This window comes from Pseudomonas brassicacearum (genome assembly GCF_003732265.1).
GTDB classification, from domain to species: Bacteria; Pseudomonadota; Gammaproteobacteria; order Pseudomonadales; family Pseudomonadaceae; genus Aquipseudomonas; species Aquipseudomonas brassicacearum_D.
This window is the reverse complement of record NZ_MOBK01000009.1, coordinates 168,430-262,656: the sequence shown is the minus strand read 5'-3', so window position 1 is coordinate 262,656 and position 94,227 is coordinate 168,430. Positions and strand designations below refer to the sequence as shown.

The window sequence follows — 94,227 nt, the reverse complement described above, 5'->3', positions numbered from 1 at the left end:
GGCCAGGTTGTGGTCCTGGTGACCCTGACCGGGACGACCATATTCCATGCGCTCGGCACAACGACGTGGTGCTGTGGCGACGTGTTCAAACACCGCCACGGGACGCAGCAGTTCGTCGTATTCAACTTCGCGTCGTGTGCCGCGACTGTCCCAGCCTTGCAGCATTTCATTGGCCAGCCCCAAAAGACTGATCTGCGACCCGGCATCCACGCTCAGCGTCGATACCGCAACACCGGACAGCGAATACACCGTCACGAGATTGGCGGGCGCCAGCGGATCTTGCTCCTGTAACCCCCAAAGCCGTGGGTCCCACTGTTTGACAGCGTGCCCGGCGGCATTGTGGAGCGTGCGATTGATGCGTGCTTGAGTCGGCTCGCCTTCAACCTCGCGCCAATAATCAATGGAACGGATCGTCAGCGCTTGCGGATCGACGACCGACACTTTGGGGGTTTTAGAGTGCATGCCGGCGTGTCCCTGTGAGCCAATGGTTATCTAACCCCTCGCGCCACGGCACGGCTACTGTCAGAAATTACAGTACTGACCAATGGCAACAACGTTGATCCACGAATGTCCATTCACCCGGCCCTTCGGTAGGATGGAGGTCATGAGTTCAAGGAGCGTACACACATGTTCATCGGCGTCCTGCTGGTCATCACCTGGCTGATTTTGCTGTTGCGCTACCCGTCCAAGGCGTTTCCCGTGTCGGTGGCGGCCGCCGTCGGTTTGGGGCTGGTGGCCACGTGGGTGATCTGGCTGGACAATCGCGAGGTCAAGCAACTCGCGCGGCTGGAGCTGCGCATCGCCTACGCGCCCGAGCAGTGCCCGGCGGATCGCCCGTTGCAGCTGAAAATGAACAACGGCAACGACGTGCCGCTGACCGAATTGCGCTGGCGCATCGCAGCGTATGCGCCGGGTGATACGGTCAATCTGGCCGACAATCAATACGACGCCCCACGCTATCGTGGACCCGGCGAGCTGCAGGCCGGCGCCAATTGGGAAGACTGTTTGCCCTTGCCACCATTGCGCCCTGGCTATCGCCCGCAAACCCTGGAGTTTCGCGCCGAGCGTTTGCAGGGTAGTTTCTCCGATTAATCCACTTCTTACTTTGCACAAGGACCGCGCCATGCCCGTTGCGTTGATTACCGGTTGCTCCAGCGGCATTGGCCGCGCCCTTGCCGACGTGTTCAAACATGCCGGCTACGAAGTCTGGGCCAGCGCCCGCAAGGCTGAAGACGTGGCCGCGCTAACCGCCGCCGGTTTCACCGCCGTGCAACTGGACGTCAATGATGGCGCCGCGCTCGAGCAACTGAGCGAGCAGATCAATCAGCAACGCGGCGGCCTCGACGTGCTGATCAACAACGCCGGTTATGGCGCGATGGGGCCGCTGCTCGATGGCGGCGTACCGGCCATGCAGCGGCAGTTCGAAACCAACGTGTTTGCGATTGTCGGCGTCACCCGCGCGCTGTTCCCGGTGCTGCGTCGCACCAAGGGATTGGTGGTGAACATCGGCAGCGTTTCAGGGGTTTTGGTCACGCCGTTTGCTGGCGCGTATTGCGCCTCGAAAGCCGCCGTCCATGCGTTGAGCGATGCCTTGCGGATGGAACTCGCGCCGTTCGGTATCCGCGTGATGGAGGTCCAGCCGGGCGCCATCGAATCCAGCTTCGCCAAGAATGCCGGGCATGAAGCGGAGCAACTGATCACCGAACAATCGCCGTGGTTTCCCCTGCGCGAAGGCATTCGTGCGCGGGCCAAGGCGTCGCAGGACAAGCCGACACCGGCCCGGGAGTTTGCGCAGGGGTTGCTCAAGGCGGTGCAGCAAAGCAAGCCACCGCGTTTGATTCGATTGGGCAATGGCAGCCGGGCGTTGCCGTTGTTGGCGGGGTTGTTGCCCAAAGGGCTGCTTGAGGCCGGATTGATGAAGCGGTTCGGGTTGCGTGGGCAGCTCTGAGACCGAGTTGACCGCTTCGCGAGCAGGCTCGCTCCCACAGGGTTCTATGGGGTGCCATAGATAGCATTCACACCCGCGATCACTATGGGAGCGAGCCTGCTCGCGAAGGCGTCCGAACAAACACAGAAAATTTCAGGAAAACACTTCAATGACCGACTACACCGACTACTTCGACGAAGTCATCCAGGCCCACGTCGCCATCGAACAATGGCTGGCCGAAGAGCGAGACGACGCCGAACTTGAACAACTGCTGAGCCGGTTTTCGCCACAGTTTTCCATGATCTCGCCATTGGGCCGAGTGCTGGATTTCGAGGCGTTGAGCGAGCTGTTTCAGTTGGCGGGCGGCAAGAAGCTCGGGTTCAGGATCGAGCTCAGCGACTTGCGCGGTGTGGCGCTGTATGAAGGGGGTGCGGTGGTGAGTTATCGCGAGCAACAGACTGATGCCACCGGGCTGCATTCGGATCGGCGTTCGACCGTGGTGTTTGAGAAAGACGCGGATGGCCGGCTGATCTGGCGGCATTTGCATGAGACCTTCTGCAAAGGCTGAGACCGCGTCGCTCCATTCGCGAGCAAGCCCGCTCCCACATTAGATCTGCAGTGAACGCAATAGAAGTGATCGACGCAGCTCAAGTGTGGGAGCGGGCTTGCTCGCGAAGGCCGCGACTCGGTCCAACGCCTAGTTAACCACCACGGTGCACGTAATCCCCGCCGCCAACAGCACCCCCTCCGGCACTTCATCAATGTGAATCCGCACCGGCACTCGCTGCGCCAGCCGCACCCAGTTGAACGTCGGGTTCACATCGGCAATCAACTCGCGACTCTGCGGATTATCCCGGTCGTAGATGCCGCGAGAAATGCTCTCCACATGCCCCTTCAGCACCTCGCCGCTCATCAATTGCATGTCGGCCTTATCGCCCACGCGCACGTGCGGCAATTTGGTTTCTTCGAAGAAGCCATAGACCCAGAACGAGTTCATATCGACCACGGCCATCTTCGCTTCGCCGATGCGCGCGTAGTCGCCGCGATGGACGTTGAGGTTGGTCACGTAACCGTCCACCGCCGCCCGCACTTCGGTGCGTTTGAGGTTGAGTTCGGCGGCTTCGAGTTGCGCTTGCGCGTGCTGATAATCGGCCAGTGCCGAGTCGGCGATGTTGCTGGCGTCGTCGCGGTTTTCCCGGGAGATCACCAGGTTGTCCATGTCGGCACGGCGGCGGGCGTTAACCTTGCGCATCTCCCACGTGGCCTTGCGTGAGGCGACCAGCGACTGCGCCTGTTTGACCGCGATGCGGTAGTGCTCGGGGTCGATCTGCATCAGCAAATCGCCCTTCTTCACTTGCTGGTTGTCGCGCACCGGCACGTCCACCACTTCCCCGGTGACGTCGGCGGCGACGTTGATGATGTCCGCGCGCACCCGGCCGTCGCGGGTCCACGGGGTGTCCATGTAATGCACCCACAAGGTCCGGCCGATCCATAGCGCGAGGGCCAGCACCAGCAGGGTGGCGAGCAGGCTGAAAAGCTTTTTCATCAGGGCCTTCTTCAGAAATAGAGAGTCAGTGATAAACAGTCAGCGCCAGGGCGCCGAACAGACAGGTAAACAGGCTCAGGCGCAGCAGCGCCGGGTGCCAGAAGAAGCGGTACAGGTCGAATCCGGACAAGAACCGGTCCAGCGCCCAGGCCAGTGCGGCGGCGATGAAAAACATCAGCGTCATGGTGGGCATGTACACGCCGTGGAAGGCGATTTCACGAGGCATGTTCAAGTCCTTGCGGCGCGGTTTTCGTGTAGGCCGCGAGCGGTGATTGCGGGTCCAGCAATGAGGTGCGAATGAAGTGCAGGTAACTCTTCACCCGCCGCAGGGCCGAGGTATCGAAGTGCGGTGCGAAAGGTTCGTCGGTGGCTTGCACACGGCTGATCGCATGGTCGACCGCGATCAAACTGCGCTCCAGATTGTTCTGGCTCGGTTGCAGGAACAGCCGCACCAGCGAACGTCCCATCACGCGGATCGCCTGGCGCCACGGCTGCGATTCGGCGTAGGCCGGATGCACCGGCACAATCGCCTGTTCCTTGCGCAACTCGATGATCGCGTGGCCGACTTCCAGCACCACGAACATCCAGCGCAGCAAGTTGCGTTGAACGTGCGGTTGCCCCGCCGCGAGGCCATACGCCTGATGCAGCAAATCCCGCGTGCGGCTCTCAAAACTCGAGGCCAAACCCTTGAGTTTGCCGCTGATCGCGTACACCACTTGCCCACGCAGGTCCTGCTCCAGCCGTCGCCACAACCAGCGACTGTTCGGCGGCAAAATAATCGCCCCGGCCGCGGCGCAGACCAGCATGCCCAGCACCATGGCAATGTAGTCGTTGATGAAGGCGTAAGGGTTGTAGACCGTGAGGTTGTCCGGCACCGAACCGGTGCTGAAGAAGATCAGTAAACCGAGGCCGACCCCGGCGTATTGCGGCCGCGAGGTGAGGAACGAACCGAGCACGATCACCGGCGCGAGCATCACGCACAGCAACGGGAAACCGTCGATCCACGGGAAGATGAAAAACATCTCGAAGAAACCGATCAGTGCGCCAAGGAACGTCCCGCAGGCCATCTGAAACGCCATGCGTTTCGGATTCGGCGTGGCGGCGGAAAGGCCGACAGTTGCCGCCGCAATCAAGGTCATCGTCGCGCCGCTGGGCCATGCGGTGGCCACCCAATAACTGCCGAGTACCACCAGAATGAACGCCGCCCGAATCCCCGACGCGGCCGAGGCCATCCAGTTGGTTTGCGGGGTGAACGGCTCGTCCCATTGCTCGCGCGCATGGCTGTGATCGGCCAAGGACGCGTGGGTCTGTGCATAACTGTGCAGGTCGTCGACGAAGCGATAAAGCAACTCGTACGCGGTGTGGAAGTCCAGCAGCTCCGCGTCGCTCGGGTTGCTCTCCTGGAAGGTCGCCCGCAAGCGACGAACCCGCGCCGGCAAACCTTCTTTATAAGCGCTCAACTCGACGACCAGGCGTGCCGCGTCCGCGTCGGTCAGGGCACGACCGCTGAAACCGTCGAGCACTTCTGCGAGGTCTTGCAAACCCGGTTTGATCGCAGCGACCGCAGGCTCGGCACCGCTGCTGCGCAAGCGTTCGAGCAACTGATGCAAGGCGTTGAAGCGGGTGGTGATGCCCATGAACTCGCTGTTCAAACGATTGAGCCGACCGTTGCGCCGACGCATGTGCGGGTCTTCGAACACGGTCACGCTGCGCAAGCCTTCCAGGCCCACCGCTTCAGCGATGAAGCGCACGTTACTGGCTTCAAACGCGTCCCGCTTGCTGCGGCCGCGCAAGCCATCGGTGACGAACAAGGCGAACACGCCGAAGCGCTGATACAAGGCGTTGCGCATTGCGGCGCTGGCGGTTTGCGGCAGGATCGCGGCGCTGACCAGCGTCGAGCAGAGAATGCCCAGGGAGATTTCCAGCACCCGCCAGACGGCGGCCATGAACGCGCCGTCGGGGTGCGCCAGCGCTGGCAAACCGACCATCGCGGCGGTGTACCCGGCCAGCACGAAACCGTAGGCGCGAAAGTTGCGATACCGCGCCGCACCGGCCGAGCAGATGCCGACCCAGATCGCCAGCGAGCCGAGGAACAGTTCGGTGTTTTGTGCGAACAAGGCAATCAGCGCAACCATCACCGCCGAGCCGGTCAAGGTGCCGAGAAAGCGGTAAAAACTCTTGGCGAACACCTGACCGCTTTGCGGCTGCATGACGATGAACACGGTGATCATCGCCGTGCGCGGTTGCGGCAACTCCAGGCGCATCGCCAGCCACAAGGTCAGGAAGGCAGCGAACAGCACCTTGAAGATGTAGACCCAGGTCACGCCGTCGCTGCGTGCCCAGTCGAAAAAGCCCCGGCGCCATTCAAGGGAATACAGCCAGCGCAAGGGTGCGGGCAAGGGAGTCATGAAATCCTGCTCATTGAGGAAAGACCTGGATCAACCGAAACCCTGTGGCGAGGGGGCTTGCCCCCGTTGGGTCGCAGAGCGGCCCCAAAACCTGCCATCGCGGTTTTCAGGCACTCCGCATTTACCGGTTTGGCGACTGCTGCGCAGCCGAACGGGGGCAAGCCCCCTCGCCACAAATAGGGGCGTGTCTGATACATCGTGGTCACTTCAGAAGGCTCGGGGTTTTCGGGGCCTGGGTTTGTACGGCGGTCGGCACATCATTCCCCGCCCCCAACCCACCACCCAACGCCGTCACCAGTTCGGCATGAGCACTCAACCGCGCCGCCTGCACCTGCTGCTGCACCTGCTGCTGCTTGAACAACAACGTCTGCGCGTTCAGCACATTGAGGTAGTCGGTCAACCCGCGTTGATAGGCGATCATCGCGATGTCATAGGTCTTCTGCGCCGTGGCCACGGACTCGGCAGCGAAGGCCTGCTGCTTGTCCATCGACTCGCGGCGGATCAATTGATCGGAGATGCTTTTCAGTGCGTTGACCAGCGTCTGGTTGTACTTGGCCACGGCGATGTCATAGCCCGCCGAGGCTTCACCCAACTCCGAGCGCAAACGCCCGCCATCGAAGATCGGCAACGAGATCGCCGGGCCGACGCTGTAGTTGAGTTTCTTGCCGGTCAAGAACTCCAGCGCCCCACCGCCGGTGGCCATGTAGCCGAGGCTGCCGACCAGATCGACGTTGGGATAAAACCCGGCGTGGGCGACATCGATGCCGCGCGCTTGCGCCGCCACTTGCCAGCGACTGGCAACCACGTCCGGGCGTTGACCGAGCAATTGCGCGGGCAACGACGACGGCAGTTTCAGCGCGGCGCCCAACGACAGCGTCGGCCGCTGCAACTTCGCGCCCTCCCCCGGACCAAAACCGGCGAGGGCCGCGAGCTGGTTGCGGCTGAGGGCGATTTCTTCGTCCAGTGCATCGATCTGGCGATGGGTTTCCGGCAGCGGCGTTTGTGCCTGACTGACTTCAAAGTGCGTGCCGATGCCGCCGCTCAGACGCTTCTGTGCGAGGTCGAGAATCTGCTGTTGCTGCTGCAACGTCGCTTCGACGATGTCGCGCTGAGCGTAATGCAACGACAGCTCGATGTAGGCGCGCACGATGTTGTTCTGCAATTCGAGCTGCGCCAGACGCGCTTCGGCGGCGCTCATGTGCGCCATGTCCACGGCGCGCTCGGTGGCGTTGCTTTCGCGGCCCCAGAGGTCGAGCGCATAGCTGAAGCCCAGTGCGGCGTTGTTGTCCCAGGTGGTCGTGTTCGCCAACTCGCCCGGCCCGTAGAACTGATCGGTGGGCCAGTTGTGGCGCTTGAGCGTGGATTCGCCATTGATCTGCAATGACTCGGCGGATTCGGCGATGCCGGCCATGGATTTAGCCTGGCGCACCCGCGCCGCCGCCATGGCCATGCTCGGGCTGCCTTGCACGGCGAGGTCGATCCAGCGGTTCAATTGCGGGTCGCCATAGGCCTGCCACCATTGAGCGGTGGGCCAGTGCGCGTCCTGCGCAGCGTGTTGAATGGCTTCGTCGGTGGCCAGTGAATCGGCCTCCAGTGCCTTGCCCTGCGGGGCAATACCTGCGGTACCGATGCAGCCGCTGATTGCCAGGGTTAAAGCCAAAACACTGAGCGTCTGAAGCGCTCTGCTGATGCGACGCGGCACTGCTGCGATTTCCTGAGGTGGGGGGTGTTTCGGAGATGCGCAATTCTAGGGGGCGGCCGGAACGGCGATAAGCCGGGATTCTTGTGAATCTTTGTTACCGTTCACGCGATAATCCCTTGGTCGGGGTCTCAGACCTTGAAACCTTGTGTCACAATTTGCCATCTCCCTTGAGAGCACCCCATGGACACTTTGCAAAACATGCGCGCCTTCAGTTACGTGGCCGAGGCCGGCAGCTTCACCGCCGCCGCCGTGCAACTGGACACCACCACCGCCAACGTTTCGCGCGCGGTCTCCAACCTGGAAGCCCATCTGCAAACCCGCCTGCTCAACCGCACCACCCGCCGCATCGCGTTGACCGAAGCCGGCAAGCGCTACCTGTTGCGCTGCGAGCAGATCCTTGCCTACGTCGAAGAAGCCGAAGCCGAAGCCAGCGACGCCCATGCGCGGCCGGCCGGGCAGCTCAAGGTGCACACCATGACCGGCATCGGTCAGCACTTCGTGATCGACGCCATCGCCCGTTATCGCAAGACCCACCCGGACGTAACCTTCGACCTGACCATGGCCAACCGCGTGCCGGACTTGCTCGACGAGGGCTACGACGTGTCCATCGTGCTCGCCAGCGAACTGCCGGACTCGGGCTTCGTGTCTCAGCGGTTGGGCATCACCTACAGCATCGTCTGCGCCTCGCCGGCGTACGTGAAAGCCAACGGTTGCGCGCAAAAGCCCAGCGATTTGCTGAACCATATGTGCCTGCGCCTGGTGAGCCCAGTGATTCCGCTGGAGAAGTGGACTTTCGACGGGCCTGAAGGCCAGGAGATGGTCACCATTAACAGCTCACCGTTTCTGGTGAACTCGGCGGACGCCATGAAGACCGCGATCACCAGCGGCATGGGCGTTGGCGTGCTGCCGGTGTACGCGGCGATCGAAGGCTTGCGCAACGGTTCGCTGGTGCGTGTGATGCCCAACTACCGCTCGCAGGAACTGAACCTGTATGCGATCTACCCTTCGCGGCAATATCTCGACGCGAAAATCAAGACCTGGGTCGAGTATTTGCGCGGGTCGTTGCCGGAGATTCTGGCGGCGCATCAGGCGGAGTTGGCAGCGTATGACCTGAGCGGGAGTGTGAGCGGGGTTCGGCTGGCGAACTGATCTCACGGTCCTACAGACGCGCTGATTTTGGGGAAGGATTCCGACGCGTTCTGTCGGTTGTTGGGTCAGACGGGAAGTGGGTAGGCTTTGTGGGTCGCTGCCAAATCAGCGGCCAGGCTTGGAAACCTGATTCCCATCACAGCACATGGCATACTGCGGCGCTATTTTCTGCACGCAATTCCTTGTTATGGCGGCTGTGCGCGGGAGACCTTCGGGTCTGCCGGGTTTGATGGGATTTCCGGTTTTCCAAACCGCGCATGGCTGCCACCCTTTCGCTTGGAAACGAAAATGGCAGCTCGATCAATCCCATATCGAGTAACTTTTTCATGATTAAAGAAAAACCGAATCCCCCGGAAACCGACGACGTTTCCCCCTACGAATCCGTCGATTCCAAAAAATTCCACGACGCCGCCGAGCGCGCGCTGGATCACTACCTCAATCCTGCCGCCCTGAAATCCCCGCCCACCCGCAAACCCAGCACCATGTTCCTCCTCGCACCGGACCTCAAACACGAGGACCTGCTGGCCCACACCTGTGAATCCCTGGCCCAGGCCAATGTGATGGCCGGCGATTTTGCCGCCTACCTCGAAGGCCCGCATCGCAACACCGCCATGGCCATCCAGCAAATCGTCATGCTCGCCGAACTGGCGGCAAACCGGATGATGGACAACCTCGAACTGCCCAAACCAGTGCGCTAATCCCCCCAGCAGACACCATTCCCCTGTGGGAGCGAGCTTGCTCCGGGCGGCGTTCCGACGATAGCGGTGTATCAGTCGACATCAACGTCGACTGATACACCGCCAGACCACCCACTTCAGACGGCCATAAATCCCGGTTTTACGGGGTCGTCAACTGTCAACAATGACAGTTTTCGCAATACAGCTTCACCTCTATGCTCAGCTCACGACCCGATGTTTTTGATCATCGGGAATTAATGTAAAAGGAGCTGAACATGTTTACGGAATATACCCTTGCGCTAATCAAAAAAAACCCTCCCCAAGGTTCGGTGAACGCTAATGTAGTAAACGACCAGCATTTCGAAGCAGACACCTTCAACTTCAACCATGACTATCTTGCAACGGATGGAAAACTCTACCTGACCTTGAATACCCTTCAAACCTCTGTCTATCCGGACGGTAAAAAGATCTATCGGGGAATTGAAATCGTGTTCGACGCCGATATCACCTGGGGTATTCATAAAATCGCAGACCGTAAGGTTTGTGCCGCCTTTTGGAAAATGTGGAAAGAGAACGGCACCTTCCGGGTCGAAACGTTCAGAGCCGACAAGGGTGTCTTCCATTTAATGACATTCGATCATGATACTGAACAGTACAAGGGCTACTTTAACTTCACCTCCCTTGGAGACGACAAGACAACAAAGTCCATTGAAGACGGTGAATTTATTATAGAAGGCCGGAGTGACATTGCGATTTAAACCGGGGGGTTATTCAAGAAATACTCTGACTGCAGGAGCCGGGTTTGCTCGCGATAAAGATTGGACATTAGACGTGGATATCGATTGATACTCCGCAATCGCGAGTAAGCTCGCTCCCACAATGGAATGCGTGAAGCTGCAAGAAGGCAGGATCAAGTCAGCGCCCTACCTCGAAGGCCCGCACCGCAACACCGCCATGGCCAACTAGCAAATCGTCAGGCTCGCCGAACTCGCCGCGAACCGGATGATGGACAACCTGGACATACCAAAATCAGCGCCACACCGTTGATTTAATGTGGGAGCGGGCTTGCTCGCGAATGCGGTGTGTCATTTAACAAATAGGTTGACTGATACACCGCATTCGCGAGCAAGCCCGCTCCTACATTTGAATTGTGACTGCCCAACAATCTGGTCAGATCAGGTACTCGCACAACCGCTCGGAAGAATGTTAGCGTGCTTGGCATTCTCCACGCCCGACGAGCCCTCCTCCCATGAAAAAGACTGTCCTCGCCTTCAGCCGCGTCACCCCGGAAATGGTCGAGCGCCTCCAGCAAGACTTCGACGTGATCGTGCCAAACCCGAAAAACGGCGACATCAACGCGCAATTCAACGAAGCCCTGCCAAACGCCCACGGCCTGATCGGTGTCGGTCGCAAGCTCGGTCGCGCACAACTGGAGAACGCCGCCAAACTGGAAGTGGTGTCCAGCGTCTCGGTCGGCTACGACAACTACGACGTTGCCTACTTCAACGAACGCGGGATCATGCTCACCAACACCCCGGACGTGCTCACCGAAAGCACCGCCGACCTGGCGTTTTCCCTGCTGATGAGCAGCGCCCGCCGCGTTGCCGAGCTGGACGCCTGGACCAAGGCCGGCCAATGGCAAGCCACCGTCGGCGCACCGTTGTTCGGCACCGATGTGCACGGTAAAACCCTGGGCATCGTCGGCATGGGCAACATCGGCGCGGCCATTGCCCGTCGCGGTCGCCTGGGCTTCAACATGCCGATCATTTACAGCGGCAACAGCCGCAAGACCGAGCTGGAACAAGAGCTCGGCGCGCAGTTCCGTACGCTGGATCAACTGCTGGCCGAAGCCGATTTCGTCTGCCTAGTGGTGCCGCTCAGCGAAAAAACCAGACACCTGATCAGCCACCGTGAACTGGCGCTGATGAAGCCAAGTGCGATCCTGATCAACATTGCGCGTGGCCCGGTCGTCGACGAACCGGCCCTGATCGAGGCGCTGCAAAACAACCGCATTCGCGGCGCCGGCCTGGACGTCTACGAAAAAGAACCGCTGGCCGAGTCGCCGCTGTTCCAACTGAAAAACGCGGTGACATTGCCGCACATCGGTTCCGCCACCCACGAAACCCGTGAAGCCATGGCCAACCGTGCATTGGCCAACTTGCGCAGCGCCTTGCTGGGCGAGCGCCCGCAAGATCTGGTCAACCCGCAAGTCTGGAAAGGCTAATGACAACGGGCAGACGTTTTTTAAGCGTCTGCCCGCTCGCTACACAACTTGCAATTCAGTCAACCGACGAAAGATAAACCCCCGCTATAGACTCTCCACTACTGCCCGACCCCACGGACTAACGGTTATGGAGAACCCTTGCCTTGCACACGCTTAAAACTGCACAACTCATCAGATACAGCAAAGTAATACTGATGACCTACATAAGTTTGTTTGGACTGTTGGTGATGTATGGCAACTTTACGGACTATGCCACCAACTACGAATATGTCGGCCACGTCCTGAGCATGGACACCACGCAGAAAAGCGAAAATACCAGCTACCGGGCCATCACCTCCCCCCTGCTCCACCACCGTATCTACTGGCTTATTATCACCCTCGAAGTGACGTACACCGTGTTCTGCCTGATGGGCACTTACCACCTGCTTCGCAACATCAACGCAACTGCCAAAGCCTTCCACGAAGCCAAGAAATGCTCGATCATCGGGTTGATGATCGGTCTGTTTATCTATTACGTTTGCCTGCAAGTTGTCGGCGTTGAGTGGTTCAACATGGACAAGTCACAAACATGGAATGCCAAGGACTGGGCCCGGCACATCGTCGATTTCATGTTGCCGTTGTTAATTTATATAACGTTAAAGATCGAGCGCTGAACGCTCGATCTTTATAAACGTCACGCCAGTTTGCCGGTTCCCTGGATTACGGGTGGCTTGGGTTTACGAAACACCAATACATTGCCCAGCATCACCAACACCAGGCCCACCAATGCCGGTGCAGTCCATTGATAGCCCTCGGCAAACGCCGACACGTTCAACGCCACCACCGGGAACAACACGGTGCAATAGGCCGCGCGTTCTGGCCCCATGCGGCCCACCAGTGTCAAGTAAGCGGTGAAGCCGATCACGGAACCGGGAATGACCAGGTACAACAACGAGCCGATGTAACGCGTGCTCCATTCGATGTCGAACGGAATGCCTTTGACCAGGCACCATACCGACAACATCGCCGCGCCGTACGCCATGCCCCAGGCGTTGGTGGTCAACGGTTTCAGACCGGCCTTCTGTTGCAGGCTCGACAGCATGTTGCCGGCCGAGAAACACAGGGTTCCGAGCAGCGCCAGGCCCAGGCCGAGCAAGGTTTCCGGGCTCGCGGTGTGGCCCGCCAGTTCAGGCCAGAACAGCAGGCCAAGTCCGAACAGGCCCAACGCCCCGCCCATCAGCACATTGCGGGCGATTTTCTGGCCGAAGAACACCCGCGCATTCAGGGCGTTCCACAACGTCGCGGTGGAAAACACCACGGCGACCAGGCCGCTGGGAATCCACTGGCTGGCGGTGAGGAAACACATGAAGTTGACGCAGAACAGGCACAGCCCCTGCGCCAGGCAGATCAAGTGCCCACGGCGGTTCATCACTTGCAGACGTCGACTCAGCAGCAACATCGCGAACAGCACCAGCGCCGCGAGGCCGAAGCGATAGACGATCGACACCGGAATCGCCACCACGCCCAATTGCCATTTCAAGGCAATCCAGGTGGTGCCCCAGATCAGCACGGTCAGCAAGTACAACGACAGGTTCATGGCAAACACTCCTCAATAGAGGCTCAGTGTCCTGCGTGCGCTCGGTTCGCACTTGCATAAACTTGCGCTTTTGTCAGCCCGCAGGCTGGCAGGCCAACGTCTACGGAGTAGGATGCAAGGCGTTGGAGAGAACCGATCATGCCCGCACTGGAAACGCTGCAAGTCTTTCAAGCCCTCAACCGCTCGCCCAATGCTCGCCTCGAGCACAGCGCCGAGCTCGGTGACGGCATGGCTGCAGCCTTGTGGAGCAACCATCACGACGCCCAGGACTACGAAGCGCCGAGCCATCACACGCTGTCGTGCTACATCGCCGGCGGCACCGGCACCTTCCGCCGCGACCAGCCCGGCACCAAGGGCGGACCGGACAAGCTGTGCATCCTGCCGGCGGATCATCAGTCAGGCTGGGTGATCAATGGCGACATTCGCCTGGCCCACCTGTATTTCAGCCCCGAACAATTCGCCCTCGGCTGTGTCACGCTGCTGGACCGCGAACCGCGTGAACTGCAATTACGCGAAGCGACTTTCCTCGACGACCCGGCGCAAGCCTTGCGCTTTCGACAGATACTCACCCTCAACTGGGACGAACCCGGCGAACGCTTGCTGACCAGCAGCCTGGCCCACGAAATGCTCAGCCACGTGTTGCTGGGCCAGGTCGGGATGCGCGAGGGATTGCGGCTCAAGGGTGGACTGGCGGCGCATCAGCGGCGGCAGTTGGTGGAGTTCATCGATCATCAATTGGCCGAGGCCATCAGCCTTGGGCAACTTGCCGCGTTGTGTGCGCTGTCGGAATACCACTTTGCGCGGATGTTTCGCGAGAGCTTTGGTTTGCCGCCGCATCAGTATGTGCTGGCTCGCCGATTGAGCCGGGCGCAGGCGTTATTGCGTTCGACGTCGCAGCCGTTGGGGGAGATTGCGCTGGCGTGCGGGTTTGCCAGTGCGAGTCATTTTACCAATCGGTTTCGGCAGGCTTTAGGTGGGACGCCTAGGGAGTATCGGCAGGCGTTTTTGCGGTAGGCCCCAAGATAGTCGGTGCCTGTCAGGCAGCCTTCGCGAGCAAGCCCGCTCCCACATTCGACCGAGTTATCCTATGGGCATGCGATCAAATGTGGGAGCGGGCTTGCTCGCGAAGAACGATGACGCGGTTTGGGATCAGAACTCCAACGTGCTCGACAACAGAATCTGCCGCGAATCCCCCATCGACACAAAGAACCGGCTCGCCGCCGAGGTGTAGTACGTGCGGTCAAACAGGTTCTTCACGTTGAGCTGAAACTTGACCCGCTGCCCTTCAACCTTGGTGTCGTACGTGGCGAACGCATCGGCCACGGTGTAGCTCGGCAGGTCGAAATCGTTGACGGCATTCCCCGCCCGCTCACCGACGTAACGCGCCCCGGCGCCAACCCGCAACTGATCGCCACCGACAATGGTGCCGAAGTCATAGACCGCCGACAGCGAGCCGCTGTTCTTGGCGACGTTTTGCAGCTGCTTGCCTTTGTAGTCCGGGTCTTCGGTGACTTCGGCATCGGTGTAGGCGTAGCTGCCAATCATGCTCCAGCGATCCGTCAGTTGGCCGGTCACGTCCACTTCCAGGCCACTGGAACGCACTTCGCCGGCAGCGCTGTAGATCGTCACCGGGCCTTCGGAGTTGGCCACCAGCACGTTGCGCTTCTTGATGTCGAACAGCGCGATGTCACCGGTGATGCGCCCCGGCAGGTCGAACTTGGCACCGATTTCCCAGGCCTTGGCTTCTTCCGGCGCGATGCTGCCGTCGAGCACGGTGCTGCTGCCGCTCAAGGGCGCGATGGTGGAGTTGGGTTTGAACGATTCGGTGTAGCTGCCGTAGAACGACAGTTCATCGGTGTAGCGATACACCAGCCCCGCGCGCGGCACCCACTTCTGGCCGTTGCTGTCGGTGTTGGCCCGGAACGGCACGCCTTTGCCGGCGTATTGGTCGTATTCCTGGAAGCGCCCGCCCGCGACAAAAATCCATTGATCGGTGAGGTGAATCGAGTCCTGCAGGAAGATCGAATCGCTGCGCAATTCATCGGTTTGCGCGCTGTCCGCCGGGCTGACGGTGGTGCCAGCGACTTCGCGGCCGTAGACCGGATTGACGTAGCTGAAGGTGCTCAGGCTTTTCTGGCGGATCAGATCTTCGCGGTAGATCTTGCGGTACTCGTCGTCGACGCCGAACACCAGGTCGTGTTTCATCCCGGCGAACTCGACATTGCCTTCGAGGCTGGCGGTGGTGAAGCGGTCGGTGCTGATCGCATTCTGCGTGCCGTCCATGCTGCGGGTCAGCGTGCCTTTTTTGGTGTCGATGGCGGTAACGCGCACTTGGCTGGCGTCGTAGGTTTCGCGGTTCCAGCTGTAACCGAAGTGGGCGGTCCAGTTGTCGTTGAGTTCGTGATCGGCCTCGAAGTGGTACAGGTCCGAACGGCCTTCCATATTGTTGAACGGCTCGTCGAGGCGCTCGTTGCGCGAGATGTCCAGCGGATGGTTGGTGCGCGGATCGATGATCGTGCCACGGTCGAACGGGGTCAGGAACTCGCGGTGTTCGTAGGAAAACAGCAGCTTGGTGCTTTCGCCGAACCAGGCCAGCGACGGCGCCACCAGCGACTCGCGGTGGGTGCCGAAATTGCGCCAGTAATCTTCATCTTCGTGGTCCAGGACCATGCGGTAAGCGAGGCCGGAGGTGCCGAGTGCGCCCGTGCTGTCGAAGCTGCCACCGCTGCCGTTTTTACCCTCGCCATAGGTCGAACCGCGCAGCATCAGGGCGTTGTATTGCTCAAGTTCCGGCTTCTTGCTGACCAGGTTGACCACCCCGCCCGGGTCCTGAATGCCGTACAGCAGCGAGGCCGGGCCCTTGAGCACTTCGACGCGATCGATACTTTCATTCATGCCGCGGCCCTGCACGATCGGCATGCCGTCGCGCATGATCGAGCCGTTACGGTTGTCACCGAAACCGCGGGTCATCACCGAGTCCTGGGTGCTCGCCAGCGTGTTGCCCTGGGTGATGCCACTGACGTTGGCCAGCGCGTCATCCAGATTGCGTGGCAGCTGATCGCGGATGACCTGGGCCGGGACGACGTTGACGGTCTGCGGGATTTCCTGGAGCAAGGCCGATGAGCGCATCACCGAACTGGTGGGCGGCGGTTGATAGCTCATGGACTGATCGGCGACCGAGGTGATGGTGGTCGCGCCCAGGTTCAAGGTGCCGGCCGTGGGCACGGGTTCAAGGATCAGGGTTTGCGCATCGGTGCGGCGATAGGTGAAGCCTGAGCCGCTGAGCAAACGCTGCATCGCTTGCTCGGCGCTCAACTGGCCGTTGATCGCCGGGGCGGTGAGGCCGTACGGCGCTTCATCGGTGTAGACCACGCTGATGCCGGTGACCCGGCTGAAGTCGCTCAGGGCCTGGGGCAGCGGTTTGGCGGCGATGGCGAAACTGAACTGGTCACGCTGTTGCGTGTTGTTGGCTTCAGCCGCCGAGGCGATGCTCGATGGTAACAACGCCAGCGCCGACATACTCAGCGCCGAAGCACCCAACCACTGTTTGACCGAACCCGATTTTGCCCTGGACTTCATTGCTCATGACCTGTGTAGAACCGCTACGGATGCGAATGACTCGCAGTTTCAGTCACTACACGGATGGGGGTTGGGTTTACCTCACTAGAAATTTGAAAATATTTTTACTTGAGATTGTGTGTTGGCTGATCGGACGCCTTCGCGAGCAAGCCCGCTCCCACATTCGACCGCATTCCTATGTGAGAACTCGGTCGAATGTGGGAGCGGGCTTGCTCGCGAAGGGACCAGCAGCCTCAACGCAAAATAATCAGATGCCCCAAAACGTTGTGCTGCTCAAACCCCAACACCCCCTGCAACGAACTCAACACCGCTTGCGGGTCCTTGCTCGGAAAGCTGCCACTGATCCGCCGCGCAGCCAGTTCATCGTTGAGCAACACGATCCGCCCCGGGTAATAGCGCCCGAGGTCCTGCACCACCTCCGCCAACGTCGCCTTGTAATAATTGAGCCAGCCCTGACGCCAGGCCAATTGCGCCTCGCTGTCCACAGCATGCAGTTTTTCCGCCGCGCCCTCGCCGTAGGCCACTTGTTGGCCGGCGGTCAGTATTTGTGGCTCGGCGTACTTCTTTGCTGTCACGCCGACCCGTCCGGACAACACCGTCACCTGAGCACCCTGGGGTTGCAGGCGCACTTCAAACTGCGTGCCCAGCACTTTCGCCTGGCCCTGTTCAGCGTCGACCACAAACGGATCACCCGTATGCGTCACGCTGAAAAACCCGGCGCCACGCCGCAACTGGACGTGCCGCTCACCGCGACTGAAATCCACCGCAATGGCACTGTCTGCATCCAGCGTGACTTGCGACTGATCCGCCAAGGTCACGGTGCGAATTTCCCCCGGTGCCGAGACATAGTCCGCTCCCAGGTCGTCAATCCATCGCGCAGGCTGCCAACCCGCGCCGAGGCCAATCATCAACAACAGGCACGCCGCCATCGCCAGCGCACCCGACCAGCGCCGCATGCTGTGGCGGCGTGATTGATTCATGGCATTGAGATAGCCCTGCAAGGCGAAAGCGTCTTCATCGGCCAGGGTTCGCGCCGGCGATTCGCTCAATTCCCACAGCACCTGCGCCTGAGCATATGCCTCGGCGTGGGCGGGATCTGCCTGCAACCAGTGACTGAACGTGAGTTGATCGCCACTGCTGGGCTGGTCATGCAGCAAGCACAGCCACGCGAAGGCGGCCTGTTCCTGAGCGGGCGTCGGGGTGACGCGTTCGAGCTGATTCACGGTGCTTTCCCTGGCGTGCGCGTGGGTGGTTCCCGCAGGCTGGCCTTGCAGGCATCGAGGGCGCGCATCATATGTTTTTCCACGGCGCTTTGGGACAAGCCCATGGCCTTGGCGATTTCGGCGTATTTGCGACCGTGGATGCGGTTGAGCAGGAAGATCTGCCGCGTGCGTTCCGGCAGGGCACGCAACGCGGCTTCGACGTGACGTAAATCGTTGCCGGCTTCCAGGGCGGCTTGCGGCTCACTGCCGTGGCTGTCTGGCGCGTCCGGCATCCAGCCTTCATTGACCCGCACCCGCGTGCCTTCGCTGCGCAAATGGTCGATGGCGATGTTGCCGGCGCAACGCAGCAGGTAGGTGCTGAGCTCCTCGACCTGCACCAGCGGCCGCCGCCAGAAACGCAGGAACAAATCCTGCACCAGGTCCGCCGCCGTCGCCCGACACCCCACGCGCCGGTTCACCAAAGCTTCCATTTGCGAACGCTGGGAAAGAAACACCTGCAGGAAATGCGCACGCGCCCCGCGATGTTCCTCGTCGTGTGATTCGGGTGGGAGGGTGATCATCCGGTCATCCCTGCACACAAGCGGCAATGGCCAATCGAGAGAAAACCGGGGAGCGTGGTGGTGTCTTTCATGGTGCGACCTTGAAACCGGTAAGGCCGCGTGAAAGTCATGGGGCCAGCGAGGGCGCAATATTAATGATAAATATTCTCATACGCAAAGAGATCCGATTGCCGGCGGGTGACATTTCTGAGGGGTTACACCCCTGTGGCGAGGGGGCTTGCCCCCGTTGGACTGCGAAGCGGTCCCAGAACCATCCAATGAGTTGTGTCAGAGAAAACCTCATAGCAGGTTTTGCGACTGCTTCGCAGCTGAACGGGGGCAGCCCCCTCGCCACAGGGATCCCATGAAGCCACAGGAATTTGTGAACCCAGAAACAAGAACGGGCCTGCATCAGCAGGCCCGTTTTCAGTGGTGGAAAGGTAAAAAGCGAATCAGCTGTCAGCCGTTTTGTGCGGCCTGCTCGTTCTCGAGAAATTCTTCCTCAAGCAGCTCATCGGCTGCAACTCGTTCGAACGGCACCACAGCGGCACGTGGTTTGCCCCGCAGTTTGCCAAACAGGTGTTCCAGCGCATGTTCGAGTTTTTCGGCCGCGCCGTCGATCGCCAGTTCCAGGTTATCGGCTTTATGGGTGACAGAAATCGGTTGGTGGCCTTTTGGCCGCGCTTCCAGCTGGCAGCGCATGTCGTGCGGTCCGGGCTTGTCGCCGTTTTCGTCTGACAGGTGGACCTCGACGCGGGTCAGGTCCTCTGCATAACGTTCGAGCGTGCTCTCAATGGTAGTACGTACCCACTCCTCCAGTCGGATGCTGCTTTGAATATGGTTATCGCTGTTGACTTGGATTTGCATAGTTCATCCCTTATTTCAGCTAGCTCGCGAGAGGCCCTTCGGCTAGCCCTTGGGCGTCATCACCGTGACCTCTTACTTACACAATCGGTCTGCGCGCAGAACAATTCAACCCCTAAAAAAAGATAAATATGGATTCGCAAAAAAACCCGGACAACGAGCAAAAGCGCTGTTAATGTCGGGAGTTGGGTCGACACGCTTCTTTGTCATAATTGCTCACATCTGCTGCTCTGCCAGCGGGTGCAGACTTCGAAAGATCCCCGCCTCCTCCACCAGCCAGTCATGCACCGCGCGCACGCCAGGATGGCTCAGGGCCCCCGGCGCATACAGCAGCATGTAGCGTTTGTAATTGGGCACCGCCAGCCCGAACGGCACAATCAATGTCCCCCGCTCCAGCTCATCGTTGAGCAATGTGCGCCGCGCAATCGCCACGCCCATCCCGGCAATGGCCGCTTCGATGGTCAGGTGATTGCGATTGAATGTGTGCCCGCGCCGCACGTCGGCGCCCTCGAAGCCGATGGCATTGAGGTAGAACTCCCATTCCGCGTATTCATAGCTGCCGCGCCAGGCGGTGATGTCGTGCAACAACGGGAAATGCACCAGGTCTGCCGGGCCATGCAGCGGCGGTCGGCCTCGCAGCAGGCTCGGTGCACAGACAGGGAAAATCTGCTCGTCGAGCAGGGCTGTGGATAACAGGCCCGGGTAGCTGCCATCGTTGAGGTCGATGGCCAGATCGAAATCCCCCTCGTGCAGCGGCACGCTGCTGTCCTCGGCCACCAGGCGCAACTGGATGTCTGGAAAGCGCTGCTGCAAACGTGGCAGGCGCGGGGTCAGCCATTTGCTCAGGAACGATGGAATTGAACGCAGCCGCAACGTTCCGCTGATCATTCCGGCGTCCAGTCGGCGCAGTTCCGCATCGATGCTGCCATACGCCTCGTTAACGGTAATGGCCAAGCGCTGGCCTTCGGCACTCAGTTCCACACCTCGCGCACGACGGTGAAACAGGCGGAAACCCAAACGCTCTTCCAGTTGCCGGATTTGCTGACTGACCGCACCGGGCGTGATGTGCAGTTCTTCAGCGCAACGGGTGAACGACAAGTGCCGCGCGGCACAGGAAAACACGTGCAGCCAGACGTACGTCTGAGCATGCAATTGACGACTCATCGTTTAGTCCTGCTAAAGGCTATCTTAGGAAGTTTCGTTGGTCACGCTGGACCGAGGCAGGCAGTATCGCCGACATTGCGCTTGTCCTACAAAAATGGCAGCGATTTCTCTTCCATTGCTTGTATAGGGTTTAGCATGGCTATCAGTGTTTTCGATCTTTTCAAAGTCGGCATCGGTCCGTCCAGTTCCCACACCGTCGGCCCGATGCGCGCCGCCGCGACCTTCGCCCAGGCGCTGATTGACCAACATTTGCTGGACACCGTACGTCGGGTAGAAATCCGCTTGTATGGCTCCCTCTCAGCCACCGGCGTCGGCCACGCGACCGACCGCGCCTGCGTCATGGGCCTGATGGGCGAATGGCCGGACAGCATCGATCCCACCTCCATCGACAGCCGTATCAAGACCTTGCGCGAAACCGGTGAATTGTCCCTCGCCGGCAAATCCACAATTGCCTTCGACTGGCAGCGCGATCTCCTGCTGCTGGACGAGAGCCTGCCCTACCATCCCAACGCGATGTCGCTGACAGCGTTCGGCGATTCCGGCGAACTCTACGAGCAAACGTACTACTCGGTCGGCGGCGGTTTCATCATCGAAGCGGCCCAAGCCGAGTCCGGCATCGCGCCGGCCAGCGATGTGGTGCTGCCGTACGATTTCTCCAGCGCCGCCGAATTGCTCCGGCTCTGCAACCAGCATGGCCTGCGGGTTTGCGAATTGATGATGGCCAATGAATTGGCCTGGCGCAGCGAAGCCGAGATCCGCCAGGGCTTGCTGCACATCTGGTCAGTGATGCGCGAGTGTGTCGAACAGGGTTTGCGTCACGAGGGCATTCTGCCCGGCGGCCTGAACGTGCCGCGTCGTGCGGCGAAACTGCACCGCAGCCTGCTGGAAATCGGCAAGCCGAATGTCATCACCTCCACCCTGTCGGCCATGGAATGGGTCAACCTGTTTGCCCTCGCCGTCAACGAAGAAAACGCCGCAGGCGGGCGCATGGTCACGGCACCGACCAACGGTGCGGCGGGGATCATTCCGGCGGTGCTGCATTACTACATGAAGTTCAACCCGGACGCGTCGGACGATGACGTGGTCGCGTTCTTTCTGGGCGCGGCGGCAGTCGGCATCCTGTGCAAGAAAAACGCCTCGATCTCCGGCGCCGAAGTCGGCTGTCAGGGCGAAGTCGGTTCAGCCTGCGCGATGGCCGCCGCCGGTCTGGCCGACGTGCTTGGCGCCACCCCGGAGCAACTGGAAAACGCTGCCGAAATCGGCCTGGAACACAACCTCGGCCTGACCTGCGACCCGGTCGGCGGCCTGGTCCAGGTGCCGTGCATCGAGCGCAACGCAATTGCCGCCGTGAAGGCGATCAACGCCACGCAAATGGCCCTGCGTGGTGACGGCAAACACTTCATTTCTCTGGACCGGGTGATCCGCACCATGCGTGATACCGGCGCCGACATGCATGACAAATACAAAGAGACGTCACGCGGCGGTTTGGCGGTGAGCTGGGTGGAGTGCTGATTGCACTGTCTGCGGTCATCTGCGCATTCATGCCCTGAAACGGGCAGGCAATAAGAAGGCGGGCTGCCTGATTGTCGGGGCGCCCGCCTGTTTTTTGCCGTGATCATTGTCCGACAATTTTTCCGGCATGCCCCTTGCTACGTCACCTCTGAGGCAAAAGGACTGTTGAAACCTCAGCGAGCGATCGGCCGATGGTCTGGTGGTGCGAACCAACCCGAATATGGCCGGTCAACAACTGCACGTTCAATCAGGCGGTGACGCATCATGGACAACCCCTTTCAGGTCATTACCGATGCCTTTGCACCGGATTACCAGATCAACCTGAGCATTCAGGGTCTGGACGGCAGCATCATGCTGACCCTCTCCAACAGCGGCCGCGTGGTGGCCAAACGGATGATCAGTGCAGAACAACGCAATGACCCCAAGCGCCTGAAGCGCCTGGTGCAAAGCATTCAGTTCGGCATCGCCATCGAGCAGGGCCACAGTGCCATGACCATCCTCGAGGCCATGACCGACGGCGACAGTCGCTCCCTGCCACCGCCGCCAGTCAAAGGCCAGCCGCGACCTGCGATCCGGCTTTAAAGCTCGCCCTTCTCCACTTCGGGATGTTCACTGGAACCCGCACCGACCTTGCGTTGCGGGTGTTCGATCTTCACCGAAGGGAATTGCGACGAGGCGTAGCGCACCACCAGAATCGAAAACGCCAGCAGCAGAATCCCGCCGCACAGGTAGATGATCCCCACGTCCGGCGGATTGTGGTGCGAGACGTTGGAGATCAGCAGCCGCGTCAGCGCGGTGATCGCCACGTATATCAGGAATCGCACCGGCATGTGATTGGTCTTGAAGTAAATCCCGACCATCGCCCCCAATTCGAGGTAGATGAACAGCAGCAAGATGTCGTCGATCTTGATGTGCCCTGCTTCGATCATCTGCAAGAATTCCATCACCGCGGCGTACGCGGTCACCGCACCGATGGCGAACAGCGCCAGGTAGTGGAAGGTCTCGACGAACAGGTTGCCCAGGGACTCGGCCAGTTGGTGCACGTTCTGCCGCAGGTTCTCGGCCCAGTTGATTTTCACAGTGTTGCTTCCTTAGCTCGGTTGGAGCGGATGATGCTGGATTGACGTGACGGTTGTTCTGCATGCAGAAAAAAGGCCAGTCGCTCTCGGTGAGATGGTGATGAGTTGTTGCTGGACACTTTTTTGGTGTCTGGGCGGGCCCCTTCGCGAGCAGGCTCGCTCCCACAGGGGATCTGTGGCGTGCACAAAACCAATGTGGGAGCGAGCCTGCTCGCGAAGGGTGCCACACGGCTCACCTGACAAACGCCAATTTCGGTCTACATTAAAAAGCCACTACCCAAAGCGCAGGGATTCGCTTATCCTTTTCGCTGTATATAAATACAGTGGTCGAAACAGACAACTAATGTGAAGGCATGTGAGGTGGTGAATGGCCGTCGAAGTGGTATACCGCAGCAGCCGAGATCTGGAGCGCTTGTTCATGGATAAAGCCGAAGCTGACCGTCATGACAAAATGCTCGAACTGGCTGAATTGCTGGCTGAAGTGTTGCAAAAAGCCGTTCCGTCCCTGACCGAGCAGCAAGTGGAAGAAGCCGGGATCTACATGGCGAAGAATCGCGATGTGTTCGCCAAGGCATTCAAGAGCCAGCCGGATGCGTTGTCCGAATTGCTGAATGCACCGGTTGAAGTGGTGGCACAGGCTGAACCTGCCGAGTCGGTTGAAGCCGCTGAATCAGCGCCGGCCAAGCCCGCCAAAGCGGCCAAGACGCCGAAGTAAGTAATGCCCGAATTGAATAGGCCCTGAGTCGAAGGACTCAGGGCCTTTTTCATATCCCGGATAAAAGGATGGCTCAGCGGTACAAGACTTTCTCTGCCAATTCGTCCGCTACTCGCGCAGGCGAACGTTTTTCCGCTTGGGCATGGGCGAAGACTTCGGTCAGCCGTGAGGCGATTTTCGACAGGTGCGCGGTGATGGTCGTCAGCTCTTCGCCGCGGTGTTTGAGCGAAACGTAGATCAGCCCACCGGAATTGATCACGTAGTCCGGCGCATACAGGATGCCTCGCCGCTCCAGTTGATCGGCGACTTCCAGGTGCGTCAGTTGATTGTTCGCAGAGCCGGCCACCGCCGAGCAGCGCAGTTGTGTCACGGTGTGGCTGTTGAGCACGCCACCCAGACCGCACGGCGCGAGGATGTCACACGGGGTGCTGAGCAGTGCGTCGTTGGCAATCGGGTGGGCGCCGAGTTGCTCCATCGCCAGTTGCACCTTGCCGTGATCGATATCGCTGACCAGCAGTTCCGCGCCGGCAGCGTGCAGTTGTTCGGCGAGCGCATAACCGACATTACCCAAGCCTTGAATCGCCACCCGCAGGCCTTCCAGGTTATCGCTGCCCAGACGCGCCATCGCGGTCGCTCGAATACCGGTGAACACGCCCATGGCGGCATGCGGCGCAGGATCGCCGGCCGACGTGGTGCTGGTGACGTGTTGGGTTTGCTGGGCGATGCAATCCATGTCCGCCACCGAGGTGCCGCTGTCGATGGCGGTGATGTAGCGGCCGTCGAGCTGATCGATACAGCGTCCGAACGCTTCGAACAGCGCGCCGCGATTTTCCACATGGATCGGGCGAACAATCACCGCCACGCCACCGCCCTGGGCGAGGCCGGCCAGCGCAGCCTTGTAACTCATGCCTTGCGCCAGGCGTATGGCATCCTCGACCGCGGATTCGTCGCTGGGATAGGCAAGGTAACGACAACCGCCCAGGGCGGGCCCGAGCCGGCTGTTATGAATGGCAATGACCGCCTTCAACCCGGTGACCGGGTCGACGCTCAGATGCAGCGATTCAAGGCGAGTGCTTTGCATGAGAGCGAACATCGTGGGGCTCCCGAATCACTTCTTGTAGTCGCCAGTATAGGCTTGCGCCCAAAAATTGCAGAAGCGCACCGGAATAAGCGGCGCTGCTTTGCAGGCTTTCGGACATAACCTGAAACCGGATGTGTGCAGCACTGGACGAATGTCGGAGACGGGGCTAAAACGAGGCATCCGCCGGAGATTTTGATGACGCCCCGCCAACGCTTCTTCGATTGCCTGCAACGTTCACCGCCTGCGCTGTTCGAAGCGGCGCTATGGATGGCGGTCGAGCACGATTCCAGGTTGAGTCCCGAAGCGGTACTGGCCGACTTCAGCGACCTGACGCAACAAGTCAGCTATGGCTTGCCGATGTTGCCGGTCAGCGAGCTGGCCCAGCCGTTGTTGCGGCGGATGAATGACCTGGGCTTCGCGCAGGACGACTTCACGCCATTGCGCCCGCAAGTGGCTTTGCTCAATAAAGTGCTGGAACTGCGGCGCGGCCAGCCGCTGTCCCTTGGGCTGATTGCGCTGGAGTTGGCCAAGCGCCTGGAAATTCCGTTGGTGGGGGTAAACTTCCCGGGGCACTTCCTGCTGCGGGTACCAGGCGCCGACCATCTGCTGGACCCCTGTGGCGGACGCCGGTTGTACCCCAATGACTGCCGGGAACTGCTGCAACGCCAGTACGGCCCGAACATGAAACTCAACGCCGATCATTTACTGACGGCGGACCCGGTGCAGATGCTGCAACGCCTGTCGCGAAACCTGCGTCAACTGCACCTCTCCCACGATGACTACATTGGCGCCCTGATCGATGCCGAACGCGTACTGGAACTGGGCAACGCCAGTGCCGCCGATTACCTGGCCCGGGCCAGCCTCTATCAGCGCCTGGACTGCCCGAATGCCGAGCGCTTCGATCTGGAGCATGCGCTGTTGCTCAGCGACGACCCGATCCAGCGGATTCGCCTGACCGAACGCCTGGGGCACCTGCCTCCCAACTCAATCGTCCACTGAGAACCCCTGTAGGAGCGGGCTTGCTCGCGAAAGCGGTGTGTCAGTCAAGTAGATGTCGACTGACACGACGCCTTCGCGAGCAAGCCCGCTCCCACATTTTGATCGGGTGAGGCTTTATGGGGTGTCTGGCTGGTTGGCCGGGTGGGCCTTGATGAACGCGGGATGCGTGGCTGCCAGCGCCGCTACCCGGCGAATCCGCGGATACGCTTCGAGGGAGATGTTGAATCGTTCGGCCGCGTACAGCTGAGGGATCAGGTAGACATCCGCCAATCCCGGTTCATCGCCAAAGCAATAACCCTCATCCCCGATCAACTGCTCCACCGTCGCCAACCCCTGGCTGATCCAGTGCCCGATCCACTCCACCACTTGCGGTTCGTCGTGGCCCAACTGGCGCAGCTTGTTGAGCACGCTGACGTTGTGCAGCGGATGCACGTCGCAACCAATCACCGCCGCCATACCGCGCTCATGCGCGCGGACGGCAAGGTCTTGGGACAGCAGCGGCACCTGTGGATAACGTTCTTCGAGGTATTCGATGATCGCCGGCGACTGAATCAACAGGTCGCCTTCATCCGTGCGCAAGGCCGGCACCCGGCCTTGCGGGTTGATGCCCAAGTAGGCCGGCTGGCGATGTTCGCCACCTGGCGGTGCAATCAGGTTGACCGGCAAGGCCTGGTAATCCAGTCCCTTGAGCGCCAGTGCGATACGCACCCGATACGACGAGGTCGAACGGTAGTAGGTATAGAGTTCCATGACCCGATCCTCTTAACGCGCCGGCAGTACTTTGCCGCGGCATTCGCCGAAGCCGATGGACGCGAACCCCTCACGGCTGCAACGGGCACGCAGGATGATCTCGTCGCCGTCTTCAAGGAATTTACGCACTTCGCCCGATGCCAGTTCGATCGGCTTTTTACCGCCTTCGGTGATTTCCAGCAGGCTGCCGAACTGCCCGTTTTGCGGACCGGACAAGGTGCCCGAACCGAACAGGTCGCCGGCCTGCAACTGGCAGCCGTTGACGCTGTGGTGCGCAACCATTTGCGCCACGGTCCAGTACATGTGTTGGGTGTTGCTGAGCGTCAGGCGATGGGCCGGCAGGTTTTGCTCGCGCAGGCCTTCGGTGAGCAGCAGCACTTCCAGCTCGATATCGAAACCACCAGCGGCCTGGTCGCGCTTGTCGAACAGGTACGGCAGCGGCTGTGGATCGCCTTCAGGACGTGCCGGTTGAGCACGACGGAACGGCTCCAGCGCTTCGGCGGTGACGACCCACGGCGAGATGCTGGTGATAAAGCTTTTCGACAGGAACGGGCCCAACGGCTGGTATTCCCAGGCCTGGATATCACGCGCCGACCAGTCGTTGAGCAGGCAGAAACCGGCGATGTGATCGGCGGCGTCACCGATGACGATCGAGTCGCCCATCTCATTACCCTGGCCAATCCAGATGCCCAGTTCCAACTCGTAATCCAGGCGTGCGCACGGACCAAACGTCGGTTCGGTCTGACCGGCCGGCAAGGTCTGCCCTTTCGGACGACGAACGTCAGTCCCGGACGGGCGAATGGTCGAGGCGCGACCGTGGTAGCCGATCGGCACGTACTTGTAGTTCGGCAGCAGCGGGTTATCGGGGCGGAACAGTTTGCCGACATTTTGTGCGTGCTCGATGCCCACATAAAAGTCGGTGTAATCGTTGATTTTCGCTGGCAGGTGCATCGTGCACTGAGCCGCCAATGGCAGCAGTTTTGCGCCTTGGGCTTCGATCTTGCCGTGCAGGGTGCTGCCTTCCTTGAACAGTTCGATCAAGCGTTCACGCAGGGCAACACGAGCTCCGCGACCGAGTTCGAAAAACGCATTCAACTGACCGCCACGGGTCGCTTCAACAGCGGCTTTGGCGGCGCCGTCGAACAGGCCGGCGTCCAGCGCCGCCTCGAGATCAAAGATATGGTCGCCAATCGCCACGCCGCTACGCGGGGCCGAACCGTTCACGCTGAACACGCCCAATGGCAGGTTTTGCAGCGGGAAATCGGTATGGCCGTTGGCGGAGGCAACCCAGCTACGAGTGATGGAAGTCTGAGTCATGGGTTATCTCCGGGTCGGGTCGAAAGTGGCGGGCAGCGTGGCCCAGCAGGCATCGTAGTTGGTTTGCAGTTGCGGACAGTCGAGGGCAAAACGGCTCGGGCGCAAGACCTGGCTCGTCTCGAACATGAACGCCATGGTGTTGTCGATTTTCGCCGGCGCCAGCTCAGCGTTGATGGCCTTGGTGCAGGTTTCGCCGTCCGGGCCATGAGCGCTCATGCAGCTGTGCAAGGACGCACCGCCGGGCACAAAGCCTTCGGCCTTGGCATCGTAGGCGCCCTGGATCAGGCCCATGAATTCGTTCATCAGGTTGCGGTGGAACCACGGCGGACGGAAGGTTTTCTCGGCGACCATCCAGCGTGGCGGGAAGATCACGAAGTCCAGGTTAGCCAAACCGTGCACGCTGGTCGGCGAGGTCAGGACAGTGAAAATCGACGGATCCGGATGATCAAAACTGACCGTGCCGATGGTGTTGAAACGGCGCAGGTCATATTTGTACGGCACGTTAGTGCCGTGCCAGGCGACCACGTTCAGCGGCGAATGATCGAGCTCACAGCCCCACAACTGGCCGAGGAATTTCTGCACCAGGGTGGTCGGTTGCTTGAGGTGTTCGTAGTGCGCAACCGGCGTCAGGAAGTCCCGCGGGTTGGCGAGGCCATTGCTGCCGATCGGCCCCAGATCCGGCAGACGCAACGGTGCGCCGTGGTTCTCGGCGATGTAACCGCGTGCATGCGGGTCGAGCAGTTCGACGCGGAATTTCAGCCCGCGCGGCAGCACGGCGATCTCCAGCGGCTCCAGCTCCAGCACGCCGAGTTCAGTGGCAATGCGCAAGCGCCCCAGTTCAGGCACCAACAACATTTCGCCGTCAGCGTTGAAGAACACGCGCTCCATGGAACGGTTGGCGCGATAGCTATGGATGCTGATTCCGGCCGGTTTTTCCGCACCCGAGTTGGCCGCCATGCTCACCAATCCGTCGATGAAATCGGTCGGCTCGGTCGGGATGTCCAACGGGTTCCAGCGCAGACGGTTGGGCGTCACTTCACCCAACGGACCGCCGGCCAGTTGCCGCTCCAGTTTGACGAACGCCGGGTGATTGGCCGATGGCTGAATGCGGTACATCCAGGTACGCCGTGCTTCGCTGCGGGCCATGGTGAACGCAGTGCCGGAGAACAATTCGGTGTAGAGGCCATACGGGGCTTTTTGCGGGGAGTTCTGACCGATGGGCAGTGCGCCGGGCAACGCTTCACTGCTGAATTCGTTGCCGAAGCCGGACTGATAAGCCAGTGCTGGCGCGGTTGAATCAGGGTTCATGGAGCCTCCTGAACGGGGACTAGGCGATGGCCTGTCACTCTGTTGCAGAGGTTCGGCACGCCAGGGTTATTTTTATCGTAATCTGATTACGCATAACGTAATTTGATTGGTATTGACCGTCAAGCTATAAAGACGCCCATTCGTCCCGGGATCAGACCGCCTCCATGGAAACGCCGCGCAGCAACGATAAACAGAAAGTCCGCTCGGCCGAGGTCGGCACCGACATCCTCAAGGCGTTGGCCGAGTTGTCGCCCTCGACTTCGCTTTCGCGCCTGGCCGAACACGTGCAGATGCCGGCGAGCAAGGTTCACCGCTATTTGCAGGCGCTGATCGCCAGCGGTTTTGCCGAGCAGAACCCTGCCACCAACCATTACGGCCTCGGTCGTGAAGCCTTGCGTGTGGGGCTCGCTGCACTCAACAGTATGGACGTGCTGAAAGTCGCCGCCCTGCCCTTGGCCGAATTGCGCGATGAACTGAACGAGACCTGCTTTCTGGCGGTATGGGGCAATCAGGGCGCGACCGTGGTGCACATCGAACCGGCCGTGCGCGCGGTGACGGTGGTGACGCAATTGGGTTCGGTGCTGCCATTACTCAGTTCGTCCACTGGCCTGGTGTTTGGCGCTTATCTACCGAAACGGGAAACCGTGGACTTGCGCGATCAGGAACTGCACAACGCCACGGACCACATCTTGGCGGACGATCAAACGTATGCGGCCTTGTGCGAACAGATCCGCGAACGCGGCCTGCATCATGTGCATGGGTTGTTGATGCCAGGGGTGGACGCCTTGTCGGCACCGGTATTCAACGCCGTGGGGAATGTCGCGGCGGTCTTGACCATTGTCGGCCCGACCTCGTTGTTTCACGCCGACGAAAACGGCCCGGCGGCGCAGCGATTGCTGGCGGCGACGCGGGCCGTGAGTTGGCGGATGGGGTATCAGCCCGCCAATGTCAGTCGCTGAACCAGACGCGACATCGGCGTTCAGCCATTGCCCTTAGCTGATAGTGGTTTTGCTAGTGATGCTTTCTGGGTCGTCGAGAACCTCCTGAATGACCTCCCACGCCCGTTCATGCAATCGAGGTTGCCCGGATATTTCGGCAAACAGTTTTTCCACGGTATACACATCACCCAGCAAACCGATCACGTCTTTCTGCAACTTGGTGACCTGCGACAGTCCATGAATTCCCTTGGCGAGGACCCCCAGCTCAATCACCGCCTTGATGTAATGCTTCAGGGCCTTGGTCCGATTGCCCTCGGTATAGGCACGAACACCTTGCACCATATTTTGAGCAAACAAGGCGACGCTCAATGCGATACCGACGGGGGCATAGACAATGGCGATGGCACTCACTGCTGAAACCACAGACTTGCTCACCAGGCCGATGATGATCTCTTCAAGACTCTGCGTTTTCTCGTCGACGTCGGAGATGACCTTGGTTACCACGTCGTAGTAGCACGCATACAAATCCGTGACCCGACTGTTACGTTCCAGTATTGGCGCCTTGGTAAAGTTGGCGACTTGCTCGAGATCCGTCAGGTAAGTACCGACCTCCGGCTGGTATTTCCCAAATGCCCGACCATAGAAGTAATCACCAAGGCCGCGCGTTTTCACCGCACTCACGAAGTCCTTGAATGGCCGCAGCTCACATCCGTCGGGCGCATCCGGGGTGTATAGGTATTCAGCGATCTTCCCGCCGACGTGCAGCCTGAAGACGAACGCGTCGACTATCGGGCGCCCCTTGAGATGGAGTTTGAACAAGGCACTGTGTTGCACATCGTCAGGCGATTCGCCCACAGGCCAGTCCGGTTGCGGAGAATCAAACGCCGCGACAACTTTCATCAACTCTTCGAAGTGTTCCCGAACCAGACGACCTGTGAACAACGCCCGCAAGATTGCCACGCGCATCTGGCGTTGCATGATCCCCATATACAGCTGTTGCTTGAAAAAACCTTTTTCACGGTCAATGTGCGTTGCACGCAACATGTCAATGTACTTTTCACCCGGGCGCAGCCTTCGCGACAAATCGGCAATGTCGTGAATAGAGAGCTTGGTGATGGGAGGATGGTCAGCGGCCACTATGAAACTTGGGACACCGTCCCGGACTGCGTTAGTAGAATAAAAATGCACTTCGTCGGCAATTAACCGAGTCAGTGTTGTCTGTTGACCCCGTTCGTATTCCACGCAAATCCGGTCAGGATCGATCGCGACTTTTTCGCCTTGGGACAGGAGATTTTCTTCGATTATCTGTTTGACCAATTGATGGCAAAAACGCTCATAACTGATAAATCCGCCTTCACGTACTTCAATGGTTTTCATTGCCCGGAGTTCACAATTCATCCGGGTGAAATTCTGGCGCTGCTGCTGTGTAGCGGTCCGATACCCATAGGGAGTGTGGTGTTCTTCCTGAGCCACGAGCCAGGCCCGATGGTTGTAAACAATGGTGTCCAGAACTTCGGCCCCGGTGTAAGGGGTAGGTGCGAGCGCCACGCCACGCCACAGATTCGGCAGTTTGAAGACCTGGTTCATATAGCCGCTGACGGTTTCACGATCCAGCGCGTGGGAGCGCCATAACAGATAGTCGGAGCCTTCGGACGTTGCCGTCCAGCCACCGATCTCAAAGCTTAGTTGCCTGAGGGAGGGCAATTGGTACCAGTCCTGACCACCCGGCGAATCGGGCGCATACAACAGCCAGTCGTCCTCGCTGGGGCTACGGCTGCCAATGGCAACCAGTTCCAGGAGTGGCCGCGTATCGTCACGTAGTTGCAATGGCGCGATCATCAGGCTCGCTTCCCCGTCCAAAGCACGTTGGACCCGTCGGAGACTGGCGTCTTCGAGATGGCCTTGAAGCTTCGCGCCAAAGGCACTCAGCAGCAATTGATCCCGGGTGATGCGGACCATGGTGGCGAGCACCTCACTGCGCTGGAACATGGATCGGTAGGCGGCGCCGTAGGCGGCGCGCATGTCTTCGGCCATCACTTCCTCCAACCATTGCTGGTTTAATCCGGAAGGAAGGCCTTCACCCTCAAACGTAATCCATCCACGCCACCCCTGCTCGTGCAGGCCGCACACCATCAACTCCGTCAGAGAACGCCTGTCTTCTTGCGTGACTCGGTTCCAGGCCACATCAAAGCTGTAACGGCTGGTAATCATCAGCTCGTCGGGATCCAGCGTGCTGCCGAATTCCAACTGCAACAGCTGGCTGGCCACGCTTTTTGCGTAAGCCTGCACACTGACGTGGCTTCCCAGTTGTTTGTCCAGATCGGCCTGACTGGTGATCAACTGTTGTTCCAGTTCGCCGAAGTGCAGTTGTTCATTAACACTGGCACGTTCAAGCCATTGCGGACGATTGCCGATATCAATGGATAGATACTTGTTCATCATATTCATATTGCTGCCCTTAAATATTAAATAGCGGAGTGAAAATTCACTCCAACAAATTAACCGAGGACAACAACACACCAAAGCAGGCAAACAATACCAACTGCTTACAACTTAAACCGCATGTGACTTTCAAACTTTTAAATCAAATCCGATTATTGCCTTATCGCCAGAGTCATTCACACAAACCTAAAAGCTTAGCCTTTGCTACCGCTTGCGTCCTGCGTTCAACCCGCAGTTTTCCGTGTATGCGACGAGTGTGGGTTTTAACAGTATGTAATGAGATAAACAGAGCGTCGGCAATTTCTTGATTGGAATGACCGAGCGCAATCAACTTCAGCACTTGTAACTCACGCTGACTTAATGTTTCCGTCGCCTCCGCACGACTACACAGTTGCTGGCAGGACAATAGCGACGTCTGCTCGTCTTGCAACAATAACGGCTGACGCCGGCGTAACTCATTTAACGCCTGAAATGTCTGATACCGAGCAACGTTGCGCAGGCCTTCCTGACACACATCAATGGCCTTTGTGGTATGACCGTCGCACCACAGCACTTCGGCCAGGGCCAGTTGTAATTCGGTGGCAAGCGCAAACATTCCACGCGCGTGCGCCTGCTTCATCAATGACTCAAGTTGTGGTGCTGCCTCCACTGCATCTGGCTGCGACCGATCCCTGGCGATGATCAACAAATACTCAATGCGCGGAATCAGCTCCAGCGTGGCCGGCGGAGCTTGTCGCGCCTGCGGCCCGCGATAGTGATTGAGTACTCGACTCAGGGCTTCGCGCGCCAGTTCGGCACGTCCCTGTTGCAACCAGAAATGACTGCTGATCTGTAACAACACGCCCCGGTAAACCGTGTCCGGTATATGTCGCTGCTGCATCAGCCGTTCGGCATCGCGCAAACGTACAAAAGCCCGAGTGTAATCGCCCCGGTTGGCCGCCAATTGAGCCTGACCGAGATACCCATACAACACACGCTTGTCGTGACTGCGCAGACAGTCATCCAGGCCGCGCTGAAAAAACACGGCAGCCTGTTCTTCCTGCCCCATGCTCAATGCCAATCGCCCCTGGCGCAGAGCGATACGCCCGAGCAACGGCGTCGGCCGCTGCGCCTGCTGGCAGAGCAATTCATGCATATTTGCCAACAGGCTTTGCGCACGGGCCGGGGATCCGCGCTGCTCCAGCAGTTGCGCGTGATCGAGCTCAAGCAAGCCTTCAAACAGCAAGGCCCCTTGGGCACGAGCCAGGCACAGGGCTTCACGATTGATTGCTTGTGCCAGCTCCATCTCGCCGCATAACAGTGCTTGCTGAGTCTGCCCGGACAGGCACAACAAACGTGCCTGCCAGGCGTCCGTCCCCAGCTCCGCCAAGGCTTGTCGGAAATGCTCACTCGCAGCATCCATCCGCCCCTGCAAATGCAGCAACCAACCCTGCTGCGCCTGCCACCGTGCAATCAATTGCCGCTGCAAGATCGCCGATGGCTGCGGGGTGAATCGTGCCAACTGCTCGATGCAATCGGCGGCTTGCTCAAACCGGCCGGCAAATAACGACGCGGCCGTAATCAGCCCGACCAGTTGCGGCGAACCGAACATCAGCGCATCGCCTTGTTGCTCGTATAACCGCAACAACAGCACGACCGTTTGCTCCTCGAACAAATGCTCGAAACTGAAATGCTGCAACAGGCTGACCGCGACCTCGAACTCTTCGGCCAACAAGGCCTGTTCGAACGCCGCTTTCCAGTCCAGCTCGGCGGCAAACCATTGACAGGCGCGGCGATGCCAGGAACGTCCGGCCGGCCATTGTTCATCACGCATCAATTGCGTGAGTGGAGGGAAGATCTGCAGCCAGTCGGCCGACTCTTGCCAGGGCTCGATAAAGCACCCCAGATCCTGCAACGTCTTCAGGCATTGCGCGCCCTCCCCTGCGCCAAACAGGTGATCGCACAGACGTGCATTGAAGCGAGGTAAATGCGCGAGTACCCGCCAGGCCTCCGTCAACTCAGGGGTCAGGCTGGTGAACAGTTCGTGTTCGAGGTAATCGAGCAATGTGTCAGTTCGGCTGTGATGCGGGTCGTTGCGCGACCAGTCACATTTTTGCAGTAGCGCGACGCGTACCCCAGCACACCAACCTCCGCTGAGCTGGATAATCTTGCTGGCGGCGGTGCTGGCATCGGCCGGTGTCAGGTGGCGCAACAGCGAGGCAATCTCGGTTTGATTGAAAGCTAGCGTGGCACGCTCGCATTCGTACAAATCATCATCGAGCAGCAACCGCGGCCAGTTGCATTGCGGGCGACGGCGGGCGCCCAGCCACCAGGTCAGCGCCGGGCTGCTGACGGCCAGCATGCGATCCAGCAGCTGATCGAGTTCCGGGTTCGGAACGCGGCAATAGTCATCGAGAAACAGCCAGGTCGGCGCCTGCAATCGAGCCAGCGCGCCGAGCATCGCCGGCTCTTCTGACGAAGCCAGCCCCAGCGCTTCTGCCACATTCTGACGAAAATCCGCCGCGCTCATCACCCTGCCCGACAACGGCAACCAGCACACCCGGCACTGCGGCGGCGCCTGCAACAGGCAGTCGGCAAGCAGCGCCGACTTGCCACTGCCAGCGGGTGCGCAGATCAATTTCACCCGCGCGGTAGACGCCAGCAACGGCTCGCTCAAGCGCTCACGCGACAGGTGATGAGAAGACAGACGGGGCAGGAATCCGGAACGGTCCAGACACGGAGTCATGGCGGTCATTGCAGCGTGCCTTTTTATAGTTGTGAGGCCACCCTAGACCTGTCTAACCCGCTTGTTGAGAAGTATTCAGGGCGTTGATCGACAACCATAAAAAAGGCGACCCGTCGGTCGCCTTTTGCACGGTGAATGTATAAAGCCCTTACCGAACGCCCTCTGCACGCAACGCCGATGGCGTGTAGTCGGCAATCTTGGCTTCGAAGCCAAACTCGAAACTGTGCTTCTCTTCGTTCTTCATCCCCAGCGCAATGTACCGGCCGGCAATGATGTCGTAGAGCGCTTCCAGCGTGTACGCCTGGGCCTGGTGATCGTAGTAATACTGTGCGTGCCCCTCAGCCACTCGCCACAGTTGCCCGCGACCGTCGTAGTGATCCACCAGCGCTGCTTGCCAGCTGTCTTCGTCGATGTACATGTGGCGCTTGGCGTAGATATGGCGCTCACTCGGCTTGACCGTGCCGATCACTTCCCAGACGCGGTGCAGTTCATAACGGGTCAGGTCCTGATTGATGTGGCCGGCCTTGACGATGTCGTCGTACTTGAGGCTCGGCGAGTCGAGTTTGTAGCTGTTGTAGGGAATGTACATTTCCTTCTTGCCGACCAGTTTCCAGTCGTAACGATCCGGCGCACCGGAGAACAGGTCGAAGTTGTCTGACGTGCGCAGACCGTCAGCGGCGGTGCCCGGGCCGTCATAGGCCACTTGTGGGGCGCGACGTACACGACGCTGGCCGGCGTTGTAGATCCACGCCAGACGCGGTTCCTTCACCTGATCGAGGGTTTCGTGCACCAGCAGCACGTTACCGGCCAGACGCGCTGGGGCGGTGACCGACTGTTTGAAGAAGGTCAGCACGTTGGCGGATTTGTCCGCGTCCAGGTCCTTCATCAATTGCGGGACGGCAATTTCTTCTTCGAAGCGGATCGGCGTGTAGCTGCCGTTCGTTTGCGGGGTCACTTGGGTGATGATGCGTTTGACGTTACCGCCGTGGTAACGGGTGATGTGGTTCCACAGCACTTCAACGCCGGTCTTCGGAATCGGGAACGCGTAGTAGCGGTTGCCGGTGAACCCGGCCAGGCCGTTACCGTCGTTGATGGTGGTCACGTTCAGCGCACTGCGCTTGGCTGACTCGTAGATTTCCGGCGGCACGGCTACGGTGCGGTGGGTCGGGTAGACCGGGATCTTGTAGGTTTGCGGGTAGCGTTTGAACATCGCCACCTGGCCTTCCGATAGTTTGTCCTTGTACTTGTCGACGTTCGCCGGGGTGATCACGAACAGCGGTTTTTCACTGGCGAACGGGTCAGCCAGGAAACCTTTGCTGTCCACCGCAGCGGCGTTTTTCGGCAGGCCACCGGTCCAGGCCGGGATCGAGCCGTCAGCGTTGCCGGCCTTCTCGGCGCCCAGCGGCGTGAGGCTGGTGCCGAGTTTGTTGGCTTCTTCCGGCGATACCGCCGCCATCACGTTGGCAGCCAGCAAGCTCAGGGCCAGGGCGCCGCATTGCAGAATCATCTTGCGCATTGAAATCATCCTTCTCAGCCAGATCAGAAGTTCACGCCGAAGCTCAGTGCCACGAAGTCGCGGTCTTCGAGGACGTTGTAGTCACCGCCAAAGAAGTCGGTGTAACTGAGGCTCGCGGTGTAGGTGTTGCGATAGTCGGCATCGACGCCGACGCTGACCGCCTTGACGCCTTCGTTGAACAGCCCGTTGGGGCCGTAACCGGCAACGTCATGGGACCAGGACAGGTTGGGCTTGAGGTTGACCCCGGCGAACACGTCGGCGTAATCGAGGATCGCCCGGGCGCGATAGCCCCACGAGGTCGAAGTGACAAAGCCTTCGGTGTCGCCACCAAAACCGTACTGGCCGTAGACCGAGTCGCGGCCATAACGCAGTTGGCTACGCCCCTCCAGGCCACCGACGTGAACCACCGCTGCTTCGCCCACCACGGTCAGTCGTTGCGCGCCCAGTACCTGATCGAAGAACTGCGTCAGGGTGCTCTGGATCTGCGTGACTTCCTTACGGCGGTAGCCTTTGTTGTCGGCGCCAGGCGTGGTGGCAATCGGTGATGCCGCACCGCCGGCAATCGGGTTGATCAAGGCCAGGGTCAGGTCGTTGGTGTTGACCTGTACCGGGGCGTTGGGGCGATAGCTGATCTCACCGCTCCACGCCGTGCCGGTCGGCAAGGTGGTGGAGAAGCTCGCGCCATACAGACGAATGTCTTCCGGGTAATCGAGGTAATACTGGCCGCGACCGAGCATCACGCTCTGCGCCAGCCCCGCACCGCTACCCGGTGCCAGGCGGTTGGCGATGCCAACCATGCCCGGCAGACTGGCCAGTGTCGACGCGCCGGCCGTGACGGTGCCCACCGTCGGTGTGCGGCTGTGGTAGTTCATGAAGTACAGGCCGTACTCGGTGTCATCACCGAGCCAGCGCAACGCGGTGCCCCACTGTCCGGAGTCCCGCGCATCGCGGTCGCCACCACGGGGAACGACCACGCCTTCGCGGGTCACTTGAATCGGTTGGCCAAACGCGGCTGCCAGCGGCGCCAAAGGAGCAATCGCCGGGCTGCCGACGGTGTAGTTGTTGTTGCAACCGTCCGCTGCCACGTCGACAGCGAAGAACGTGCCGCAGTTGTCGAGAACGGTCTGGTCCCACTCCAGTTGGTAGAACCCGTCGACCGAGAGCTGATCCGTCAGGCCCTGGGAAACGTACAGCATGTTCACGGGGATCAGGCCTTCCTTGATCTCTGCACCGGGGCGGCGAAACGCAGAAACGTCGATCGGGTTGATGCTGTTGATCGAGTTGCCGATGAAGGTACTTTCACCCCAGCTCACTACTTGCTTGCCGGCGCGCACGCTGCCCGGAAGTTCAGCGATGGAGTAGTTGTGATAAACGAAGGCGTCGAGGATTTGCGCGCCGGAAGACTTGGCGCCTTCCTTGCGGCCGTGGTCGCTGATTTGTTTGAAAGGACGATCTTCGTCCTGCAATTCGAAGTCGTACCAGTACTTGCCCCGCACGAACACACCGCTGTCGCCATACTTCAATTCGAGGTCGTGGATGCCCTTGACGATTTTGGAAAAGGTTTCGCCCTTCCCGAAGTTCTGCCGGCCGTCATCACCGGTCGATGACTGCCCGGTCCCGCCGTTGACAGTGCCCACCAACGATTTCTCGGCATCGCGCATGCCCCAACTCGCGCCGACGGACAGTGAGGAGTCAAACGTGCCCTCGATCTCGCCGATATTGAATGAAACAGCCTGCGCCTGGGCACAGCAACCCAAGGCCACCGCAGCGGCCAGCGCATGCGGTTTGAAGATGGCGCGCATTGTTGTTTTTGTCATGCGTCTTCCCCGGTGAGTGACAGAAGGCCCCACCCTACTGCCGCAAACGGGGAGCGATAAGCGCACCAAGGAGGTATTCGCGGTGTACCTCTAAAGGATGAATGACCAGACGGGGGGCGGCTTTGCGCCGGGCATGGATGGGCTGGATGGAGGGTTATCAGCCAAATGCATGGGCAAGGTGAATGCCGTCCTATAGCAACGCGAGGCTGCGTCCGGCAGCCTCGCGCTGCTCGACAGCTGCTACATGGGGGTGGTGGGCAGGGACTGTTACCCAGGCTGCAACACTGCATGTCGCGAATTGCTATTTTTCCTTAGGGCTCAACGGCTTATTCTTGCCGGGCTTTCACGGTGACCCGCCGGACAGCACGAAGCCATGACGTGTGATCACCCCACGCCATTGGCGAGAGAATCCAGATGAATCGACGTTTTTCGATTGATCGCCCCGTGTATACAGACGTTGATTTGTAGCTCCTGATCCAACGTCTTACTTGGCCGCTGCGTTTGCAGCGGCCTTTTTTATGGGCGACATTCCAAAATTAGAAGGCTGACAAAGGAGCAGAGTTGTAGCGGGTTCTCTTTATACCTTTACGCTAATCGAATGCACTGCTATCGGTGGCAGTCCAACTTTATTTATCCCCCCTACAGATACTTCGGAAAGCGACTACAGGACTCGGTAAACACGCGAAGCGCAACAGCCATTAAGGTTAATTACAGCTCAGCCATTAATACTAAATACGGCTGACTTAAATTTAATTAACCACGAGTCGCTTTTCATGAAACCCATCATCTACAACAAACACCACGCCACCCAGAGTTCCAACAGCCGAGTACGGTTTCTAATCTTTCACTACACGGCGGGCAACTTCTCCAGTTCGGTCAATGCATTGACCGGCCCGAATGTCAGCGCACACTATCTGGTTCCTGACATCACCGATCCGAGCTACTTGAACGCAGGTTATACCGGACAGGAAGTCTTCAGCCTCGTCGACGAAACCAAACGTGCCTGGCACGCGGGTGTCAGTCAGTGGGGCAACCGCAGCAGTCTGAATGACACCTCTATCGGTGTCGAAATCGTTAACCTGGCGACGTTCAGCCAGGGGGTGTTCAATTTCCCGCCGTATCAGCCAGAACAAATTGTCGCGTTTGAACAACTGGCGCTGAACATCCTTGAGCGCTATCCGGATATCAGCCCGACCCATGTCCTGGGTCACTCTGACGTTGCGGTCGGTCGCAAGAGTGATCCGGGGCCGAAATTTCCCTGGCATGCCCTGTATTTGAAAGGCATTGGCGCCTGGTTCGACGACGCGACCCGCGACACCTATTTGCAGCAATACAACGAAGCCGGGATTCCAGCCCGAACCGAATTGCTCAAGCAGTTCAAAACCTATGGCTATGACGTTTCAAATGCGTCTACCGATCAAGGCTTCACGCAATTGGTTCGAGCCTTTCAGTTGCACTTTCGCCCTGAAACATATGACGGAATCATGGACGTGCAAACGGCGGCGAATCTGGCCGCGTTGGTTCGCAAGTACTTTGCTTGATAACCGATGCAACCCCGAACACTAAGCACCAGCAAGGTCGTCAACGGTGACCTTGCTGGTCTCCATCAAAGGGAATACTTCTGCAAATTCCCCATCATTTCCTTCAGCGCTTCAATATTGTCCTTAGGATGCGCCGCCCCCTCAAAATCACAAATCTGCTCCCACTGCGCCGCCACATCCTCCGGCGAGAACCCCACCCGCGGATCAAACCCGGCGCCGAGGCTGCGTTCCCAGCGCACCTTGCCCATCCAGCCGCCACCGACTTCAAACAACCCGGAAGTCTCCTTGCAGTTTTCACTGGCCAGGTACACCACCAGCGGGCTGACCAGTTCCGGTTTGAGTTGTTCGAACACTTGCGGCGGGATCAGGCCTTCGGTCATGCGCGTGCCGCCAGTCGGTGCGATGGCGTTGACCAAAATGTTGTTCTTGCGCCCTTCGATGGCCAATGTACGAGTCAGGCCATAGAGGCCGAGTTTGGCCATGCCGTAGTTGGACTGGCCGAAGTTGCCGTAGATGCCGGAGGTCGACGCGGTGAAGATCACGCGGCCATAGTTTTGCTCACGCATATGCGGCCAGGCGGCGCGGGTGACTTTGTAGGCGCCTTCGACGTGGACGCGGTAAACCAGGTCCCAGTCGGCGTCGTCCATTTTGTGGAAAGTCTTGTCGCGCAGGATTCCGGCGTTGTTGACCACCACATCGACACGGCCGAACACATCGAGCGCGTGCTGGACGATTTTGTCGCCGTCGGTGACGGAATCATGGTTGGCTTCGGCAATGCCGCCGGCCTCGCGAATCTCGGCCACCACGCGGTCTGCTGCGGACGCGTTGGCGCCCTCGCCTTGCGCCGAACCGCCGAGATCGTTGACCAGCACTTTGGCGCCCTGTTTGGCGAACAGCAGCGCATGTGCCCGGCCCAGGCCGCCGCCTGCACCGGTGACGATCACGACTTTTTCTTCGAAGCGCACAGACTCATTCATGGGGGGAACTCCAGCAGACCAGGGACAATAAGCCCGAGTGTCAGGCACGGCGCTGCGGGTCACAATGAACAGGGGTGGGGCTGAATGGTGCCCGATAAGGCAGGGGGATAATCAGGAGTACGCGAACCGGCGCGGCGGCAAAATCAGCCGATCACGAAACTCCAGGTAGTGCTTGAGCACCTGGGTTGGCGCCTCGGTCTGTGGGTAATGGCCAATCTCGGCCAGCAGGACCGTGTCCGGGTTGGGGATCAGCTCCCGATAGCGCGCAACCATGTGTGCACCGGAAATCGGATCAACCTCGCCATCAATGACGCGCAACGGCACTTCACCGCGCTGCATGGCGTCGACCCATCGATCGCGATGGACCCGACGCTCCGGGATATAGGTGATGAGCTTGTGCATGATTCGAGGGCCATGATTGCTGTCGACCAGCCCCCAGAAATCATCCATCTCACTTTCAGTCGGCCGGGTCATCCGCCCGAAAATCTGCCGAAAGCTCTTCACCAGCGCGTCACGCGTGAAAGCGCGGCCAATCATCCAGCCCAAGGGGCTGAGCAGCAGTTTTTGCGCCAGCAGCGGACGATGGGTTTCGGGAAACAGGCCACCGTTGAGAAACACGCAACTGGCGAGGTGAATGCGGGTTTCGTAATGCCGGGCCAACAGTTCCTGCGCCACGCTGTCGCCATAGTCGTGGGCCAGTACGTGCACCGGTTGCGTGACACTCAAATGCGCCAGCAACGCCTGTTGCAAATCGGCCTGTTCGAGCAGGCTGTATTCGTGGTCGACCGGTTTGGCAGAGTCGCCGAAGCCGAGCATGTCGCAGGCAATCACCCGATAGCGCTGCGCCAGTGGTTGCCACAAGTAATGCCAATCCCAACTGGCGGTCGGAAAGCCATGGATGAGCAACAGCGGCTCACCCTGCCCGGCCGTCCAATAGCGAATGGTCTGGCCGCGGAATACAAACGTCTGGCCGCGTTTGCGCCAGACACACAGGGGGATCTCGGCGAGTGGCATTAGAGTTTATAACCCGGGTCTTGTTGATCGAGTTTGCGTAGCAGCGCCGGCCAGGCCAGCGCGCCACCCATCCCTTGAGCACTTTTGGTCACGCCGGCGATCATCGCCTTGGCGCCCGCCAGAATCTGCGGTTCGATGGCGATCAATTCGGCACCGCCATTCTGTGCCAGCACCTGGATATCGCAGGCGCGCTGGAAGGTAAACATCATCAGAAATGTATCGGCGATGGTGCTGCCACAGGTCAACAGACCGTGGTTATGCAGCATCAGGAAATTATTTTCACCGAGGTCGGCTTGCAGGCGTGCCTTCTCTTCATGGTTCAGCGCCACGCCTTCATACGCGTGATACGCCAGGCTAGACAGGACAAACAAGGATTGCTGACTGATCGGCAGAATGCCCTGCTTTTGCGCCGAGACCGCAACGCCCGCCGCGGTGTGGGTATGCAACACACAAACGACATCGTGGCGAACTTCATGCACGGCGCTGTGAATGGTGTAACCCGCAGGGTTGATCTCGTAAGGACTGTCCATCAGCTTGTTGCCGGCCTGATCGACCTTGACCAGGCTAGACGCAGTGATTTCGTGAAACATCAGCCCGAACGGGTTGATCAGAAAATCTTCGGTGCCCGGCACCTTGGCCGAGATGTGCGTAAAGATCAGATCGTCCCAGCCATGCGCGGCGACCAAACGATAACAGGCCGCCAGATCGACGCGAGTTTGCCACTCGGCGGCACTGACCTGACCTTTGACACTGTGGGGCGACTGGACGGGAGCAACATTCACGGCAAGACCTCCTGTTCTTATTGTTGTGCTGTCGTAACAGCAGTCTAGTCGCCCCCGGTCTTCGTGTAGTTGCATTGGCAGCCAGCTTGATGGCCTAGCGAGTCAGTGACGCAATGAGCCTGGATCCATGTCAAAGGACCGACGCCAGTAACCCTGTAGTGAACAGACTCAGCGACCTCGTCAGAAGTATGACGAGCCTCATCTTCAGCGCAAAACGCTGACCAATTCCGCCAGCCACGGCTCGGCATCGGCTTCCGGGGTCACTGTTTCGCTGGCATCCAGACGCAGCATCGGCTGCACTTCACGCAGCCCCAGTTCACTGAACAGTTCGCGCATTTGCTCGCCGCCACCGCAGAAGGTATCGCCATAGCTCGCATCGCCCAAGGCGATGACCGCTCCCGGCAGACCACGCCAGGCGGCGGGCAATTGATCGCGAATCATCGAATACAGCGGTTGCAGGTTGTCCGGCAATTCACCCATACCGGTGGTCGACGTCACCGCCAGAAACGCTTGCGGTTCGAACGCCAGGACATCGGCCAGTGAAGCGCGCGGGTTGTGCAGGGTTTCAAAACCGGCGGCTTTCAAAATATTCACGGCATGACGGGCGACTTCTTCAGCCGTGCCGTACACCGAGCCGGAAATAATGGCGACTTTCATCAATCTGATCCTGGAACTGAGTGAAAGACCGGATATTAACAGCAGGACCTGCATTGTTCTTTTAGAATGCAACACACCCTCAAACCGGAAAGGACTCTCCGATGATCAATGCTCAACTGCTGCAAATGGTGATCAACGCTTCCAACGACGGCATCGTGATTGCCGAAAAGGAAGGCGATCAGGACAACATCCTGATTTACGTCAACCCGGCGTTCGAACGACTGACGGGTTACACCAGCGAAGAAATCCTCTATCAAGATTGTCGTTTCTTGCAGTCCGGCGACCGGGATCAGGAAGCGCTTCCAACCATACGCGACGCGTTGGACAAGGAAGGATCCTGCCGGGAAATCCTCAGGAACTACCGCAAGGACGGCACGCCTTTCTGGAACGAACTCTCGCTGTCGACGGTGAAAAACTCGAGCGACGGGCAGACTTACTTCGTCGGCGTGCAAAAGGACGTCACGACGCAAGTCAAAGCGCAGCAGCGTGTTGTGCAACTGGAAGCACAGTTGGCCGAGGCGCTCGCTGAACTATCTGCGTTGAAAGCGACGAACGGCGCAAACAAAACTGCGAATTAAGTGTCATTAACTACAATCACCAATGCCTTTGTAACTATATCTTTCGAGCAAGCCATGCAGCGCGACGCACTCCTCACTCAGGATGAGCTGGATTTCATCCAGACCATGCAACACAACCCGCAGCTCAATGTGCGGGATGCGACGTCGAGTCTGCTCGTCAACGGTGGTTCGCAGATCCGTGATTTGCTCACGCGCCTCGCTGCTCATGAGCAAGTCACCATCCAGGCCAATTTCGAAAACCAGCAAATGACCTTCCCCCTGCACCTGGTGGAAGACGAGTTTCATGCGCTGCATTTGCGTCTGGGTGTGCCAAGCATTTACGAAGACGGGCCAATGGTTCGCCCTTGGCGCCTGGTTCTGGAAGAACCGGTGGCGCTGGAAAACGCCAAAGGCCAGCCTGGCACGATGTATGTGCATGAAGTGTCGTGCAAAGGGGTTTTGCTGGAAATGCGCAACAAGACCAAGCCGCCCAAGCATTTTGCCTTGTGGTTCAGCCCGTCAGGCTATGAGCGGATTGCATTGCGCGGCAGCTTTGAGCGTGAAACCGAACAGGGTTTTTACGCTTACGAGTTGAGTCAGTCTGACAAGGACGAAACCGAACGTCTGCGCCAGTACATCCTTCAGCAACACCGCCTGACACACCCTGCCCTACATATCTGAATTTCAGGTATCCAGATTTCCCGCCAGGAACTGTTTCAGACGCTGGCGCATCACCGCCCCCTCATTCCCAAGACATCCGATCGACGACCCGGCCAGGCTTTCCTGAGCCAGTTCCGACGCGTCGCCGGCGAGCAACAACCGACAATCCAGGCTCATGGCCAGGCGATTTAGCCGCCGAGGCAATTCTGCGGTCGGCGCGTGATTGGACACCAACACCAAGGCCTGGGGTTTGACCCGCTCACAGATCAGGGTCAACTCGTCGAAGGGCTGACCAATCGCCAGCAACTGAATCGCCGAATCGACGCTGCTCAAATACAGCGCAGTGACCAGGACTTCCAACTCACGGGCCTGGTCGGCCAAGGCACAGACAATGATTCGACGCGGTTGCATGACACGCACCAGCAGCAGCCGTTGCAACACGCGAGAACGTAGAAAGCCGTCCAGAAAAAGCCATTTGCTGGTCAGGCCGAAGGCTTCATGCTGGTGCAGCAATTGCTTCCAGAGCGGCAGCAAAATGTCCTCGAACACCACTGAGAGCGGGTAACTGGAGAAGATCTGCCCATAAACCTGCTCCAACAGAACCTCGTCAAAGGCCTTCACCGCCGACAGGACTTGCTCCCGCCATTGCTCATAATCAGCGTGAACGAGTTCGTTGGGAATGATCTGCGCCAGCGCCTTGAGCGGTTCGATCTTGGCCAGGATCTTGCCAACCTTGCTGACCGCGACGCCGCGCTCGATCCAGCCAAGAATGCTGCGAACGCGCTCGATATCGGCCATCGAGTACAAACGATGCCCACTTTCAGTGCGCGTGGGCTGGATCAGACCATAACGCCGCTCCCAGGCACGCAGCGTAACCGGGTTGATACCCGTCAGCCGCGCCACCTCGCGAATGGGAAAGAGTTCTTCCCGATCCAGGGAAATATTCGAATGCGAGACAGAAGTAGCGTCAGTCTGGACAGGCATCGGAGAGTCGACGTCCACAAGCAAATTGGATCCCATTTTAACCCTCATTCCCCCCGACTGTTCAAGGGTTTAATAATAGACAGACGCCTCTGGTGAAATATTCATAATCAGGAATAATCCTTGCTTGTCTCAAGTCGCAGCCCACCACCCCGGTGCTGTGCCTGGCGAAACGCCTACCCGGTGTAACGCAAACGTCTACGGAGATACATGATGTCTACCTCACCCGTCACGCTGATGGTTGCGCGCCGCGTTGCCGAAGGGCGCTATCAGGACCTGATGGCCTGGTTGCGCGAAGGCGAACAACTGGCTACCGATTTCCCCGGTTATCTGGGCTCTGGCGTGCTCGCTCCGCCGCCCGACGATGACGAATTCCAGATTATTTTCCGCTTTGCCGACGAGCAGACCATGCACGCCTGGGAACACTCTGCGTCGCGCACGGCCTGGCTGGCGCGCGGCAGTGACCTGTTCGCCCACAAGACCGAACATCGCGTCAGCGGCATTGAAGGCTGGTTCGGCGCGGTCGGTCAGCGCCCGCCACGCTGGAAACAGGCGGTGGCGATCTGGTTGGCGTTCTTTCCGGTGTCCCTGCTGTTCAACGTTATCCTCGGGCCTTTGCTGAACGAAGTGAGCCTGTTGCCACGGGTGCTTGTCAGCACGCTGTGCCTGACGCCGTTGATGGTCTACTTCTTCATTCCCTTGTCGACCCGTCTGCTGGCCAACTGGCTGAACAGCACACCGGCACGGCCATTGACCGTCCAGCCTTCCACGCAGAACCGCTAAGCCGTCACCAACCTAGGTACACGCCTCCCGTCGCTGGTATAGTTTTGCTCTTACCGCGACGCGAGCCGTTCATGACCTCTTCCGCAGCCCCCATCCTCATCACCGGTGCCGGCCAGCGTGTCGGCCTGCATTGTGCGCAGCGTTTGATTGAAGACGGCCATCGGGTGATCTTCAGCTACCGCAGCGAACGCCCGGGCGTCCAGGCATTGCGCGATCTGGGCGCCGTCGCTGTGTTTGCCGACTTTTCCACTGAAGCCGGGATCCACGCGTTCATCACCGACCTGAAAACCCACACCGACAGCCTGCGGGCGATTATCCACAACGCCTCCGAATGGCTGAGCGAAACACCGGACAACGACGCCGCCGCCTTCACCCGCATGTTCAGCGTGCACATGCTTGCGCCCTACCTGATCAACCTGCACTGTGGCGACTTGCTGCAACGCTCACACCCGGCGGACATTGTGCACATCAGCGATGACGTGACCCGCAAGGGCAGCAGCCGGCACATCGGCTACTGCGCCAGCAAAGCCGGACTCGACAGCCTGACCCTGTCCTTCGCCGCGAAATACGCGCCGACAATCAAGGTCAACGGTATCGCGCCGGCCCTGCTAATGTTCAATCCCGAGGACGACGCGGCGTACCGCGCCAAGGCGTTGGCCAAGTCCGCGCTGGGCATCGAACCTGGCAGCGAAGTGATCTACCAGAGCCTGCGCTACTTGCTCGACAACCCGTATGTCACCGGCACCACCCTGACCGTCAATGGCGGAAGGCACATCAAATAAGATGCCCCGCGAGGATGTTCCATGACGCTGATCCTGCCGCAGAACACGCTGCCCCAAAGCTACCGCGAGATTCTCATCGGTCTCGGTGAAAACCCGGATCGCGAAGGCCTGATCGACACCCCGGCGCGCGCGGCCAAAGCCATGCAGTACCTCTGCCATGGCTACGAACAAAGTGTCGAAGAGATCGTCAATGGCGCGCTGTTCGCCTCTGACAATGATGAAATGGTCATCGTCGACAACATCGAACTGTACTCGCTCTGCGAACATCACCTGCTGCCCTTCATCGGCAAGGCCCATGTGGCTTATATTCCAACGGGCAAGGTGCTGGGCCTGTCGAAAATTGCGCGGCTGGTGGACATGTTCGCCCGTCGCCTGCAAATCCAGGAAAACCTCACCCGGCAAATCGCCGATGCGGTGCAACAGGTGACCGGTGCGGCAGGCGTCGCGGTGGTCATCGAAGCCAAACACATGTGCATGATGATGCGCGGTGTCGAGAAACAGAATTCAACCATGAACACTTCGGTGATGCTCGGCGCCTTCCGCGAGTCGAGCAACACCCGTCAGGAGTTCCTGCAATTGATTGGACGGAGCACGTCGTAATGTCACAACTTCAACCAGGCATGGCACGTATCCGGGTCAAGGACCTGTGCCTGCGGACCTACATCGGCATCAACGAGGATGAAATCCTCAACAAGCAGGATGTGCTGATCAACCTGACCATCCTGTATGCGGCCCAGGAAGCTGTGCGCGATAACGACATCGATCACGCGCTGAACTACCGGACCATCACCAAGGCAATCATCGCCCATGTCGAAGGCAATCGCTTTGCGCTGCTGGAACGCCTGACCCAGGAAATCCTCGATCTGGTCATGGCCAACACATCGGTGTTGTACGCCGAAGTCGAAGTCGACAAACCGCACGCCCTGCGATTCGCCGAATCGGTGTCGATTACCCTGGCGGCGAGCCGCTGACCGCGTCTGGCGCATTGTTCGCCAGACTTTTATCATCCGCGCACGATTTGATTGCACAGAGCCCGCCATGACCGATCAACAACGCCTCGAACTTGAAGCTGCCGCCTTTCGCCGGCTGGTGGCCCACCTGGACAGCCGCAAGGATGTGCAGAACATCGACCTGATGAACCTTTCCGGATTCTGCCGTAACTGCCTGTCCAAGTGGTACAAGGCCGCTGCCGACGAACGCCAGATCGACGTCAGCCTCGATGACGCCCGCGAAGTGGTTTACGGCATGCCGTACGCCGAATGGAAAGCCCAATACCAGCAAGAAGCCAGCGCCGAACAACAAGCGGCGTTTGCCAAAGGAAAACCCAATGAGTGATTTGAACACCCTGCGTGCCAGCCTCAAGAGCGGCGAACACGTCTTTGCCGACACCCTGGTCTTCATCGCAGCCGGTTACGACTATCAGCCACAGGCCTTCAACAACGGTGGCGTAGAGAACGCGGCCGGTCAGAACGAAGGTTCGTGCAAGACCCTGGGTCTGGCGCTGCTGGAAGGCCTGAGCGATGAAGAAGCGCTGTTGGCGTTTGGCGAGCATTACCGCTCGGTGGTGGCAACGCCTGAAGGCAGCGACCACGGCAATATCCGTGCATTGATGGCCCATGGGTTGGCTGGCGTGAAGTTCACTCAGCAACCACTGACTCGCCGCTGATCAAAGCCTACACATCACCTCAAAAGCGACACTGAACCTATGGCGAGGGAGCTTGCTCCCGTTGGGCCGCGAAGCGACCCTGCTGACTTTTAAAAAGCAGGGGACCGCTGCGCAGTCCAGCGGGAGCAAGCTCCCTCGCCACAATTGCGTTTCGCTAGCCCCCCCCGTCAGGCAACATCCCGACTTTTAAGATTGACCCGGCCACTTTATTTCGTTTGCCCCAAACCACTGCTCACGGCTTAGATAAAAAGAAGCATCCCTTCTTCAGAGTCGGTCATCCATGAGCAGCGAATCCATCAGCCGGTCGATCAACATCGTTCATCCTGTCACGCTCAGCCACGGCAAAAATGCCGAGGTCTGGGACACCGATGGCAAACGCTACATCGACTTCGTCGGTGGCATCGGCGTGCTGAACCTCGGCCATTGCCACCCGCGCATCGTCGACGCCATTCGCGAACAAGCCACCCGCCTGACCCACTACGCGTTCAACGCCGCCCCGCATGTGCCCTACCTCGAACTGATGGAACGCCTGAGCGCGTTCATGCCGGTCGATTACCCGGTCAGCGGCATGCTCACCAACAGCGGCGCGGAAGCGGCGGAAAACGCCCTGAAGATCGTCCGTGGCGCCACCGGGCGCACCGCCGTGATCGCCTTCGACGGCGCCTTCCACGGCCGCACCCTCGCCACCCTCAACCTCAACGGCAAGGTCGCCCCCTACAAACAGAAAGTCGGCGTGTTGCCAGGGCCGGTGTTTCACCTGCCCTACCCGAGCAAGGACAACGGCGTGACCTGCGCTGAAGCGCTGAAAGCCATGGACCGACTGTTCAGCGTGGAAATCGACGTTGAAGACGTGGCGTGTTTTATCGTTGAACCGGTGCAAGGTGAAGCAGGCTTCCTCGCGATGGACGTGGAGTTCGCTCAAGCGCTGCGCACGTTCTGCGATGAAAAGAACATCCTGCTGATCGCCGATGAGATCCAGTCCGGCTTCGGCCGCACCGGCGAGCGCTTTGCGTTTTCGCGACTGGGCATCGAGCCGGATTTGATCCTGCTCGGCAAAAGCATTGCCGGCGGTGTGCCGCTGGGCGCAGTGGTCGGGCGCAAGGCATTGCTCGACACGTTGCCCAAGGGCGGGCTGGGCGGCACTTACTCGGGCAATCCCATCGCCTGCGCCGCCGGATTGGCGACGCTGGATGAAATGACGGATGCCAACCTGCAAGCCTGGGGCGCGCAGCAGGAAGAAGCGATCGTCAGCCGTTACCAAGCCTGGCGCGACAGCAAACTTTCACCGTATCTGGGGCGCTTGACCGGTATTGGCGCGATGCGCGGCATCGAGTTGGCCCATGCTGACGGCACTCCGGCGCCGGCCCAGTTGACGCAATTGCTGGCGTTAGCCCGGGAGGCAGGCTTGCTGCTGATGCCCAGCGGCAAGTCGCGCCACATCATCCGCCTGCTGGCACCGTTGACCACCGAAGCCTCCGTGCTGGAGGAAGGGCTGGACATCCTTGAGGCCTGCCTGAAAAAACTTGACTGACGATAATCGTGGGCACAAAAAAACCGGCCGAAGCCGGTTTTTTCATTTCAACGATCTCAGAACTTGGCGTTCTGCAGGTCGTCCAGGTAACGCTCGGTGTCCAGTGCCGCCATGCAGCCAGCGCCGGCCGAGGTGATGGCCTGACGGTAAACGTGGTCAGCCACGTCACCGGCGGCAAAGATACCTTCGACGCTGGTCGCCGTGGCGTTGCCTTCACGGCCGCCTTGCACCACCAGGTAGCCGTCTTTCAACGTCAGCTGACCTTCGAACAACGAGGTGTTCGGGGTGTGGCCGATGGCGATGAACACGCCGTCGACTTTCAGCTCGTCGAAGCTGCCGTCGTTGTTCTTCAGGCGAGCACCGGTCACGCCCATGTTGTCGCCCAGGACTTCGTCCAGGTTCGAGTTCAGTTTCAGCTCGATCTTGCCTTCGGCAACCCGGGCATTGAGCTTGTCGATCAGGATCTTCTCGGCGCGGAAGGTTTCGCGACGGTGGATCAGGGTCACCTTGCTGGCGATGTTGGCCAGGTACAGGGCTTCTTCAACCGCGGTGTTGCCGCCGCCAACCACAGCCACTGGCTTGTTGCGATAGAAGAAACCGTCGCAGGTCGCGCAGGCCGACACGCCTTTGCCCATGAACGCTTCTTCGGACGGCAGGCCCAGGTAACGAGCGCTGGCACCGGTCGCGATGATCAGTGCGTCGCAGGTGTACTTCGCGCTGTCGCCGATCAGGGTGTACGGCTTGGAAGCGAAGTCCACGGCATTGATGTGATCAAAAACGATCTCGGTCTCAAAACGCTCGGCGTGTTCTTTCATGCGCTCCATCAACACCGGGCCGGTCAGACCGTGGACGTCGCCCGGCCAGTTGTCGACTTCGGTGGTGGTGGTCAGTTGACCGCCGGCTTGCATGCCGGTGATCAGCAGCGGCTTGAGGTTGGCACGGGCGGCATAGACCGCAGCGCTGTAACCGGCAGGGCCGGAACCGAGAATAATCACTCGCGAATGACGGACTTCAGACATGACCTGCTCCTGTTGACCGGCCCTGAACACCGGGCGCGGAACGCCGGATTGCCGGCGGGAATAAAAAAGGACCGTGGTTGACCTTGGGGAAGGCTTGGGTACGACAGTCCTGCAAAAAGATTGGGTGCAGCGTATCGAGGGGGCGAAGATTAAGGAAATACGGTTTAACAATCCAGCTCATAGGTGGTCTCTATCCCACTGCGGCGACTATAAAGGCGTCTTTGTTACAGTGAATGTCGATACCGCCGCCGCGCTTTCCCCCTTCCGGCAAAGCCGGTAAGGTCGGCGCGTTTCCCTCTGCCCGGAGCACGTTATGCCCGCACCCGTCCTGTCCGGACCGCAATACCTGCGCGAAGGCCTCAAGTTGGTCCTCAGCCCCAGCCTGCGTTTATTCGTGTTGTTGCCGCTGGCCATCAACCTGGTGCTGTTCGTCGGATTGATTTACCTGGCCGGCCATCAATTCAGCCTGTGGGTCGATACGCTGATGCCCACCCTGCCCGACTGGCTGAGTTTTCTCAGCTACATTCTCTGGCCGATTTTCGTGGTGCTGGTGGTGTTGATGGTGTTTTTCACCTTCACCATGCTCGCCAATGTCATCGCCGCCCCCTTCAACGGCTTCCTCGCTGAGAAAGTCGAAGTGGTGGTACGCGGCACCGACGATTTCCCGTCCTTCAGCTGGGGCGAACTGATCGCCATGGTCCCGCGCACCCTGTCCCGGGAGATGCGCAAACTCGGCTACTTCCTGCCCCGGGCGATCGGCCTGTTCATCCTGTCCTTCATCCCGGTGGTCAACATCATCGCCGCGCCGCTGTGGCTACTGTTCGGGGTGTGGATGATGGCGATCCAGTACATCGACTACCCGGCGGACAACCACAAGCTGGGCTGGAACGAAATGCTCGCCTGGCTGCGCCAGAAACGCTGGCAGAGCATGAGCTTCGGCGGCAGCGTGTATCTGGTGCTGCTGATCCCGGTGGTGAACATTCTGATGATGCCGGCCGCCGTGGCCGGGGCGACGCTGTTCTGGGTGCGTGAGCGCGGCGCGGAAAATCTGGTGGCCCAGCGCTGATCAGGTCATAAATCCATCATCAAAGCGCCACAATGACGACATGGCCTCAGCCGACACTGAGGTCATGACGACAGCTCTGCATATCACCCTGATCACTGAAACATTCCCTCCGGAAATCAACGGCGTGGCCAATACCCTTGGCCGTTTGTGCGACGGTTTGCGCGCGCGCGGGCATCAGGTGGAATTGGTCCGGCCACGCCAACTGTGTGATCAGCAGATGAGCAGTGACGATGATTTGCTGTTGTGTCGCGGCTGGCCGCTACCGGGCTATCCCGGCTTGCAATGGGGCCAGTCGTCGATGCACAAGCTGCTGAGGCGTTGGACCCGGCATCGCCCGGACGTGCTGTACATCGCCACTGAAGGGCCGCTGGGTTTGTCCGCGTTACGCGCGGCTCGGCGGCTGGGGATTTCGGTGGTCAGCGGCTTTCACACCAACTTTCAGCAGTACTCCAGCCAATACGGATTGGGGTTGCTGACGCGAATGCTGACTCACTACCTGCGCTGGTTCCACAACCGTTCGACCCTGACATTGGTGCCAAGCCCCAGCCAGCGAATGGAGCTTGAGCGTCGCAGCTTCGAACGCCTGGCATTGCTCTCCCGGGGTGTCGACAGCCAATTGTTTCATCCGAGCAAAAGGCTGGCATCGCTGCGCGAACAGTGGGGACTGGCCGAGAATGACATCGCGATCATCCATGTCGGACGCTTGGCCCCCGAGAAAAACCTCGGCTTGCTCAAGCGCAGTTACGAGGTATTGAAGGCGACTTATCCGCAGCGCAACCTGCGTTTGATCGTGATCGGTGATGGCCCGCAACGAGCGGCGCTGGAGCAGGAGCTGCCCGAGGCAGTGTTCTGCGGTTCACAACGTGGCGAAGCGTTGGCCAGTCACTACGCATCCGGTGATGTGTTCCTGTTTCCGAGCATGACCGAAACCTTCGGCAACGTGGTGCTTGAGGCATTGGCCTCGGGGTTGGGGGTGGTCGCTTACGATCAGGCGGCGGCCGCTCAACATATCCGTCATGGCTATAACGGCGTGCTGGCAATGCCGGGGGATGAAGAGGCGTTCTGTGAGGCGGCAGTGTGGCTGCTGGAAGAGCGCGAGACCTTGCGGTGTGTGCGCCTGAATGCGCGCCAGCATGCGAGCCGGCAGGGTTGGGCGGCGATTATCGAGCAGTTCGAGGGGCAGTTGCGGGGGGCTTGTGTGGGGGAAGTCGTGGTGCCTGAGGCACAGACCTTATCCTGACTGTTGAGTGACATTAAATCCGTCTTCGCGAGCAGGCTCGCTCCCACAAAGGTTCTGCGTCGTGCACAAAACCTGTGGGAGCGGGCTTGCTCGCGAAGAGGCCCTTCCAGTCGCCGCTTAAACCAAGGTCATCAACGCCTCACGGCTGAACGGCAGGATGTCTTCTTCACGGCCGTCACGCACCTTCTGCGCCCAATCCGGATCAACCAGCAACGCACGACCCACCGCCACCAGATCGAACTCGTCGTTGTTCAAACGCTCCAGCAGTTTCTCCAGGCTCGCCGGTTGGGCGATCTTGTCGGTGTTGACCATGAACTGCAGGAACTCGCCATCCAGGCCCACGCTGCCTACGGTAATGGTCGGCTTGCCCGTCAATTTGCGAGTCCAGCCGGCCAGGTTCAGCTCGGAACCGTCGAACTCCGGCTCCCAGAAACGGCGTGTCGAGCAGTGGAAAATGTCCACGCCAGCGTCGGACAACGGCTTGAGGAACTCGCCCAGCGCATCCGGAGTTTGCACCAGTCGTGCGGTGTAATCCTGCTGCTTCCACTGCGAGAAGCGAAAGATGATCGGGAAGCCTTCACCGACCGCGGCACGCACAGCCTGGATCAGTTCAATGGCAAAACGCGAACGGCCAGCCAGGTCGCCACCGTATTCGTCGGTGCGCTGGTTGCTGCCGTCCCAGAAGAACTGGTCGACCAGATAGCCGTGGGCACCGTGGATCTCCACGCCGTCCATACCGATGCTCTGGGCATCCTTGGCGGCCTGGGCGAACGCGGCAATCACGTCCTGGATGTCCTGTTTGGTCATGCCGTGAACCACGACTTGACCGTCCTTCAGTTTTTCCGACGGGCCGTAACCCGGGACGCTCGCATCCGGTTCGGTGCCGATACGGCGCACGCTACCAACATGCCACAGCTGTGGAACGATCTTGCCGCCTTCGGCATGCACCGCGTCGACGACTTTCTTCCAGCCGGCCAGCGCAGCTTCACCGTAGAAATGCGGCACGTTCGGGTAGCCGTTCGACGCCTTGTGACCGACGGTGGTGCCTTCGGTGATGATCAAGCCAACCCCTGCGGCGGCGCGGCGACGGTAGTACTCGATCACTTTGGAATTAGGCACGCCACCCGGCGAAAACGAGCGGGTCATCGGCGCCATGACGACGCGGGTCGGCAGTTCGAGGGTGCCGAGGTGGAACGGTTTGAACAGGGCTTTAACGGGCATGGGGCACTCCACGAAAACGATATCGACAGGATGGAATTTTATGACGACGATAATATGCGCAGCTCAAAGCGAATCCCAGCACTATTGATCTGAGTGATTAAGGGTCAAAAGGCAGGCATAAAAAATCGCAGCCCGAGGGCTGCGATTTTTTGAGGGTTCAGCTCAGCGCTTTTTCAATCGCATGCACGATCGTCGGATCATCCGGTGCCGTACGCGGGGAAAACCGCGCCAGCACACGACCGTCCTTGCCGAGCAGGAACTTTTCGAAGTTCCAGGTGATGTCACCCGGGAATTCCGCGCCCTCGCCCGCCAGCAGGCGGTACAGCTGATGACGCTCATGACCGTTGACTTCCAGCTTGCTGGACAACGGAAAGGTCACGCCATAGTTGAGGCTGCAAAACTCCTGGATTTCCTGCTCGGAACCCGGCTCCTGCCCGGCAAACTGGTTGCAAGGCAAGCCGAGTACGCTGAAACCCTTACCTTTGTATTGCTGGTAGAGGTTTTCCAGCGCCGCGTATTGTGGGGTCAAGCCACATTTGGAGGCGACGTTGACCACCAGCACGACTTGCCCTTTGAAAGGCGCCAGCGGTAGCTCCTGTCCATCCAGGGCTGTCAACTTAAGCTCGTGAAAAGCACTCATGACGAACTCCAAATTCCCGTGTTCTTCTCGAAACAGCCACTTGGCAATGCCGCCAGGGACAGCCGCCGACTAAAAAGGCGCCCTCGGGCGCCTCTCCAGTACTCGAAAGCTTAGCGCAGAAAATCAGTGATGATGGCCACCTTCGCCATGGACGTGACCATGAGCGATTTCTTCCTGGCTGGCGTCACGGATGTCGATGATCTTGACCTGGAAATTCAGGCGCTGACCGGCCAACGGGTGGTTGCCGTCGACGGTGACATCGTCGCCGTCCAGATCGCGAATGGTGACGATCTGCATCTGGCCGTCCGGAGCGGAAGCGTGGAACTGCATGCCCACTTCCAGTTCGTCGACGCCTTCGAACATGCTGCGGCTCAGGGTGCTGACCAGTTCGGCAGCGTACTCGCCGTAGGCATCTTCAGGTTCAACGGCTACGGTCAGCTCGTCGCCGACAGCTTTGCCTTCCAGAGCCTTTTCCAGGCCCGGGATGATGTTACCTGCGCCTTGCAGGTAGACCAGCGGCGCGCCACCGGCGGAGCTGTCGATGACCTCACCAGCGTCGTTGGTCAGGGTATAGTCGATGGAGACAGCCTTATTGGCGGCGATCAGCATGGGGCGAGACCTTTTGCATAAGAATGAAGAAAGTCCAAGTTTAGCGAAGCCATCGCCCGAAAGCGAACACAACCCGGACGGAAGGTTGGCGACGCCGGGCGCAACGGTCACCGGCTTCCATCAGGATGAGGACGGGCATTGGGTGGCCGAGCTTTCCTGCGGCCACACCCAGCACCTGCGCCACCAGCCACCGTGGCAATCGCGTGCCTGGGTCCTGGACCCCGCGCAACGTATTGAAAAAATAGGCCAGCCCTTTGACTGCGGTTGGTGCGCACAAGCCCCGGTTAGCGATAACCTTGGCGACTGAATTTCGGTAGATCGTCAGGTATAAACGATCGCCTTTGCCATGCTCCCTTAGAGAATTCGCATGCAAACTTTTTTTATCGCACCCACCGATTTTGGTGTGGGTCTGACCTCCATCAGCCTCGGGCTGGTGCGCACGCTTGAGCGCGCCGGCCTCAAAGTCGGTTTTTTCAAACCGATTGCCCAGCCCCATCCGGGTGACACCGGCCCGGAACGCTCCACCGAACTGGTGGCGCGCACCCACGGTTTGCGGCCGCCGCAGCCGCTAGGCCTGGCGCACGTCGAGCGCATGCTCGGCGACGGCCAACTGGATGAGTTGCTCGAAGAAATCATCACCCTGTATCAGCAAGCCGCCGTCGGCAAGGACGTCCTGGTCGTCGAAGGCATGGTCCCGACCCGCAGCGCCAGTTACGCCGCGCGGGTCAATCTGCATTTGGCCAAGAGCCTGGATGCCGACGTGATTCTGGTCTCCGCACCAGAAAGCGAAGCCCTGACCGAACTCTCCGGCCGTGTGGAATTGCAGGCACAATTGTTCGGCGGGCCGAAAGACCCGAAAGTCCTCGGTGTGATCCTCAACAAGGTCAAGACCGACGAAAGCATGGACGTCTTCGCCACGCGCTTGAAGGAACACTCGCCGTTGCTGCGCAGCGGCGATTTCCGCTTGCTGGGCTGCATCCCGTTCCAGCCGGAATTGAATGCGCCGCGCACCCGCGACGTCGCCGACCTGATGGGCGCACAAATCCTCAATGCCGGCGATTACGAAACCCGGCGCATGACCAAAATCATCATCTGCGCCCGCACCATGCGCAACACCGTGGAGCTGCTCAAGCCCGGTGTGCTGGTGGTGACGCCCGGTGATCGCGACGACATCATTCTCGCCGTCAGCCTCGCGGCCATGAACGGCGTGCCGCTGGCCGGCCTGTTGCTGACCAGCGACACCCTGCCCGACCCGCGCATCATGGACCTGTGCCGTGGTGCCTTGCAGGCGGGTTTGCCGGTGTTGTCAGTGAGCACCGGTTCCTACGACACCGCGAACCAGTTGAACGGTTTGAACAAGGAAATCCCGATCGACGACCGCGAGCGTGCGGAGATCATCACCGACTTCGTCGCCAGTCACCTCGATGCCAACTGGCTGCACCAGCGCTGCGGCACCCCGCGTGAGATGCGCCTGTCGCCCGCCGTGTTCCGCTATCAATTGATCCAGCGTGCCCAGGCGGCGAACAAACGCATCGTGTTGCCAGAAGGCAGCGAACCGCTGACCGTACAAGCGGCGGCGATCTGTCAGGCCCGAGGCATTGCCCGTTGCGTGCTGTTGGCGAAACCGGCAGACGTCGAAGCGGTGGCTCGCGCACAAGGCATCGAGCTGCCACCGGGGCTGGAAATTCTCGACCCGGACCTGATCCGCGAACGTTATGTCGAGCCGATGGTTGCCCTGCGCAAAAGCAAAAGCCTTAACGCGCCGATGGCCGAACAACAACTGGAAGACACCGTGGTGATCGGCACCATGATGCTGGCGCTGGATGAAGTCGACGGCCTCGTGTCCGGGGTCATTCACTCCACCGCCAATACCATCCGCCCTGCCCTGCAGCTGATTAAAACCGCGCCGGGCTGCACGCTGGTGTCCTCAGTGTTCTTCATGCTGTTCCCGGAAGAAGTGCTGGTCTACGGCGACTGCGTGATGAACCCGCACCCGAGCGCCAGCGAACTGGCCGAGATCGCCCTGCAAAGCGCCGACTCGGCAGCCGCGTTCGGCATCACCCCGCGGGTGGCGATGATCAGCTATTCCAGCGGTGAGTCCGCCAGTGGCGAAGAAGTCGAGAAGGTCCGTGAGGCGACGTTGCTCGCCCACGAACAGCAAAACTCGCTGCTGATCGACGGCCCGCTGCAATACGACGCCGCTGCCAACGAAACCGTGGCCAAGCAATTGGCGCCGAACAGTCAGGTCGCCGGTCGCGCCACGGTGTTCGTGTTCCCCGACCTGAACACCGGCAACACCACCCACAAAGCCGTGCAGCGCAGCGCCGACTGCGTGAGTCTCGGGCCAATGCTGCAAGGCCTGCGCAAACCGGTGAACGACCTGCCGCGCGGCGCGCAAGTCGATGACATCGTCTACACCATCGCGTTGACCGCGATCCAGGCTGCCAACCGACCTATGGATGTTTAAATGCTGGATTTCTTGCCTGCCGCCGTGCGCGGCGTGATTGCCTCATTGTTGTTGGCCCTCAATACCATTTTGCTGTGCTCGTTTCTGTTCTGCGTGGCGATTTTCAAGGTCCTGCCGTTCGCCCTCACCCAGCGTTTCACCCGCTGGCTGATGAGCCACACCCATGAAGCGTGGATCAGCAACAACAAAGCCTGGATGAACCTGGTCTGCCGCACCCGCTGGCACCTCAGCGGCCTGGAAGGCCTGGACTATCAGCACTCGTACCTGATCACCAGCAACCACCAGAGCTGGGTCGACATCATGGTCCTGCAATACGTGCTCAATCGGCGCATCCAGCCGCTGAAGTTCTTCCTCAAGCAAGAGCTGATCTGGGTGCCGGTGATTGGTCTGGCGTGGTGGACGCTGGGCTTTCCGTTCATGAAGCGCTATTCCAAGGCGTACCTGGAAAAGCACCCGGAGAAGAAAGGCAAAGACCTGGAAACCACCCGCAAAACCTGCGCGAAATTTCGCAACAGCCCGGTGGGGATTTTCAACTTCGTCGAGGGCACGCGCTTCACCGAGGGCAAACATGCCCAGCAGAAATCACCGTTCAAGTATTTGCTCAAACCCAAGGCCGGCGGCATTGCGTTTGTGCTGGATGCGATGGGTGAACAACTGGAGTCCATCGTCAACGTGACGATTCACTATCCGGGCGGGCGCCCGGGGTATTGGGATTTGCTCTGCGGGAATGTGAAGGACGTTGTCGTGCATTTCCAGGAGCTGCAGATTCCGCCGCAGTTTATCGGCAAGAACTACGACCAGGATGGGGAGTATCGATTGCAGTTTCAGGGCTGGATCAATCAGCTGTGGCTGGATAAGGATGCGTTGCTGGGGCAGATGCATCGGGAGTATCCAGCCAAGTCTTGAGGCGTCTGTACTGACCTATTCGCGAGCAAGCCCGCTCCCACATTAGATCTTCGGTGAACACAGGTTTCGCGAACGCCAGAGATTGAATGTGGGAGCGGGCTTGCTCGCGAAGGCGCCCTCCCCGACACAAAAAAACCCGCCGATGATCACTCATCGGCGGGTTTTTTATGACCGGCTAGCGCTTAGATCGCGCCGCGGCTCCGCAACAGATCCAGCACTTGCTTGACGCTTTCTTCCAGCGACAGCGACTGGGTATCGACCACAAGGTCGGCATCCAGCGGCACATCGAACGGGAAGGAATCGCCCGGGATGTTATCCCCGGCCGCCGCGTACAGGCCTTGCGGGTCACGTTCGGCGCAAACAGCCGGCGAGGCCTGCACGTAAACGGTCAGCAAACGCTCTTTGCCGATCAGTTCCCGAGCCTGCTCACGACCTTCAGCACTCGGTGCAACAAACGCTGCGAGGGTCAGCAAACCGGCTTCGTTGAACTGACGCGCAACGTGTGCCGCACGACGCCAGTTCTCGGTACGCCCGGCGCGATCCTGTGGCAGACCTTTGTTCAGGTCATGGCGCAGGTTCTGGCCATCGAGCACAAACACCGCACGGCCCATGTCGAACAGCTTGCGTTCAACCGCGTAGGCCAGGGTGCTTTTGCCAGCGCCCGACAGGCCGCTGAACAGCACGGTGGCCGGTTGCTGGCCGAAGCGCTGGGCGCGTTCTTCGGTGGCGACGTGAGCGAGCTTGCCGTGGTGCGTGCTGCTGCCATGCGCCACTGGCTGAGCGATGATCATGCCGGCGGCGACGGTGCCATTGGTCAAACGATCAATGACGATGAACGAACCGGTGGTGCGGTTGCTCGCGTAACCGTCCAGCGCGATGGCGGCGTCGAGGCTGATCTTGACCCGACCGATCTCGTTCAGTTGCAAGGCGCTGGCCGGACCTTCTTCCAGGGTGTTCACGTCAACGCGGTTGACGATGCTGGTGATCGACCCCGGCACGTACGAGGTCGCGCGCTTGATGTCGTATTTCTTGCCCGGCAGCATCGGCTCTTCGGCCATCCACACCAGCATGGCGTCGAAAGCGTCAGTCACTTGCGGCAGGTTGTCGGCGTGCACCAGCAAGTCGCCGCGGGAGATGTCGATTTCGTCTTCCATGGTCAGCGTCACGGCCTGGCCTGGACCGGCATGCTCCAGCTCACCTTCGAAGGTGACGATGGATTTCACGCGGCTGCTCTTGCCCGACGGCAGCACAACGACTTCGTCGCCCTTGTGCACGACGCCGCTGGCCAGGGTGCCGGCGAAACCACGGAAGTTCAGGTTCGGACGGTTGACGTACTGCACCGGGAAACGCAGGTCGGTGTAGTTGCGGTCGCTGGCGATTTCGACGGTTTCCAGAATTTCCATCAACGACTGGCCGGTGTACCACGGCGAGCGCTCGGACTTGTTCACCACGTTGTCGCCCTTGAGCGCCGACATCGGCACGAAGGCCATGGTGGTTGGCTTGAAGGCGATGCCTTCGGCGAACTTCAGGTAATCGGCCTTGATCGACTCGAATACGTTTTCGTCGAAGCCATTGAGGTCCATCTTGTTGATGGCAACAACGATGTGTTTGATGCCCAGCAACGAGGCAATGAAGCTGTGGCGACGGGTCTGGGTCTGCACGCCGTAACGGGCGTCGACCAGGATGATCGCCAGGTCACAGGTGGATGCACCGGTGGCCATGTTGCGGGTGTACTGCTCATGGCCGGGGGTGTCGGCGATGATGAATTTGCGCTTGGCGGTGGAGAAATAGCGGTAAGCGACATCGATGGTGATGCCCTGCTCACGCTCGGCCTGCAGGCCGTCGACCAGCAACGCCAGGTCGATGTCATCGCCAGTGGTGCCGACTTTTTTCGAGTCGCGGGTAATGGCTTCCAGGTGATCTTCGTAGATCATCTTGGAGTCGTGCAGCAGGCGCCCGATCAGGGTGCTCTTGCCGTCATCGACGTTGCCACAGGTCAGAAAGCGCAGCATTTCCTTGCGTTCGTGCTGGCCCAGGTAGGCGAGGATGTCCTCGCTGATCAAATCAGATACGTGCGACATGACAACCCCTTAGAAATAACCCTGACGTTTCTTTTCTTCCATCGAGCCTGCGCCATCGTGGTCGATGACCCGGCCCTGGCGTTCGGAAGTTCGCGTCAGGAGCATTTCCTGAATGATGTCGGTCAGCGTGACAGCCTCGGACTCGACCGCACCGGTCAGCGGGTAGTCGCCGAGCGTACGGAAACGGACCTTCTTCTTGACGATGCGCGCCTTGTCTTCATCGCTCAGGTGATTGAGCAGGCGTTCGTCGTCGATCATGATCCAGGTGCCATTCATCTCGATGACGTCGCGCTCGGCGGCGAAATACAACGGCACGATCGGGATGCCTTCGAGGTAGATGTACTGCCAGATGTCCAGTTCGGTCCAGTTCGACAAAGGGAACACACGAATGGATTCGCCCTTGTTGACGTTGCCGTTGTAGACGTTCCACAGCTCTGGGCGCTGGTTTTTCGGGTCCCAGCGGTGCTTGGTGTCGCGGAAGGAATACACGCGTTCTTTGGCGCGGGATTTCTCTTCGTCGCGACGGGCACCACCGAAAGCGGCATCGAATCCGTACTTGTCGAGGGCCTGCTTGAGGCCTTCGGTTTTCATGATGTCGGTGTGCTTGGCACTGCCGTGGGTCAGCGGGTTGATGCCCTGTGCGACGCCATCGGGGTTCACGTGCACCAGCAGGTCAAGGCCGAGTTCTTCAACCATGCGGTCGCGGAACGCGTACATTTCCTTGAACTTCCACCGGGTGTCGACGTGCATCACCGGGAACGGCAGCTTGCCCGGGAAGAATGCCTTGCGCGCAAGGTGCAGCATCACGGCGGAATCTTTACCGACGGAGTACAGCATCACCGGGTTATCGAACTCGGCGGCGACCTCGCGGATGATGTGGATGCTTTCGGCCTCCAGCTGTTTCAGATGCGTCAGTTTGTCGACCATGGCTACTCACGAAAACGATCTTATGGACGGCCAGCGGGCCGTGTTCGAGCGAGGAATCCTAGCACAGCGACCTCTTCTAATCAGGACGCCAACTAGATCGAAAGGGTATATGAATATACCCCCTCGTTTGGGCGCCAGAGACCCATGCCATTCACAGAATTTGCACATCCCCTCAAATAGGATTGGGGCAATCAATGAAGATATGTTCGAGGGCAAACCGGCGCGCCAGATAATCACCCAGTGCCTGAACACCATAACGCTCAGTGGCATGATGACCGGCAGCGATGAAGCTGATGTCGTTTTCCCGAGCGCTGTGGAAGGTTTGCTCGGAGGCTTCACCGCTGAGGTACAGGTCGACACCGGCCAACACCGCCTGATCGATGTAGCCCTGACCGCCGCCCGTGCACCAACCGACCCGGCGAATCATCTCGCTGCCTTCGACCAGCAGCGGCTCGCGACCCATGACTTCCTGGACGCGACGGGCGAAATCACGCGGCGTCATCGGTTCGCTCAACGAACCGACCAGGCCGACAACTTTAGAATTGTCCGGATCCAGCGGACCTTCGACGGTGATGTCGAGCTGACGTGCCAGTTGCACGTTGTTGCCGACGTCCGGGTGCAGGTCCAGTGGCAAGTGATAAGACAGCAGGCTGATATCGTGTTTGAGCAAGGTCTTCAATCGACGCTGCTTCATGCCGGTGATGCACGGGTTCTCGCCTTTCCAGAAATAACCGTGATGCACCAGCACCAGATCGGCCTCGGCTTCGACCGCAGCGTCCAGCAGTGCCTGGCTCGCAGTGACGCCACTGACGATGCGCATCACTTGCGGCCGGCCCTCGACCTGCAAGCCGTTGGGGCAATAATCGGCAATTTTGGCACTGGAGAGGTAACGGTCGGCTTCTTCGACCAGGGTGCTCAGGGCGACGGCCATAAAAGACTCCTAAATATCCCGTTCAGAGGCGCGCGTGGCCTCGTATAATGCGCGACATTATGGGCGGTCTCATACCGCCTGCAACCTTTCAGGAAGTGCTTAATGCTCAAGGCGCTGCGTTTTTCCGGCTGGCCGCTGTTGGCCGGCGTGCTTATCGCTCTTTTGATAATTCAGCGTTACCCGCAGTGGGTCGGGCTTCCGAGCCTCGATGTGAACTTGCAGCAAGCACCGCAAACCACCAGCGTGCAACAGGGCCCGGTGTCCTATGCCGACGCCGTGGTCATTGCCGCACCTGCGGTGGTCAACCTGTACACCACCAAGGTCATCAACAAACCGAATCATCCGCTGTTCGAAGACCCGCAGTTCCGGCGTTTCTTCGGTGACAATTCGCCCAAGCAGAAGCGCATGGAATCGAGCCTGGGTTCCGGCGTGATCATGAGCCCGGAAGGTTACATCCTGACCAACAACCACGTGACCACCGGTGCCGACCAGATTGTCGTGGCGCTCAAGGATGGCCGTGAGACCCTGGCCCGCGTGATCGGCAGCGACCCGGAAACCGACCTCGCAGTATTGAAGATCGACCTGAAAACCCTGCCGGCCATCACCATCGGCCGTTCCGACAACATCCGCATCGGCGACGTGGCGCTGGCCATCGGCAACCCCTTCGGTGTCGGCCAGACCGTGACCATGGGCATCATCAGCGCCACCGGGCGCAATCAGCTGGGCCTGAACAACTACGAAGATTTCATCCAGACCGACGCCGCCATCAACCCCGGCAACTCCGGCGGTGCGCTGGTGGACGCCAATGGCAACCTGACCGGCATCAACACCGCGATTTTCTCCAAGTCCGGCGGCTCGCAAGGTATCGGTTTTGCGATTCCGGTCAAGCTGGCGATGGAAGTGATGAAGTCGATCATCGAACACGGCCAGGTGATTCGCGGCTGGCTGGGCATTGAAGTGCAGCCGTTGAGCCAGGAACTGGCGGAGTCGTTCGGTCTGTCGGGACGTCCGGGGATTGTGGTCGCGGGGATTTTCCGAGACGGTCCGGCGCAGAAGGCCGGCCTGCAATTGGGCGATGTGATCCTCAGCATTGACGGCGAACCGGCCGGCGATGGTCGCCGCTCGATGAACCAGGTCGCGCGGATCAAGCCGACGGACAAGGTCACGGTTCAGGTGATGCGCAATGGCAAGGAGCTCAAGCTCACGGCCGAGATCGGCCTGCGCCCGCCACCGGCACCGGTCAAAGAGAAAGAAGAAGAGTAAATAGACACCCCAAATCCCTTGTAGGAGTGAGCCTGCTCGCGATAGCGGTCTAACATTCAACATTGATACTGAATGTCATGACCCCATCGCGAGCAGGCTCGCTCCCACAGGGTTAGTGGTGGTTTAGAGGTCGCCGAGGCCGTCGATCAGCGCCTGATTCTGCTCAGGTGTGCCGATGGAGATCCGCAGGAACTGGGCAATCCGTTCCTGCTTGAAGTGCCGAACGATCACGCCTTGCTCACGCAACTTCGCCGCCAGCCCTGCCGCATCGTGCTGGGGATGACGGGCAAAAATGAAGTTCGCTGCCGACGGCAACACCTCAAATCCTTTCGCCTGCAGTTGCCCGACTACCTTGTCGCGACTCTCGATCACCAGCTGACAGGTCTTGTCGAAGTACTCGCGATCCTCGAACGCCGCCGCAGCCCCGACAATCGCCAGACGGTCCAGCGGATAAGAGTTGAAGCTGTTCTTGATCCGCTCCAGCGCCTCGATCAAGTCCGGATGCCCCACTGCCAGGCCAACCCGCAGACCGGCCAGTGAACGGGATTTGGACAGAGTCTGAGTCACCAGCAGGTTTGGATAACGGTCCACCAACGTGATCGCCGTCTCACCGCCGAAGTCGATGTAGGCCTCATCCACCACGACCACTGAATCCGGGCTGGCCTTGAGAATCTGCTCAACGGCGTCCAGCGCCAGCAGGCAACCGGTCGGTGCGTTCGGATTCGGGAAGATGATCCCGCCGTTCGGTTTGGCGTAGTCGGCCGGGTTGATCTGGAACTGCTCGTCCAGCGGCACGGCATCGAACTTGATGCCATATAACCCGCAGTAAACCGGATAGAAGCTGTAGCTGATGTCCGGGAACAGCAGCGGCTGATCGTGTTGCAGCAAACCGTGGAAGATATGCGCCAGGACTTCATCGGAACCGTTGCCGAGGAACACCTGGTTGCCTTGCACGCCGTAGTACCTGGCAACAGCCTGTTTGAGCAGGTCGCTGTTCGGGTCCGGGTACAAACGCAGGTTGTCGTTCAGTTCGGTCTGCATCGCCGCCAAGGCTTTAGGCGATGGGCCGTACGGGTTTTCGTTGGTGTTGAGCTTCACCAGTTTCGTCAGTTTCGGCTGCTCGCCCGGCACGTAAGGCACCAGGCTCTTGACGAAGGGGCTCCAGAATTTACTCATCTTCAGTTCCCCTGCTTGTCAGCAATGATGCGGTATTCGGCGCTGCGGGCATGGGCGGTCAGCGACTCGCCTCGGGCCAATACGGAAGCGGTCTTGCCCAACTCGGACGCACCTTGCTCGGAGCAGAAGATGATCGACGAGCGTTTCTGGAAGTCGTACACACCCAGCGGCGAGGAGAATCGCGCGGTGCCAGACGTCGGCAACACGTGGTTCGGACCGGCGCAGTAGTCGCCCAAGGCTTCGGAGGTGTGACGGCCCATGAAGATCGCGCCCGCGTGACGGATTTGCGGCAACCAGGCCTGCGGATCAGCGACCGACAACTCAAGGTGTTCCGGCGCGATGCGGTTGGCCACTTCGATGGCTTGCTCCATGTCGCGGACCTTGATCAGCGCACCACGGCCATTGATCGAGGTTTCGATGATCTCGGCGCGCTCCATGGTTGGCAGCAGCTTGGCGATGCTCGCGGCGACTTTGTCGAGGAACTCAGCGTCCGGGCTGACCAGAATCGCCTGGGCGTCTTCATCGTGCTCGGCCTGGGAGAACAGGTCCATGGCGATCCAGTCCGGATCGGTCTGGCCGTCGCACACCACGAGAATCTCGGACGGACCGGCGATCATGTCGATACCGACCTGACCAAACACATGACGCTTGGCGGTGGCGACATAGATGTTGCCCGGGCCCACCACTTTATCGACCTTCGGCACGCTTTCAGTGCCGTAAGCCAGCGCGGCAACCGCTTGGGCACCGCCGATGGTGAACACCCGGTCCACGCCGGCAATGCAGGCCGCGGCCAGCACCAGCTCGTTGATTTCACCGCGCGGGGTCGGCACCACCATGACCACTTCGGTCACGCCCGCCACTTTGGCCGGGATCGCGTTCATCAGCACCGAGGACGGGTACGACGCTTTGCCGCCCGGCACATACAGACCGGCGCGATCCAGCGGCGTGACCTTCTGGCCCAGCACCGTGCCGTCGGCTTCGGTGTAGCTCCAGGAATCCTGTTTCTGCTTTTCGTGGTAGCTGCGCACGCGGGCCGCGGCTTTTTCCAGGGCTTCGCGTTGCGGCACGGTGATCCGGGTCAGGGCCAGTTCCAGACGCTCGCGCGGCAGGATCAGGTCGGCCATCGAGGCGACTTCGAGGCCATCGAACTTCTGGGTGAATTCCACCAGCGCCGCATCGCCACGCTCACGCACGGCTTTGATGATGTCCAGCACCCGCTGATTGACCGAGTCGTCAGACACACTTTCCCAGCTCAGCAGATGATCCAGATGATGTGCGAAATCCGGGTCAGCAGCGTTGAGTCGGCGAATTGCAGTCGGTGCGGTCATAGCGAGAGCCTCATAGGAATGGCAAAAACTCAGGTGCCCTAACTTAGCAGTCGTTTCCGCTTGGGCACCTGAGATTCTGGCTATGAGGCGGATAGACGGGCGCGACTTAACGTCGCGCAGGTGAATCAGCCGCGGTGTCGAGACTCCACTGCCTTGCGCAGGGTGTCGATCAACGCCTGGATACGGGCGTGCTGCATTTTCATCGAAGCTTTGTTGACGATCAGCCGGGAGCTGATGTCGGCAATGAAATCCTGGGGTTCCAGGCCATTGGCGCGCAGGGTGTTGCCGGTGTCGACCACGTCGATGATCTTGTCGGCCAGACCGATCAGCGGCGCCAGTTCCATCGAGCCGTACAGCTTGATGATATCGACCTGACGACCCTGCTCGGCGTAGTAACGCTTGGCAACGTTGACGAACTTGGTGGCGACCCGCAGGCGGCCTTTTGGCTCGACATCGCCGACACGGCCGGCGGTCATCAGCTTGCACAGGGCAATGCGCAGGTCCAGAGGCTCGTACAGGCCCTGGCCGCCATATTCCATCAGCACATCTTTACCGGCGACGCCGAGGTCCGCGGCACCATGCTCGACATAGGTCGGAACGTCGGTGGCGCGCACGATCAGCAGACGTACGTCAGGCTGGGTCGTGGGAATGATCAGCTTGCGGCTCTTGTCCGGATTCTCGGTCGGCACGATGCCCGCTTCAGCCAGAAGCGGCAGGGTGTCGTCAAGGATGCGGCCCTTGGACAGTGCGATGGTCAACATGGGAAACGTCAGTCCTTATCAAGGTACTCATGCCCGGTCGCAAACGGCGCCGGACACACATCGAGCCGGAAACCGGCTCGACTTCAACAATTCAACGGGCATGTCCTTATGCCCATGCAGCAACAACTAGCCCGGAACGCGACGGATCTTGGCGCCGAGCATCTGCAGTTTCTCTTCGATGCACTCGTAACCACGGTCGATGTGGTAGATGCGGTCGATCAGGGTGTCGCCTTCAGCGATCAACGCCGAGATCACCAGGCTGGCCGAAGCACGCAGGTCGGTGGCCATGACTGGCGCGCCTTTGAGCGTCTCGGTGCCGGTAACGATGGCAGTGTTGCCTTCGACCTGGATCTTGGCGCCCATGCGGTGCAGTTCGTAAACGTGCATGAAGCGGTTTTCGAAGATCGTCTCGATCACAGCGCCCGTGCCTTCGGCAATGGCGTTGAGGGAGATGAACTGCGCTTGCATGTCGGTCGGGAACGCCGGGTATGGAGCGGTCCGCACGTTGACGGCTTTTGGCCGCTTGCCGTGCATGTTCAGCTCGATCCAGTCTTCGCCGCAGGTTATTTCGGCACCCGACTCGCGGAGTTTTTCCAGAACGGCTTCGAGGATGGTCGGATCAGTGTCCTTGACCTTCACACGACCGCCGGTCACGGCAGCCGCCACCAGGTAGGTGCCGGTTTCGATGCGGTCAGGCATCACTTTGTACGTGGTCGGGTGCAGACGCTCAACGCCATCAATGGTGATGGTGTCGGTGCCGGCGCCAGTGATCTTGGCGCCCATGGCGATCAGGAAGTTCGCCAGGTCGATGACTTCAGGCTCACGAGCAGCGTTCTGCAACACGCTGCGGCCCTTGGCCAGAGCGGCCGCCATCATGATGTTTTCGGTACCGGTCACGCTGACGGTGTCGAAGAAGAAGTGCGCGCCGCGCAGGCCACCTTCAGGCGCCTTGGCCTTGATGTAGCCGCCTTCGACGTCGATGACCGCGCCCATGGCTTCGAGGCCACGGATGTGCAGGTCAACCGGACGCGAACCGATGGCGCAACCGCCAGGCAGTGCGACTTCGGCTTCACCGAAACGGGCAACCATCGGGCCCAGCACCAGGATCGATGCACGCATGGTTTTAACCAGTTCGTACGGTGCGATCAGGGTCTTGATGGTGCGCGGGTCGATTTCGACGCTAAGTTTCTCGTCGATCACCGGCTCGATGCCCATGCGGCCGAACAGCTCGATCATCGTGGTGATGTCGTGCAGGTGCGGCAGGTTGGCCACGGTCACCGGGCCATCACACAGCAGGGTGGCAGCCAGGATCGGCAGGGCAGAGTTCTTTGCCCCGGAAATGCGGATTTCGCCATCAAGACGAACGCCACCGGTAATAATCAATTTATCCATAAGAATCTCGACGCCCTTGGGCTCAGGTGCGCTCGGCCCAGGCCGCGCTGCTGAAAAATTTCATAGTGACCGCATGGATGCTGCCATCGGTGATCCATGGGTTCAAATGGGCATAGATCTGCTGCTGACGCTTCACCGGGCTCAACGCCGCCAGTTCATCGCTAATCACGTTCAGCTGGAAATTGCAGCCTTCGCCCTCAACTTCTACCAACGTTCCGGGCAGCTTTCCTTCAAGGAAGCTCTTCACTTCTACGGCCTGCATGCTCAACCTCAATCGGCGCCCTGTGCGCACGGGTCGGACATCATACAAAAAAGCCCCGCGCCTGCGAACCCCGCTAAGCAGGACTCTGACGGGGGGCTTCCTTATAGATGCGGTCAGGGGTGCGCCAACAGCTCGGTCAATTCGCTGACCTGAGCGATTTCACGCATGTCTTCGGGCATCCCGCGGATGCTCAGCGCCTTGCCGGCCGCCTCTGCATCACGCATGAAGCACAGCAGCAGCGACAAGCCGACGCTGCTGGATTTCAACACTGCCGAGCAGTCGACCACCAGTTCAGTCGCGGTGCTGGACTTGATCAACGCCTGCCCCTGCTTGCGCAGACCCGGGCCGGTGCGATAGTCCAGCATGCCACTCAACCGCAGTTCGCCGGATTCGCTCATGCGAATGGCCGACACACTCATTGGGTTGACTTCTCGGTCGATGCCTTGGCTTTGGCGACTTCCCCGGCCCAACCGTTGATGGTCTTGTCCAGGTCGTTGCCATTGCGCTGCATCGCATCGGCGAACTGATCACGGAACAGCTTGCCGATGTTGATGCCATTGATGATGACGTTGCGCAGTTTCCACTCGCCATTGATTTTTTCCAGCGTGTAAGACACTGGATAGATCGCGCCGTTACTGCCTTTGACGGTCATGCCAACGCTGGTGCGATCGCCTGACTCGTCTTTGGCCGGGTCAACGGTGATGCCCTGGTTGTTGTACTCGAGCAACGCATTGCCATAAAACTGGAACAGGCCCTTCTTGAAGTTTTCTTCGAAGGTTTTCATCTGTGCCGGCGTGGCTTTGCGTGAGTACTTGACCGTCATGATGCTCTTGGAGATGCCTTCGGCATCCACCACAGGTCCGACGATGGTGTTCAGCGCCGTGTAGAAATCCTGCGGGTCCTGCTTGTACTTCTCTTTGTTGGCCGACAGATCGGCCAGCATCCGGTTGGTGGTGTCCTGAACCAGATCGTGCGCGGAAGGCGCCGCCACGGCGTTAGCCATCAACGGCAGTGCCGCGAGTACTACCAACAGGCCACGTCGCAAGGTAGAGATCATTCAAAAGCTCCTCATTTGGCGTCTTTGCTAACGGTATTGAGCAGGAATTTACCGATCAGGTCCTCGAGCACCAGCGACGACTGGGTGTCGTGGATGGTCCCGCCATCCTTGAGCAAGGCTTCTTCGCCGCCCACGCTGATACCGATGTACTTCTCGCCCAACAGGCCAGCGGTGAGGATAGATGCAGTGGAGTCAGTCGGCAGGTTATCTACGCGCTTTTCCAGTTGCATGGTCACCCGGCCGGTGAAGCTGTCGCGGTCCAGATCGATCGCCGTGACCTTGCCGATGGTCACACCGGCCATGGTCACTTTAGCTCTGACCGTCAAACCGGCGATATTGTCGAAGTACGCATAAAGTTTATACGTGTCAGTGCTCGGGCTCGGGGACAGACCACTCACCCGCAACGCCAGCAGCAATAAAGCCAGGATGCCAGCCAGCAAGAAAAGGCCGACACCGATTTCCAGGGTGCGGTTTTGCATCAGAAATCTCCAAACATCAAGGCGGTCAGAATAAAGTCCAGGCCGAGTACAGCCAGAGAGGCATACACCACGGTCTTGGTAGTGGCACGACTGATTCCCTCGGAAGTGGGCTCACAGTCATAGCCTTGGAATACGGCGATCCAGGTCACGACGAAGGCGAAGACGATGCTTTTGATGATGCCATTGAGCACATCATCAGTGAACGTCACGCTGTTTTGCATGTTTGACCAGTACGAACCTTCATACACACCGAGCCAGTCGACGGCCACCCACGAACCGCCCCAGATGCCCACCACGCTGAAAATCATCGCCAGCACCGGCAGGGAAATGAAGCCGGCCCACAGGCGCGGGGCAACGATATATTTGAGCGGGTCGACACCAATCATTTCCAGACTGGACAACTGTTCGGTGGATTTCATGTTGCCGATTTCCGCCGTCAGCGCAGAACCCGCACGCCCGGCAAACAGCAACGCCGTCACTACAGGCCCCAGTTCACGCAGCAGCGTCAGCGCAACCATCTGCCCGACAGCCTGTTCCGAGCCGTAGCTGGACAGGATGTTGAAGCCTTGCAGCGCCAGCACCATCCCGATGAACACGCCGGAGACGACAATGATCACCAGGGACATCACGCCCACTGAATGGAGCTGCTTGACCAGCAAGCCAAAGCCGCCACCGATGCCACCGCGACCGAGCAAGGCATGAAACAGGAAGATCGTCGAACGACCGAACACCGCCAGCACGTCGATGGCGGCATGACCAAACCGGCGCACACGTTCTATTAATGAAATCTTGCGCATCAACGCTTCCCCAGAAGATCTGCGCGGTAATCCGTCGCTGGAAAGTGGTACGCGACCGGACCGTCGGGCTCGCCGGTCATGAATTGACGGATCCGTGGCTCCTGCGAGTTCATCAGTTCCTCGGGAGTCCCCTGCCCCAGCACCTGGCCTTCGCCGACGACATAGATGTAGTCGGCGATGCTCGCGGTTTCGGCCAGATCGTGGGAGACCACGATACTGGTGATACCCAGTGCGTCGTTGAGCAGGCGGATCAGGCGCACCAGTACGCCCATGGCAATGGGGTCCTGGCCGACAAAGGGCTCGTCGTACATGAGGATCTGCGGATCGAGGGCAATTGCCCGGGCCAACGCAACACGACGCTTCATGCCGCCGGACAACTCGTCAGGCATCAGGTCGATGGCGCCACGCAAGCCCACGGCCTGCAATTTAAGCAGGACGATGTCGCGGATCATTTCTTCGGGCAGCTCGGTATGAACGCGCAGCGGGAACGCGACGTTCTCGAACACATCGAGGTCGGTGAACAGGGCGCCGCTCTGGAACAGCACCCCCATGTGCTTGCGCGCATCGAACAGATCACTGCGCGACAACTTGGGCAGGTTCTGGCCGTTGACCCAGACTTCGCCCTTTGTTGGACGCAATTGTGCGCCCATCAATCGCAACAGCGTGGTTTTGCCACACCCGGAAGGCCCCATGATGCCGGTGACCTTGCCGCGCGGGATACGGATATCGACGTTATTGAAAATGCTGCGCGTACCGCGCTTGAAGGACAGTCCCTTCAGCTCGACCGCGTAGGCGTTATCGGCACTCATCTAAACTCCTTGCGATGCAGCCTCTCACTCGGACGCCTGGCTCTCTGACGAAAGCACATACCTCCCCGGGCAGGCCGAACTGGCGGCGAACTATATCACTGCAAAGGCCTGGCGCCCAAGGCCCAAGCCCGACCATGTTCAGTAACATGACAGGCAAAAAGCCTCGTTTAGAGGGGATTCGGTTACAGGGAATGACAAAGCGTGACGAACTAGCGTGAGGGTTTTGATCATTACCGCTATAATCGCCGCCTTTTCATCAGGCTATACGATTTCTGACATGAGCCAATCCAGCGACCTGATTCAATCAGCACAACGCACCATCCGCCTCGAACTGGAAGCCGTAGAAGGCTTGCTGCCCCACATCGACGCTGATTTCGTACGCGCTTGCGAGATGATTCTGGCCAGTAAAGGCCGCGTGGTGGTAGTCGGCATGGGTAAATCCGGGCACATCGGCAACAAGATCGCCGCCACCCTGGCCAGCACCGGCACCACGGCTTTTTTCGTGCACCCGGCCGAAGCCAGCCATGGCGACATGGGCATGATCACGCGGGACGACATCATCCTGGCCCTGTCGAACTCCGGTTCCACCAACGAAATCGTGACCCTGCTGCCCCTGATCAAGCGCCTGGGCATTCAGTTGATCAGCGTGACCGGCAACCCGGATTCTCCGCTGGCCAAGGCTGCCGAGGTCAACCTCAACGTTCACGTCGAACACGAGGCCTGCCCGCTGAACCTGGCACCGACTTCCTCCACCACCGCCGCCTTGGTGATGGGCGACGCCCTCGCCGTTGCGTTGCTGGAAGCGCGCGGCTTTACCGCTGAAGACTTCGCCTTTTCCCACCCCGGTGGTGCACTGGGCCGACGTCTGCTGCTGAAAGTGGAAAACGTCATGCACGCAGGGCAAGAGTTGCCGCAGGTTCAACGCGGCACGTTACTCAAGGACGCCTTGATGGAAATGACCCGAAAGGGTCTGGGCATGACGGTCATTCTGGAAGCCGACGGCAAACTGGCAGGGATCTTCACTGACGGTGACCTGCGCCGCACACTGGATCGCAGCATCGACATCCACAGCGCCACCATTGACCAGGTCATGACCGCTCACGGCAAGACCGCCCGCGCCGAAATGCTCGCCGCCGAAGCCCTGAAAATCATGGAAGACCACAAAATCAATGCGCTGGTCGTGGTCGACAGCGAAGACCGTCCGGTCGGCGCCTTGAACATGCACGACTTGCTGCGTGCAGGAGTAATGTAATGAGTGCGGACCTGCTGCAACGCGGCAAACAGATCAAACTCGCGGTGTTCGACGTCGACGGCGTACTGACTGACGGACGCCTGTACTTCCTCGAAGACGGCAGTGAGTTCAAGACGTTCAATACCCTCGACGGTCAAGGCATCAAGATGTTGATGGCGGCGGGCGTACAGACGGCTATCATCAGCGGGCGCAAGACCCCGGTGGTCGAACGACGAGCGAAAAACCTCGGTATCCCGCACCTTTATCAAGGTCGCGAGGACAAACTGGTGGTACTGGACGAACTTCTGGCCCAACTCAACCTAAGCTATGAACAAGTGGCCTACCTCGGTGACGACCTGCCGGACCTGCCGGTGATTCGCCGCGTCGGCCTGGGCATGGCGGTAGCCAACGCTGCCAGTTTCGTGCGTGAAAACGCCCATGGCATTACCGTCGCCCGTGGTGGCGAGGGTGCCGCTCGCGAGTTCTGCGAATTGATCCTGCGCGCCCAGGGCCGCCTTGATGCGGCTAACGCCGCGTACCTGTGAGCCCATTATGCTGAGCAAAAAGTTTCGTAACATCCTGTTGTTCGGTTGCATCGCGGCGCTGTTCGCCGCGGTCGGCTACTGGAACATCAGCCCGGAACGCTTCCTCGACAAGACAGTTGCACCTGTCGACGAAAGCGCGATCGACTATTACGCACTCAACGCCCACAGCGTGCAGTACCTGCCGGATGGCAAGTTGCAGTACGAAATGACGTCCGACAAGGTCGAACACCTGAAAGTGTCCGAGGTCACGTTGCTGACCAACCCCGACCTGAACATGTTCCGCGGCACCCAGTTTCCCTGGCACGTCCAGAGCGAACGCGGGGAAGTCAATCCGGACGGCACTCAGGTCGAGCTGATCGATTCGGTACGCATTACCCGTTTCGACGAAAAAAACCGCAAGACCCTGATTACCACCACCCGTATGACTGTGTTCCCCAAGGACCAATATGCGCAGACCGACCAACCCGTTAGAATCGACGGCGCTGGCGGTGTATCGACAGGCAACGGAATGAAAGCGTACTTGAAAGAAAGCAGGATACACCTGCTATCTAACGTAAGAGGACAGTATGAGGCTCGTTAAAACCCTCCCTATTTTGCTCAGTCTGGGCGCAGCACTGGGAAGCGTGAGCGCCTGGGCTCTGCCGAACGATCAAGAGCAGCCAATCCGCATTCAGGCCGACGATGCCCAACTGGACGACAAGAATGGCGTTGCCACCTATAAAGGTGACGTGATCATTACCCAGGGCTCGATGATCGTTAAGGGCAACACCGTGACCATCACTCGTACGCCGGCTGGCGACATCGACGTGGTGACCTCGGTGGGCAACCTCGCCTACTTCGAGCAACTGCAGACCGCCGGCGACACCAAGCCCGTGCAGGGCTGGGGCGTGACGATCCAGTACCACGCTGCGCAAAACCGCGTCGTGCTGATCGACAAGGCAAAGGTTGTCGACAAGGACAACAACACCACCCAGGGCGAGAAAATCGTCTACGACACCGTCAAGAAGCTTGCAAGCGCTGGCCGTGCGACAGGCAACAAGGTCACCGAGGCGCGTCCACGCATCGACATGGTGATCCAGCCGAAGAAGAAAACCGACGAGCAGAAGGCCCAGTAATGGCAACTCTGAAAGCTCAGCATCTGGCCAAGAGCTACAAGAGCCGCCAGGTCGTGCGCGACGTCAGCCTGTCGATCGACAGCGGTCAAATCGTCGGCCTGCTGGGTCCCAATGGCGCCGGCAAGACCACCTGCTTCTACATGATCGTCGGCCTGGTACAGGCGGATCAGGGCCGTGTACTGATCGACGATCTGGACGTCAGCCACCAGCCCATGCACGGGCGTGCAAAGTCCGGTATCGGCTATCTGCCGCAAGAAGCATCGATCTTCCGCAAACTCTCGGTGGCCGACAACATCATGGCGATCCTCGAGACCCGCAAGGAACTCGACAAGGCCGGACGTCGCAAAGAGCTGGAAAGCCTGCTGCAGGAATTCCACATCAGCCACATCCGCGACAACCTCGGCATGAGCCTGTCCGGTGGTGAACGCCGCCGCGTGGAAATCGCTCGCGCACTGGCCACCAACCCGAAATTCATCCTGCTCGACGAACCTTTCGCCGGCGTGGACCCGATTTCGGTCGGCGACATCAAGCAGATCATCTACCACCTCAAAGCCAAGGGCATTGGCGTGCTGATCACTGACCACAACGTCCGTGAAACCCTGGATATCTGCGAAACCGCCTACATCGTCAACGATGGCCAGCTGATCGCCGAAGGCGACTCCGCCACTATCCTGGCCAACGACCTGGTGAAAGAAGTCTACCTGGGCCATGAGTTCCGCCTGTAAGCGTTGAGGTGTCTGGCTAGTCGACTGAGCGCTTTGGGCGATAAAAATCAACAGGTTTTTATTGTTACAGCGCTCTAGGCAAACACTTCAGTTTCAGGCATATAATTTGCTTATGTTTGGCGCTCCGGCGCCCTGTAGTGGATGGCGCATGTGCGCCGGCGAATAAGGTGTTAAGCCCCTGCCATGAAACCATCGCTAGTCTTGAGAATGGGCCAGCAGCTGACGATGACACCGCAGCTGCAACAGGCTATCCGCCTGCTCCAATTGTCGACCCTGGACCTGCAACAGGAAATCCAGGAGGCGCTGGAGTCCAATCCGATGCTCGAACGCCAGGAAGAAGGCGACGACTTCGATAACGCCGACCCCTTGGCCGACAAAGCCGAACAGCAACCCAATGCCGATGTTTCGGAACCCTCTTACCAGGAAACCGCCCCGACGGTGGACAACCTCGAGGAAGGCGACTGGAACGAGCGCATTCCCAACGAACTGCCCGTCGACACGGCCTGGGAAGACGTCTACCAGACCAGCGCCAGCAGCCTGCCGAGCAACGATGACGACGAATGGGACTTCACCACTCGCACTTCGGCTGGCGAGAGCCTGCAAAGCCACCTGCTCTGGCAACTGAACCTGGCACCGATGTCCGACACTGATCGCCTGATCGCTGTGACCCTGATCGACTGCATCAACAATCAGGGTTACCTGGATGAAACCCTCGAGGAGATCCTCGAAGCGTTCGATCCGGAACTGGACATCGAACTGGACGAAATCGAAGCCGTCCTGCACCGCATCCAGCAATTTGAACCGGCCGGCATCGGCGCGCGTAACCTGGGCGAATGCCTGCTGCTGCAATTGCGCCAATTGCCCGCCAAGACGCCTTGGCTGGCCGAAGCCAAGCGACTGGTCACCGACTACATCGATTTGCTCGGCAGTCGCGACTACAGCCAGCTGATGCGCCGCATGAAGCTCAAGGAAGATGAACTGCGCCAGGTCATCGAACTGGTCCAGAGCCTCAACCCGCGCCCCGGTTCGCAGATCGAATCCAGCGAAGCCGAGTACGTCGTTCCCGACGTGATCGTGCGCAAGGATAACGAACGCTGGTTGGTGGAACTGAACCAGGAATCGGTACCAAGGCTGCGGGTCAACGCCCAATACGCCGGGTTTGTCCGTCGCGCCGATACCAGCGCGGATAACACCTTCATGCGCAATCAGCTGCAAGAGGCTCGCTGGTTCATCAAGAGCCTGCAAAGCCGCAATGAAACGCTAATGAAAGTTGCCACCCAGATCGTCGAGCATCAGCGCGGCTTCCTGGAATACGGCGACGAAGCCATGAAGCCGCTGGTCCTGCATGACATCGCCGAAGCGGTAGGCATGCACGAATCGACGATTTCACGGGTGACTACGCAAAAATTCATGCATACCCCTCGGGGTATTTATGAGCTGAAATACTTTTTTTCCAGTCACGTCAGCACCTCCGAAGGCGGCGAATGCTCGTCCACGGCGATCCGCGCGATCATCAAAAAACTGGTTGCCGCGGAAAATCAGAAAAAGCCGTTGAGTGACAGCAAGATCGCTGGTTTACTGGAGGCACAAGGCATTCAGGTGGCTCGCCGCACCGTCGCCAAGTACCGCGAATCCCTGGGAATCGCGCCTTCGAGCGAACGCAAGCGGTTGATGTAGAGCCACGCCACAGCGTTCCAGTGGTAGATCATCTGATCTACCGCTTTATGCACTGGCAACGAAGGAGAAGCTGTATGCAAGTCAACATCAGTGGACACCAACTGGAAGTGACCGAACCCCTGCGCACCTACATCGGCGAAAAACTCGAACGATTAGAGCGGCATTTCGACAAGATCACCAACGTGCAGGTCACGATGACGGTCGAGAAGCTGAAGCAGAAAATCGAAGCCACCCTGCATATTCCCGGCAATGAAGTGGTCGCCAACGCGGAACATACCGATATGTACGCGGCGATCGACGCACTGACCGACAAGCTGGATAAACAACTCAAAAAGCATAAGGAAAAGACCCAGAGCCTCCTCCAGGGTGCGACCGGTCGTTAACACTCCCAACCCATGATCCGACTTGAAAACATCCTGACCCCCGGCCGTTCCCTCGTGAACGTGCCGGGCGGCAGTAAAAAGAAAGCCCTCGAACAAATTGCCAACCTGATCGCCCGGGAAGTGCCGGATCTGGAGATGCAAGATGTCTTCGAGGCTTTGATTGCCCGTGAAAAACTCGGCTCGACCGGTTTTGGTAACGGCATCGCCATCCCCCACTGCCGTCTGAAGGGTTGCGAGTCGCCCATCAGCGCCTTGATGCACCTCGACGCCCCTATTGATTTCGACGCTATCGACGGCGCTCCGGTTGACTTGCTGTTCGTACTGCTGGTCCCGCAAGCCGCTACCGATGCGCACCTTGAACTGCTCCGTCAGATCGCCAGCATGCTCGATCGCAAGGAAGTCCGTGATCGTCTTCGCAGCGCCCCGAGCAACGAAGCCTTGTATCAGGTTGTCCTGGACGAGCAAAACGGTCCGTAACCATGCGCTTGATCATTGTCAGTGGCCGTTCCGGCTCAGGTAAAAGCACCGTACTCGATGTTCTCGAGGACAACGGCTACTACTGCATCGACAACCTGCCCGCCGGCCTGCTGCCGGAACTCGCCGAACGCGCACTGATTCATACTGAACTGGCACAGCCGCTGGTCGCCGTGTCCATCGATGCGCGTAACCTGCCGAGCCACCTGTCACGCTTCCCCGAACTGCTCGAAGAAGTCCGTAGCCGGCATATCAAGTGCGATGTGCTGTACCTGGACGCCGACGAAGAAACCTTGCTCAAGCGTTTTTCCGAAACCCGTCGTCGTCACCCGTTGAGCACCGCCAACCGTTCATTAGCCGAGGCGATCGAGGACGAAAGCAATCTGCTGGGTCCGATCGTCGATCTGGCCGACCTCAAGATCAACACCACGAATCTGAACCTGTACCAGTTACGCGACACCATCAAGCTGCGCCTGCTGAACCAGCCGGAAGCCGGTACTGCCTTTCTGGTCGAGTCGTTCGGATTCAAGCGTGGCATGCCGGTGGACGCGGACCTGGTGTTCGACGTGCGTTGCCTGCCCAACCCTTACTGGAAGCCGGAGCTGCGTGCGCAGTCCGGGCTCGATCAACCGGTGGCCGACTACCTCGCCGCTCAACCGGACGTCGAAGAAATGTTCCAGGACATATCGTCGTATCTGCTCAAGTGGCTGCCGCGCTTTGCCGCCAGCAACCGTGCTTATGTCACCATTGCCATTGGCTGCACCGGCGGGCATCACCGCTCCGTCTACCTGACCGAACGTCTGGGCCAGGTTCTGCAACAATCCCTGAAGAACGTCCAGGTCCGCCACCGCGACCTCAGCTAAAGGATTCACACCGCGATGCCTGCTCTGGAAATCGAAATCATCAACAAGCTGGGCCTGCATGCCCGTGCTTCTGCAAAATTCGTTGGGGTTGCCGGCGAGTTCAAGGATTGCACGATCCGGGTCGGGCGCACGCCGGAATCCACAGTCGATGGCAAAAGCATCATGGCCATGATGATGCTCGCTGCGGGCAAAGGCACCAAAATCTATATCAGCACCGAAGGCGAAGACGCGCAAAGGGCCCTGGATGCGTTGAAGGACTTGATCGACCGTTATTTCGACGAAGGCGAGTAAACGCCAGTCCAGACCAAAGCCGCACATCCCGATAAAAAAAGGCGCACCACCCAATCAGGTGGCGCGCCTTTTTTGTGACAAGCGAGTTTAGCTGCCCGCCACCGTCATGCGCTCGATCAGCACCGAACCGGTGCGAATGTTGCTGCGCAACTCAAGGTCATTACCGACCGCAACAATCTGCTTGAACATGTCACGCATGTTGCCGGCGATGGTCACTTCCTGCACGGCGAACTGGATTTCGCCGTTCTCGACCCAGTAACCCGCCGCACCCCGGGAGTAATCGCCAGTGACCATGTTCAGGCCCTGACCCATCAGCTCCGTGACCAGCAGGCCACGGCCCATGCGACGCAGCAAGGCAGCCTGGTCTTCATCGCCGTGGGTAACGAACAGGTTATGCACGCCGCCAGCGTTGGCGGTGCTCGGCATGCCGAGTTTGCGCCCCGAGTACGTGCCGAGAATGTACGAAACCAGCTCACCCTTTTCGACGAACGGTTTGGCGTAAGTCGCCAAGCCATCGCCATCGAACGCCGAACTGCCCATGGCGCGCATCAAGTGCGGACGCTCGTCGATGGTCAACCACTCCGGGAACAGCTTCTGACCCAGCGTGCCTTCGAGGAACGACGATTTGCGGTACAAACTGCCGCCGGAAATCGCCGACAGGAAGCTGCCGAACAAACCACCCGCCAGCTCGGCGGAAAACAGCACCGGCACCTCGCAGGTCGGCACCGGACGCGCGCCCAGACGGCTCGCCGCCCGTTGCGCGGCACGCTGGCCGATGCTCACCGGGTCGGCCAGCAAATTGCCCTGACGGTTCACGTCGTACCAGTAATCACGCTGCATCTGGCCATCAGCCTCGGCGATCATCACGCAGCTCAGGCTGTGGCGGGTCGACGCGTAACCACCGATAAACCCGTGGCTGTTGCCGTACACCCGGCAACCCTGATGGGTGCTGAGGGTGGTGCCATCGGCATTCTTGATCCGGCTGTCGGTGGCAAACGCAGCGGCTTCGCAGGCCAGCGCTTGTTCGATGGCTTGTTCCGGGGTGATATCCCATTCGTGGAACAGGTCGAAATCCTGCAGATCGCGAGCCATCAGCGCGGCATCCGCCAGGCCCGAGGCTTCGTCTTCCGAGGTGTGCTTGGCGATGGCCAGCGCCGCCGCGACGGTTTCGCGAATGGCCTCAGGACCGCTCGCCGAGGTACTGGCCGAGCCTTTGCGCTGGCCGACGTACAAGGTGATGCCAAAGCCCTGATCACGGTTGAATTCGACGGTTTCGACCTCGCGCTGACGCACCGACGTGGACAGGCCCTGCTCCAGGGACACAGCGACTTCGCAGGCGCTGGCGCCCTGACGCTTGGCTTCAGCGATGATCTGCTCGACTTGTTCTTGCAGTGCCGGCAACGCTTGTGGGCCGACGCTTTCAACTGCACTCATGCTGTTCTCCACTCAAATTCTGCTTTCGGTAAGGCCTTCGAGCGACCGGGCCGGACAAGCGGCCCCCGACTGGTTATCATGGCGGCGTTTCTTTGCGGACGGCCACCATGGTTGATTCTTACGACGACTCCCTCGATACGGGAGAAAAAAGCAAATCCCAGGTTAAACGCGAGCTTCATGCTCTGGTTGACCTTGGCGAGCGCCTTACAACACTCAAGCCTGACTTGCTGGCAAAACTGCCGTTGACCGACGCCATGCGCCGGGCCCTGGCTGATGCGCCCAAGCACACCGCGAATATCGCGCGTAAACGGCACCTTATGTTCATCGGCAAACTGATGCGCGATCAGGACACTGACGCCATTCTGACCTTGCTCGATCAACTCGATGCCTCCACCCGGCAGTACAACGAACGTTTCCATGGCCTGGAACGCTGGCGCGATCGCTTGATCGCGGGCGACGATGCGGTCCTGGAGAAGTTCGTGGTCGACTACCCGGAGGCTGATCGCCAGCAATTGCGCTCCCTGATCCGTCAGGCCCAGCACGAACTGGCGACCAACAAGCCACCGGCATCGAGCCGTAAAATCTTCAAGTACATCCGTGAGCTGGACGAGACTCAACGCGGTCTGCGTTAAGTCCCTTCTCGGGTGAGCCGCACGCGGTTCACCCGAAGCTCCATCCCTGCTTACGATCCTGTGCCACCCACAGTGATCGCATCAATTTTCAGCGTTGGCTGGCCGACACCCACCGGCACCGACTGCCCATCCTTGCCACACGTCCCCACGCCGCTGTCCAGCGCCAGATCGTTACCGACCATCGACACCTTGCTCATGGCTTCCGGGCCGTTGCCGATCAACGTCGCGCCTTTGACCGGGGCGGTAATCTTGCCGTCTTCGATCAGGTACGCCTCGCTGGTGGAGAACACGAATTTACCGCTGGTGATGTCCACCTGGCCACCGCCGAGGTTGGCGCAGTAGATGCCGCGTTTCACCGAGGCGATGATTTCCGCCGGATCGCTTTCGCCCGCCAGCATGTAGGTGTTGGTCATGCGCGGCATCGGCAGGTGCGCGTAGGATTCGCGACGACCGTTACCGGTACGGGCCACGCCCATCAGGCGCGCGTTGAGCTTGTCCTGCATGTAGCCTTTAAGTACGCCGTTTTCGATCAACGTGGTGCACTCGGTCGGGGTGCCTTCGTCGTCGACGCTCAGGGAGCCGCGACGGCCGGCCAGCGTGCCGTCATCGACGATGGTGCACAGCTTGGAGGCAACCATTTCGCCCATGCGCCCGCTGTAGGCCGAACTGCCCTTGCGGTTGAAGTCGCCTTCCAGACCGTGGCCGACCGCTTCGTGCAGCAGCACGCCGGACCAGCCGGAACCCAACACCACCGGCAACGTGCCAGCCGGCGCCGGAATGGCCTCAAGGTTGACCAGTGCCTGACGCAACGCTTCACGGGCGTAGCCCATGGCGCGGTCATCACTGAGGAAATAGCGGTAATCGGTACGCCCGCCACCGCCATGACCACCGCGCTCGCGGCGACCGTTTTGTTCGACGATCACGCTCACGTTGAAGCGCACCAGCGGCCGTACATCGGCGGCCAGGCTGCCGTCGGTGGAAGCAACGAGGATGCGCTCCCAGACACCGGCCATGCTCACAGTCACTTGCTGAATGCGTGGATCGAGGGCGCGGGTGGCCGCATCGATGCGCTTGAGCAGTTCGACTTTCTCGGCGCGGGAGATCACTTCCAGCGGGTTGTCCGGCCCATACAACTGGGCGACGTCCTGGGTGGTGAAAGCCTGCACCGTGCCGTTCTGCCCGGCGCGGGAGATCGAACGCGCGGCACGGGCCGCGGCACCCAGGGCTTCCAGGGTGATGGCATTGCTGTAGGCAAAACCGGTTTTTTCACCCGATTGCGCACGCACGCCGACGCCTTGGTCGAGGTTGAAGCTGCCTTCCTTGACGATCCCGTCTTCCAGCGCCCAGGACTCGGAAATCTGCCCCTGGAAATACAGGTCGGCGGCATCAATGCCCGGGCCGGCCAGATCACCGAGCACACCTTGCAGGCTCTCGATCGTTACGCCGCCGGGCGCCAGGAGGTGTTCACTGACTGAGGACAACAACTCGCTCATATGCTTTACGCCTTAAATTCATAGTTCTGAGGCAGGTCGCTGAGCGCCCTGCGAGAAAAAGCGCCGGTGACTGGACACCGGCATCCGCGCCCTGATGGACGCTTGTTCGCTGCTATCGCGTTCGGCCAGCAGCACGGCCTCGCCTTGATCCTGTTGTGCCAGCACCCGGCCCCAGGGGTCGACGATTGCGGCATGCCCCCAGGTTTCTCGCGGCCCCGGATGCGTTCCACCCTGAGCGGCCGCCAGCACATAACATTGAGTCTCGATAGCCCGGGCGCGAATCAGCACATCCCAATGCGCCGCGCCGGTCACCGCCGTAAACGCCGACGGCGCGGTAATCAATTGCGCCCCGGCAGCCCGTAATTCGCTGTACAGCTCCGGGAAGCGCAGGTCGTAACACACCGTCAGGCCGACTCGACCGACCGGCGTATCCGCAACCACCACGCCACTGCCATAAGCATAGTCATCGGACTCGCGATAACGCCCGCGATTGTCCGCCACGTCCACATCAAACAAGTGCAGCTTGTCGTAGCGCGCTACCGTTTCGCCATGATCGTTCACCAACAACGAGCAGGCATGCACCTTCGCCGTCGGTTGATCCACCGGCGGCAGCGGCAATGTGCCGGCCACTATCCATAACTTGAGGTCGAGGGCGGTCTGTTTCAACCATGGCAGGATCGGGCCATCACCCAACGCCTCGGCGCGGCCGATGTCGGCGATGTCGCGACGGCCCATGGCGGCGAAGTTTTCCGGCAGCACGGCGAGTTGCGCACCGCCGGCCGCTGCCTGCTCAAGCAGCCGGCGGGCCTGGGCCAGGTTGGCCAGCACATCGCTCTGGCTGACCATTTGAATCACCGCTACTGACATGGAGTGCTCCTGCATCGCATTTCATGAGAACAGGCGCCCATGCTACTCCATCCTTGACGAGTGCTTTTTCAAAAGCGACTTAAAAAGGCTTGTCGTAGGTAATCTGCGGCTCTTTCCACGGGCCCTTGACGGTGTACTTCACACTGGCAAAACGGGATACACGGTCACCGATCAGTTTGTCGATCAGGAACAGCGCACCGCCAACGGCCGGCGCGCCGACAATCAACGCCGCAATCGGCAAGTTGTTGGTCACAGGCAAGGTCACCAGCAACTTGGCATCGATCTGATCACCCACCAGGTTCAGGGTGCCATCAAGTTCTACGTTGCTGGACGGACCGGTCATCCGGATCGGTTCGCGGGTGACGTAGACGCCATTGGTCCCGACCAGCAATCCCTTGACCCGGTCATAGCTCAGGCCTTTGCCGAACAGGTCGGAAAAGTCCAGGCGCAGACGGCGGCCGATGGAGTTGAAGTTAAGCAGGCCAAAGACCTTCAGGGCCTGGGCACTGCCCTCGACTTCAACAAACTGGCCCTTGTTCAGCGACGCATCCAGGGTGCCGGAGAAACGCTTGCTGGCCAGCCAGGCCGGCGAACCGGGCCAGCGACCGTCAACGTCCATATGAAACTCTTCACTGGTGACGCTCGGCGCAAAGCCCCAGCCTTTGAGCACATCGGCGAGATTCTTGCCGCTGATTCGACCCTTGTACCAACTGCTGGAACTACCAGGCACACCTTCCCAGCCGCCACTGCCCTGCAACAGAATGCCTTTGAGGCCCATGTCGAGGTTGTTGAGTGCAATACCTTTAGGGGTCGGGCGAATTTTCAGCGACCAGCCACCCACCAGATCCTGCCCCTGGAAGAGCTGATTGATGGTGATGTCCAGGGCCGGAATCTTTGTCGGGTCGACCGTGGCCAGTGGATCGGGCGAGTTCTCGTCGGCCACTACCTTCGGATCCGCCGCGGGCAGCCGCACGTACTGCAGATTGACCGTGATCGGTGCGCCTTTCGCATCGGGAACACCGACGGCGCCCTTGACCTGCTGGCTATCGAGTTGCAACGCCCAACTGGCAGGCTTTCGGTTCACCTGCACGGAAGCCTGATCGAGGGTCGTGCCCAGCGCACTGAGCTTGCCAATCTGTAAGTCTGCACTGCTGAAAAACTGCTTGGCACTGCCACCCGGATCCTGACCGGCGTATTTGCCCACGAGATCCTGCCAGGGACCGACATCCAGTTCCGACAGCGCACCGCGCACCCGCAGGCCTTTGGCGCCGGGCAGTACGGCATCGCCACCACCGAGGAACAGCTCACCACGACCGTCGGCAAAACTACCGCTGGGGGCTGCAAACGTGAAGTTTGCCAGCTGACCATAGTTGACCCAGTAGCGCCGCTCCGGTCCTTGCAGGGTCATGCGGAACGTCGTGTCACGGCTGTCATCGGCCGTCATGCCGAAGGGAGCCGGCAGATCGACCTTCACGCCTTTCAGGTTGGAATTGACCATCAACTGACTGTCAGCACCGTCCAGGTTTAGCTGCATCTGATACGGGATGACCCCGGAAACCGGCAAAGGTTGAGTCACGCTCAACCAGTCCGTGAGTTTCTTGACCTCGACCTGACCGGAAGCCATAACGCGTGTCTTGATGTTCCCCGCGTTGCCATCGGCAAAAATCCGTGCAGTGACAGGCTTGTCAAAAGCCCGCGCGCTGATGTTCTGCCCGCTCAAGCCCTTGGTGCTGTCAAAGCGGAAATCGCCCTTGAGTTGAGTCAACTCCAGCGCGGGATCGGCCAGTTTCAGGCGTGCCTTGGCAGTCTTGAAATCGACGAGAATCTTCGGTTGCTCGCCTTTGGCCAGCGGGATATCCAGGTTCAACGTGCCTTGCAGCTCGCCTTCACCTTCCCACTTGGCGAACGTTTCAGCGGTGCCGATCGGTGCTTCCTGAAGAATTCTCAGGCCATCACCCAAGCCGCCGGCGAATCCGCCGTCGAGGAACAGATGGACGGTTTTGCCATCGGGAACATGGGGGATATTGACGTAAATATCGCGCACCTGAGTGTCGAGCAACTGGCCCGTGCTGGCCAGAACCCGCACGCCACTGTCTTCCACAAACACATCACCGGTGACCTTGCTCACATGCGGCCAGCCCGGCTGGAACGCCAGTTCGGCATCATGCACCTTGAAGAACAGGCTGATGCTGCGGGCGGTATCTGTCGCACCATGGTTCAGCGAGCCCTGATACTGGAAGAAACCTTCATCCACCGCGCCCTTGAGAATTGCCGTACGCAACCATTCGTCGAGCGCCGGGCTGAGCATGCTCGGCAGGTACTTGGCGGTGTAGCGACCGTCCCCCTCGACCATGCCGACCCGCAGGTCCATGTAGTCTTCCTGGGTGTGATCGAAATGCAGGCGGATCAGGAAGTCACCGGCAATCTTGCCCTCTTCGCCGAGTACCTTCAGGTATGGCGCAATCAGGGTGAAACCTTCTTTGTCGAGCTTCCAGGTCAGCGTCGCGTTGGCCTGGAGGTATTGCCATGGCTTGGCGAAAATCGGGTCCAGGTGCAGGACAAAGTCTTTGCTGTCCATGCGTAACTCGCCCTTGCCGAGATCACCGCTGATGCTGCCGCTGACATTTCGTGCCGCCGGTGCGCCGTGATAGGCATCAAAACCAACGCGGTCGAGGTTCGCCGCGAAGCTGAACTTGCTGTCGTCGGTGGCATTGGGGCGCAAGTCGATCAGCACATTGCGCAGCCCACCGGTCACCTTGAGTTTTTCGATCGCCGTGGCGACACCTTCGGGCAGTGGGCCCAAGGCGTTCAACAACGGCGTCAGCGGGGTGAGGTCGACGCGGTCGGCTTGCAGGTGCCAGAGTTCTTCGACTTTGTCGGTGGCCGAGGTTTGTGTGACCTGCACATGGGATTCCCAGCGCGTCTCGCCGAAATTCATGGCCAGGGAATCCAGCGTCACCACCACGCCTTCAGTGCTGCGCTGGAAATAGCCATTGAGCGCCAGATTGTTGATCTGGATCGGCTTGCGTTCGGCGCAGGCGCCTTTGACTTGCGGTGCGTTCAAGCGAATGGCCGCGGATTGCAGCGCGCCCTTGCCCCAATTGATCCAGAGCTCGCCACCGGCCTTGATCTCGGAAAAACCCCATTGCTGGGTGAGTCGCTCGGGCAGCCATTTCGACCAGTCGCTTTGCGGCAGGCTCAGGTAAGCCTCTGCTTCACCGTCCCGCCACTGACTGGCCTGGATACGGGTGCGCAGACTCATGGCCACTGGCTGGCCATCGGGCAAGGTCATTCGCGCATCGAGGCGTTGGCGGGAAGCACCGGTTTTCAGATTGAAGCCGACGTAGGTCAAGGTCAGCGGCGGCTGGCCCCAGGGCTGCAAAGTCACCTGACTGTCGATCACCGACAGCTGTTGGACCATTTGCATGCGGTTGAGCAGTTGTTCCGGATCAAGCGGCTGATCCTTCTGCACCGGCAAACCTTCCAGCGCCCACTGGCCGTCGTCGCCTTCCTTGAGGCTGATCTTCAAACCATTGAGTTCAAGGTGAGCGATGCGCACCTGGCGCGCCAACAGGCTTTGCCAAATGTCCGGCACCGCACGCACCTGGTCCAGGTGCAGGGCATTGGCGCCTTCGCCGACGGTCACGTCATGCGCCAGCAGGATCGGCGCAAAACCACTCCAGTTGCCTTCCAGCTTGCCGATTTGCAGCGGCATGCCCAAGGCCTCGGTGGCTTTGGTTTCGACGTCGACACGGTATTCGGCCACCAGAGGCGTCAGTTCTCGGCCGAGGCTGACGTACAACGCCATCAACACCAGTACCAACGCGCACAGGCCCAGACCCCAGCGGGTCAGTGCAACCAAAATGCGTGTCAGACGTTCCATGTCAGGTGGCTCCCATGGCAAAAATGCTGCAAAAAGCTGAGGCCAGCCGTTCTAATAAGGTTGAAACACCGCGATTCAGAGCAGCACCACGTCGTATTGTTCCTGGGAATACATGGTTTCCACCTGGAATCGGATGGTGCGTCCGATAAACCCTTCCAGCTCGGCAACGTTGCCTGACTCTTCGTCGAGCAAACGGTCGACGACTTTCTGGTTCGCCAATACACGATAGCCTTCCGCTTGATAGGCGCGCGCCTCGCGGAGGATTTCGCGGAAAATTTCGTAGCAGACCGTTTCCGGCGTTTTCAACTTGCCGCGGCCCTGACAACTGCTGCAGGGTTCGCACAGCACTTGCTCAAGACTTTCGCGGGTGCGCTTGCGGGTCATCTGCACCAGGCCCAACTCAGTGATGCCAATGATATTGGTCTTGGCGTGGTCGCGTTCCAGTTGCTTCTCGAGCGTGCGCAATACCTGGCGCTGGTGTTCTTCGTCTTCCATGTCGATGAAGTCGATGATGATGATCCCGCCCAAATTGCGCAGGCGCAGCTGACGGGCAATGGCGGTGGCGGCTTCGAGGTTGGTCTTGAAGATGGTTTCTTCAAGGTTGCGATGGCCGACGAAGGCCCCGGTGTTGACGTCGATGGTGCTCATGGCTTCCGCCGGGTCGACCACCAGGTAACCGCCGGACTTGAGCGGGACTTTGCGCTCCAGGGCTTTCTGGATTTCGTCTTCGACGCCATACAAATCGAAAATAGGCCGCTCGCCCGGGTAATGCTCCAGACGATCGGCGATTTCCGGCATCAGTTCGGCGACGAACTGCGTGGTTTTCTGGAAGGTTTCCCGGGAATCGATGCGGATCTTCTCGATCTTCGGGCTCACCAGGTCACGCAAAGTGCGCAACGCCAGGCCGAGGTCTTCGTAGATCACACTCGGCGCGGTGATGGTTTTGATCTGTTCGTTGATCTGGTCCCAGAGACGGCGCAGGTAGCGGATGTCCATGAGGATCTCATCGGCGCCCGCCCCTTCGGCAGCGGTGCGCAAAATGAAACCGCCGGCTTCCTTGATGCCTTCTTTGGCCACGCAATCGGTGACCACCTGCTTGAGGCGCTCGCGCTCGGCCTCGTCTTCGATCTTCAGCGAAATGCCGACGTGAGCGGTGCGCGGCATGTACACCAGATAGCGCGAAGGAATCGATAGCTGCGTCGTCAGGCGTGCGCCTTTGGAGCCGATCGGGTCCTTGGTGACCTGGACCACCAGGCTCTGGCCTTCATGGACCAGGGCGCTGATGCTCTCGACCGCAGGGCCTTCGCGCAGGGAAATTTCCGAGGCGTGAATGAATGCTGCTCGGTCCAGGCCGATGTCGACGAACGCCGCCTGCATGCCCGGTAGAACCCGTACGACCTTGCCTTTATAGATGTTGCCGACGATCCCGCGCTTTTGCGTACGCTCGACGTGGACCTCTTGCAGAACACCGTTTTCGACCACCGCCACGCGCGATTCCATCGGCGTGATGTTGATCAGAATCTCTTCACTCATGGCAGGGTCTCGTTCAGGCATGTTCACGATAATGGCTGCATCTTGTCAGTACGACGCTCAACGCGCGTTAAGTGTTTGCCAACAGGGTATGCCGAAATGGCCGAGCAGCTCGAAGGTTTCGCACAGCGGCAATCCGACCACCGCCGAATAACTGCCATTGAGCCCGGCAACAAATACTGCACCCAGTCCCTGAATGCCGTAGCCACCCGCCTTGTCGCATGGCTCGCGACTGGCCCAATAGGCTGCCGCTTCTTCGCGACTGATGTTGCGAAACCTCACCAGGCTGCGCACCACCCGAGACTCGCAGCGTTCGGCGTCGAGTACGGCGATGGCGGTCAGCACTTCATGTTCACGACCGGCCAACAGCATAAGCATGGCGCACGCATCGGCTTCGTCCACCGGTTTGCCAAGAATTTTGCCTTCCAGCACCACGGCGGTGTCGGCGCCCAACACGCAAAAATCAGCGTCGGACACGACTGCCCCGCGCCCGGCCTCGGCTTTGCCGCGTGCGAGACGCTCGACATAGGCCGACGGGGATTCTTGAGGTAGTGGGGTTTCATCGATGTCCGCGCTGATGGCGCAGAACGGCACGCCGATCTGCGTGAGCAGTTCACGCCGACGCGGCGAGCCTGAGGCGAGGTAAAGTTTTTTCATCAAGACATCTCCCTGTCTAGTGCCCTGTCTCACAAATACTGTTCCTTTTTGACGGCGTCTGTTGTCGCCATACTGCGTTGCCGCTCCTCGCCATAGCTAGCTATGACTTGTCGCGGCGCCTTGTCTGGCAACAACAGCCACTCGCCAAAAAAGGAACGTATTTGCGAGACAGGGCACGAGGTGCGGGCCAATGCCTGACCGAATTAATTGATTTTGTAGCGCCGACGCAGTCCACGCAAACCGTAGCTGACCCAAGGCCACAACAACGCGCTGACCAGTGCCGGCAGCACCAGCGCCAGGGTTGGCTGACGGTTGCCGGTCAATGCGCTCAGCCACAACTGAACAAGCTGCGCGAGGCCGAAGATCACCAGGATCACCAGGCTCTGTTGCCACATCGGGAACATGCGCAAACGCTGTTGCAGTGACAGCACCAGGAAGGTAATCAACGTCAGGATCAAGGCGTTCTGGCCAAGCAACGTGCCGTACAGCACGTCTTCGGCCAAGCCCAGGCACCAGGCGGTGACCATGCCGACTTTTTGCGGCAGGGTCAGCGCCCAGAATGCGAGCAGCAACGCCAGCCACAACGGGCGGAGGATTTCCATGAACTGCGGCAGCGGTGAAACGCTGAGCAACAGGCCGATCGCGAACGTCAACCAGACAATCCAGCTGTTTCGGGAGGCTTTGACGCCGACCATTATTCTTGTCTCCCAGTGGCAGCCGGTTCGGGGACAGGCGGTTTGGCAGCAGGCTTCACGGCCGGTGGTTTACTGGCGGCAGGCGGCTTGGCAGCGGCGGGTTTGGCCGGTTTGGCCGGGGTTGCAGGAGCAGGCGTTGCTGGAGCCGGTACTGCGGCTGCCGGAGTGGCGGCAGGCGCAGCAGTGGCCGCGGGCACCACGGTAGTGGCAGGAACCGGTTTAGGGACGGTGGCCGGAATGATCGGGCCGCCGCCGTGCTGATCCAGTGCCTCTTGTGCCTGGGCCGCTTCGTTGGCGCGCTCTTCGGCCGTGCGGCCGTCACTGAACACCAGCAGCAAATAACGGCTGCGGTTCAGCGCGGCAGTTGGCACGGCGCGAACAATGGCAAATGGCTGGCCGGAATCGTGAATCACTTCCTTGACCGTCGCCACCGGGTAACCCGCCGGGAACCGCTGACCCAGGCCGGAGCTGACCAGCAGATCACCTTCCTTGATGTCGGCGGTATCCGCGACGTGACGCAGCTCAAGGCGTTCCGGGTTGCCGGTGCCGCTGGCAATCGCCCGAAGACCGTTGCGGTTCACCTGCACCGGAATACTGTGAGTCGTATCGGTCAGCAGCAAAACACGGGAGGTATAAGGCATCAACTCGACCACCTGCCCCATCAGGCCGCGGGCATCGAGCACCGGCTGACCAAGGATCACACCATCGCGCTCACCCTTGTTGATGATGATGCGATGGGTGAAGGGGTTCGGGTCCATGCCGATCAACTCGGCCACTTCGACCTTCTCGTTGACCAGCGCGGAAGAGTTGAGCAACTCGCGCAGCCGAACGTTCTGCTCGGTGAGGGCGGCAAGCTTCTGCATGCGACCCTGCAACAGCAGGTTTTCGGTCTTGAGTTTTTCGTTTTCGGCGACGAGCTCGGTACGGCTGCCAAATTGGCTGGCCACACCCTGCCATAGCCGCTGCGGAAGGTCGGTGATCCAGTAAGACTGCATCAGCACCAGCGACATCTGGCTACGCACTGGCTTGAGCAGTGTGAAGCGGGCATCGACCACCATCAGCGCGACCGATAGCACGACCAGCACCAACAAGCGCACGCCCAGTGAAGGCCCTTTGGTGAAAAGCGGTTTAATAAGCCGCTCCTCCCAGGCAAATGTTCTCTTTATTCATACGGCATCAAACCGGCCTGGATGCAGACTGACAGAAGATAAACGCCAACAGGCAGCACTGCAAAGTGCTGCCTGCGCGCCAACAGCATAGATGCAACCGGCGAGATCACTCGCTGGAAAGCAGGTCCATGGTGTGTTTATCCATCATTTCCAATGCACGGCCACCGCCGCGAGCAACGCAGGTCAGCGGGTCTTCGGCAACGATCACCGGCAGACCTGTTTCCTGGGCCAGCAACTTGTCGAGGTCACGCAGCAAGGCGCCACCACCGGTCAGTACCAGACCACGCTCGGCGATATCGGACGCCAGTTCCGGAGGCGATTGCTCCAGTGCACTTTTCACAGCCTGAACGATAGTAGCCAGGGACTCTTGCAGAGCTTCCAGCACTTCATTGGAGTTCAGGGTGAAAGCACGTGGAACGCCTTCGGCCAGGTTACGGCCACGAACGTCTACTTCGCGAACTTCGCCGCCCGGGTAGGCCGTACCGATTTCCTGCTTGATGCGCTCGGCGGTGGATTCGCCGATCAGGCTGCCGTAGTTGCGACGCACGTAGGTGATGATCGCTTCGTCGAAGCGGTCGCCGCCAACCCGTACGGATTCGGCGTAAACCACACCGTTCAGGGAGATCAGGGCGATTTCAGTGGTGCCACCACCGATATCGACCACCATCGAACCGCGTGCTTCTTCAACCGGCAGGCCGGCACCGATCGCAGCAGCCATTGGCTCTTCGATCAGGAACACTTCACGAGCACCGGCACCAAGGGCCGATTCACGGATGGCACGACGCTCAACCTGGGTGGATTTGCACGGAACGCAGATCAGCACACGAGGGCTAGGCTGCAGGAAGCTGTTTTCGTGAACCTTGTTGATAAAGTATTGCAGCATCTTTTCGCAGACGCTGAAGTCGGCAATCACGCCGTCCTTCATCGGACGAATGGCAGCAATGTTGCCCGGCGTTCGGCCGAGCATGCGCTTCGCCTCGGTGCCGACAGCGACGACACTTTTCTGGTTACCGTGTGTCCGAATAGCCACAACCGATGGCTCATTCAGGACGATACCGCGCTCGCGCACGTAAATAAGGGTGTTGGCAGTGCCCAGGTCAATGGAAAGATCGCTGGAAAACATGCCACGCAGTTTCTTGAACATGGGAAAGGGACCCTAGGCAACGCGTGGGTAAAAAAGTGCGGCAAACTCTAACAACGACAGGGATTTTGGGCAAGGCGCCAATATGTTAAATTGGCCGCTTTTCTGTGCACCAACCCCCACAATCGCGGCCTTATGACCGTAGAAATGCGGTAGTGTTCCGACAATCTAACACACGGACGCCGTCCGTTCTGTATTCCACTGGAGAATCGCAATGGCGCTTGAACGCTCCGACGTGGAAAAAATCGCTCATTTGGCCTGCCTTGGCCTGAATGATGCCGAT

General features: G+C 59.6%; 91 protein-coding genes and 2 pseudogenes (1 of these 93 only partly in view). 42 read left to right on the top strand and 51 right to left on the bottom strand.

The annotated features are described in order from the left end of the window. A pseudogene (locus BK660_RS23935) lies at positions 1-462 on the bottom strand (toxin); the annotation flags it as partial. A 165-nt stretch (positions 463-627) separates the two neighbouring features. Here BK660_RS23935 and BK660_RS23930 point away from each other — a divergent pair. The 3 genes from BK660_RS23930 (at position 628) to BK660_RS23920 (ending at position 2,495) form a co-directional block, all read left to right on the top strand. Next, entirely contained in the window at positions 628-1,092 is a 465-nt protein-coding gene (locus tag BK660_RS23930) for a multidrug transporter (RefSeq protein WP_123435378.1), read from the top strand. Between the two features lie 31 nt (positions 1,093-1,123). Beyond that, complete coding sequence (locus BK660_RS23925) at positions 1,124-1,948, top strand: SDR family oxidoreductase (RefSeq protein ID WP_123435377.1); 825 nt, start codon at positions 1,124-1,126, stop codon at positions 1,946-1,948. Positions 1,949-2,096: 148 nt separating this feature from the next. Next, positions 2,097-2,495 carry a DUF4440 domain-containing protein gene (locus tag BK660_RS23920; protein WP_123435376.1) on the top strand — a complete coding sequence of 133 codons (399 nt, stop codon included), beginning with the start codon at positions 2,097-2,099 and terminating at the stop codon, positions 2,493-2,495. A gap of 129 nt (positions 2,496-2,624) precedes the next feature. On the opposite strand, the gene BK660_RS23915 is transcribed toward BK660_RS23920, so the two are convergent. The 4 genes from BK660_RS23915 to BK660_RS23895 form a co-directional block, all read right to left on the bottom strand. Next, complete coding sequence (locus BK660_RS23915) at positions 2,625-3,473, bottom strand: efflux RND transporter periplasmic adaptor subunit (protein ID WP_123435375.1); 849 nt, start codon at positions 3,471-3,473, stop codon at positions 2,625-2,627. A 25-nt stretch (positions 3,474-3,498) separates the two neighbouring features. Further along, positions 3,499-3,699 carry a DUF1656 domain-containing protein gene (locus tag BK660_RS23910; RefSeq protein WP_008153498.1) on the bottom strand — a complete coding sequence of 67 codons (201 nt, stop codon included), beginning with the start codon at positions 3,697-3,699 and terminating at the stop codon, positions 3,499-3,501. Beyond that, the gene (locus BK660_RS23905; RefSeq protein WP_123435374.1) at positions 3,689-5,881 is read right to left on the bottom strand and encodes an FUSC family protein; all 2,193 of its coding nucleotides are present in this window, start codon (positions 5,879-5,881) and stop codon (positions 3,689-3,691) included. The genes BK660_RS23910 and BK660_RS23905 overlap by 11 nt, the downstream gene beginning before the upstream one ends. Positions 5,882-6,083: 202 nt before the next feature. After that, a complete protein-coding gene (locus BK660_RS23895) occupies positions 6,084-7,583 on the bottom strand; it encodes an efflux transporter outer membrane subunit (RefSeq protein WP_123435372.1) in 1,500 nt (499 codons plus the stop codon). Between the two features lie 180 nt (positions 7,584-7,763). Here BK660_RS23895 and BK660_RS23890 point away from each other — a divergent pair, with 180 nt between their 5' ends. The 5 genes from BK660_RS23890 to BK660_RS23865 all read left to right on the top strand — a co-directional run bounded on the left by BK660_RS23890 (position 7,764) and on the right by BK660_RS23865 (position 12,286). Further along, the gene (locus tag BK660_RS23890; RefSeq protein ID WP_123435371.1) at positions 7,764-8,732 is read left to right on the top strand and encodes a LysR family transcriptional regulator; all 969 of its coding nucleotides are present in this window, start codon (positions 7,764-7,766) and stop codon (positions 8,730-8,732) included. 326 nt (positions 8,733-9,058) lie between these two features. Then, the gene (locus BK660_RS23885) at positions 9,059-9,430 is read left to right on the top strand and encodes a DUF6124 family protein (protein ID WP_123435370.1); all 372 of its coding nucleotides are present in this window, start codon (positions 9,059-9,061) and stop codon (positions 9,428-9,430) included. A 254-nt stretch (positions 9,431-9,684) separates the two neighbouring features. Beyond that, complete coding sequence (locus tag BK660_RS23880; RefSeq protein WP_123435369.1) at positions 9,685-10,167, top strand: hypothetical protein; 483 nt, start codon at positions 9,685-9,687, stop codon at positions 10,165-10,167. A 491-nt stretch (positions 10,168-10,658) separates the two neighbouring features. Beyond that, complete coding sequence (locus BK660_RS23870; protein ID WP_123435368.1) at positions 10,659-11,633, top strand: 2-hydroxyacid dehydrogenase; 975 nt, start codon at positions 10,659-10,661, stop codon at positions 11,631-11,633. A gap of 143 nt (positions 11,634-11,776) precedes the next feature. Continuing rightward, positions 11,777-12,286 carry a DUF2165 family protein gene (locus tag BK660_RS23865; RefSeq protein ID WP_123435367.1) on the top strand — a complete coding sequence of 170 codons (510 nt, stop codon included), beginning with the start codon at positions 11,777-11,779 and terminating at the stop codon, positions 12,284-12,286. Positions 12,287-12,306: 20 nt separating this feature from the next. On the opposite strand, the gene BK660_RS23860 is transcribed toward BK660_RS23865, so the two are convergent. After that, positions 12,307-13,209: a DMT family transporter gene (locus BK660_RS23860; RefSeq protein ID WP_123435366.1), complete on the bottom strand. Its 903-nt coding sequence runs from the start codon at positions 13,207-13,209 to the stop codon at positions 12,307-12,309. Between the two features lie 138 nt (positions 13,210-13,347). On the opposite strand from BK660_RS23860, the gene BK660_RS23855 reads away from it, so the two are divergent. After that, the gene (locus BK660_RS23855; protein ID WP_123435365.1) at positions 13,348-14,223 is read left to right on the top strand and encodes a helix-turn-helix domain-containing protein; all 876 of its coding nucleotides are present in this window, start codon (positions 13,348-13,350) and stop codon (positions 14,221-14,223) included. Between the two features lie 135 nt (positions 14,224-14,358). On the opposite strand, the gene BK660_RS23850 is transcribed toward BK660_RS23855, so the two are convergent. The 5 genes from BK660_RS23850 to BK660_RS23830 form a co-directional block, all read right to left on the bottom strand. After that, positions 14,359-16,788, bottom strand: coding sequence for a TonB-dependent siderophore receptor (locus tag BK660_RS23850; protein ID WP_123435364.1), 2,430 nt, complete (start codon positions 16,786-16,788; stop codon positions 14,359-14,361). Positions 16,789-17,021: 233 nt separating this feature from the next. Beyond that, complete coding sequence (locus BK660_RS23845; protein ID WP_123435363.1) at positions 17,022-18,011, bottom strand: FecR family protein; 990 nt, start codon at positions 18,009-18,011, stop codon at positions 17,022-17,024. Next, positions 18,008-18,571: an RNA polymerase sigma factor gene (locus BK660_RS23840; RefSeq protein WP_123435362.1), complete on the bottom strand. Its 564-nt coding sequence runs from the start codon at positions 18,569-18,571 to the stop codon at positions 18,008-18,010. The genes BK660_RS23845 and BK660_RS23840 overlap by 4 nt, the downstream gene beginning before the upstream one ends. Positions 18,572-19,009: 438 nt before the next feature. Next, positions 19,010-19,417 carry an HPF/RaiA family ribosome-associated protein gene (locus BK660_RS23835; RefSeq protein WP_123435361.1) on the bottom strand — a complete coding sequence of 136 codons (408 nt, stop codon included), beginning with the start codon at positions 19,415-19,417 and terminating at the stop codon, positions 19,010-19,012. A 213-nt stretch (positions 19,418-19,630) separates the two neighbouring features. Continuing rightward, positions 19,631-20,578, bottom strand: a complete 948-nt coding sequence (locus BK660_RS23830; protein ID WP_123435360.1) for a LysR substrate-binding domain-containing protein — start codon at positions 20,576-20,578, stop codon at positions 19,631-19,633. Positions 20,579-20,713: 135 nt separating this feature from the next. Between BK660_RS23830 and BK660_RS23825 the strand changes: the two genes are divergently transcribed. Both BK660_RS23825 and BK660_RS23820 read left to right on the top strand, forming a co-directional pair. After that, entirely contained in the window at positions 20,714-22,090 is a 1,377-nt protein-coding gene (locus BK660_RS23825; RefSeq protein ID WP_123435359.1) for an L-serine ammonia-lyase, read from the top strand. A 264-nt stretch (positions 22,091-22,354) separates the two neighbouring features. Next, positions 22,355-22,672: a DUF3509 domain-containing protein gene (locus BK660_RS23820; protein ID WP_123435358.1), complete on the top strand. Its 318-nt coding sequence runs from the start codon at positions 22,355-22,357 to the stop codon at positions 22,670-22,672. Here BK660_RS23820 and BK660_RS23815 read toward each other — a convergent pair. Continuing rightward, positions 22,669-23,169, bottom strand: a complete 501-nt coding sequence (locus BK660_RS23815; RefSeq protein ID WP_027924586.1) for a phosphate-starvation-inducible protein PsiE — start codon at positions 23,167-23,169, stop codon at positions 22,669-22,671. The genes BK660_RS23820 and BK660_RS23815 overlap by 4 nt on opposite strands. A gap of 367 nt (positions 23,170-23,536) precedes the next feature. On the opposite strand from BK660_RS23815, the pseudogene BK660_RS23805 reads away from it, so the two are divergent. Then, positions 23,537-23,776 (top strand): annotated as a pseudogene (locus tag BK660_RS23805) (YebG family protein); the annotation flags it as partial. A 181-nt stretch (positions 23,777-23,957) separates the two neighbouring features. Here BK660_RS23805 and BK660_RS23800 read toward each other — a convergent pair. Further along, a complete protein-coding gene (locus BK660_RS23800) occupies positions 23,958-24,977 on the bottom strand; it encodes a Glu/Leu/Phe/Val dehydrogenase family protein (RefSeq protein WP_123435355.1) in 1,020 nt (339 codons plus the stop codon). Between the two features lie 183 nt (positions 24,978-25,160). Between BK660_RS23800 and BK660_RS23795 the strand changes: the two genes are divergently transcribed. Continuing rightward, positions 25,161-25,964: a SirB1 family protein gene (locus BK660_RS23795; RefSeq protein WP_123435354.1), complete on the top strand. Its 804-nt coding sequence runs from the start codon at positions 25,161-25,163 to the stop codon at positions 25,962-25,964. Between the two features lie 114 nt (positions 25,965-26,078). Here the strand turns inward: BK660_RS23795 and maiA are convergent, their stop codons facing one another. The 3 genes from maiA to hmgA are packed head-to-tail and all read right to left on the bottom strand — an operon-like array spanning position 26,079 to position 29,339. Continuing rightward, the gene (maiA, locus tag BK660_RS23790; protein ID WP_123435353.1) at positions 26,079-26,714 is read right to left on the bottom strand and encodes a maleylacetoacetate isomerase; all 636 of its coding nucleotides are present in this window, start codon (positions 26,712-26,714) and stop codon (positions 26,079-26,081) included. Between the two features lie 12 nt (positions 26,715-26,726). After that, positions 26,727-28,031 (bottom strand): fumarylacetoacetase, encoded by a 1,305-nt coding sequence (gene fahA, locus BK660_RS23785; RefSeq protein WP_123435352.1) that lies wholly within the window; start codon positions 28,029-28,031, stop codon positions 26,727-26,729. A gap of 3 nt (positions 28,032-28,034) precedes the next feature. Next, entirely contained in the window at positions 28,035-29,339 is a 1,305-nt protein-coding gene (hmgA, locus tag BK660_RS23780) for a homogentisate 1,2-dioxygenase (RefSeq protein ID WP_123435351.1), read from the bottom strand. A gap of 164 nt (positions 29,340-29,503) precedes the next feature. Here hmgA and BK660_RS23775 point away from each other — a divergent pair, with 164 nt between their 5' ends. Then, positions 29,504-30,298 carry an IclR family transcriptional regulator gene (locus BK660_RS23775; RefSeq protein WP_123435350.1) on the top strand — a complete coding sequence of 265 codons (795 nt, stop codon included), beginning with the start codon at positions 29,504-29,506 and terminating at the stop codon, positions 30,296-30,298. A 33-nt stretch (positions 30,299-30,331) separates the two neighbouring features. Here the strand turns inward: BK660_RS23775 and BK660_RS23770 are convergent, their stop codons facing one another. The 4 genes from BK660_RS23770 to BK660_RS23755 all read right to left on the bottom strand — a co-directional run bounded on the left by BK660_RS23770 (position 30,332) and on the right by BK660_RS23755 (position 38,777). Beyond that, a complete protein-coding gene (locus BK660_RS23770; protein WP_123435349.1) occupies positions 30,332-32,725 on the bottom strand; it encodes a dermonecrotic toxin domain-containing protein in 2,394 nt (797 codons plus the stop codon). 166 nt (positions 32,726-32,891) lie between these two features. Beyond that, complete coding sequence (locus BK660_RS23765) at positions 32,892-35,453, bottom strand: LuxR C-terminal-related transcriptional regulator (protein WP_123435348.1); 2,562 nt, start codon at positions 35,451-35,453, stop codon at positions 32,892-32,894. 139 nt (positions 35,454-35,592) lie between these two features. After that, positions 35,593-36,960: a DUF1329 domain-containing protein gene (locus BK660_RS23760; protein ID WP_123435347.1), complete on the bottom strand. Its 1,368-nt coding sequence runs from the start codon at positions 36,958-36,960 to the stop codon at positions 35,593-35,595. Between the two features lie 23 nt (positions 36,961-36,983). Continuing rightward, entirely contained in the window at positions 36,984-38,777 is a 1,794-nt protein-coding gene (locus BK660_RS23755; RefSeq protein WP_123435346.1) for a DUF1302 domain-containing protein, read from the bottom strand. Positions 38,778-39,550: 773 nt separating this feature from the next. Between BK660_RS23755 and BK660_RS23750 the strand changes: the two genes are divergently transcribed. Beyond that, entirely contained in the window at positions 39,551-40,318 is a 768-nt protein-coding gene (locus BK660_RS23750) for an N-acetylmuramoyl-L-alanine amidase (protein WP_123435345.1), read from the top strand. A gap of 65 nt (positions 40,319-40,383) precedes the next feature. Here BK660_RS23750 and BK660_RS23745 read toward each other — a convergent pair whose 3' ends face one another. The 4 genes from BK660_RS23745 to BK660_RS23730 all read right to left on the bottom strand — a co-directional run bounded on the left by BK660_RS23745 (position 40,384) and on the right by BK660_RS23730 (position 43,748). Next, positions 40,384-41,295, bottom strand: a complete 912-nt coding sequence (locus BK660_RS23745) for an SDR family oxidoreductase (protein WP_123435344.1) — start codon at positions 41,293-41,295, stop codon at positions 40,384-40,386. A 111-nt stretch (positions 41,296-41,406) separates the two neighbouring features. Further along, entirely contained in the window at positions 41,407-42,309 is a 903-nt protein-coding gene (locus BK660_RS23740) for an alpha/beta fold hydrolase (protein WP_123435343.1), read from the bottom strand. Beyond that, positions 42,309-43,091, bottom strand: a complete 783-nt coding sequence (locus BK660_RS23735; protein WP_123435342.1) for a class II aldolase/adducin family protein — start codon at positions 43,089-43,091, stop codon at positions 42,309-42,311. The genes BK660_RS23740 and BK660_RS23735 overlap by 1 nt, the downstream gene beginning before the upstream one ends. A 204-nt stretch (positions 43,092-43,295) precedes the next feature. Further along, positions 43,296-43,748, bottom strand: coding sequence for a flavodoxin (locus BK660_RS23730; protein ID WP_123435341.1), 453 nt, complete (start codon positions 43,746-43,748; stop codon positions 43,296-43,298). Between the two features lie 101 nt (positions 43,749-43,849). Here BK660_RS23730 and BK660_RS23725 point away from each other — a divergent pair, with 101 nt between their 5' ends. Continuing rightward, complete coding sequence (locus BK660_RS23725; RefSeq protein ID WP_123435340.1) at positions 43,850-44,326, top strand: PAS domain-containing protein; 477 nt, start codon at positions 43,850-43,852, stop codon at positions 44,324-44,326. 54 nt (positions 44,327-44,380) lie between these two features. Beyond that, positions 44,381-44,986 (top strand): hypothetical protein, encoded by a 606-nt coding sequence (locus BK660_RS23720; RefSeq protein WP_123435339.1) that lies wholly within the window; start codon positions 44,381-44,383, stop codon positions 44,984-44,986. A 3-nt stretch (positions 44,987-44,989) separates the two neighbouring features. On the opposite strand, the gene BK660_RS23715 is transcribed toward BK660_RS23720, so the two are convergent. Then, positions 44,990-45,949 (bottom strand): MerR family transcriptional regulator, encoded by a 960-nt coding sequence (locus BK660_RS23715; protein WP_259698529.1) that lies wholly within the window; start codon positions 45,947-45,949, stop codon positions 44,990-44,992. Between the two features lie 210 nt (positions 45,950-46,159). Here BK660_RS23715 and BK660_RS23710 point away from each other — a divergent pair, with 210 nt between their 5' ends. The 7 genes from BK660_RS23710 (at position 46,160) to BK660_RS23680 (ending at position 50,708) form a co-directional block, all read left to right on the top strand. Then, entirely contained in the window at positions 46,160-46,729 is a 570-nt protein-coding gene (locus tag BK660_RS23710) for an antibiotic biosynthesis monooxygenase (RefSeq protein ID WP_123435337.1), read from the top strand. Positions 46,730-46,800: 71 nt separating this feature from the next. Next, on the top strand, positions 46,801-47,511 hold the full coding sequence (gene folM, locus BK660_RS23705; RefSeq protein ID WP_123435336.1) for a dihydromonapterin reductase: 711 nt from the start codon (positions 46,801-46,803) through the stop codon (positions 47,509-47,511). Positions 47,512-47,532: 21 nt separating this feature from the next. Next, the gene (folE, locus tag BK660_RS23700) at positions 47,533-48,111 is read left to right on the top strand and encodes a GTP cyclohydrolase I FolE (protein WP_123435335.1); all 579 of its coding nucleotides are present in this window, start codon (positions 47,533-47,535) and stop codon (positions 48,109-48,111) included. Further along, positions 48,111-48,482, top strand: coding sequence for a dihydroneopterin triphosphate 2'-epimerase (folX, locus tag BK660_RS23695; protein ID WP_123435334.1), 372 nt, complete (start codon positions 48,111-48,113; stop codon positions 48,480-48,482). The genes folE and folX overlap by 1 nt, the downstream gene beginning before the upstream one ends. Positions 48,483-48,549: 67 nt before the next feature. After that, positions 48,550-48,846, top strand: a complete 297-nt coding sequence (locus BK660_RS23690) for a DUF1244 domain-containing protein (RefSeq protein ID WP_007944633.1) — start codon at positions 48,550-48,552, stop codon at positions 48,844-48,846. Further along, complete coding sequence (locus BK660_RS23685; RefSeq protein ID WP_123435333.1) at positions 48,839-49,177, top strand: HopJ type III effector protein; 339 nt, start codon at positions 48,839-48,841, stop codon at positions 49,175-49,177. The genes BK660_RS23690 and BK660_RS23685 overlap by 8 nt, the downstream gene beginning before the upstream one ends. Positions 49,178-49,457: 280 nt before the next feature. Then, positions 49,458-50,708, top strand: coding sequence for a 2-aminoadipate transaminase (locus BK660_RS23680; protein ID WP_123435332.1), 1,251 nt, complete (start codon positions 49,458-49,460; stop codon positions 50,706-50,708). 56 nt (positions 50,709-50,764) lie between these two features. Here BK660_RS23680 and trxB read toward each other — a convergent pair whose 3' ends face one another. Beyond that, on the bottom strand, positions 50,765-51,727 hold the full coding sequence (gene trxB / locus BK660_RS23675; protein ID WP_123435331.1) for a thioredoxin-disulfide reductase: 963 nt from the start codon (positions 51,725-51,727) through the stop codon (positions 50,765-50,767). A gap of 313 nt (positions 51,728-52,040) precedes the next feature. Here trxB and cysZ point away from each other — a divergent pair, with 313 nt between their 5' ends. Further along, positions 52,041-52,793 (top strand): sulfate transporter CysZ, encoded by a 753-nt coding sequence (gene cysZ, locus BK660_RS23665; RefSeq protein ID WP_123435330.1) that lies wholly within the window; start codon positions 52,041-52,043, stop codon positions 52,791-52,793. A 40-nt stretch (positions 52,794-52,833) separates the two neighbouring features. Beyond that, positions 52,834-54,033 (top strand): glycosyltransferase family 4 protein, encoded by a 1,200-nt coding sequence (locus BK660_RS23660; protein ID WP_123435329.1) that lies wholly within the window; start codon positions 52,834-52,836, stop codon positions 54,031-54,033. Positions 54,034-54,150: 117 nt separating this feature from the next. On the opposite strand, the gene BK660_RS23655 is transcribed toward BK660_RS23660, so the two are convergent. From BK660_RS23655 to BK660_RS23645, 3 genes are all read right to left on the bottom strand, one after another. After that, the gene (locus tag BK660_RS23655; protein ID WP_123435328.1) at positions 54,151-55,254 is read right to left on the bottom strand and encodes an NADH:flavin oxidoreductase; all 1,104 of its coding nucleotides are present in this window, start codon (positions 55,252-55,254) and stop codon (positions 54,151-54,153) included. A 157-nt stretch (positions 55,255-55,411) separates the two neighbouring features. Further along, on the bottom strand, positions 55,412-55,894 hold the full coding sequence (locus BK660_RS23650) for a glutathione peroxidase (protein WP_123435327.1): 483 nt from the start codon (positions 55,892-55,894) through the stop codon (positions 55,412-55,414). Between the two features lie 123 nt (positions 55,895-56,017). After that, complete coding sequence (locus BK660_RS23645; protein WP_007901600.1) at positions 56,018-56,503, bottom strand: FKBP-type peptidyl-prolyl cis-trans isomerase; 486 nt, start codon at positions 56,501-56,503, stop codon at positions 56,018-56,020. On the opposite strand from BK660_RS23645, the gene BK660_RS23640 reads away from it, so the two are divergent. The 3 genes from BK660_RS23640 to BK660_RS23630 are packed head-to-tail and all read left to right on the top strand — an operon-like array spanning position 56,472 to position 59,876. After that, positions 56,472-56,810, top strand: a complete 339-nt coding sequence (locus BK660_RS23640) for a DUF3565 domain-containing protein (protein ID WP_123435382.1) — start codon at positions 56,472-56,474, stop codon at positions 56,808-56,810. The two genes, BK660_RS23645 and BK660_RS23640, sit on opposite strands and share 32 nt — an antisense overlap. Positions 56,811-56,870: 60 nt before the next feature. Next, positions 56,871-58,970, top strand: coding sequence for a phosphate acetyltransferase (gene pta / locus BK660_RS23635; protein ID WP_123435326.1), 2,100 nt, complete (start codon positions 56,871-56,873; stop codon positions 58,968-58,970). Next, entirely contained in the window at positions 58,971-59,876 is a 906-nt protein-coding gene (locus tag BK660_RS23630) for an acyltransferase (protein ID WP_123435325.1), read from the top strand. Positions 59,877-60,058: 182 nt separating this feature from the next. Here the strand turns inward: BK660_RS23630 and cysN are convergent, their stop codons facing one another. From cysN to BK660_RS23615, 3 genes are all read right to left on the bottom strand, one after another. Continuing rightward, a complete protein-coding gene (gene cysN / locus BK660_RS23625; protein WP_123435324.1) occupies positions 60,059-61,957 on the bottom strand; it encodes a sulfate adenylyltransferase subunit CysN in 1,899 nt (632 codons plus the stop codon). Between the two features lie 9 nt (positions 61,958-61,966). Further along, entirely contained in the window at positions 61,967-62,884 is a 918-nt protein-coding gene (gene cysD / locus BK660_RS23620) for a sulfate adenylyltransferase subunit CysD (protein WP_027924547.1), read from the bottom strand. 172 nt (positions 62,885-63,056) lie between these two features. Beyond that, entirely contained in the window at positions 63,057-63,815 is a 759-nt protein-coding gene (locus tag BK660_RS23615) for a Nif3-like dinuclear metal center hexameric protein (protein ID WP_123435323.1), read from the bottom strand. A gap of 102 nt (positions 63,816-63,917) precedes the next feature. Between BK660_RS23615 and algW the strand changes: the two genes are divergently transcribed. Continuing rightward, complete coding sequence (gene algW, locus BK660_RS23610; protein WP_027924545.1) at positions 63,918-65,078, top strand: Do family serine endopeptidase AlgW; 1,161 nt, start codon at positions 63,918-63,920, stop codon at positions 65,076-65,078. 123 nt (positions 65,079-65,201) lie between these two features. Here algW and hisC read toward each other — a convergent pair whose 3' ends face one another. The 10 genes from hisC to BK660_RS23555 all read right to left on the bottom strand — a co-directional run bounded on the left by hisC (position 65,202) and on the right by BK660_RS23555 (position 73,139). After that, positions 65,202-66,254, bottom strand: coding sequence for a histidinol-phosphate transaminase (hisC, locus tag BK660_RS23600; protein ID WP_123435322.1), 1,053 nt, complete (start codon positions 66,252-66,254; stop codon positions 65,202-65,204). Positions 66,255-66,256: 2 nt separating this feature from the next. Beyond that, a complete protein-coding gene (hisD, locus tag BK660_RS23595) occupies positions 66,257-67,582 on the bottom strand; it encodes a histidinol dehydrogenase (protein WP_123435321.1) in 1,326 nt (441 codons plus the stop codon). A 125-nt stretch (positions 67,583-67,707) separates the two neighbouring features. After that, entirely contained in the window at positions 67,708-68,343 is a 636-nt protein-coding gene (gene hisG, locus BK660_RS23590) for an ATP phosphoribosyltransferase (RefSeq protein ID WP_007942738.1), read from the bottom strand. 126 nt (positions 68,344-68,469) lie between these two features. Then, positions 68,470-69,735: a UDP-N-acetylglucosamine 1-carboxyvinyltransferase gene (gene murA / locus BK660_RS23585; RefSeq protein ID WP_027924542.1), complete on the bottom strand. Its 1,266-nt coding sequence runs from the start codon at positions 69,733-69,735 to the stop codon at positions 68,470-68,472. Positions 69,736-69,757: 22 nt separating this feature from the next. Then, positions 69,758-69,997, bottom strand: coding sequence for a BolA family protein (locus tag BK660_RS23580; protein ID WP_007912386.1), 240 nt, complete (start codon positions 69,995-69,997; stop codon positions 69,758-69,760). 113 nt (positions 69,998-70,110) lie between these two features. After that, positions 70,111-70,416 carry an STAS domain-containing protein gene (locus BK660_RS23575; protein WP_123435320.1) on the bottom strand — a complete coding sequence of 102 codons (306 nt, stop codon included), beginning with the start codon at positions 70,414-70,416 and terminating at the stop codon, positions 70,111-70,113. Next, entirely contained in the window at positions 70,413-71,054 is a 642-nt protein-coding gene (locus tag BK660_RS23570) for an MlaC/ttg2D family ABC transporter substrate-binding protein (protein WP_123435319.1), read from the bottom strand. Before BK660_RS23570 ends, BK660_RS23575 begins: the two co-directional genes overlap by 4 nt. An 11-nt stretch (positions 71,055-71,065) precedes the next feature. Then, positions 71,066-71,533, bottom strand: coding sequence for an outer membrane lipid asymmetry maintenance protein MlaD (gene mlaD, locus BK660_RS23565; protein WP_027924539.1), 468 nt, complete (start codon positions 71,531-71,533; stop codon positions 71,066-71,068). Beyond that, positions 71,533-72,330, bottom strand: a complete 798-nt coding sequence (gene mlaE / locus BK660_RS23560; RefSeq protein ID WP_123435318.1) for a lipid asymmetry maintenance ABC transporter permease subunit MlaE — start codon at positions 72,328-72,330, stop codon at positions 71,533-71,535. Before mlaE ends, mlaD begins: the two co-directional genes overlap by 1 nt. After that, the gene (locus BK660_RS23555; RefSeq protein WP_007942749.1) at positions 72,330-73,139 is read right to left on the bottom strand and encodes an ATP-binding cassette domain-containing protein; all 810 of its coding nucleotides are present in this window, start codon (positions 73,137-73,139) and stop codon (positions 72,330-72,332) included. Before BK660_RS23555 ends, mlaE begins: the two co-directional genes overlap by 1 nt. A gap of 277 nt (positions 73,140-73,416) precedes the next feature. On the opposite strand from BK660_RS23555, the gene BK660_RS23550 reads away from it, so the two are divergent. The 10 genes from BK660_RS23550 to BK660_RS23505 all read left to right on the top strand — a co-directional run bounded on the left by BK660_RS23550 (position 73,417) and on the right by BK660_RS23505 (position 80,443). Then, positions 73,417-74,391, top strand: coding sequence for a KpsF/GutQ family sugar-phosphate isomerase (locus BK660_RS23550; RefSeq protein WP_007942750.1), 975 nt, complete (start codon positions 73,417-73,419; stop codon positions 74,389-74,391). Then, the gene (locus BK660_RS23545) at positions 74,391-74,915 is read left to right on the top strand and encodes a KdsC family phosphatase (RefSeq protein WP_123435317.1); all 525 of its coding nucleotides are present in this window, start codon (positions 74,391-74,393) and stop codon (positions 74,913-74,915) included. The genes BK660_RS23550 and BK660_RS23545 overlap by 1 nt, the downstream gene beginning before the upstream one ends. 7 nt (positions 74,916-74,922) lie before the next feature. Next, positions 74,923-75,495 carry an LPS export ABC transporter periplasmic protein LptC gene (lptC, locus tag BK660_RS23540; RefSeq protein WP_123435316.1) on the top strand — a complete coding sequence of 191 codons (573 nt, stop codon included), beginning with the start codon at positions 74,923-74,925 and terminating at the stop codon, positions 75,493-75,495. Further along, positions 75,482-76,030, top strand: a complete 549-nt coding sequence (gene lptA, locus BK660_RS23535; protein WP_027924533.1) for a lipopolysaccharide transport periplasmic protein LptA — start codon at positions 75,482-75,484, stop codon at positions 76,028-76,030. Before lptC ends, lptA begins: the two co-directional genes overlap by 14 nt. Next, positions 76,030-76,755 (top strand): LPS export ABC transporter ATP-binding protein, encoded by a 726-nt coding sequence (lptB, locus tag BK660_RS23530; RefSeq protein ID WP_123435315.1) that lies wholly within the window; start codon positions 76,030-76,032, stop codon positions 76,753-76,755. The genes lptA and lptB overlap by 1 nt, the downstream gene beginning before the upstream one ends. 183 nt (positions 76,756-76,938) lie before the next feature. Beyond that, positions 76,939-78,432 carry an RNA polymerase factor sigma-54 gene (locus BK660_RS23525; protein WP_032828652.1) on the top strand — a complete coding sequence of 498 codons (1,494 nt, stop codon included), beginning with the start codon at positions 76,939-76,941 and terminating at the stop codon, positions 78,430-78,432. 74 nt (positions 78,433-78,506) lie between these two features. Continuing rightward, a complete protein-coding gene (gene hpf / locus BK660_RS23520; protein ID WP_007941242.1) occupies positions 78,507-78,815 on the top strand; it encodes a ribosome hibernation-promoting factor, HPF/YfiA family in 309 nt (102 codons plus the stop codon). Positions 78,816-78,827: 12 nt separating this feature from the next. Continuing rightward, entirely contained in the window at positions 78,828-79,292 is a 465-nt protein-coding gene (gene ptsN / locus BK660_RS23515) for a PTS IIA-like nitrogen regulatory protein PtsN (protein WP_123435314.1), read from the top strand. A 2-nt stretch (positions 79,293-79,294) separates the two neighbouring features. Further along, the gene (gene rapZ, locus BK660_RS23510) at positions 79,295-80,152 is read left to right on the top strand and encodes an RNase adapter RapZ (protein WP_123435313.1); all 858 of its coding nucleotides are present in this window, start codon (positions 79,295-79,297) and stop codon (positions 80,150-80,152) included. Between the two features lie 15 nt (positions 80,153-80,167). Continuing rightward, positions 80,168-80,443 (top strand): HPr family phosphocarrier protein, encoded by a 276-nt coding sequence (locus BK660_RS23505; protein WP_123435312.1) that lies wholly within the window; start codon positions 80,168-80,170, stop codon positions 80,441-80,443. Positions 80,444-80,530: 87 nt separating this feature from the next. Here the strand turns inward: BK660_RS23505 and pmbA are convergent, their stop codons facing one another. Next, on the bottom strand, positions 80,531-81,877 hold the full coding sequence (pmbA, locus tag BK660_RS23500) for a metalloprotease PmbA (protein ID WP_123435311.1): 1,347 nt from the start codon (positions 81,875-81,877) through the stop codon (positions 80,531-80,533). 107 nt (positions 81,878-81,984) lie between these two features. On the opposite strand from pmbA, the gene yjgA reads away from it, so the two are divergent. After that, on the top strand, positions 81,985-82,509 hold the full coding sequence (gene yjgA / locus BK660_RS23495) for a ribosome biogenesis factor YjgA (RefSeq protein ID WP_033058015.1): 525 nt from the start codon (positions 81,985-81,987) through the stop codon (positions 82,507-82,509). Positions 82,510-82,559: 50 nt separating this feature from the next. Here the strand turns inward: yjgA and tldD are convergent, their stop codons facing one another. The 8 genes from tldD to mreB all read right to left on the bottom strand — a co-directional run bounded on the left by tldD (position 82,560) and on the right by mreB (position 93,947). After that, a complete protein-coding gene (gene tldD, locus BK660_RS23490; RefSeq protein WP_123435310.1) occupies positions 82,560-84,002 on the bottom strand; it encodes a metalloprotease TldD in 1,443 nt (480 codons plus the stop codon). An 18-nt stretch (positions 84,003-84,020) separates the two neighbouring features. Then, complete coding sequence (locus tag BK660_RS23485; protein WP_123435309.1) at positions 84,021-84,869, bottom strand: carbon-nitrogen hydrolase family protein; 849 nt, start codon at positions 84,867-84,869, stop codon at positions 84,021-84,023. Between the two features lie 79 nt (positions 84,870-84,948). Beyond that, positions 84,949-88,752 (bottom strand): YhdP family protein, encoded by a 3,804-nt coding sequence (locus BK660_RS23480; RefSeq protein ID WP_123435308.1) that lies wholly within the window; start codon positions 88,750-88,752, stop codon positions 84,949-84,951. A 75-nt stretch (positions 88,753-88,827) separates the two neighbouring features. Next, a complete protein-coding gene (gene rng / locus BK660_RS23475; protein ID WP_123435307.1) occupies positions 88,828-90,285 on the bottom strand; it encodes a ribonuclease G in 1,458 nt (485 codons plus the stop codon). 57 nt (positions 90,286-90,342) lie between these two features. Next, positions 90,343-90,939, bottom strand: a complete 597-nt coding sequence (locus BK660_RS23470; protein WP_123435306.1) for a Maf family protein — start codon at positions 90,937-90,939, stop codon at positions 90,343-90,345. A 203-nt stretch (positions 90,940-91,142) separates the two neighbouring features. Further along, complete coding sequence (gene mreD, locus BK660_RS23460; RefSeq protein WP_027924519.1) at positions 91,143-91,634, bottom strand: rod shape-determining protein MreD; 492 nt, start codon at positions 91,632-91,634, stop codon at positions 91,143-91,145. Beyond that, positions 91,634-92,719, bottom strand: coding sequence for a rod shape-determining protein MreC (mreC, locus tag BK660_RS23455; RefSeq protein ID WP_404942951.1), 1,086 nt, complete (start codon positions 92,717-92,719; stop codon positions 91,634-91,636). The genes mreD and mreC overlap by 1 nt, the downstream gene beginning before the upstream one ends. Before the next feature lie 190 nt (positions 92,720-92,909). Next, positions 92,910-93,947: a rod shape-determining protein MreB gene (gene mreB, locus BK660_RS23450; RefSeq protein WP_002555108.1), complete on the bottom strand. Its 1,038-nt coding sequence runs from the start codon at positions 93,945-93,947 to the stop codon at positions 92,910-92,912. Positions 93,948-94,158: 211 nt separating this feature from the next. Here mreB and gatC point away from each other — a divergent pair, with 211 nt between their 5' ends. After that, positions 94,159-94,227 carry the beginning of an Asp-tRNA(Asn)/Glu-tRNA(Gln) amidotransferase subunit GatC gene (gatC, locus tag BK660_RS23445; protein WP_007901429.1) on the top strand. It continues 219 nt past the right edge of the window, so the window shows 69 of its 288 coding nt (coding positions 1-69); the start codon lies at positions 94,159-94,161; the stop codon falls past the right edge of the window.

Bases quoted from the DNA above. Each gene is read 5' to 3' on its own strand.
- BK660_RS23930 (WP_123435378.1), top strand. From the start codon at position 628: ATGTTCATCGGCGTCCTGCTGGTCATCACCTGGCTGATTTTGCTGTTG.
- BK660_RS23730 (WP_123435341.1), bottom strand. From the start codon at position 43,748: ATGAAAGTCGCCATTATTTCCGGCTCGGTGTACGGCACGGCTGAAGAA.
- BK660_RS23860 (WP_123435366.1), bottom strand. From the start codon at position 13,209: ATGAACCTGTCGTTGTACTTGCTGACCGTGCTGATCTGGGGCACCACC.
- BK660_RS23690 (WP_007944633.1), top strand. From the start codon at position 48,550: ATGACCGATCAACAACGCCTCGAACTTGAAGCTGCCGCCTTTCGCCGG.
- mlaD (WP_027924539.1), bottom strand. From the start codon at position 71,533: ATGCAAAACCGCACCCTGGAAATCGGTGTCGGCCTTTTCTTGCTGGCT.
- BK660_RS23760 (WP_123435347.1), bottom strand. From the start codon at position 36,960: ATGCGCAAGATGATTCTGCAATGCGGCGCCCTGGCCCTGAGCTTGCTG.
- hisC (WP_123435322.1), bottom strand. From the start codon at position 66,254: ATGAGTAAATTCTGGAGCCCCTTCGTCAAGAGCCTGGTGCCTTACGTG.
- BK660_RS23870 (WP_123435368.1), top strand. From the start codon at position 10,659: ATGAAAAAGACTGTCCTCGCCTTCAGCCGCGTCACCCCGGAAATGGTC.
- BK660_RS23630 (WP_123435325.1), top strand. From the start codon at position 58,971: ATGCTGGATTTCTTGCCTGCCGCCGTGCGCGGCGTGATTGCCTCATTG.
- BK660_RS23920 (WP_123435376.1), top strand. From the start codon at position 2,097: ATGACCGACTACACCGACTACTTCGACGAAGTCATCCAGGCCCACGTC.
- BK660_RS23720 (WP_123435339.1), top strand. From the start codon at position 44,381: ATGCAGCGCGACGCACTCCTCACTCAGGATGAGCTGGATTTCATCCAG.
- BK660_RS23545 (WP_123435317.1), top strand. From the start codon at position 74,391: ATGAGTGCGGACCTGCTGCAACGCGGCAAACAGATCAAACTCGCGGTG.
- cysD (WP_027924547.1), bottom strand. From the start codon at position 62,884: ATGGTCGACAAACTGACGCATCTGAAACAGCTGGAGGCCGAAAGCATC.
- BK660_RS23525 (WP_032828652.1), top strand. From the start codon at position 76,939: ATGAAACCATCGCTAGTCTTGAGAATGGGCCAGCAGCTGACGATGACA.
- BK660_RS23480 (WP_123435308.1), bottom strand. From the start codon at position 88,752: ATGGAACGTCTGACACGCATTTTGGTTGCACTGACCCGCTGGGGTCTG.
- hisG (WP_007942738.1), bottom strand. From the start codon at position 68,343: ATGTTGACCATCGCACTGTCCAAGGGCCGCATCCTTGACGACACCCTG.
- BK660_RS23715 (WP_259698529.1), bottom strand. From the start codon at position 45,949: ATGCCTGTCCAGACTGACGCTACTTCTGTCTCGCATTCGAATATTTCC.
- BK660_RS23570 (WP_123435319.1), bottom strand. From the start codon at position 71,054: ATGATCTCTACCTTGCGACGTGGCCTGTTGGTAGTACTCGCGGCACTG.
- BK660_RS23755 (WP_123435346.1), bottom strand. From the start codon at position 38,777: ATGACAAAAACAACAATGCGCGCCATCTTCAAACCGCATGCGCTGGCC.
- BK660_RS23710 (WP_123435337.1), top strand. From the start codon at position 46,160: ATGTCTACCTCACCCGTCACGCTGATGGTTGCGCGCCGCGTTGCCGAA.
- BK660_RS23685 (WP_123435333.1), top strand. From the start codon at position 48,839: ATGAGTGATTTGAACACCCTGCGTGCCAGCCTCAAGAGCGGCGAACAC.
- BK660_RS23850 (WP_123435364.1), bottom strand. From the start codon at position 16,788: ATGAAGTCCAGGGCAAAATCGGGTTCGGTCAAACAGTGGTTGGGTGCT.
- BK660_RS23655 (WP_123435328.1), bottom strand. From the start codon at position 55,254: ATGCCCGTTAAAGCCCTGTTCAAACCGTTCCACCTCGGCACCCTCGAA.
- BK660_RS23905 (WP_123435374.1), bottom strand. From the start codon at position 5,881: ATGACTCCCTTGCCCGCACCCTTGCGCTGGCTGTATTCCCTTGAATGG.
- BK660_RS23880 (WP_123435369.1), top strand. From the start codon at position 9,685: ATGTTTACGGAATATACCCTTGCGCTAATCAAAAAAAACCCTCCCCAA.
- BK660_RS23830 (WP_123435360.1), bottom strand. From the start codon at position 20,578: ATGAGTCGTCAATTGCATGCTCAGACGTACGTCTGGCTGCACGTGTTT.
- hisD (WP_123435321.1), bottom strand. From the start codon at position 67,582: ATGACCGCACCGACTGCAATTCGCCGACTCAACGCTGCTGACCCGGAT.
- BK660_RS23775 (WP_123435350.1), top strand. From the start codon at position 29,504: ATGGAAACGCCGCGCAGCAACGATAAACAGAAAGTCCGCTCGGCCGAG.
- BK660_RS23615 (WP_123435323.1), bottom strand. From the start codon at position 63,815: ATGGCCGTCGCCCTGAGCACCCTGGTCGAAGAAGCCGACCGTTACCTC.
- maiA (WP_123435353.1), bottom strand. From the start codon at position 26,714: ATGGAACTCTATACCTACTACCGTTCGACCTCGTCGTATCGGGTGCGT.
- BK660_RS23795 (WP_123435354.1), top strand. From the start codon at position 25,161: ATGACGCCCCGCCAACGCTTCTTCGATTGCCTGCAACGTTCACCGCCT.
- BK660_RS23650 (WP_123435327.1), bottom strand. From the start codon at position 55,894: ATGAGTGCTTTTCACGAGCTTAAGTTGACAGCCCTGGATGGACAGGAG.
- cysZ (WP_123435330.1), top strand. From the start codon at position 52,041: ATGCCCGCACCCGTCCTGTCCGGACCGCAATACCTGCGCGAAGGCCTC.
- BK660_RS23765 (WP_123435348.1), bottom strand. From the start codon at position 35,453: ATGACCGCCATGACTCCGTGTCTGGACCGTTCCGGATTCCTGCCCCGT.
- BK660_RS23505 (WP_123435312.1), top strand. From the start codon at position 80,168: ATGCCTGCTCTGGAAATCGAAATCATCAACAAGCTGGGCCTGCATGCC.
- BK660_RS23645 (WP_007901600.1), bottom strand. From the start codon at position 56,503: ATGCTGATCGCCGCCAATAAGGCTGTCTCCATCGACTATACCCTGACC.
- BK660_RS23660 (WP_123435329.1), top strand. From the start codon at position 52,834: ATGGCCTCAGCCGACACTGAGGTCATGACGACAGCTCTGCATATCACC.
- rng (WP_123435307.1), bottom strand. From the start codon at position 90,285: ATGAGTGAAGAGATTCTGATCAACATCACGCCGATGGAATCGCGCGTG.
- ptsN (WP_123435314.1), top strand. From the start codon at position 78,828: ATGATCCGACTTGAAAACATCCTGACCCCCGGCCGTTCCCTCGTGAAC.
- BK660_RS23825 (WP_123435359.1), top strand. From the start codon at position 20,714: ATGGCTATCAGTGTTTTCGATCTTTTCAAAGTCGGCATCGGTCCGTCC.
- hmgA (WP_123435351.1), bottom strand. From the start codon at position 29,339: ATGAACCCTGATTCAACCGCGCCAGCACTGGCTTATCAGTCCGGCTTC.
- tldD (WP_123435310.1), bottom strand. From the start codon at position 84,002: ATGAGCGAGTTGTTGTCCTCAGTCAGTGAACACCTCCTGGCGCCCGGC.
- BK660_RS23740 (WP_123435343.1), bottom strand. From the start codon at position 42,309: ATGCCACTCGCCGAGATCCCCCTGTGTGTCTGGCGCAAACGCGGCCAG.
- BK660_RS23680 (WP_123435332.1), top strand. From the start codon at position 49,458: ATGAGCAGCGAATCCATCAGCCGGTCGATCAACATCGTTCATCCTGTC.
- BK660_RS23640 (WP_123435382.1), top strand. From the start codon at position 56,472: ATGGAGACAGCCTTATTGGCGGCGATCAGCATGGGGCGAGACCTTTTG.
- BK660_RS23910 (WP_008153498.1), bottom strand. From the start codon at position 3,699: ATGCCTCGTGAAATCGCCTTCCACGGCGTGTACATGCCCACCATGACG.
- cysN (WP_123435324.1), bottom strand. From the start codon at position 61,957: ATGTCGCACGTATCTGATTTGATCAGCGAGGACATCCTCGCCTACCTG.
- BK660_RS23835 (WP_123435361.1), bottom strand. From the start codon at position 19,417: ATGCAAATCCAAGTCAACAGCGATAACCATATTCAAAGCAGCATCCGA.
- folE (WP_123435335.1), top strand. From the start codon at position 47,533: ATGACGCTGATCCTGCCGCAGAACACGCTGCCCCAAAGCTACCGCGAG.
- lptB (WP_123435315.1), top strand. From the start codon at position 76,030: ATGGCAACTCTGAAAGCTCAGCATCTGGCCAAGAGCTACAAGAGCCGC.
- BK660_RS23575 (WP_123435320.1), bottom strand. From the start codon at position 70,416: ATGAGTGTGTCGGCCATTCGCATGAGCGAATCCGGCGAACTGCGGTTG.
- BK660_RS23915 (WP_123435375.1), bottom strand. From the start codon at position 3,473: ATGAAAAAGCTTTTCAGCCTGCTCGCCACCCTGCTGGTGCTGGCCCTC.
- BK660_RS23470 (WP_123435306.1), bottom strand. From the start codon at position 90,939: ATGAAAAAACTTTACCTCGCCTCAGGCTCGCCGCGTCGGCGTGAACTG.
- pta (WP_123435326.1), top strand. From the start codon at position 56,871: ATGCAAACTTTTTTTATCGCACCCACCGATTTTGGTGTGGGTCTGACC.
- algW (WP_027924545.1), top strand. From the start codon at position 63,918: ATGCTCAAGGCGCTGCGTTTTTCCGGCTGGCCGCTGTTGGCCGGCGTG.
- BK660_RS23580 (WP_007912386.1), bottom strand. From the start codon at position 69,997: ATGCAGGCCGTAGAAGTGAAGAGCTTCCTTGAAGGAAAGCTGCCCGGA.
- BK660_RS23890 (WP_123435371.1), top strand. From the start codon at position 7,764: ATGGACACTTTGCAAAACATGCGCGCCTTCAGTTACGTGGCCGAGGCC.
- BK660_RS23550 (WP_007942750.1), top strand. From the start codon at position 73,417: ATGAGCCAATCCAGCGACCTGATTCAATCAGCACAACGCACCATCCGC.
- BK660_RS23745 (WP_123435344.1), bottom strand. From the start codon at position 41,295: ATGAATGAGTCTGTGCGCTTCGAAGAAAAAGTCGTGATCGTCACCGGT.
- mreB (WP_002555108.1), bottom strand. From the start codon at position 93,947: ATGTTCAAGAAACTGCGTGGCATGTTTTCCAGCGATCTTTCCATTGAC.
- BK660_RS23820 (WP_123435358.1), top strand. From the start codon at position 22,355: ATGGACAACCCCTTTCAGGTCATTACCGATGCCTTTGCACCGGATTAC.
- lptA (WP_027924533.1), top strand. From the start codon at position 75,482: ATGAGGCTCGTTAAAACCCTCCCTATTTTGCTCAGTCTGGGCGCAGCA.
- mlaE (WP_123435318.1), bottom strand. From the start codon at position 72,330: ATGCGCAAGATTTCATTAATAGAACGTGTGCGCCGGTTTGGTCATGCC.
- BK660_RS23840 (WP_123435362.1), bottom strand. From the start codon at position 18,571: ATGATCACCCTCCCACCCGAATCACACGACGAGGAACATCGCGGGGCG.
- pmbA (WP_123435311.1), bottom strand. From the start codon at position 81,877: ATGAGTGCAGTTGAAAGCGTCGGCCCACAAGCGTTGCCGGCACTGCAA.
- BK660_RS23855 (WP_123435365.1), top strand. From the start codon at position 13,348: ATGCCCGCACTGGAAACGCTGCAAGTCTTTCAAGCCCTCAACCGCTCG.
- BK660_RS23485 (WP_123435309.1), bottom strand. From the start codon at position 84,869: ATGTCAGTAGCGGTGATTCAAATGGTCAGCCAGAGCGATGTGCTGGCC.
- rapZ (WP_123435313.1), top strand. From the start codon at position 79,295: ATGCGCTTGATCATTGTCAGTGGCCGTTCCGGCTCAGGTAAAAGCACC.
- murA (WP_027924542.1), bottom strand. From the start codon at position 69,735: ATGGATAAATTGATTATTACCGGTGGCGTTCGTCTTGATGGCGAAATC.
- trxB (WP_123435331.1), bottom strand. From the start codon at position 51,727: ATGTCTGAAGTCCGTCATTCGCGAGTGATTATTCTCGGTTCCGGCCCT.
- yjgA (WP_033058015.1), top strand. From the start codon at position 81,985: ATGGTTGATTCTTACGACGACTCCCTCGATACGGGAGAAAAAAGCAAA.
- BK660_RS23555 (WP_007942749.1), bottom strand. From the start codon at position 73,139: ATGAGTGCCGATAACGCCTACGCGGTCGAGCTGAAGGGACTGTCCTTC.
- BK660_RS23800 (WP_123435355.1), bottom strand. From the start codon at position 24,977: ATGTTCGCTCTCATGCAAAGCACTCGCCTTGAATCGCTGCATCTGAGC.
- BK660_RS23750 (WP_123435345.1), top strand. From the start codon at position 39,551: ATGAAACCCATCATCTACAACAAACACCACGCCACCCAGAGTTCCAAC.
- folM (WP_123435336.1), top strand. From the start codon at position 46,801: ATGACCTCTTCCGCAGCCCCCATCCTCATCACCGGTGCCGGCCAGCGT.
- BK660_RS23725 (WP_123435340.1), top strand. From the start codon at position 43,850: ATGATCAATGCTCAACTGCTGCAAATGGTGATCAACGCTTCCAACGAC.
- folX (WP_123435334.1), top strand. From the start codon at position 48,111: ATGTCACAACTTCAACCAGGCATGGCACGTATCCGGGTCAAGGACCTG.
- hpf (WP_007941242.1), top strand. From the start codon at position 78,507: ATGCAAGTCAACATCAGTGGACACCAACTGGAAGTGACCGAACCCCTG.
- mreD (WP_027924519.1), bottom strand. From the start codon at position 91,634: ATGGTCGGCGTCAAAGCCTCCCGAAACAGCTGGATTGTCTGGTTGACG.
- fahA (WP_123435352.1), bottom strand. From the start codon at position 28,031: ATGACTCAGACTTCCATCACTCGTAGCTGGGTTGCCTCCGCCAACGGC.
- BK660_RS23925 (WP_123435377.1), top strand. From the start codon at position 1,124: ATGCCCGTTGCGTTGATTACCGGTTGCTCCAGCGGCATTGGCCGCGCC.
- BK660_RS23885 (WP_123435370.1), top strand. From the start codon at position 9,059: ATGATTAAAGAAAAACCGAATCCCCCGGAAACCGACGACGTTTCCCCC.
- lptC (WP_123435316.1), top strand. From the start codon at position 74,923: ATGCTGAGCAAAAAGTTTCGTAACATCCTGTTGTTCGGTTGCATCGCG.
- BK660_RS23770 (WP_123435349.1), bottom strand. From the start codon at position 32,725: ATGAATATGATGAACAAGTATCTATCCATTGATATCGGCAATCGTCCG.